Origin of the sequence: Pantoea osteomyelitidis (assembly GCF_044342975.1) — a bacterium.
Taxonomy (GTDB): domain Bacteria; phylum Pseudomonadota; class Gammaproteobacteria; order Enterobacterales; family Enterobacteriaceae; genus Pantoea; species Pantoea osteomyelitidis.
Genome location: NZ_JBGFSN010000004.1, coordinates 1,534,949 through 1,650,291 on the forward strand (window position 1 = coordinate 1,534,949; position 115,343 = coordinate 1,650,291).

Here is a 115,343-nt window from a genome sequence, read left to right on the forward strand (position 1 = left end):
CCAGACCGCGCCGGTCAATTTACCCGCCCTCGGTCTCACTTTTGAGGATAAGCGCATCGAAAAGCTGCTGTTCCGCTACCGGGCGCGAAACTTCCCCGGCACGCTCGACGATGCGGAACAGCAGCGCTGGCTGCAGCATCGCCGCGAAGCGCTCAATCCCGAGCGCGTGCAGAGTTTTTTGCTGGAGCTGGAATCACTGGCGAATCTGCATGAAGGCGATAACGAGAAAATTGCCCAGCTGAAATCGCTTTATGCTTACGCGCGCGAGCTGGTTTCCTGAGAAAATCCCCTCGTCGGATGACGAGGGGTTCAGCGTGAGGCGTCAGACAAAGGCCCAGATCAGCCAGGTGAAGGCAAATCCGCACAGACCCATCAGCGTGGTGAGTACCGTCCAGGTTTTCAGACCGTCCGCGACCGACAGACCCAGATAGCGTGTAACCACCCAAAATCCCGAATCGTTTACGTGTGACAGGCCCAGCGCGCCAAAACAGGCGGAGAGCGCCACCAGCACCAGTTGCAGATCGTGCAGACCGCTTACGGCTGTGCTCAGCAGGCCGCAGGTGGTGACGATCGCCACCGTTGCCGAACCCTGAGAGGCGCGTAACGCCAGCGAGAGAATAAAGGCTGCCGGGATCAAAGGCAGATGGATGGTTTGCAACGAGCCGGCCAGCGCTTTGCCGACACCCGACTCCACCAACACTTTACCGAAAGCCCCACCTGCGCCGGAAACCAGAATTACCCCGGCGGCATTGCCAATTGCACCGTTGGAAATGGTTTCCAGCTTCTCTTTCGCCCAGCCACGACGCAGCCCAAGCAGCCAGCCCGCCAGCGCCAGCGTAATCAACAGCGCGATGCCCGGTGAACCCACCAGCAGCATGAGGCTGTGCAGCGTGCTGCCCGGCGTCAGATGTGCCGGTACCAGCGTACCCAGCATGATTAATACGATCGGCAGAGCAATCAATCCCGCCACCAGCATAGCGCCAGGCACATTTTTCTCCGTGCCCTGCGACTGCGTCTCATCCACCGTTTTGGTCAGCTGCAGCTGCTCCAGCACCTCAACGGAAAGATGATATTTTCTGCGGTTGAGCGACTTCGCGACAAAATAGCCCACCACGCCAACCGGCACCGCAATCAGGATCCCTAACATCATCAGCCAGCCGATATCCGCGTTAAGCAGACCGGCAGCGGCGGCAGGGCCGGGATGGGTTGGCACCGAGACGTGCACCATCAGCATCATCCCCGCCATCGGTAGACCAAACTTCAGCGGCGAAACACGCAGTACCTTGGTAAAGCCATAGATGAGCGGGACGACGATAATAAAGCCGACGTCGAAAAATACCGGCAGGCCAAGGATAAAAGCGGCGATGGTCAGCGCGGCGACCATGCGCTGCGGGCCTAGCAGATGGGTAAAGCGGTTAGCCAGCGCATCAGCGCCGCCGGAGGCTTCGATAATCGCGCCCAACATGGCGCCCAGCACGATAATCACGGCAATGCTGCCGAGCAGCCCGCCCATACCGCCGAGAATGACTTTCATAATATTCTCGGCCGGAATGCCGGTGGCGATTGCCACAAACAAGCTGGCCACCAGCAGGGCGACAAAGGGATGCACTTTCGCTTTGATCACCAATAGCAGCAACAGGATCACGCTGATCAGGGCGATGGTTAATAACAGAGTGGTGGACATAGGTGAACCTCAGAGATTAATTATTATATTTTTCAATTAATTAACAGAGTCCGTTCAGGGTGATCTTTTTTTTCAGCTACAGCGCGACCAACACCGGCGTGGTAAGCGCCGGTGACCTGAGGTCATGCTGACTTAGCGTTGCACAGCGTAAGGGGTGAACCAGCCCAGGCCATCCTGCGTATTGCCGCGGGGGATATATTCGCAGCCGATCCAGCCGTCGTAGCCCACTTCGTCCAGCAGGCGGAACAGCCACGGATAGTTGATCTCCCCTTCGTCCGGCTCGTGGCGTTCCGGCGCTGAGGCGATCTGGATATGGCGATAACGTCCGGCGTAATCCCGAATCAGTCGGCTGAGGTTGCCATCCACCAGCTGGGCATGGAACAGATCCAGCTGGGTAAAGATACCGGGGCGATCGATACGCTCAACCATCTCCAGCGTCTGATACTGGCTGGCATAGAGGTAGTTGGGTTTGGTTGCCGGGTTGAGCGCTTCAATCAGCAGATTGATACCGTGCGGCGCGAAACGCTCCGCGGCATAGCGCATGTTACTGATAAAAGTGGCGCAGTAAGCTTCGCGATCGGCGCCCGGCGGCACCGTGGCCGCCATGATATGCACCTGCGGACAGTTGAGCGCCAGCGCATAGTCCAGCGCGCGATCGATATCGGCGCGCGCTTCCGCTTCGCGTCCCGGAATTGCCGACACGCCCCACTCCCCTGCCGCCACGTTGCCGGGCGCAGTGTTAAACAGCACCAGCTGCAACTGGTTCTCTTCCAGCAGCTGTTTCAGCTGTTCCGTCGGATAGTCATAGGGAAACAGAAACTCCACGGCGCGAAAACCCGCCTGCGCCGCAGCGGCAAAGCGTTCAGTAAAAGGCACTTCGTTAAACTGGGTGGACAAATTGGCTGCAAACTTTGGCATGATCAGCTCCTTAATTCCGCGACTTCATCAGCGCTGAGATAGCGAATCGCGCGATCGCCAAGGGTAAAGATCAGACGTGCCGTCTCTTCCAGCTCCTCGGTATTGTCCGCCGCTTCGCGCAGCGACTTGCCCATCACCACCGAACCGTGATTCGCCAGCAGGAAAGCGCGATAGCGCGGGGCCAGCACGGCAAGATCTTCCGCCAGGCGCAGGTCGCCGGGACGGTAATAGGGCACTACCGGCACGTCGCCCACGCGCATCACCACGTAAGGGGTAAAGGGGCGGATACAGTTTTGCGTGTCGAGTCCCTGCAGGCAGGAGAGCGCCGTCAGGTAATGGCTGTGCAGATGCACCACCGCTTTACATGCCGGATTATTCAGATAAAGCGCGCGGTGAAAGGCGATCTCTTTGGAGGGTTTATCTCCCTCAATCCAGTCGCCCTGCAAGGTCACCTTCGACAGGCGATCGGCCTGCAGTTCGCCCAGGCAGGAGCCGGTAGGCGTGGCGAGTAAATTGCCATCCTCCAGCAGCATCGAGAGATTTCCCGCCGAACCTGTGGCGTAGCCGCGTTGAAAGAAAGAGGCGCCGAGCTGCACCATCTCCTGACGTGCCTGTTGTTCAGTCATAGCGGAAACTCCATTTGAGCACGAGTAAAGAACTGTTCGTCACCAAAATTGCCCGACTTCAGCGCCAGCGACAGCGGCTGATGGATATCGCGCACCCAGGGCACGCCGGGAGAGATGGTGGGACCAATATGAAATCCGGTTACGCCGAGGCTTTGCGCCACCACGCCGGAGGTTTCGCCACCCGCAACGATAAAGCGTTGCCAGCCGCGCGCCTTGAGCTCGCGCGCTACGGCCGCGAACAGCTGTTCAACCGCCTCGCTGCTGCGAGCGGCGCCATGGCGCTGTTGAATGACCTGCAGCTGTTGGGCGTCGGCGGTGGCATACAGCAACGGCGCCAGCGGCTGCTGACTGTTAGCTTCAACCCAGTCACAGAGCTGCTCTGCATAGGCTGCGCCCTGCTCCAGGCAAGCCTGCACCTCCACTTCGCGCGCCGGTGCCTGCTGGCGATACGCGTTTACCTGACGGTTAGTCATTTGTGAGCAGGAGCCGGAGATCACCACGGCGCGTTCGCCCTGCGGCCGCCCCGCCTGTTCCGCCTGCATGCTGGCGGGCTGCGCGCTGGCCCATTGCCGCGCCAGACCGATAGCCAGCCCTGAGCCGCCAGTCACCAGCCGCATGTCGCGTAGCGCTTCGCCCTGCGTCAGCAGATGTGTTTCATGCAGCGTATCCAGCACCACATAATTCACGCCCTGAGCCGCCAGGGCGGCAAGCTGTTCACGTACCGCATTCGCACCCTGATCCAGCAGAGCAGCCGGGATCAAACCCGCTTTGCCTGTGGCCTGACGCTCCATCAGACGCAACAGGTTGCTGTCGGTCATCGGCGTGACCGGATGGTGGCGCATACCCGATTCCGACAACAGCTGGTCGTTAACGAACAGATAGCCCTGATAGACGGTGCGGCCGTTAACCGGCAGCGCGGGTGAAATCACTGTTTGCGTCTCGCCAAGCGCAGCGAGCAGCGCATCCGTGACCGGGCCGATGTTGCCCTGTTCGGTGCTGTCGAAGGTTGAGCAATATTTGAAATAGAAACGATCGCACCCCTGCTGTTGCAGCCAGCGCAGCGCCTCCAGCGACTGAGCAATCGCCGATTCGACAGCGCAAGAGCGCGATTTCAGGCTAATCACAATCGCCTGAGCGGTGATGTTCTCTATATTTTCCGGCACGCCGTTAAACTGAATGGTGGAAAGCCCGTTCTGCACCAGAAAACTGGCGATGTCCGTGGCGCCGGTAAAGTCGTCAGCGATAACACCTAACCGCATTATGCTTTCTCCTGCGCCTGCGGCAGGGTAATGCCGCTGAAGATTTTGATTACCGCGCTGTCATCTTCACGGCCATATCCGGCATTGCTCGCCTCTGTAAACATACTCAGCGCGGTGGAGGCCAGCGGCAGCGGGAAATGCAACGATTTGGCGGTTTCCGCCACCAGGTTGAGATCTTTGACGAAGATATCGACGGCGGATTTCGCACTATAATCGCCATCTACCACGTGACGCATGCGATTCTCAAACATCCATGAATTGCCTGCGGCATTGGTCACCACGTCATACATGGTGTCGAGCGGGATACCGGCGCGCGCCGCCAGCGCCATCGCTTCTGCCCCAACGGCGATATGCACGCCCGCCAGCAGCTGATGAATAATTTTTACCGTTGAGCCGAGGCCGATTTCGCTGCCTACGCGATAAACTTTTGCCGCCACCGCGTCGAGCACCGGCTGCAGCAGCGTAAATACCTCGTCGCTGCCCGACGCCATTACCGTCATTTCACCGCTGGCCGCCCTGGCTGCGCCGCCGGATACCGGCGCGTCGAGCATCAGCAATTGATGCTGCGCCAGCTGTTGTTCAATTTGCTGCGCGTCCTGGGCAGAAATGGTTGAAGAAACCATCACCACCGTACCTGGCTTCAGCATTGCCGCCAGACCATTGTCACCAAACAGAATCGCCTTGACCTGCGCAGCGTTGACCACCAGCAGCAGCACGGCATCCAGCTCCTGAGCGAAGGTGCGCGCCGAATTCTGCGCATCGCGCGCGCCCGCCTGTCGTAGGGTTTCCAATGCGGCAGGATTCAGATCCACGCCCCAGGTATTTAAACCGGCACGAATACAGGATTGCGCTGCGCCCATGCCCATTGAACCCAGCCCGATAACACAAATGTTGCGTACTGATGAAAGCATTGGCTGCCTCCGCTGTTAAATTAAGTGATTATTTGTTTGTTAGTGTTAATCCTGGCAGGAAAGGCGCGGAAGAAATGTGCCTTGCATCACATTTATTAACATGCATTTCGCCTTTACTTCACATTACTTCACAGGTCAGTGGTGAAAAAACCATGATGGATGGCGAAAAAGAGGAGACAGGGGCAAAACAGGCCAGCGGTTTGTGATTTTTTAATAGCGAAAACCTTGGCTTTCCTTACAATGTGAAAAAATGGTAATCATCAAGGAGGCGATGTGATTCCGGTTGAACGACATCAACAGATCCTGGCGCTGGTCGCTGAACGCGGCGTGGTGAGCATTGCGGAGCTGACAGAGAGGCTGGGCGTTTCACACATGACCATCCGACGCGATGTGCAAAAGCTTGAAGAGCAAGGCGCGGTGCTGTCGGTTTCCGGCGGGGTGCGTTCGGCGGAGCGTCTGGCGGCTGAGCCATCGCATCTGGCAAAAACCGCTATGTACAACGCGGAAAAAGCGGCGATTGGTCAGCTGGCAGCCCGGCATATTCCACGTAACAGCTGCATCTATCTGGACGCCGGGACCACCACGCTGGCGCTGGCGCGTGAACTGGTGGATCGCGACGATCTGCTGGTGGTAACGAATGATTTTGTCATCACTAATTTGTTTATTGATGCCAGCGCCTGCCGCGTGATCCATACCGGCGGCACGTTATGCCGTGAAAACCGCTCCTGCGTCGGCGATGCAGCGGCCCGCACCCTGCGCCAGCTGGCGATCGATATCGCGTTTATCTCCGCCTCCTGCTGGGGGCCGCGCGGTATTTTCACGCCCGATGAAGATAAGATCATCGTGAAGCAAACGGTGAACGAGGTGAGCAGCAAACGCGTGCTGTTAAGCGACAGTTCGAAATACAACAAAATTGCCACCTTCCTCGCTCTGCCGCTCAGTACGTTCGATATTATCGTTACCGACAGGCTGCTGAGCAGCGCCGCGCAGGCGACGTTAAGTGACGGAAGCTGGGAGCTGGCGCTGGCGGGGTAAGCAGGCGCCGGTGTTACAGCGTGGTTCGCCCCTGTGCATCACCGCACCTACACCCCCAGCCGATCCCTCAACGCATACCACACCGCGCCCATCGCGGTTAACGGCACCTTAAAGCGCCGACCGCCAGGAAACTGCAGGTGCGGCAGGTTGGCGAAGGCGTCAAAGCGTTCCGCGTCGCCGCGCAGCACCTCGGCAATCAACTTGCCTGCCAGGTGGGTGCAGGTGACGCCATGCCCGCTGTAGCCCTGCATGTAGTAGACATTCTTTTCCAGTCGGCCAAACTGCGGCATCCGCGTCATGGTCAGCAAAAAGTTGCCGCTCCAGCGATGGCTTATCTTCACCTCCCCTAACTGTGGAAAGGTTTTTCTGAGCTTGGGACGGATCAGCGCTTCAATGTCTTCCGGCTCACGCGCGCCATAGACCACGCCACCGCCAAACAGCAGGCGGTTATCGGCGGTGAGACGAAAGTAGTCGAGCAGGTAATTACAATCTTCCACGCAGTGATTGTTGGGCAGCAGCGACAACGCCTGATCCTGGCTTAACGGCTCGGTGGTGACAATTTGCGATCCGCACGGCATGCTTTTGCGGCTCAGGCGCGGCTCCAGCTGGGAAGGCAGATAGGCGTTTCCGGCAAAAATCACATACTTCGCCTCTACTTCGCCCTGCGGCGTTTTGACCCGATTCGGCTCGCCGTAATGCACCGCCGTCGCGGGCGACGCTTCATAAATACGCCCGCCATGGCGGCGAATCGCTTCCGCCTCGCCCAGCGCAAGATTAAGCGGATGCAGGTGGCCGCCGCGCCGATCCAGCAGGCCGCCAACGTAGCGATCGGTGGCGATTTCCCGGCGAATGCTGCGCTCATCCAACAGCTCCAGCTCATGGTTGCCGTAACGCTCCCACCACTTTTTCTGATGACGTAAATGGTTCATCTGGCGCGCATTCAGCGCGGCGAAAATGCCGCCGGGACGATAGTCGCAGGCGATGGCGTAGCGATCGATGCGATCGCGGATAATATCCGCGCCTTCAAACATCATGCTGCCCAGCATATGGGCGGTCTCTTTCCCGTAGCGCTGCTGAATCACCTCAACATCACGGCTGTAAGAGTTCACCACCTGACCGCCGTTGCGGCCGCTGGCGCCAAAGCCGACGCGCGCCGCCTCCAACACTACCACGTCATATCCCGCCTCGGTAAGAAACAGCGCGGCGGAAAGACCGGTAAAACCGCCGCCAATGATGCAGACATCACAGTGTACGGTGCCCAGCAGGGGCGGCCAGGGAGCATGGTGGTTGGCTGATGCTGCGTAATAACTTTCCACATGGTTCATCTCAACCTCCTGCATGCTCATTGATAACCCGCTCAAAAATTCGCGGGGGTATGGGCGCTAACGATGCGACACGGCCGGGCAGACGTGTTGGTAAAGCTGTGCGGCAGGCCCGTATCGATCACATAGCTTTCTCCGGCATTAAGGCGATAACTCTGCCCGTTGATCACCAGCGTGATCTCGCCTTCTAATAACGTACCGGTCTCTTCCCCGGCGTGGCGCAGTTTTTCGCCGGTACTGGCGCCCGGCTCGTAGGTCTCCAGCAGCATCGCCAGCGTGCGCTGCGCCTGGCCGTTATGGATCAGCTTCAGCGACACGCCCTGACCGCCCAGCTCCACTAACTCCTCCGGCCTGACGATCACCCGCGGGAGTTCATTCTTTTTCGGCTCGGAGAAAAACTCTGAAAGCGACAACCCGTACACCTTCAGCAGTTTTTGCAGGGTACTCACCGCCGGGCTTACTTTATCCTGCTCAATAGTGCTGATCGCGCTGTGAGTCAGTCCTGACAGCTCGGCGACCCGGCGCTGAGAGAGTCCCAGCTCTTGCCGAATCTGCGACAGGCGCCTTCCGGGCGCCAGCGTAGCGTCGTTCATGATTGCTTTTCCTTGTGATAACAAAGCGAGGCGTGGATAAAACCGTCAAACAACTGGCGCGACGTCGCGGATTCTGCCGCCTGCCATTCCGGGTGCCACTGCACGGCAAGGGCAAAGGGGTGACGACGCAGGCTGACCGCTTCGATCAGCCCGTCGGCGGCACGCGCCTCGATATTCAGCTGCGCGCCCGGCTCACGGATCCCTTGCTGATGCAGCGAATTGACCCACAAACTTTCAGCCCCGTTCAGCAGGCGGCTGAGCAGACCGTCCGGCGTGATAAACACTTCGTGAGCAGGCGCATACTGCTGCGCCAGCGGCTGAGTGCCATCTTCATGATGGGTGATAAATCCCGGCTGGAGAGCCAGCTGACGCCAGAGCGAGCCGCCGTTGATCACCACCAGCTCCTGCAGGCCGCGGCAAATCGCCAGAATCGGCATTTTTTTGCCGATCGCTTTGGTCAACACGCCAAACGCTAGCTGGTCGCGGCCGGGATCGGCATGGGGTTCTTTGCCTTCCTCGCCATAATGCCAGGGTTCAATATTGCTGGTACTGCCGGTGAGCAGCACGCCATCCAGCACCGCCATGGCGCGTTCTAACAGATCGGGCGAGGCAACCAGACCCTGGGGTAATGCCAGCGGGACGCCGCCCGCCAGGATAACGGCCTCAAAATATTTGTTATGTACCGTCTGCGTGGGATGACCGCCTTTATCAATCTGGCACATCACTACGCCAATCAAGGGTTTGTCAAATATAATGCCCATTCTTCCCCCTGCATCGCTGTTAAATATTTTCACCGGCAAGGCACATTTGGCGTAAAAGTGTGCAATATATTGACAATCTAGCAATCGGCTGGCTGTTCTTCAAACAGATTTGTTACATTTGCACACTTTTTGTGTTAGAGCTATGTTTGAAGAGTGGCTGTTATTTTGAGCATTGCGCAAACCATCAAAACGGTAAAAGGCAGGTGGGTTTATGACGAACCTGGTGGAAGTGGAAGACTTCACGCGACACAGTGAAGAGAAACGAACCAGCGCGTTCCAGCTTGAGGTAAAATCTTGGCTGGAACGCCATCCTGAAACGCAGTATGTAGATATTCTTCTTAATGATTTAAATGGCGTTTTTCGTGGTAAACGCATTCCCGTCTCGGCCCTGGCCAGACTGGAAAAAGGGTGTTATTTTCCGGCATCCGTGTTTGCCATGGACATCCTGGGCAATACCGTAGAAGAGGCCGGGCTGGGACAGTCGCTCGGCGAACCCGACAATCTCTGTGTACCGGTAGCCGGCACGCTCATTCCCTCCGCTTCCGACCCCGATCGCATCGCGCAAGTTCTCCTCACCATGCGCAACCAAGATGGTACTCCCTTTGACGTTGAACCCCGGAATGTGCTTAACCAGCTGTGGCAACAGCTACGTAATCGCGGACTCTTTCCGGTGGTAGCGGTAGAGCTGGAGTTCTATCTGGTGGATAAAAAGCGTGATGCGGAAGGCTATATCCAGCCACCGTGCGCGCCAGGCAGCGACGATCGTAATATGCAAAGCCAGGTTTACTCCGTCGACAACCTTGATCACTTTGCTGATGTGCTGCGTGATATCGATGCGCTGGCGAAGTTGCAGGGCATTCCCGCCGACGGAGCGCTGGCGGAAGCCTCGCCAGGCCAGTTCGAAATCAACTTGCATCACACGCGAGACGTGCTGAAGGCCTGCGACGATGCGGTGCAGCTGAAACGGCTGATACGCCAGGTCGCTGAAAACCACGGCATGACCGCCACCTTTATGGCGAAACCTTATGAAGAGTACGCGGGCAGCGGCATGCATGTGCATATCAGCATGCTGGATGCCGCTGACCGTAACGCCTTCGCCAGCGACGACGGCAGCGATTCGCCGCTGTTGAAACGCGCGCTGGCCGGGATGATCGATTTGATGCCCGCCTCCATGGCGCTGCTCGCCCCTAACGTTAACGCCTACCGACGCTTTTTACCGGAATCCTTTGTGCCGCTGCTCGCCTCCTGGGGCCACAATAACCGCACCGTGGCGCTGCGCATTCCCTGCGGCGATCTGGAAAACCGACGCATTGAATATCGCGTGGCGGGGGCGGATGCGAATCCCTATCTGGTGGTCTCGGCGATCCTTGCCGGTCTGTTGCATGGTCTCGACCATCAGCTGCCGCTGCCGCAACCGGTGCAGGGCAACGGCCATGAGGCGGAAGGCATACCGCTGCCGATTCGCCAGAGCGACGCGCTTTGTGAGTTTGAAAACAGCGCTGCCCTGCAAAAACTGCTTGGCGAACGCTTTGGCGTCGTCTGGCACAGTTGCAAGCACTATGAGCTGATGCAGTTTGAACGTTTAATTACCGCGACGGAGATTGACTGGATGCTGAAAAACGCCTGATAAAAGCCTTCTGCGGTTTCAGCATAAAAGAGTGGTCTCAACATCTTGTTTTTCGCCTGTGAGTTAAGGCAGAATATGCGCCCTGCAAAAACAGACCATAACCGACGCTTATCGCGCCGGTTATTTTTTTGCATGTTCTTTACACTGATTGATTACCGAGGCCGGGAACCGTTCCGGATAGATATACACCAGAAAACACGCTGCTTGCGTGAGATTGAGGATACCAAATGGGGCTGTTTACCCGTGCGCCAGCGCAAGCTGGTACTCGCTTACGAGATGATTATGGCGCCGCGCCGGCTGCCCGGACTCATCAGCTTACTCCCACTCATGTGATGTCTGCCGCTATCGGGGGACAAAACCATGTCGCATAACGCCTCACCCGCACCGCAGCGTGCTCATCTGAAAAAAACCTTAACCCTGATGCCGGTGGTGATGATTGGTCTGGCTTACATGCAGCCGATGACCCTGTTCGATACCTTCGGCATTGTCTCCGGGTTAACCAGCGGTCACGTCGCTACCGCTTATGCCTTTGCGCTGATTGCGATTCTGTTTACCGCCGTGAGCTACGGTAAGCTGGTGCGCCGCTTCCCCTCTGCGGGATCGGCCTACACCTACGCTCAGAAAGCGATCAGCCCGCACGTCGGCTTTATGGTGGGCTGGTCATCGCTGCTGGACTACCTGTTCATGCCGATGATCAACATCCTGCTGGCGAAAAGCTATTTTGAATCACTGGTGCCCGGTATTCCGTCATGGATTTTCGTGGTGCTGCTGGTCGGCTTTATGACGCTCTCTAACCTGAGAGGCATTAAAACCGTCGCTAACTTTAACAGCGTGATTGTTGTGCTTCAGGTGCTGGTGATGATCGGCATTACCGGCATGGTGATCTACGGTGTGGCGCACGGTACCGGCGCCGGTACGCTGACCAGCTCGCGTCCGTTCTGGTCGGCGGATGCGCATGTGGTGCCGATGATTACAGGCGCCACCATCCTCTGCTTCTCGTTCCTCGGCTTTGACGGTATCAGCTCATTGTCGGAAGAGACCAAAGATGCAGAGCGCACCATCCCGCGCGCGATTTTCCTCACCGCATTGATTGGCGGCCTGATTTTCATCGTGGTCTCCTACTTCCTGCAGCTCTATTTCCCGGATATTTCGCGTTTCCAGAATCCGGACTCGTCGCAGCCGGAAATCATGCTGTTCGTCGCGGGCAAGGTATTGCAGGTCGGTATCTTGATCTTCTCGGTGGTAACGGTTCTGGCATCGGGAATGGCGGCGCACGCTGGCGTATCGCGTCTGATGTATGTGATGGGCCGTGACGGGGTGTTCCCGGAGCGTTTCTTTGGCTATATCCACCCGAAATGGCGCACGCCGTCACTGAACGTGCTGCTGGTCGGCGCCATTGCGCTGCTGGCGATCAACTTCGATCTGGTTACCGCCACGGCGCTGATTAACTTCGGTGCGCTGGTTGCCTTTACCTTCGTGAACCTGTCGGTGATTGCGCAGTTCTGGATCCGTGAGAAGCGCAACAAAACGCTGATGGATAACGTGCACTTCCTGCTGCTGCCGCTGCTGGGTGCCTTGACGGTCGGCGCGCTGTGGGTGAATCTGGAAGTGAGTTCCATGACCCTGGGTCTGATCTGGGCGGCGATTGGCATTATTTACCTGGCGTTTGTGACGCGCAGCTTCCGTAATCCGGTGCCGCAGTACAGCGAAGAGCTGTAACGCGCCCCTGTTATCCCGGCCGGTTAATCAGGGCCGGGATAACAAGCCTCATCTTTAATTCAGCGGCATCTTAATCGGGTCCGCATAGCTGTACTCAAACCCCAGCTCGTTGCAAATCCGGTTGCCATCAATAATTTTGCCGCTGTCTTTTCCGTCGGTGGGCAGAAACTGCGGCGGCGTCAGGCCGAGCTGGCGCGTGACGCAGGGATAAAACAGGTCGCGCGGCGGATGTTTTGGCGCGCAGAGGTTGTAAAGGTGCCCTCCCTTCGGCGTTTGCAGCAGCAGCATAATCGCTTCCACCACATCGTCCAGATGCACCAGATTCACGCCGTGCGCGCCGTCCGCGACGTCGGTTTTCCCGGCGAGGAAACGGCCCGGATGACGATTCGGCCCCACCAGCCCGGCCAGACGCAGGATATCCACGCTGGTGCCCGGCAGATCGTGCAGCCAGCTCTCCAGCTCCACCAGCGTTTTGCCCGCCACGGTTTCCGGCTGTAGCGGGCTGTTCTCTTTCATCACGCCGCTCGCGTTGCCGTATACGGAGGTCGAACTGGTAAAAATGATGCGCGGGATTTTATAAACCAGCGCGCTATCAACGATGTTCTGCACCGCCTGCATGTAGCGTTCGCCGCCTTCAGCGGTACGGCTGGCCGGTAAGGTGATCACCAGCGCATCCACCGTCAACAGCGGCGCCAGATTGTCCGCCTCAATTTCCATTTCCGGCGTCAGCTCCAGCTGAAAGGCTTCGATACCGCAGCGGCGCGCTGCCTCCACGCCATCCGGCGTGGTTTTGCTGCCCGTAACCTGCCAGCCGCGCGCCGTCAACGCCATCGCCAACGGCATGCCCAGCCATCCCAGTCCTGTAATCGCCACTTTTTTCATACCGACTCCTTGCCATGCTGCTGAAAGACATTCTCCATCTTAGTGCGCGTCACGAAGAGAGGCCACTGCAAAACGCTTTTGGTAAATTCCGGCGGGAAGTTAAAAAAAGGTTGCCAATAGCACATATCTTCGCTAGGTTAATCAGCACACAAATGAATACTCATTCATACGGAATTTTTATGACACGCGTTCAGTTCAACCACCATCATCACCATCATCCTGACTAGTCTTTCAGGCGATGTGTGCTGGGAGACATTCAGATCTTCCAGTGGTGCGAACGCAAAGAGAGCCCCCGGAAGATCATCTTCCGGGGGCTTTTTTTTGGACTGACGTACCGCAGACAGGATTGGATAAGAGGACAGGAACTATGTTAGACAACACCCGCTTACGCATAGCTATGCAGAAATCTGGCCGTTTAAGCGATGATTCACGCGAATTGCTGGCCCGCTGCGGCATTAAAATCAACCTACAGCAGCAGCGATTGATTGCGTTTGCGGAGAACATGCCTATCGACATTCTGCGCGTGCGTGATGACGACATTCCCGGCCTGGTGATGGATGGCGTGGTGGATCTGGGCATCATCGGTGAAAACGTGCTGGAGGAAGAGCTGCTCGACCGTCGCGCTCAGGGCGAAGACCCGCGCTATTTCACCCTGCGCCGTCTCGATTTTGGCGGCTGCCGCCTGTCGCTGGCGATGCCGGTGGATGATGAATATAGCGGCCCGCAGTGTCTGAACAAGGCGCGTATCGCCACCTCCTACCCTCACCTGCTGAAACAATACCTTGATAAACAGGGCGTCGCCTTTAAATCCTGCCTGCTGAATGGTTCGGTGGAAGTCGCGCCGCGCGCGGGTCTGGCGGATGCGATTTGCGATCTGGTCTCCACCGGCGCGACGCTGGAAGCGAACGGTCTGCGCGAAGTGGAAGTGATTTATCGCTCCAAAGCGGTGCTGATCCAGCGCGACGGCGAAATGTCAGGCGCCAAGCAGGAGCTGATCGACAAGCTGATGACGCGTATTCAGGGCGTAATCAAAGCGCGTGAATCGAAATACATCATGCTGCACGCGCCAAGCGATCGTCTGGAAGAGGTGATCGGCCTGCTGCCCGGTGCGGAGCGCCCTACCGTGCTGCCGCTGGCGGGCGACAAAAGCCGCGTTGCCATGCACATGGTGAGCAGCGAAACCCTGTTCTGGGAAACCATGGAGAAGCTGAAGGCGTTGGGCGCCAGCTCTATCCTCGTTCTGCCGATTGAGAAGATGATGGAGTAACACGATGAGCGCATTTAATACCGTGATTGAGTGGCAGCGATGCAGCCGCGAAGAACAACAGGCGCTGCTGACTCGCCCGGCGATTTCCGCCTCTGACGCTATCAGCCAGACGGTAGGTGAAGTGCTGGATAAAGTGAAAAAACAGGGCGACGCCGCGCTGCGTGAGTTCAGCGCCCGTTTTGATAAAACTCAGGTTGACGCCGTGCGCGTCAGCGACGCGCAGATCGCCGCCGCCAGCGAGCGTCTGAGCACTACCCTGAAGCAAGCGATGGCGGTCGCCGTCGCCAATATCGAAACCTTCCACAACGCACAGCAGCTGGCGACGGTGGATATTGAAACCCAACCCGGCGTGCGCTGCCAGCAGATCACCCGTCCGGTGCAGTCGGTGGGCCTCTACATTCCCGGCGGCTCGGCGCCGCTCTTCTCCACGGTATTAATGCTGGCGACGCCAGCGCGCATCGCCGGCTGTGGCCGCGTGGTGCTCTGCTCGCCGCCGCCTGTCGCCGATGAGATTCTTTACGCGGCGCAGTTGTGCGGCGTGAAAGAGGTGTTCCAGGTCGGCGGCGCGCAGGCGATTGCCGCCCTCGCCTTTGGTACCGAATCGGTGCCGAAAGTGGATAAAATTTTCGGCCCCGGCAATGCGTACGTTACCGAAGCCAAACGTCAGGTGAGTCAGCGTCTGGACGGCGCGGCGATCGACATGCCTGCCGGCCCGTCGGAAGTGCTGGTGATCGCGGATGAAGGCGCCACGCCCGCGTTTGTCGCCTCCGATCTGCTCTCCCAGGCGGAGCACGGTCCCGATTCGCAGGTGATTCTGCTGACCCCGTCGCGTCAGTTAGCCGAGGACGTTGCAGCACAGGTTGAACAACAGCTCAGCCAGCTACCGCGCGCCGCCACCGCGCGCCAGGCGCTGGAGAGCAGCCGCCTGATCGTGGCTGCGGATCTGGCGCAGTGCGTGGCCATCTCCAACCAGTACGGCCCGGAGCATCTGATTATTCAGACGCGCCAGCCGCGCCAGCTGGTTGAGGCCATTACCAGCGCCGGATCGGTTTTTCTCGGCGACTGGTCGCCGGAGTCGGCGGGCGATTATGCTTCTGGTACCAACCATGTGTTGCCGACCTACGGCTATACCGCTACCTGTTCCAGCCTTGGGCTGGCCGATTTCCAGAAGCGCATGACGGTGCAGGAGCTGACGCCGCAGGGCTTCCTCAATCTGGCCGCCACCATCGAAACTCTGGCTGCCGCCGAGCAGCTGGAAGCCCATAAAAATGCCGTGACCCTGCGCGTCGCCGCCCTGAAGGAGCAAGCATGAGCGTGAATATTGAAGATCTGGCGCGCGCCAACGTGCGTGCGTTAACCCCTTATCTGTCGGCGCGCCGTCTGGGCGGTAATGGCGATGTCTGGCTGAACGCCAACGAATATCCGCTGCCGGTACCCTTTGAACTCTCACAGCAGACGCTGAACCGCTACCCGGAGTGTCAGCCGAAAGTGGTGATCGATCGCTACGCGGCCTATGCGGGCCTGACGCCGGAGCAGGTGCTGGTGTGTCGCGGCGCGGATGAAGGGATCGAGCTGCTGATGCGCGCCTTCTGCGAGCCGGGCAAAGATGCCATTCTTTTCTGTCCGCCGACCTACGGCATGTACAGCGTCAGCGCCGAAACCATCGGCATTGAGTACCGCACCGTGGAAGCGCTGCCGGACTGGCAGCTCAATCTGCCCGCCATTGCTGACCAGCTGGACGGCGTAAAGCTGGTCTATATGTGCAGCCCGAACAATCCCACCGGCAACCTGATCAGCCGGGAAGATATCCGTGCCCTGCTGGAGATGACCGCCGGTAAAGCGCTGGTGGTGGCGGACGAGGCCTATATTGAATTCTGCCCTGAGGCAACGCTGGCGGGCTGGCTGCAGGCGTATCCGCATCTGGTGGTGCTGCGCACGCTGTCAAAAGCTTTTGCGCTGGCTGGCCTGCGTTGCGGCTTTACCCTTGCCAACAAGCCGGTAATCGACCTGCTGATGAAGGTAATCGCCCCCTACCCGCTGGCGACCCCGGTGGCCGACGTGGCGGGACAGGCGCTCAGTGAAGAAGGAATTGCGCTGATGCGTCGGCACGTCGCGGAGCTGAACGCCAACCGCGACTGGCTCACCGCGCAGCTTCAGCAGATTGCCTGTGTGGAGCGGGTGTTCCCTAGCGAAACCAACTATATTCTGGCGCGTTTTACCGAGTCGCCAAAGGTATTTAAAACGCTGTGGGATCAAGGCATTATCCTGCGTGACCAAAACAAAAACCGGGGCCTGGCGGGGTGCCTGCGCATCTCCATCGGCACCCGTGACGAATGCGAGCGGCTGATCGCCGCGCTGCAAGCCTTACCTGTGGAGCAAGCATGAGCCAGAAGACGCTTTTTATCGACCGTGACGGTACTATTATTTCCGAGCCACCGCAGGATTTTCAGGTGGATCGCATGGACAAACTCGCCTTTGAGCCGAACGTGATCCCGGCGCTGCTCGCCCTGCAGGAGGCGGGCTATACGCTGGTGATGATCACCAATCAGGATGGCCTGGGCACCCACCGCTTCCCGCAGGCGGACTTTGACGGCCCGCATAACCTGATGATGCAGATCCTCACCTCGCAGGGTATCCGCTTCGACGACGTGCTGATCTGCCCGCATATGCCGGATGACAACTGCGACTGCCGCAAGCCGAAAACCAAAATGGTGGAAGCCTGGCTGGCGGAAGGCGCTATCGACACCGCACACAGCTATGTGATTGGCGATCGCCAGACCGATATCGAGCTGGCGCATAATATGGGCATTGAGGGGATCCGCTATAGCGCGGATGGCGCGGACTGGAACACCATCCGGCAGCGCCTGACGCAACGCGACCGCCACGCCATCGTCAACCGCAACACCAAAGAGACGCAGATTCAGGTTGAAGTGTGGCTGGATCGCGAAGGCGGCAGCAAATTCAATACCGGCGTCGGCTTCTTCGACCATATGCTGGATCAGATCGCCACGCACGGCGGCTTCCGCATGAACATCGAGGTGAAAGGCGATCTCTATATTGACGATCACCACACCGTGGAAGATACCGGCCTGGCGCTGGGCGAAGCCTTGCTGAAGGCGCTGGGCGACAAGCGCGGCATCGGCCGTTTCGGTTTTGTGCTGCCGATGGATGAGTGCCTGGCGCGCTGCGCGCTGGATATCTCCGGCCGTCCGCACCTGGAATTTAAAGCGGAGTTTAACTATCAGCGCGTCGGCGATCTCAGCACCGAGATGGTAGAACACTTTTTCCGTTCGCTCTCTTACACCATGGCCAGCACGCTGCACCTGAAAACCAAAGGCAAGAATGACCATCACCGCGTGGAAAGCCTGTTTAAAGCCTTTGGCCGCACGCTGCGCCAGGCAATCCGCGTTGAGGGCAATACTCTGCCGAGCTCGAAAGGAGTGCTGTAAATGAAGGTGGTGATTCTTGATACCGGCTGCGCCAACCTCTCTTCAGTGAGATGGGCGGTTGAGCGCCTCGGCTATGTGCCGGAAGTGAGCCGCGACCCTGACCTGGTGCTGCGTGCCGACAAACTTTTTTTGCCCGGCGTCGGCACTGCGCAGGCGGCGATGGATCAGCTGCGCGAGCGCGATTTGGTTGATCTGATCAAAGCCTGCACCCAGCCGGTGCTGGGCATTTGCTTAGGAATGCAGCTGCTGGGCCGCAGCAGCGACGAGAGCGGCGGCGTGCCTGGCCTCGGCATCATCGACGCACCGGCTACTCTGATGGATACCCAGGGCCTGCCGCTGCCGCATATGGGCTGGAACCAGATCGTGCCGCAGGCGGGTAATCATCTGTTTCGCGGCATCGATGAGGGCAGCTACTTCTACTTCGTCCACAGCTATGCGATGCCGGTAAATGCCAATACTATCGCCCAGTGCCATTACGGTCTCCCCTTCACCGCCGCGGTGCAGAAAGATAACTTCTTCGGCGTGCAGTTCCACCCGGAACGCTCCGGCAAAGCGGGCGCGCAGCTGCTGAAAAATTTCCTGGAGATGTGATGATTATTCCGGCTTTAGATTTAATTGAAGGCAAAGTGGTGCGTCTGCATCAGGGCGATTATGCGCAGCAACGCGATTATGGCAGCGACCCGCTGCCGCGTCTGCAGGAGTATGAGCGTCAGGGGGCGCAGGTGCTGCATCTGGTGGATCTTACCGGCGCGAAAGATCCGGCGAAACGCCAGATCCCGCTGCTGAAAACCCTGCTGGATGGGGTAAAGGTTCCGGTTCAGGTAGGCGGCGGCATCCGCAGCCGCGACGACGTGGCTGCGCTGCTGGAAGCGGGCGCGGCGCGTGTGGTGGTCGGCTCCACGGCGGTGAAGCAGCCCGAAGCGGTGCAGGCCTGGTTTACCGAGTTTGGTCCGGACGCCATTGTGCTGGCGCTGGATGTGCGCATTGATGCCGACAACCGCAAAGAGGTGGCGATCAGCGGCTGGCAGGAAGCGGCTGGCGTGACGCTGGAAGAGGTGATTGAACAGTATCAGCCGTTCGGCCTGAAGCATGTGCTCTGCACCGATATCTCACGCGACGGCACCCTGAGCGGCTCGAACGTGACGCTTTATCAGGAAGTGTCGGCGCGTTATCCCACCATCGCCTTTCAGTCTTCCGGCGGCATCGGTTCGCTGGCGGATATCGCGGCCCTGCGCGGCAGCGGCGCGCAGGGCGTGATCGTCGGTCGCGCCCTGCTGGAAGAAAAATTCACGGTTTCGGAGGCAATCGCATGCTGGCAAAACGGATAATTCCCTGTCTCGACGTACGTGACGGGCAGGTAGTGAAAGGCGTTCAGTTCCGCAATCATGAGATCATTGGCGATATTGTGCCGCTGGCCCAGCGCTATGCGCAGGAAGGCGCCGACGAGCTGGTGTTTTACGATATCACCGCCTCCTCCGATGGCCGCGTGGTGGACAAAAGCTGGGTATCGCGCGTGGCGGAAGTGATTGATATCCCCTTCTGCGTGGCGGGCGGAATTAAAAGCGAAGAGGATGCCGCGCGCATTCTGCAATTTGGCGCCGATAAGATCTCCATTAACTCCCCTGCGCTGGCGGATCCTGAGCTGATTAACCGTCTTGCCGACCGTTTTGGCGTGCAGTGCATCGTGGTGGGTATTGATACCTGGTTCGACGAGGCGAGCGGTAAATACCATGTTAACCAGTACACCGGCGACGAAGCGCGCACCCGGGTGACGCAGTGGGAAACCCAGCAGTGGGTGCAGGAAGTGCAAAAGCGCGGCGCCGGAGAAATCGTGCTGAACATGATGAACCAGGATGGCGTGCGCAACGGCTACGATCTGGTTCAGCTGAAGAAGGTGCGCGAGCTGTGCAAGGTGCCGCTGATCGCCTCCGGCGGCGCGGGCACGATGCAGCATTTCCTTGATGCCTTTGAGCAGGCCAACGTCGACGGCGCCCTCGCCGCCTCGGTGTTTCATAAACAAATTATTAATATCGGCGAGCTGAAGCGCTTTCTGATTGAGAACGATGTGGAGATTCGCCCGTGTTAACTGAAGAACAACTGGCCCGCCTGGACTGGGTTAAAACTGACGGCATGATGCCGATCATCGTCCAGCACAGCGTTTCGGGCGAAGTGCTGATGCACGGCTATATGAATCAGGCAGCCCTGCAAAAAACCCTGAACGAAGGCAAGGTGACCTTTTTCTCGCGCACCAAAAATCGCCTGTGGACCAAGGGAGAAACCTCCGGACACTTCCTGAATGTGGTGAGCATCACGCCGGATTGCGATAACGACACGCTGCTGGTGCTGGCTAACCCCATCGGGCCAACCTGCCATCTCGGCACGTCGAGCTGCTTCTCGCCCGCAGCAGCAGACTGGACCTTTCTTTATCAGCTGGAGCAGCTGCTGGCGTCACGCAAAAGCGCCGACCCGGCCAGCTCCTATACCGCAAAACTCTATGCCAGCGGCACCAAGCGCATCGCGCAGAAAGTGGGTGAAGAAGGGGTGGAAACCGCACTCGCCGCCACGGTGAACGATCGCTTTGAGCTGACCAACGAAGCCTCTGACCTGATGTATCATCTGCTGGTGCTGCTGCAGGATCAGGATCTCAACCTGAGCGCGGTTATCGACAACCTGCGCGCACGCCATAAATAACTCGCCTGTGCAAAATTCTGCTCAAAAATGGCGGTCTCGCTTTTTTTTGAGCAGAATTCTTCTCAAAAATCTCTAACTCCGCTAACATTGAGCAATATTCTGCTCAATCGGTATGGGCTATGCTGACCATCCAACTTTTTATCGATAGCAACTGGCATGATGCGGCGGTGCTGGATATTAAGGAACCGCGTAAAGGACGCAACAGCCAGACAATGTTGGCTTATGAATTCAACTATGCGCTGGATTATCTTGATCGGAATGATCTGGCAAGTTGCAGCCTGCACTGTCCGGTCAGCCTGATAGGCAGCCATCATGCTCAGCCATGGTTCGGTTTTCTGGACGACATCATGCCTGCCGGTGCCAGCCGCCGCTACTGGATTAATCATCTGGGGCTTCAGGGCAAATCGCCTGCCGAGCAGGATTACCAGTTGTTGAAATCCGGCACTATCGCACCCGTAGGCAACCTGCGCATTAAAGAATCTTTACCCGAATTACCTCGTCAGAGCACGCTTCGCGACAGGCGCTTCCCAGTGGAATGGGCAACGGAACGCGATACCGACTTTCTTGAATACGCACAGCAGATGGGTGCAGCCAGCGGCGGCGCAACCGGCGCAGGCGGTGAGGCACCTAAACTGCTGTTGCGCTGCTCACCTGAAAATGAAGTGTGGATTGATACCTGGCAGGACGATCTGCAAAACCAGGATACACATTATCTGGTGAAATATCCGCGCGGCACGCGCAGCGCGATTGATTGTGACATTTTGCGCGCCGAGTATCATTTTTATCATGAGCTCAGCGCCCTCGGGGTTATTACCATTGATACCACGCAGATGCGTTTGCAGGAAGGCAGTCGCTACCCCTCTTTGTGGCTTCCCCGTTTTGATGTGGAATTCATCGCAGGGGAAAAAACCTTGTATGGTCTGGAGTCAGTTTTTTCGCTACTGCAAAAGCCCCCCGGTAGTTATCTCAATCACTTCGATATTATTCGCAAGCTGGTAGCACTGCTTCAACTGAAGGAGAGTGACCGGGAAACCTTTGTGATTGAGTGGGTAAAGCGAGACATGCTGAATATCGCTTTCGGCAATTCTGATAACCATGGGCGTAATAGTGCAATTCTGAAAAAAACAGAGGGTATGGGATTAGCACCGGTTTTTGATTTCGCGCCGATGAAAGCCGATCCGGAAGGTATTGCCCGCACCACGCAGTGGGGATCGCCATTTGAAGAAGGGGGTTACTACCAGTGGGCAAAAATTGCCGATGCGCTGGCTGATCTTGTGCCTCCCCAAACGCTGATACAGGCATTAGCAGCGCTGGCAGAAAAATTGATCGGACTGAAATCACGGCTACAGGAACGCGGCGTGCCCTCTTCCATTATTAACATGCCGGGAATGGGTTTTGATTATCTCGATCAGCGTATCGATTCATGGAGATTACAATGAAGCCATTATCGCCATTTGATCGGGAAGCCATGCTGCTGGAACAACTACAGCGTCTGTTTAAAGATGATATCTCCCCCGGAGAATTGCTTCAGTCGTTGCGAAAGCAGGTGCTGGGCTTCTCTCAGGAGCGCTATGCTGCGCTTGCAGGCATCAGTCGACGCACGCTTTCGGATATTGAACAGAACAAAGAGAGCGCATCGCTGACGACATTAAACCGGGCATTTAAACCTTTGGGGCTAAAAGTTGGCCTGTTGCCGCGCCAGAACGGCATGATGAAGCAGCTGTTAAATCAATTAACGGAGACCGGAGAACCCGATGACCACTCATGAAAAGCTGATCGCTTTACTGGAACAGCACAACGCACATTACAGCCTGATGGAACATGAAGCCACCGGCAAATGCGAAGCGGTGGCGGCGATTCGCGGCACCGACGTGGGCCAGGGCGCCAAGGCGCTGGTGTGTCATGTGAAGGGCAACGGCGTAAAACAGCATGTGCTGGCGATCTTACCTGCCGATCGCCAGGCCGATCTCGGCAAAGTCGCCGCGGCAGTCGGCGGTAGGCGCGCCTCGCTTGCCAGCCCGGCGGAGGTGGATTCTCTGACCGGCTGCGTGTTTGGCGCGATACCGCCGTTCAGCTTTCACAGCGATTTGAAGCTGGTGGTCGATCCGCTGCTGTTTGAACGCTATGAAGAGATCGCCTTCAATGCCGGACGTCTTGATAAATCGGTGGTGTTGAAAACCACGGACTACCGGCGTATCTGTCAGGCTGAAGTGGTAAACATCATCCAGTGACGATCTCCCCAGCGGTCATTCATAGCCAAGCTGGCTGTTAATCTCCTTCAACCCGCTGATCACAAAATATTTTTCGGCATCTTCGCTCCAGTAATCCTGCCAGTTTGAGCGGGTGCCGGAAAAAGTGGGATTCTTTTTGCCATATTGCGCCATCAGCGCGGCGCAAAGCTGTTGCGCAAAACCCGGTTTCAGCCTGTTAAGCTTCGCTTTCACCTCTTCAGAAAAGCTGTCGCTGCACATCTCTTCATACTTCACCGGAATGCTTTCATCATCGCTCAGCATCATCAACGCGATCTCTTTGATATGTGCGATATCACAGGCGGAATAGGTCATTAAAAAAGCGATAAACCGGGTCTGCTCGCTCATTTCTCGCCAGTAGCCGTCAACCTCGTCGCAGGGCTTCACTTTTTTATATTTGAAGCGATAGAGACTCACCAGTACATCTCTTAAATTGCGACGCAGATTAAAGATGCAGATATCCTGCTCACGAATAAAATCGAGCATCAGCGGCGATTCAATGTGCCCGACTACTGCCCGTCCCTTCAGTAACCGGGTCACCAGGTCAACCGGAAAATTAACCCGGCACTGTTTCGGATTAACGTGCACCTCATCGTCCGGGAGTTGTCTGTAGTCATCAATGATATTCGTCCCGGAAAGATGCAGACGAAGAGAAGGAATACCCGCTTCTTTGAGCGCCGCCTCAAGAAAATAGGTGCCGGATTTAGGAATGCTGTTGACCAGGAAACCAGAACAGCGATATTCCCCGGCGTCGCTATGCGCATCGGTTTTCAGCAGCGGCAACAGGTAAAGCGGGAAACCTTGGTTTTCTACCCGCCCCTGCCAGATGCCTTCCGCAATATGTCTGAAGCGGCTGGCGATATCGCCTTCCTGATCCAGTAAACATAATTCACTGCCCGCCATTATCCAGGCGCATAGGTTATCATCGCCATAGCCATAGATTTCGCCATCGGGTTGAAAGACAAGCTCGCCATAAGCTGAGCCGGTCGGTGAGCCGTAAGCGTAAATAGTGGTAAACTCGGGTCTGTGGTCTGCTGGATTTTCTTTGTCACGGAGAGATAAGGCTTGGGGCTGGCTGCTTTGGCTCAATTGCTTCATAAAGGTCTCCAGGCTGCATGTATGCCTCAACAATCTAAGCATATTACAGCGCGGCAGAATCAGCTCCGCCTGTTTAAAAATCCACCACGTTGGTAGTGCCAGTCTGAACACCCGGCCATTGCCATCCCGGCAGCTGGCAGGTACTCTTCCTGCTTTAACAAGACAAAAAGAAGACCGATCTTATGGCAAGTATGAAGTTCTCCGCACGTCTGCGTCAGACGCTGGCGATAGCTGTAATGGCAGGCTGTGCGTTTGGCGCGCAGGCAAAAATTGACCAGGTGCGCTTCGCTGTTGATGCCACCTATCCTCCTTTCGAATCAAAAACGCCGCAGGGAAAACTGGTGGGTTTTGATATCGATCTCGGTAATGCGCTGTGCGAACAGATGCAGGCCAAATGCGTGTGGGTTGAGAGCCAGTTCGACGGCATGATCCCGGCACTGAAAGCGCGTAAATTTGACGCCATCCTGTCAGATATGGGAATTACGGAAGAGCGCCTGAAGCAGATCAACTTTACCGTGCCGCTGTATGACACCCATACGCAGCTGATTGCGCGCAAAGGTTCCGGTCTGCTGCCGACTGCCGACTCGCTGAAGGGTAAAACCGTGGGCGTTGAACAGGGCACGGTTCAGGAGCGTTACGCGCTGGCGAAATGGCAGCCGCACGGCGTCACCGTGGTGCCTTATGGCGATCAGGCTCAGGTTGAAAACGATCTGGTTGCAGGACGTCTTGACGCGGTGTTTACCGATGCGGCTCAGGCGGCGAACGGCTTCCTGAAACAGCCTCAGGGCCAGGCGTTTGAACTGGCGGGCCCGATTGTGCAGGATCCAATTATCGGTCCCGGCACGGCCATCGGGCTGCGTAAAGACGATAGCGAGCTGAAAACCGCGCTGGACAACGCCTTTGCGGAAATCAAAAAGAACGGCACCTTCGACAAGATTCAGAAAAAGTATTTCGCTACCGACATTTCTATTCAGCAATGATAACCAGGGCGGCTTTTTACGCCGCCCTGCGTTAAAAGCGGCACTATACTTTTCTTTTTCTGTTCAGCAAAAGCGCGGGCAGCCGCATCGCTGGCGCTTTGCCCTATTGTGAGACTGCCCTACTGTCATGCAACAACAACATCATCCTCTGCTTTCTGCCTCGCTGGGCACCCAGAGCGAAATTATCAGCTTTCATTTTGGTGAAGAGTGTGACCGTCAGGTCTATATCCAGGCGGCACTACATGGCGATGAGCTGCCGGGCATGGCGGTCGCCTGGTATCTGAAACAGCGTCTGAAGGCGCTTGAGTCTGCCGGCAAGCTGAATTGCTGTATTACGCTGGTTCCGGTAGCGAACCCGCTGGCGCTGGCTCAGCACTGGCACGGCACTCATCTGGGACGTTTTCATACCCTTTCCGGCCAGGATTTTAACCGTCAGTTTCCCGCATTGGGCGAAGTACTGGCGCAGACGCTGGCAGACACCCTGACGCAAAGCGAAGCGGAGAATAAGCGCCTGATCCGTGACGCCATCGATCGTCATTTCCGTGACCGGATACCACACACCGAGCTTGAGGCGAAGCGATTCACGCTGATGCGGATGGCGTGTCAGGCGGATCTGATGATTGATCTGCATTGTGACTGGGAAGCGTTGCCGCATCTTTATACAACGCCGCAGGCCTGGCCGCATATTGAACCGCTGGCGCGCAGGCTGGGAAGCCAGGCGCATCTGCTGGCGGAAATCTCTGGCGGCGAACCCTTTGATGAAGCCTGCTGCGAACCCTGGCTGACGCTGAAACAACGCTTCGGTAACGACTATCCGATTCCGCAGGGACTGTTGCCGGTCACGCTGGAGCTGCGCGGCGTACGCGATGTTTCTCCAGAGCAGGCTGAACAGGATGCCGAAGCGATTATTCAGGCGCTGGTGGACGGCGAATTTATCAACGACGAGGTTCAACCCTTACCCGATTTGCAGAACAAAGCTACGCCTCTGGCTGGCTGTGAGTATCTTCATGCGCCGCATTCCGGCCTGATTCTGCATCGTCGCAAGTTAGGTGAATGGGTAAAAGCGGGTGAAGTGGTGGCGGAGATTGTGGACCCGATTACCGATCAGATCACGCCGCTGATCGCCGAGTTTGGTGGATTGATCTATGCCAGACATTGGGTGCGCTTTGCTACTGCGGGCATGCTGGTGGTGCGGCTGGCAGGGGAAGATGCGGGAAGAAGTGGGGATTTGTTGGTGGGGTAAATCATTAGCTACCTTAAAAAAGGGCTGCCAAGCAGCCCCGGTTCTCAATTATCAAACATTTCAACCTTTGTCAGATAAATACCTAACACACGATCATCAGGCAGGTTCAAATCCTTAGGGGAGATTGCACCTTGGACTTTTAAATGTAACTGACTTATCGTCGCACCTTGTGTAAATTCATAATCAAAAATCTCCTCACCTCCTTTAGAAATTAAAGTCTTTTCAAAGCCTGGAGCGGCAGAGGAAGTGAATATAACTGATTTGGGTTTCGAAGGCGTGGCACCAAAAACAGAAAAATGGATTCTTGCCGTATGTTTACTCCCTTTGTCCGCATCGATTGGCAGGTTTAGCGTAGCTTCAGGGTAAGACCAGACGTGATCGGGCTCTGCTAAATACCAGCCCTGCCCGGTTAGGCGAAAATTTTTATAGTCATTCAAAGCGTAATTAACTGGATAAGCGATACCTTTATTATTCAGTCTTACAACTGCATATAAAAGGTTATCTTTTATATCAAGATATTTTTCTTTTTGAAGGGCCATTACTACTGGTAAAAATTCGGCCCTGTGTATATTTGAAATCCATTTAGTAGCCTTTCCTTTAGTTGTTAGATTTACTAGTTCACCAGCATCATTTTTAATTGTACCTGCACGCCAAATCATATCAAAGTAAGGAATAATGATAGCATCGGCTTCACCGGTAGAGAGCATTTTAACAATATAACCAGCATTATTTTTATCAATTTTATTAGCGAGAGGACGCATATTTATTGGCCAATGCGGCCAAGCAGCTTCTAGGTTCTTGTCTCCGCCAATATTATATGTACGCTTACCTAGCATGGGAGCAAGGTAGTTAGCAAAAAAATCATTCCCCCACGGAATAAATGCTATTGTCTTAGCACCATGTAAATCCTCTCTCAAAGGCTGAATCAAATAATCATTAATATTGTCAAATGCTTTATATTGATTATTACCGGACGCAAGCTTACTAGGCAATGCAGGCATATATGCAATCAGCATAAAAACAAGAATACAAAGCTTGATCTTTTTAGAAAAAACAGTGCTTAGCACTAAGATAAGCATCCACCAAGACATCATAAAAGATAAGGCTATCCATCGATAAGTTGCTCTCATAACATTTATACCAGGCACATGCTGATAAATAAAAGCACTGCCTGTAGCAAACCAAGCTGCGCTTGCAGGCATAAGCGGTAAACAACTGCCGCAACCTATAGGTTTTAAAGAAAATAATTTGAATGATGGCCCCAAGGCAAGATACATACCCACAGAAAAAAGGAAAAAGCACAGGAGCCAGTTACTATCCAATTTTTTCTTGACACCCCAGTAAATAGCAACAGGCATAATCAATATCAAAGGCAATATAAAGCTAGTAATCCAGACTGAATCATCTCCATAATGATTTTTTGTAGAGCGTGGTAGGTAAAAATGGAGGGTATCAAATAGCCAATGCGTATGCATTGTAGGAATAAACAAATAAGAAAGATCTACTCCCCAACCACGAAAGAAGTCCATATCGGAAAAGGTATAACTACTTTTCCCAATAAAAGCACTATAAAGAAGATATGCTATGGAAAAAACGAAAAAGTGATAAAAGAAAAACCAAGCTGTTCTTGAAATATTTTCACATTTTCCTTTTGCGGCATTAAACAAAAGAAAACATGAACTCATAACAGCAAAAATAACAAAAGTATAACCATCCATAAATATAGAGATTATGGCAGCGAAAGCATAAAGACTATGGGTGAGCATTACATCTAATGATTTTCTTTTAATTTCACGGGAAAATAATACACAGCAATAAAAATAGGACGGCAATAATGCCATCCCAAGAGACAACATTCCATAGCTAGCATGATTCACTACAACCGGTGTAATGAGCCATAGCGCTGCGCACAAGAAAGCATTAATACCTTTTAACCCATAATATTTACAAAATTGGAAACCCCCAATAAAAGAAATGAGAAACCAAGCTGAAAAAACAAGATCATAAGCTAACTTAGGCTCAAAACTAAACCTCAATAGCCATGACATATTTATGACAGCAGGTAGGCCAAAAGATATTGCAGCAGGTATGGGGTAGCCAAAATCAGTAGAAAAAACAGAATAAATTGGCCCATGGGATAATGATTTTGCAAACCCTAATGCCCATATTGCCTGATCTCTGGCTGGAATTGAATAAAAGGGAATGATTCCATTTATAATTAGCACAAAACAAAAAATAATAAAACCATAAAGATAAAATAAAAAAATATTTTTTTTCATAAAAGTCACAGAACTAATCCTTTTTTAAAAAAAATAAAAAAGATCCAAAAAAGAAAAAGATAAAATCACCGCAAACTGAAATTATACGAAATAGAATTGCTGAGGTAAAAACATCATGCTCAGCCAAGCCAGACGGAGACAACAGAAAAATTAGAACTGTTTCACGAACGCCAATTCCAGCTGGCGCCCCCGGAATGACAAAACCGATTAGCCATGCCGTGGAAAATGCTGAAATAATGTAGAAAAAACTTTCTGCATCGTAATCAAAGTGGCTTACTATTTTTAGCACCACTGCGAACAAACCTCCGAGGACGCATAAAAAAATCATATAGAAGAAAAGAGAAATAATTGTTTTTTTCTTAAAAAAATACACAGTCAAATAAATAATAAAATTGCTTAATGCCATCAATGAAAAAGCATAGATCCCATGCTCGTTGAATAGACAGCTATAGCCTATAAATACTGCAAACCCAAGCGCAGATAATAACTGCAGGAAAATTTCATAAAGCTGTGACTTAGCTAATTTTTTCGCTGGTATACCGTACGCTACACCCAAAAATTGTTTCCCTACATAATGGAATATATTTCCGGGTATATATTTTCCAATTTGCGAAATACCGTAAATTGCAAGATAAGATTTTACTGGCAGTTTATAATCTAGGTTAGAAATTATATTACCCCATGCAAGTGCAAGGAACATTGCGCTCCAAGCATAAATAAATGGCATCCAAAAATAAGTAGCCAGATGTGAATCGGTGATAGAATTAATTGTACCATTTAAATCCTGATATTTTCCATACAGAAAGTAAACGGACGCAAGAGTAATAACGAAACCTACCAGATTGAAGATTTTTTTCACTACACCATCCTGCAATGGATTCTAAACTAATTTCTTTTTAGATGACATCTAAGACATAGTGTTTCATAGATGTCATTCAAGTATTTACTTCCTTCGAAAGTTTATTCTTTTTATTAGTCTTTCCCTTATATCTTCTAGAAGCTTTCGATTAGCAGCAAGCAAATCGGCCAAAAAAGACACCAAAATAGTCTGGAATCCCATCATGAGCAGTATGGCTGAGAGAATAAGTGACTGGATATGACCTTGTCCGCTTTCAAATATATAAAAATACATGTATCTGATGCTTATCAATATACCAAGCAACATTAGGACTATACCTATTGACATAAAGAATTTAAAAGGTCGGTATATCACATAAATTCTAATTATTGTAAAAATACTTCTTTGAATATAAGAAGGTATACTTTTTACTAACCGAGAGGGGCGAAGGTCTTCATTAACATTAACGGGAACAGAGGTTATAGCAATATCTTTACGCCCAGCCTGAATAATAGTTTCAAGGGTATAAGTGTATTCGCTGAACACGATAAGTTTTTGCGCAGCATTACGGCTGATTGCCCTGAACCCGCTGGGAGCATCAGGAATAGCGGTTTTGCTGGCACCTCGTACAACCCAACTTCCTAATTTTTGTAAAATTTTTTTTGCGGGTGAAAAGTGCTCAATTGTCGTAATCGGTCTTGCGCCGATAACCATCTCATATTTTCTTTCGAGAATAGGTCTGACTAAATCAGGAATATTAGTGGCGTCATACTGGTTATCCGCATCTGTATTAATAATAACATCAGCACCCAAATTTAAACAGTGATCGATACCAGTCATAAATGCGACTGCTAGTCCTTTGTTACCCATATGCTGAACAATATGATCAACTCCACACTGTTTAGCAACTTCAATTGTATTATCTTTACTACCATCATCAATTACTAGCCACTCTACTTTATCGAAACCTTCAACTTGCCGTGGTAAAGCAGCAAGAGCAATGGCAAGCGTTCCCGATTCATTATAGCAGGGCATTTGAATAATAAGCTTCACGATTTTTACCTAGAAAAATTATACAAAGAAAATAGTTAGTTAAATTTATAGACACAATATTTTGATGTCAAGTAGTTAACAGTTAGTCCTGCGAAGCTTCCTATCGCTACGGCCAATACAGGATAAGATCTAGTAACTGAAATAAATGAAATTGATAAAGCATAAGAAAAATAGTTAATACTGCCGCCAATAAGCATAAATTTGAAATATAGAAAAAACTCTTGCCTTTTGCTACAACCTGATTTTCTACCTCGAAACGTTAAGACTCGATTGAAAAACCAAGTAACCATCACTGCACAAATAAAAGAAATTAATCTTGCAAAATAAAAACCAAAGCTATGTTTAAGAAGGTAGAGCATAGAAGAATCGACAATAAAACCTATGGCCCCAATTACAGCAAAAAGAAAAATATTCATATTCACCTTAGATAAAAAGGGCATACTATGCCCTATGATATTATCAATATGAGGGTTAAACCATACCGAGCCAGAGCAAGTAGGGCCCTTCTTTAAACATTATTAAGGAAAAAATTTTCCCTAGTAAACTTTTAGCATAACTTCATAATCTATACTTACCTTACTAATATTTACTTGCAACTCTGCCAGAGCAATAATCTTTTAATCACTCTCACTAATTTTTCATTTAATGCAGAATCTCTAAGCTCTGATTTTAAGTAAAGATATGTATTATTCCATTCATTGGAACGCAAAAGGATAAAAAATAAATTAAAATAATGTGTGACATGAATGGTTTCTTAGACATAAAAAATTATAAACTTTAAACCTTGACAATCTTACAAACAAAAACCGCTATTTCTTTACAAAAAATGCCCATGTTAATCTCTCAAGATCAAATTGACACATCCCATCTTGAATATGGTAATCGTTAATATATTTTTGAACTCGATTCATATAAGTTGATAAAGGATCTCTGGCAAAATCCCAGCCAGGCGGATTAAAAGTTGAAAAACCATTTATTGTCCTGACATGAAACAATTCAGATATTAACATGGCATCGACATTATGAGGGTAAAGTGAATTCATAATATTTATAGTGCTGTTAGGCAATTCATTTTGCCTTTGCCCTATAACATAAAAAGCTTTACACTCCGCTGGCGGCGGTGGTAAAGATTTTACAAACTCTAATTGTGTCTTTCTATTAAAATTAGCATTAGGGTATACATTTAACTGCTCAATAACAACCATAACACAAAAAGACAACGCTAATGATTTGTATTTAGTTTTTTGAGCAAGATTCATTAAATAAGCAGATATTAGACTGACTGGAAAAATAAGGTACAAGCATAGTCGTGATGTCACTCTCATGCCTTTGGCACCGGGAAAGTATTTCCATACGTATTTCCACAGGAAAAAATCACCTTCTTTGATTACAAGAAGAACTAAAAAAAGAGTAGTAAAGCAAAGCGTCAGAAAAAAAACAGTTTTAATGCTTTGTTTCTTTTTAAAAAGAAGAAATATCGTCGCTAATATTACTAGCATTACGCTAATAGGCGCAAGTCCTACGCTGAATTCTCCCGTACGATCAAGCCCACGTATGCCATTGAGAAGATAATCAGATAATTTCCCATAAATCACACTAGTGGCACCGGGATCGATTACATTCAGCAAATGTGGCGCATATGTTTCAGCGGCATCAAGGCTTTGCCCACCCGTTTCATTTGCTTTAGGCAAATAAACGTTAAGGAAAGGGATAATAAAAACTGCCAGCGTTAATATCGGAAAGATAATCGATTTTAAGCTAAATTTAAATTCTAACTCTCTCCTCAGACGATTATTACTTATACATAACATAAAAAAGACAACAGAAGCAATGCAAAAAAACAAGACAAAATACCATGCCATGTAGAAACTGGTAAATAGCCAAAGCGCTAAAAGCATTGAGGTTGCGCTTCCATTTAACACAGCAGATCTTACTTTGTTATATTTTATCGCAGCAGCATAATTTATTATGAAAATAGTTAGCAATGGTGAAAAGGCAATGCTCAATAATTGAACATGCGGCATTTGCATTATTAATGAATTACCTAACGTAAATGCAACAGCACTACAGATCGAAGGTAAAAAGTTAAATTTTAAGATATTTCTCGTTAACCAGTAGAAGCTAAAGTAGCCAATTACTTTAAGAAAAACATTAACCAGTTCTGCAGAAATAAAAATGTCTAAATTTATAAAGCGAAATATAGAATAAATGACTCCATATAAAAAATAGCCATCATTATAGCCAAGAGTATTTTTGAAGGGATAAAAATAACCGACTGTAGACCAATGAGAATTGCCTGTAAAAAAATTATACCAATGCTGCAAAATATTCGTTTCAATAAGAGTATCGAAACGATCTCCTAGTAAGAGATTGAACCCTGAAAAAAAGAAATTATGAAATAAAAATAAATTAGTTAAAATGCATACCAAAGTAACATATGTTTTTTCAAAGTGTATTTTAGTCTTTGTCCGCATTACTTTTCCCTCGCTTTACAACAGGAACAGACAAATATGCGAGCCGTTTTATTTCTCTCCTTGACAGAGTAACATTTTCAAGCAGCAAACCCGCTAAAAACGAGAGCGTTGATATGATGACGAGACCTGTTGATAAGAGTGCGGTTGGTAGTCGAGGTACAAGTCCTGTTTCCAAGTAATATGTAACCAATGGAAGTGAAAGCAAAATCCCTGCAAGAAAAAGGATGGCAGAAATTATACCGAAGAAAGCCAAAGGTCTTTCAGAGGAATAAAGCTTTATTATCATTTTTAGAATCTTTATACCGTCTTTATAAGTACTTAATTTACTGGATGAGCCTTCCATCCTTGCGGCATAATAAGTTTCATATTCATCATAAGGCATTCGCAATTCTAAAGCATGTACGGTAAGCTCCGTTTCTGTTTCAAAACCTCTTGCCATAGCTGGAAAAGATTTCGCGTAACGAGAAGAAAAAACACGATAACCTGATAACATATCTGAAAAATCGCCGCCAAAAATACTCTTCACACAGCTGGTCAGCATTTTATTACCAAAGGTATGTCCAAGTCTGTAAGCGAGATTATCGTCATGTTTGCGCACGCCAACAACCATATCAAGCCGTTCATTTATTAATTTTTCAATCATAATTGGCGCACAAGCAACATCATAAGTTGCGTCCCCGTCAATCATAATATAAATATCCGCCTCGACATCGGCAAACATTCTTCTCACAACGTTTCCTTTGCCTTGCTCTTTAACACTAAAGACTCTGGCACCAGCCTCACTAGCTTCAATGATAGTATTATCTATTGAATTGTTATCAAAAACAAAAACTTCAGCCTCAGGTAAATATTTTTTGAAATCTGCAACTACTTTCCTGATAGAAATACCTTCGTTATAGCAAGGTATAACAACGGCAATATTATAATTTTCTTTTATAACCATGATATCTTCAAATTAAAAGTTAGGATTTGAAATTCATTTACAAAGTAATTATATTAAAAATTAAAGCTGCTAAAAGTGCTCTTTGTAAGAAGAAAATGCCAGCCCAAATGACATGGGCTGACATAATAGATTAATCTAACCACTCCGTATGGAATACGCCGTCTTTATCAATGCGCTTGTAAGTATGCGCACCGAAGTAGTCACGCTGCGCCTGAATCAGGTTAGCAGGCAGCACTTCTGAACGGTAGCTGTCGTAGTAAGCGATGGCCGCAGAGAAGGTCGGCGTCGGGATACCGTTCTGTACCGCGTAAGCCACCACGTCGCGAAGCGCCTGCTGGTATTCGTCAGCGATATTCTTGAAGTACGGTGCCAGCAGCAGGTTAGCGATGTTGGCGTTTTCTGCGTAAGCATCAGTAATCTTCTGCAGGAACTGAGCGCGGATGATGCAGCCAGCACGGAAGATCTTCGCAATTTCGCCGTAGTGCAGATCCCAGCTGTACTGCTCGGACGCCGCGCGCAGCTGAGAGAAGCCCTGCGCATAAGAAACGATTTTGCCGAGATACAGCGCGCGACGCACTTTCTCAATAAATTCAGCTTTGTCGCCGGTAAAGGCTTGGGCCTGCGGGCCGCTGAGTACTTTAGAGGCTGCAACGCGCTGCGACTTCAAAGAAGAAAGATAACGGGCAAATACAGACTCAGTGATCAGAGAAAGCGGCTCGCCGAGATCCAGTGAACTCTGGCTGGTCCATTTTCCGGTGCCTTTGTTAGCGGCTTCATCCAGAATGACGTCAACCAGGTAATTACCCTCTTCATCTTTCTTAGTGAAGATATCTTTGGTGATGTCGATCAGGTAGCTGCTCAGTTCACCGTTATTCCACTCGGTAAAGGTTTTCGCCAGCTCTTCGTTGCTCAGACCCAGCGCGCCTTTCAACAGTGCGTAAGCTTCGGCAATCAGCTGCATATCGCCATATTCGATGCCGTTATGCACCATCTTCACATAGTGACCTGCGCCATCCGAACCAATATAGGTTACACAGGCTTCGCCATCTTCTGCACGGGCAGCGATTTTATCCAGGATCGGCGCAACCAGCTCATAAGCTTCTTTCTGGCCGCCAGGCATAATGGACGGGCCTTTCAGCGCGCCCTCTTCACCGCCGGATACGCCGGTGCCGATGAAGTTGAAGCCCTGCTCGGACAGCTCTTTGTTACGACGGATAGTATCTTTATAGAAGGTGTTACCGCCGTCGATCAGGATGTCGCCCTTATCAAGGTGAGGCGTCAGGGAAGCGATGGTTTTATCCGTTGCTTCACCCGCCTGTACCATCAGCAGGATACGACGCGGTTTTTCCAGCGAGTCAACAAACTCCTCGATGGTGTAGTAAGGCGCCAGTTTCTTGCCCTGGTTTTCAGCAATGACTTCATCAGTCTTTTCACGCGAACGGTTGAAGATAGACACAGTATAACCGCGGCTCTCAATGTTAAGAGCCAGGTTACGGCCCATAACTGCCATACCTACAACGCCGATCTGTTGCTTGGACATTACATACTCCTGTCTGTGGTCTTGCGAAGTGTTACCAGTAACACCCTGCACTAAGTGACCGATATGTTAACTCAGGATAGCCGATAAGAGGTAATGATTGGTGCGATAGTCACTTGAAATAATCTGAAAATAATTCACACATTTAACAAGGATTTATAGAGACGAGTATAACCTGTAATCATCTTTCTGGCGGTAAACAACGATTCAAAACGAGCATGTGCCGCTTCACCGTAGATTCTGGCCTGTTTAGGATTTTGCCAGATTTTATCCATAGCCTGACGCAGCGCTTGTGGGTTTGATGGCGGAACCACTAGCCCGGTCTCACCGTCTATATTGATATAAGTCGTCCCTGTGCCGATCTCGCTTGAAATAAGCGGCTTAGAATAAAGCGCGCCTTCCAGCAGCGAAATACCAAAGGCTTCTGAACGCAGATGAGAAGGAAACACCAGACAAGTACTAAGCTGTAAAAGCGCTGACTTATCGTCATCGCCAAGCGCGCCGAGAAAATAAATTTTATCTACTCCCAGCCGTTGCGCCTGTGCTTTAAGTTCTTCCTCTATTGGACCGGCACCCACTACAACAATCGGATAATGACTGTTTTGCGCCGCTTCAATCAGGATATGTAACCCTTTATAATAGCGAAACGTGCCGATAAACAGAAAGAAACCTTCGGGAAAACGTGCTCGCCACTTTTCCACTACGGTTGGATCATTATTTTGATAAAAGTCTTTATCGAGACCGTACGGAATGACTTCAACTTTCTCTTTATATTGCTGCAAAATTGGACTGCTTTCTACATAGTTAGGCGAGGCAGCAACAATGCGATCTACGGAAGTAAGAAAGCGATTCATCAGCGGCGTATAGAGCTTGAGCAACGCTTTTTGCTTAACGATATCAGAATGATAACTGACTACCGTGGGCTTTTTTATCCCCGCAGCGAAATGCATAAAATCCATAAATGGATAGGGAAAATGATAATGAATAATATCCGCGTCTTGCGCCAGTTTTTTAAACTCTGATACTGCTGAAAAAGAGAATGGCGTCGAGGCGAATTCATACAGCGTTTTCACCCGATAGATAGTGTGATGATCCAGCTTCGAAATTTTATTTTCGAAACCAGGGCTATGCGTTAACACAGTTGATTCAATATTCTCCTTTACGCCGCCTTCAGCCAGTTGGTAGATTACCTGCTCAATGCCGCCGAAGGTATCAGGATAATATGTTTTGTAACAGTGTAGAACTTTGATCATATAAATTTAGCAACCTGCTCATAGGCTTCTATAGTTTTGTCTGCGCAGTATGACCATGAGAATTGCTGAGCCTGAGCAAGTCCTGACTCTATCATTATCTGCTTTTTACCGACGTCATCTGTCATCATTTCAAGATACAGGGTCAATTTATCTATATCCTCAGGCGCATGCATTAATGCCGCTTCGCCCACAACTTCAGGTAAGGATGTTGCATTTGAGCAAATGACCGGCGTGCCTGACGCCATTGCTTCAAGTACCGGCAGGCCGAAACCTTCATAAATAGAAGGGAATACAAAGCTGGTTGCCGCGCTATAGAGTTCAGGCAGATGCTTGCCAGGAACGAACCCCAGATATTTCAGCCACCCTTCCCTCGCTCCTTTATCAAAAAGCCGGAAGAGTTCTTCATTTTCCCAGCCTTTATAGCCGCTGATGACTAAAGGATATGCGCGTTTTATATCCGGCGATAAACGATCGTAAGCCTTTAACAGCGTGAGAATATTTTTTCTGGGTTCTATCGTGCCGGTATAAAGGAAGAAGCGCCGCCAGTTAAGTTGATATTCATTTAAAACAGATTGAACATCAGCTTCGCTGCGCGGATAAAATTGATTATTACAGGCCAAAGGCGCGACGGCGATCTTCTCATCGGGAATAGTGAAAAACTCAGTCAGCTCTCGTTTGGTATAGTGTGAATCAGTAATCAACATAGACGCCCGCGACACCGTTTTTCTCAACTCTTTTTGCATCAGGTGTACACGTCCTGCCGGATGAAATTGCGGCCAGTGAAAAACCGAAAGATCGTGAAACGTCGCAACGCAATGTTTAACGCCTGGCGGCAAATAATAATTCGGGCTGTGGAATATATGTTCTTTGAACTTTCTCAGCGCCAGCGTCTTCATCATCGGAAAAGTCAGCCGATAAATTTCACTTACCGTTTTACTTTTTTGGAGCTTACGTTTGAGAGACTGAACAGACTGCGCGGACTCACTGGCAACCGCCAGCGAGTCACGCACTTTTGTGCCATGAAGAAAAGTTAAGGTTAATTTTTTTTCACGGCGCTGGAGTTCACTAGCAAGTTCAAACGCGTAACGGCCAATACCGGTCAAAGGATATTTAATGCAATCCGTTGAAAAAACAACGTTTAGTTTTTTGCTTCCAGCATCCATTTCAGCGTTTCTCTCAGTGGAACCTTTTGCAGTTGGTTACCTGTTAAACGATTTAATAAGGAGACATCACCACAAAGCTCTTTGATTTCATTTGCTCTGACAAATTGCGGGTTCACTTCAATACGAATAGTGTGCCCTGTTATCTCTTCACACAGGCTAATTATCTCACGCAAAGAGTACATCTCGCCAGAGGCGACGTTGACAACTTCGCCAGAGGCGGATGAGCAGAGCAGCGCTGCATAACTCTTCGCCAGAAAGCGGACATCGGAAAAGTCACGCCAGACATCAATGTTGCCTAACTCAATGACTTCTTTTCGTTCACGAAAATGCTTAACAATTTTCGGTATCAAAAAATTTTCCGCCTGTCCTACGCCGGTATAATTAAAAGGGCGCGCAATGATTAATGGCAATTTGTCCTGAAAAAGCTTCGCCATATATTCCATTGCCAGTTTGCTGACGGCATAGTCGTTGGCAGGATTAGCAGTTGTGCTTTCGTTTAGTTTTCCAGGCGTGTTGTTTCCATACACATTAGCGCTGCTGGCGATTAAAACGGCCTCGGGCTTTTTAGCCATATCGGCCAAGGCCTGCAATAAATTTCGCGTTCCTGCTAAATTTACCTCGTAAAAGGCATTCGGATTCGCATGACCAACAAAAGCGATTGCGGCAAGATGAACCACGATATCAGGAGAAATTTTGTCAACGGCTTGCCTTACCTGAGCCGCATCCGTGAGATCGACCTGAATGTAATTTTCACTCTGCTGGAATGGTGACGAGCCAAGGCCAAAAATCTCATATCCGGCAGCGGATAACTCCGCTGCCATATAATGGCCAGTAAAGCCCTTGATACCAGTGATCAGTGCTTTTTTGCCATTCGTCATATCAGAAAGAAAACCCTTGGTTGTTGCGACGCAGATCTTCTTCAACCATCATGGCACACAGCTCTTCCAACGTGGTTTTTGGCTCCCAACCAAGAATATCTTTTGCGCGCTGTGGATTACCAATCAGCAGCTCTACTTCTGCCGGACGATAGAATTTCGGGTTAACTTTAACGACGACTTTATTGGTCGCAACATCAATCGCCACTTCCTGCTCTTCTTTACCTTCGAAACGCAGTTCGATGCCCGCCGCTTTGAATGCCATAGCAACGAAATCACGCACCGTTTCAGTACGGTTAGTAGCCAGAACAAAGGTATCCGGCTGGTCGGCCTGCAGCATCAACCACATGCCTTCGACATACTCTTTGGCGAAGCCCCAGTCACGCTTAGCGTCAAGGTTGCCGAGTTCGAGTACATCCAGCTTGCCGAGTTTGATTTTTGCTACGGAATCGGTGATTTTACGCGTCACGAACTCCTGACCACGCAGCGGGGACTCGTGGTTGAACAGGATGCCGCTGGAAGCGAAGATATCGTAACTTTCACGATAGTTGATCGTCATCCAGTGAGCGTACAGTTTAGCAACGCCATATGGACTGCGCGGGTAGAAAGGGGTGTCTTCTTTCTGCGGGATCGCCTGAACCTTACCAAACATTTCAGAAGTTGAAGCCTGATAGAAACGAATCTTCGGGTTAACGATACGGATGGCTTCCAGCAGATTTACCGGACCGATACCCGTGATTTCGGCAGTTGTCAGAGGTTGATCAAAAGAAACGCCAACAAAGCTCTGTGCCGCCAGGTTATATACTTCAGTCGCCTGGCTTTCCTGCAGTAAACGAATGCTTGATGAAAGATCGGTTAAATCATATTCAACCAAGTGAAGGTTAGGATTTGATTTGATCCCCAACTCTTCGATGCGCCAGAAATTTACAGAACTGGTACGACGATAGGTACCGTAGACTTTATAGCCTTTATTAAGCAAAAGTTCAGCCAGGTAGGCACCGTCTTGTCCGGTAATACCAGTGATTAATGCAACTTTAGTCATTACTTTTTTCCTTCGGTAAAATCACAAACATGATACCAATTTTTATTGATGAAAGACTCAATAAACTGCTCCGAACTTTCTTTCCAAGTGAAATATTTCATACCTGCCGAACGAGGATAGTTACCCTGCTCCCAAAGCTCAATCCAATATTTCATTTCTTCTGCCTGAACTTCTGGTTCATTGCCTTTGAAATAATAGGCAAACTGACCTGCTACTTCCCTAAATACAGGTATATCTCGAGCAATGATGGCCAAATCATGCCTTGCTGCTTCAATCAACGGAAGACCGAATCCTTCCGCATTTGAAGCTGCTACAAGGCAATCAGACACATCATAAATAGCTTCAAGATATTCGTCACTCACGCCGTTAAACCAGTAAAGCTTTTTGTTGAGCTCCGGATGGTTGAGTATGTAGTCTGTGATATTATCAGACAGCCACCCTTTTCGCCCAACAATCAAGAGATTTGCTTTATAACCTTGCTGCCAAAGTTCCTCAAAGCTTTTAATAGTATTTAGATGCCCTTTTCTGGGCTCTAAAGTTCCAACCATGATAAAGTTGAGCGTTTCTTTAATTGAAGATAAGATATTATGAGCTTCATCCGGCATACCAACTGTTGGCAGACTGTTATCAATATCCGCACCAAGATGAAAATATCCAACATTAAGTTTTGTAACGCGATTGGGCTTGTTATATTTTAACCAATTGATATATTCGTCAGCTACTGAACGTGAAATACATATTACACCATCAGCATAGCTCGTTGATTTCGCCCAGCCTACAAATTCTTCTGAGAGTTCCTTAACAAAAGCTTCAGGTCGTAATAGAGGTATTAGATCATATATTACATAGTTTATATCAACGCCTAATGATTTAAGTCTGTTATTAATGTTTCTATGTGAGATTGCTAAAGCAGGATGAAGATCCAAATATAGCAACTTATCGCCATGATAAAAATCAACTATTTCATCATGTTCACTACAGCTATACTTTTCATCTGTGACTTGAGCTTTCCAAAAATTAAGATGATTAGCATAGGAATAAATCAACTCAACGTTGGGTAATTTCTTAATTAGCTCATTCGATAGCGCTCTGACTACGCGTTGAATGCCTGTCTTAAAATCGTTATGAACTATTGAGCTAATATCGATGAATATCTTGGGATCTCTTCTTTCAGGCTTGAAGTTTTCGCTTAATAACTTTGCAACCCGTTTCATTTTTTTTTGGTCGAGATCGAGGGATGAGTTGCGGATATTATCTATAACTAAATCTAAAGAAGATATATTTCTTTTTAAAGAAGATGGATTTTTCTGAGAAGCTACTAACTTTAATTCTGCGATGAACTTTTCAGCATTTCTTTCCCATTTATATTGCTGAACATGGATTGCAGCATGTTTATTAAAATTCTCGCGAAAATCAACGTCAGTAAGTGCATATAAAATTTTTGCAGAGATAATATGAGGATCAAATGGAGGAAAGAAAGCATCCATTTTAGTCCCCATCACTTCATGCATTACAGGAATATCACTAGCAATAACAACGGCTCCAGCTGTCATTGCCTCCAAAACCGGTATGCCGAATCCTTCCTGATAGGATGGAAATGCAAATAAGCTTGAAGAACTATACAAAGCGACTAGTTCAACGTCTGAAATATAATCAGTAAAAATTACTTGTTCAAGAATTCCTAAATCGGTGAGAATGTTTTTAATGTTATCGATGTGAGCAGGAATTTTCCCAGCTAATACTAAACAATACTCTGTTCTGGCTTCAGGCGGCAGCAAAGCGTACGCTTTAAATAAATTTTCAAGGTTTTTATGTGGGTTCATGCCCCCTGTATATAATATGAACTTCTTTTTAATATTATATTTTTTTAATACAGCTTGCTTTGTTACCTCATCACTATGGCTAAAAAAATCAATATCAATACCATTTGGAATAACGGCTACGTCATCAAAATTAAGCAATTTCTGAATATCTGCTTTTGAAGATTCAGAAACAGTGATAATTTTTGAGGATTTAGATACATATTCTAATTTTTCAAAGTACCAAGGGCGAATAGGATTACTTTTTGCAAGATATTCATCTTCATATAGTAAAGGTATTACATCATGTAATGTCGAGATGTAATTTTCACTTTCAGAACCTGCTAATTTACCTATTGATATAACCGCGCCATCCTCCCAACCTTCTTGTAGATTAGGCAAAAACACAACATCAGCATTTATATCACGTATTACTCCTTCACGAATAAACTCCGAAATGATTATTTCTTTTTCATCACCATGATAAGCACTAGTATTATCAAATTGTGTCCAGCAATAAAAGTTATTAAATTTTAGTATACCTTCAAATTCAGCTTTGATTTCATCAACAAAACCTAATGTTTCATTGAGCAAAAGTAAGAATTCATTTTCTTTGTCTTTCTTAACAACTGATTTTACCAGCTCAAGGCAATACCTGCCTACACCACGGTATCTGGAGCCAGTCTGGCAAGACTGCATATCTATTAAAATTCGCATGATCTTTTTTCTTATTTATTTAACTTATTTAAAATATCTTCCCCATAGAAAGATAATTTAGCATTTAAGATATCACTATTGTCAACTTCTTGAGGTGGAACCTTTATTATGCCAGCATGGTTTATGAACCTCGAATATAACGGCCTTAAAAGTTTATCGAGACCAGTTCTTTTACATAATTTAACAAAGGCTATACGTCTTTTGGGATTTTTATTTATTTTATTAATAAGCCATGAAAGAACTATCTTTATAGGCTTTTTAATTACTGTTGAAGAAAGGTAACTTATAGGTTCTCCTTTCAAAATCCTTCCAAGCAGCCTTACGGGGAAAGATATTCTCCACGATGTACTGTTACGCATCGCTATAATCATGTCAGCCGAAGCTTTCAGCTCTTCTTGACAGATAAAGAGTTTATCAAGCACCAGTTTATTAGTAGCGAACTCAGCTACTTTTTCATGAATTTTTTTATCAATTTCATCAGAATCTTTAATATCAGTAAACCCGGCTTCGTTCAATTTCTTTTTTAACTCTATATTTACGTTCTGAATTTGAATAGCTTGCTGCTTTAACTCTTTAGTTTCCTCTTCTAAGTTATAAACTGTTGCTTCCAGATCTTTAATTTTAGCTATTATAAAATCTTTTTCTTTAAGTTCACTGGTTGCCTGTTGCAAATTCATTATTTCATTAGCAAGGCTAGTGAATTTTTCCTGAATGCCTTGGTTATATTTATTGGAGAGAGATTTGAGAGAGATACCATATGAAGCAGAAAAGAAATCTGCAAATTTACTTAAAAAATCTGAATCGCCCACTTTCTGAGCGACAACACTATAATCTGGACTAACACCACTGATCACATCATATAGTGTAATATTGTCCCGCGTAAACAGTGAGCTATCTTCCTGAAGACGCAAAATTTTTGTTCTCGCAAATCCGGCATGTTCTGTTAAAAAGCTCAATAGTTGTCTTGGAATCGGATTATTATGGGTGGGATCAAGGAAGTAATTATTACTTGATACAATTAAGTTCTCTGGATTAGGGGTTTCCATTATAAGTATGCCACCAGGCTTTAATACGCGTAACGCTTGTTTGACTAATTCATTTACGTTGTTAAACCCAATGTGTTCTACGAGATGAAAAGACGAGACAATAGCTACTGAATCGTCTGGAAAAGAGGCCAGAATTTCTAATGCATCTTTTTTTTCAACATTAAGATTGAGTTCATGGCAATAGTTAAGCATGCCATCATCAAGATCAACGCCGATTTCCTTGAACCCAAGCTCTCTGACCATTTCAAGCCATTCCCCTCTACCACAACCAAGATCAAGAGCAATAGAGTCAGGAAAGTGTGTAATTAATATTTTCGCTAATTTTATATATACTTTTAAACGTGATTTAATCGAATCACGAGAACCCCGATATTTATTTTCAAACGAACTATAGAAACTATCTTTCATGATGAATCTCGACTTCAGTAGGTAACCAAGATGTTCCGACAGAAATTGGTTTTCCGCCATTCAAAACATTAAATATAAGCGCGAGATCACGCCACTCATAATTATTATTTACATGTGTATCTCGGTCATGTAATGCAATCGATATTGAATAATTACCTTCGCCCACATTCATATTGAAATTCAGGTCAAAATTAACTTTCTCCCCTGCTTTGAGCATAGTTAACTTTTTCCCAAGATGATATGTGTTAGTTCCATAAACGGCTAGCCCAAGCCTGTCCTTAATAACATAGCCCATCACCAACTCATCGATATCGTTTACTATATCAACAGAAACTTTTAAATTAACAGCTTCTCCAATATTAACTATCTCTACTTTCTCACCGTTACGTTTATGTAAAGAAATATTGTTAATTTTTGCTTTACCGTTACCTGAAACAGTCTGGATTTTACCTTCTTGAATAGATTCTTGCTTTAAAGTATTTTCGCCAGTTTTTTCTGCCAGCAGAGCATTATAACAATCCATTATTACATCAGGTGCGCCTTCCATCTGGATTTTTCCCGCATTAAGCAATATTGCTCTGTCACAAATAGTTTGAATAGCTGCTTTATCATGTGACACAAGTAAAAGAGTTGTACCTTGAGAGCGGAACTTTCTTATTCTATCAAAACTTTTATGTTGAAAATAAGAATCGCCTACCGATAACGCCTCATCAACAATAAGGATATCAGGCCTTACTGCTGTTGCAACACTAAAAGCCAGACGCATTTGCATACCACTAGAATAAACTCTAACAGGTCGGTCGATATAATCTCCAATTTCTGCAAAAGCTTCGATTTCGGGCATTAATCTATCGATATCATGCGTTGTCAGGCCTAATAGCTGTCCTGACATATAGGCGTTTTGTCTGCCTGTAAAATCGGGGTGAAACCCCATCCCAAGTTCAAGAAGAGCTGCGACCCTGCCCTGAAGTAAAACAGTACCTTTGGTTGGTTGTACTGTTCCGGTAATGATTTTAAGAAGCGTACTCTTCCCAGCACCATTTATACCAATAATTCCAACGGCTTCTCCTGGACTAACATGAAAACTAATATCATTCAGGACCCACGTTTTTTGGTGCCTAATTGTTTTCACTGGTGATATCCACTCTATTAAACGTCCAAAACGAGATGGATAATTTTTATAAGCCTTCCCAACATTTTTTACCGTAATATTACTCATTAAAGCTCATCCACCATATCTGCAGCATGTCTTTTGAAAAGATAAATGCCCAGCAAACAAAGGCACAGCGTGATAACAATAACCGGCAACATTGCTGACCAATCGATGGTTTCCTGATGAATTATTATTTTTTGATAGTTATCCACCAATGTTGCCAAAGGATTGTATTTTAGGATACCTTGGGCCCACTCTGGAAGGGTACTCATCACATAAACAATCGGCGTAAACCAAAACCAAAACTGTAACATTATGCCTACAAACTGACCAACATCACGAAAAAAGACATTTATTACACCTAAGCTGATCCCTAAACCTATTGAAAAAAATATCTGAATAATTAATAAAGGAATAATATGTACAATTGATAAAAAGTGGAAACTACCGTCTATTACCAAGAAAATAATAAATATTGAAAAAATTATAATGAAGTTAAGTAAAGCCGTGAGCGTAATAATAATCGGTAGGCAAATTCTTGGAAAGTTGAGTTTTTTTATCAACCCTGCACTTTCAATGAAAATGTTTTGCCCTCTGCCTACTATTTCAGCAAAGAGTCCCCAAGTAATAATCCCAATACACAGATAAATACTGTAGGCATAGGTCCCACCTTCACCGGGTAATCTTGCTCTCATTACTTGCGAAAAGACAAGGGTGTAAACCAGAATCATTGCCAAAGGCTGTATTAGTAACCATAGTGCTCCTAACATACTCGTTTTATAACGTGTTTGAAATTCGCGTACAACGCTGCCTAATATAAAACCACGGTATTTATATACGGCTTGGAGCATATCTTTCAATGTTACTTCCCTCCTAGTAACGTCAAAATTTCAATCGTTTTATTTCTCATAAGCTCAGGCGCAGATTTAGATTCGACGTTAAGTCTCACTAAAGGCTCAGTATTTGATGTACGAAGGTTAAACCTCCAGCTTTCAAATTCAAGACTTATGCCATCAGTTTCGTCTATATATTTTGCTTCTTTAAAATAAGCATGTTTTATATTAGCAATGACATTTTTTGCATCTTTTAGCTTACGGTTTATCTCTCCAGAAGCTGGGAAAAATTTAATTCTTTCTGCAACCATGGAGGATAAACAAAGCCCCTTTACCGCCAGTAACTCAGCCACCAGCAGCCACGGAATCATTCCACTATCGCAATACGCAAAGTCACGGAAATAATGATGCGCGCTCATTTCGCCGCCATAGATCGCATCTTCTTCGCGCATACGCTCTTTGATGAACGCATGACCGGTTTTTGACATCACCGGAACGCCACCCGCTTTGGTCACCACGTCAATGGTGTTCCAGGTTAATCGCGGATCATGAATGATTTTCGCGCCTGGCTCTTTCTTCAGGAAAGCTTCCGCCAGCAGGCCGACAATGTAATAACCTTCAATAAACTCAGCGTTTTCATCAAACAGGAAGCAACGGTCAAAATCTCCGTCAAAGGCGATACCCATATCGGCGTTGTGTTCGCGCACCGCATCTGAGGTGTCCTTACGGCATTCCGGCAGCAGCGGATTGGGAATACCGTTCGGGAAGTTGCCATCGGCCTGATGATGGACTTTGATAAAGCTCACCGGCGCTTTCGCCTGTTGGAAGCGTTTTTCGATTTCGTCGATCACATGCCCTGCCGCGCCGTTGCCGGAGTTAATCACCAACTTCATCGGCTGGGTGAAATTCGCCAGATCGATATAACCCATCAGGTGATCAACATAGGCGTCCAGGATGGAAACCTGCTTATAGCTACCGCGTTTCTCTGTATCTACCGCAGCAAATTCATTGGCTTCTGCCAGCCGTTGCACATCACGCAGACCGGTATCGCCACTGATTGGACGAGCGCCCTCACGTACCAGCTTCATGCCATTGTAGTTCATCGGGTTGTGGCTGGCGGTAACTTCAATGCCACCGTCAATGCCCAGATGAAAGGTGGCGAAGTAAATCTCTTCGGTGCCACTCATGCCGATATCCAGCACATCGGTGCCAGCATCCATCAGCCCTTTTGCCAACGCCATTTTCAACGCTTCGCTGGTGAGACGAACATCACCACCCACCACAATCGTTTTTGGCTTCAGGAATTCGCCGTAGGCGCGGCCAATACGGTAGGCGATATCTTCATTCAGCTCTTTGCCCAGCTCGCCACGAATGTCATAGGCTTTAAAACAGGTCAGTGCTTCCATTATGTTCTGTGTCCTTATTTACGGGCAAATTGCTCTTTAATCAGAATCAGGTCATCGTCGCCCAGATAGGATCCCGACTGGATTTCCAGCAACTCAAGGGGGATCTTGCCCGGATTTTCCAGCGTATGCTGATGGCCAATCGGAATGAAGGTAGACTGGTTTTCCGTTAACAGCAGCGTCTTGTCCTGAATGGTGACCTTCGCTGTGCCTGAAAGGATCACCCAGTGTTCGGTACGGTGATAGTGCATCTGCAACTCAAAAGCTTCGCCGGGTTTAACCGTGATTCGGTTAACGTTGAAGCGTCCCGTATTCACCACTAAATCGCAGCGTCCCCATGGCCAGTAAGTTTCACGATGACGGCGATATTCGCTGCGGCATTCGCTTTTCAGGAACTCAACCACGCGCTTAACGTCCTGCACCTGATCTTTGCGTGCCACCAACACGGCGTCTTTAGTGTTCACAATGACCAGATTTTCAACGCCAATCGCCGCAACAAGTTGATCTTCGCTGTTGATGTAACAGTTTTGGGTGTTATGCAGGAAAATATCGCCTTTAAGCGAATTGCCCGCAGCGTCCTTATCGTTCACTTCCCACAGTGCTGACCAGGATCCGACATCGCTCCAGCCTGCGTCCAGCGGCACGACCACGGCATCATTGGTCTGTTCCATTACGGCATAATCCACAGATTCATCCGGACAGGCAGTAAAGTCATCTTTATTGATACTGATAAAGTCGTTGCCTTCCTGCACGTTCGCCATCGCACGGCGGCAGGCGTCAAGGATATCCGGACGGAATTTTTCCAGTTCCTGCAGATAACGTTTGGCGCGGAACATGAACATGCCGCTGTTCCAGTAATACTCGCCGGAAGCCAAATAGTCCTGCGCAGTTTTGAGATTCGGTTTTTCAACAAAACGCTGTACACCAAACGGTGCATTTTCATCGCCTGGCAGCTGTTCGCCGCGATGAATGTAGCCATAACCCGTTTCCGGGCCAGCCGGTACGATACCGAATGTTACCAGATGTCCTTGCTTAGCGTACTTCGTGGCAGTGGCGATGGCCTGATGAAACGCGGCGCGGTTTTCAATCACGTGGTCGGCTGCCAGCACCAGCAGGACCGGATCGTCGCCCTGCTCAATCGCATTGATCGCCGCCAGCGCTATCGCTGGCGCCGTGTTGCGGCCAACCGGCTCAAGAATGATATTGTGCGACAACTTTTTAATTTGACGAAGCTGTTCCGCCACCAGGAAACGATGTTCCTCATTACAGATAACCATTGGTGCCCGTGTTTCCACACCAGACAAACGGTTGACGGTTTCCTGCAGCATGGAGTGCTGTCCGTGCAAGCTAATGAACTGTTTTGGATAGAGTTCGCGTGAAAGGGGCCACAAACGACTGCCGGTTCCTCCGGCCATGATTACGGGTAGTATCATTCCACAACCTCTAATGTGTCTTTTAAAACTGCTTTCTCACTTATAAGCGGGTTATTTTTTCTGCAAAAAATAAAAAACATCCACGCTACCGCCCTTGGCTTGCAGCAACCAATATGCTGTGTAACAAGTCAATCCTGTATTTTCAGGCTCTTATAGTCGAAAGGGTCATAAAACCCGTCTTGTCTGAGACCGTCAATAATACATTTTGTGCTGCTGAATTAACATGGTTATTGTCCTGTGACGGATTCGCTAACCTTAATGTCAACTTATCGGTCCGCTAGCCACAACTGATTGACGTCCAACAATATACCTGCTTAGAGTAAGATTGAAAGTTTTGTCGAAGCCCACCCCAGCTCAAAAAAAATGTGCCTTGAAAACGTAATTTTGCCTCAGGTTCGATTAGGAATTCTCCGGGTTTTTTAGAAGACGAATATTGAATAATAAATGCGCAATTGAGCTCAGGGTATTTTATTAAGATGTAAAAAAACCCGGCATTTGCCGGGTTTTTTCAATTCAGTCAGGATTTAATTAAAACCGTTCGGATTCTTACTCTGCCAGTTCCAGGTATCGCGCATCATCTCATCGATACCGCGCGTTACGCGCCAGTCCAGCTCTTTATCTGCCAGGCTGGCATCTGCCCAGAAGGCTGGCAGGTCGCCGTCGCGACGCGTTTTGATTTCGAAGGGAATCGCTTTGCCTGAGGCTTTTTCAAATGCCTTGATCATCTCCAGCACCGAATACCCCTTGCCGGCGCCCAGATTGTAAGCCTTGTAACCTTCCACCTGCGGCAGCTGGTCCAGCGCTTTCAGATGGCCTTCAGCAAGGTCAACCACATGGATATAGTCGCGCTGTGCCGTGCCGTCCGGCGTGTTGTAGTCATCGCCAAACACGCCCAGCTTCTCCAGACGACCAATTGCCACCTGAGCAATATAGGGCAGCAGGTTATTCGGAATGCCGCTCGGATCTTCGCCAATCTCACCCGATTCATGAGCACCCACCGGATTGAAGTAGCGCAGCGCGATCGCTTTGAATTGCGGTTCCGCTTTGGCGAAATCCTGCATCACAAGTTCGACCATCAGCTTGGAGGTGCCGTACGGGCTGGTTGTGCCGCCAATCGGCGTGGTTTCCACATAGGGGACCGGCGCGTTGGCACCATATACCGTCGCGGAAGAACTGAAGATGAAATTCCATACGCCAGCGTTGCGCATCTCTTCCAGCAGCACCACCGTGCCTGCGACGTTATTCTCGTAGTACTCAAGCGGCATACGGGTGGATTCACCTACCGCTTTTAACGCAGCGAAGTGAATCACAGCTGAGATGTTGTTGGCTGCAAACAGATCGCGCAGACACGCGCGATCACGGATATCGCCTTCAACAAATACCGCTTTTTTGCCTGACAGTTTTTCAACGCGATTGATGGCTTCGCGCGAAGCATTGCAGAGGTTATCCAGGACCACAACGTCGTTGCCGCGCTCTAACAGCGCCAGCACCGTATGGGAGCCGATGTACCCTGCCCCGCCCGTTACCAAAATAGCCATGTGTACTCCTTTAAACCGCGCAAGCGGCGCGGCATGAGAATGGATTATTTCGCCAGGATTTTCTGAATAGCTTCACGGAAATCACGACCCTGCGCGTTATTACGCAGACCGTAAGAAACGAAGGCCTGCATGTAGCCCATTTTTTTACCACAGTCGAAGCTGGTACCCGTCAACAATTGTGCATCAACCGGTTTTTTCTTGCTGAGAGACGCAATCGCATCAGTCAGTTGGATACGGCCCCACGCGCCTGGCTCAGTTTTCTCCAGCTCTTCCCAGATATCTGCAGACAATACATAACGGCCCACCGCTGTCAGGTCAGAATCCAACTGGCCCGCTTCTGGTTTCTCAATGATGTTGGTGATAGAGCTAATATCGCCTGGGTTATCCAGAGGTTGCTCGGTGGTCAGAACGCCGTATTCGGTCAGATCTTCGCCTGGCATATGCTTCGCCAGAATCTGGCTGCGGCCAGTCTCTTCAAAGCGAGCCACCATGGCGGCAAGGTTATAGCGCAGGTGGTCAGCGGTTGAATCATCCAGCAGAACGTCAGGCAGAACCACTACAAACGGGTTATCACCGATCATCGGACGTGCGCACAGCACAGAGTGCCCCAGCCCCAGCGGGTTCGCCTGGCGAACGTTCATGATGGTTACGCCCGGCGGACAGATTGATTGCACTTCGCTCAGCAGTTGGCGTTTAACGCGTGCTTCGAGCAGGGCTTCCAGCTCATAGGTGGTATCAAAATGGTTTTCCACCGCATTTTTGGAAGCATGAGTGACCAGTACAATCTCCTTGATGCCGGCAGCAACGCATTCGTCGACGATGTACTGAATCATCGGTTTGTCGACGATCGGCAGCATCTCTTTCGGAATGGCTTTAGTCGCAGGGAGCATATGCATACCGAGTCCCGCAACCGGGATTACTGCTTTAAGCTTGGTCATATTTATTCCATTTAATGAAGTGAATATATGAGGTCGATTATGCAGGATCGGCCGGAACAGCAAGTATAATCTTAATCTGAAAATCTCACACTAACTGCCTGTCACACCATAGAAAATCGGCTTTTCAGCACTTATCTGCCGCATGAAAAAGCGCAGAACCACAAGCGGTAAGAGCAACGCGCTGATGGCGCCCGCAAGCAACGTCCTGCGCTTAATAAGGCCAAAGATTCTGAGAGACAATCTTGCCGATCGTCTCTCTCCGGTCAGTTACAGCCAGCCTTCAAACCATTGCGGCATAATGAACAGATTGAAATGATTCACCAGCAACATCAAAGCAACGAACACCACCGATACCGACACCCACTGGCGCGCATAGGGTATAAAGCGGATACCGATTACCGGCTTGATAAAGAACGGGTGGGCAAACGCCGAGATCAATACCTGCGAGATTGAGAGCGTCAACGCCACATAAAGCACGTTCGGCCAGATAAAGGTGGTCGCCAGCACGCCCAGCACCACCAGGCTCGCCACGATATTCCAGTAAAACTCGACATTGGTTCTGCCGTTCGCCTGAGAAATCGCGCCGGTCAGGCCGCCCATCGGACGCAGCATGCCAAACAGCAGCATTAGCGGAATCAGGTGATAGACCTGCTCATGAGACGCCCCGTAAAGCACACGGACGATAACCGGCGAAAGGATGCCGATAGCCAGATACATCAGGCTGCTGAATAACATGATGGCCAGCGTGCCCTTCAGGAACAGTTTTTGTAGCTGCTCCGGCTCATGCTGCTTCTCGGCGAAACGTGGCAGCGCCAGGCGGTTGATAACCGGCGACACCAGCTTCAGCGGCTGCAAAACCAGCTCTTTCGCCAGCGAGTACACGCCGAGCATCTCTGCGCCCATCACTTTGCCCACAATCAGCGCATCCGCCTGGGTGCGCAGCTGGTTAATGGTCTGCGAGCCGAGCTGATAAATGCCGTAGCGCACCGCGCTGAAAAAGGTCTGCTTGTCGAACTCCCAGGTTGGCCGCCAGGATTTCTCACCAAAGGCGATCATGCAGAGAATGCGGGTAAAGGCATTGATGAACAGGCCGAGAATGGCCGCTGCCACGGTAAGAGAAGTAAAATAGAGCATCGCGACGGTGCAGAGAAAGGCAAACAGCTTGGTCGCCATCTCAATTTTAGCCAGCATCACCATGCGCTTGGTTTTAATGAAGTGCGCCTGGTACTGAGAGAGATGACCAAGCACCAAAAAGTTCAGGCTGGAAAGAGTAATCAGGCCGACCAGTTCCGGCAAATGATAAAACCAGGCGACCGGCCAGGCGATCGCGATCAATACCAGCCCTGCTCCCAGACTCAGCGAGACGTTTACCCAGTAGATGGTGCTCTGCTCGCGACGGGTAATTTCCTGACGATGAACCAGATAGCTGCTCATACCCATATCCTGCAGCACGCCCGCCACCGCCAGAATAGCGTTGATGATCGCCAGCAGCCCCAGCTCATGCGCCTCCAGCTTGCGCGCCAGCACGCTCAGCTGCAACACCTGCAAAACAGCGGAGAAACAGGTACTGCCAAACAACCATATCGCCTGTGACTTGAATCCACTCACGCCAGTCGCTCCAGAATTTGTGCCAGTTCGCCATAGGCGATATGTTGATTGAACTCCGTTTCCACCTTGTGGCGCGCCGCCGCCACAACCGGAGCCACGTCGATGTCGCCCTGCGAGAGTTGCAGCAGCGTCTCCGCCAGCGCATCGGCGTCGTCTTCCGGCACCAGCCAGCCGGAAACATTATTCTCAATCAGTTCAGGGATCCCGCTGTGCACGGTGGAAACCACCGGCAGCCCCACCGCCATCGCTTCCATCAGCGCTACCGGAATACCTTCCATGTCGCCGTCCGCCGCGGTTTTCGACGGCAGCAGGAAAATATCCGCCTCGTTCAGCGCCTGGCGGATCTCATCCTGCGGCTTAAAGCCCGGCATTTTCACGCTCTCTTCCATACCGGCGCGGGCGATATGTTCATGCAGCATCTCTTCCTGCTCGCCATTGCCGATGATGGTGTATTCGAACTGACCGCCGCGCGCCTGCAAAATTTCACTCGCCTTCACCGCCACATCCAGCCCTTTCTTCTCCGTGAGGCGCGCCACCGAAACGATGCGCAGCGGCGAATGAAAACCCTGACGGGGCTGAAAATTGAATTTCTCCGGCTCAATGCCCATACGCGTCACATGAATCTTCTCCGGCGGGCAACCCATCTCAATCAGCTTGTTTTGCCACAGATAGCTGATAGGCAGCATCAGCTCGCTCTGGGCGAACAAATTAACGTAGTCGAGCTTGTGCTCTTCGAGAATATGACGACGTGAGATATCGGCGCCGTGGAAAACAGTGGCCTGTTTGCCCTCCAGCACGCCGAGTTCGCGCAGCTTGTTGGCCAGCGCGCCGGCGTAGCCGAAATGCACCAGAAAAACATCAGCGACAAAAGTCTGGCTGGCGTTGGCCACGATGGAGGGCAGCAGCAGCTTGCTGGACTGCGCGCCGTAACGGCGCACATTGAGCGAGCGAAGCAGTGCCGGTTTGGCGACTTTGGGCAGCACCAGCTTCAAGCGCTGGTTGAGCTTGTCGAGATTCGAGACTTTTTCATCCGGCAACAGATAGTGCGTTTTCTGCGCCAGACCATATTCATCGAAGGCCGCATGACGATTCACCATATCGCCCGGGAACACTGAGATAATCTCAACGTCATGTCCGGCATCGATAAAGTAGGTTACCTGATTCAGAACGAATGTCTCAGAGGCAACCGGGAAACGCATGGTGAAAAATGTCAGTTTCATTACATCACCCTAATACTTTGAGAATATCTTCAGTGATCTTATTACCGACGTCCCTTTCCTTTTCCACGGCCTCGTTAACCTGCCGCTTGATGTTGTCATAATCTGTGAGGATAGTCTGCACTTTGGCGATCAGAGAGCCGTCCATCAGGCTTTTCACGTCCGTTGCCATTTGCGGCAGGCCGAGCTGGTTCATCACGCCCAGCGATTTATGCTCATAGTTGATGGCAACAGCCGGGGTGCCGAAGTTCATAGAAATGATAGCGGAATGCAGGCGAGTACCAATGGTCAGATGACAGTGGCTTAAAAGGATACCCAGTTCAAGGTCGTTAAACTCATCCATGATGACGTGGTAATGCTCGGGCTGATCCACATGATCGTGCAAGGTCAGCGCAACCATACGATCGTCTTTGGCATAGCTATCAATGCCTGTGCAGGTAGAGAATGCCACTACCTGATAACCTTCGGCAATCATCGCGTTAATCACGCGACCAAATGCCGCCTCGTACTCCCGCTGCGTAACGCCCAGACGTTTATCGAACGGCGCCAGCTCGCGCACGGTAATCGCTATCGTCTTGCGCGCGCTGATAATGTTTTTCCAGTGCTCCAGATTGTGGCTGGGCGCGTCTACCGCGCGCGCGCGCACCAGAAATGCGGTGTCGGCGCCCGACTTCACCTTGGTGGTGGTAATGCCGTCTTTCTTCATCAGATCGTGGCTGACCTCTTCGCGCAGCACCAGCGTATCGACGCGCTCGAAAATAAAGTTCGCCAGCTCGTTAAAGCGCTGATTCTGAAACGGCCCTACGCTGTGACCAATCATATGCAGCGGCTTGTTTGCCATCAGGGCGCAGAGCGCGTGCTCAAACTGCGTCACGCCATAGAGATCGACGAAAAAGGAGCCGCCCACCTGAATAATGGCGTCATACTTTTCCAGACTTTTGGTAAAGCGCTGCAGATGCGGCGGCACGGCAAACGACTTCCAGACGCCGCCTTTGCCCAGATGCGCCATCATGATTTTCGGCATCAGGCGATTGGCGACTTTACGCTTGATGGTGCCGACCAGACCTTTCGCTGATTTGCGGTTATGCAAATAGAGCGTATCCTGCTGAATATTCTGCTGAAGCAAATAACCGGAGCTAGTTGGATAACGGCTAATAACATCAATGTCTAAATTACTGCGAGCTAATTTCAGTGAGTCAATCAGACCCCGGAGAATCGCGCCATCCCCACGATTTCCACACGTATGGTTACCAACTAATAAAATCTTCATTAAAGACTCCAGAAAAATTTTTGTAATTTTACAGGTCGCCATTTCCGATCTGGCAAAGTGAGCTCTGATTTCAAACATAACAACGGGCGCAATTGCCCAAAGGAGTATCCCTTCAATCACAGCCGCGTTCCTGTCAGCGGCTGATAATACGGTAATGCGGGTTAAGCTGGTCAGACTCCTCAGGATTTCAGGGCGAAGTAAGGAATGGCGCACTGCTGGCCGTTGATCACCACCGACACGTAGCCTTGCGGTTTGCTGGTATCCACCTGATCGGCGCTCAGCTTGCGCGACGCCAGCAGCAGATCGCCCTGCTCGTTTCCGCCAATGCCCGCTTTGCCGTTGTGCAGGCTGAAGCGCTGCGGCGCAGCATGGGTGTTTGCGCCGGAAGGCGGATTGCCAGGCTGCATTTTGCTGTCAAAGCGCGCGCAGCGGCCCGCAACAAAGCGATCTTTCGCTGTGGTTTTCATCAGCACCACGGCGGAAGGCATCCAGCCCGCCAGTTTGATAAACAGGCGCGTATCGGTGTCATGCTCCGTTACGTAACGCACCTCCAGAACCGGCGAGGAACCCTCTGCCGACCAGCTGGCCTCCGCCTTGTTTTTCTTGCGCTGAAGATGGATCAGCGCGCGGCCGCCGGTCGCCTTGCCGTTGACCACATCCATCAGGGGTTGGTCATCGCTGCCGTTGTTGAACTGCGACTGACCGAAAATCTCAATCTCCCAGCTATCGCCAACGTCAGGGGAGTAAAGATTCCCCAGTTCATACCAGCTTTCCTGATTGGTATTGTTGACGATGCGGTGACGCGAGGTGATGTAGTTGTACTTCAGGCTGCCGTCGATAGCGACGCCGTACGACTCCACGCGGGTTGAGCCTTGCTCCCAGGCGCTGAGCCATCTTTCGCCCTGACGCGAGTTATCGATCCAGCTTCCCGATTGCAAATTGGTCTGACGCATATTCAGACGCGAGTTATGGGCAATCAGCGGATTTTTACAATCTTCCAGGCTCAACGCGTCGATAATCCACTGGCCGTTGGAGATGTCGCCCGGATTTTCCGTGTGCTCAATCCAGCCGTTATGAATCAGCGACTGGCTACAACGCGGCAGGTTCAGCACCATACCGCCGCTACAGTGCTGTGCGTTGAAATTTGACAGTTCAATCGCCGTGCTGTGGTTCCAGTTGCCTTGTGGCGCGTTGGACCAGCCCGCCTGGATCACGTCGCCGGTGCAGCGCGAGGCGTACCACTGGTCGATTTTACAGTCGAGGGTATCCTGCAAGCTGATCGCCGTGCCGCCGACGAAACTGAAACGCAGGCAGGCGCCGCGAAAGAACTGGCCGCCGGCACAGGTATTGCGAAACAATCCCTGACGGTTGGGATGCTTATCCACGTTGCCGTTAAAGATCAGGTTCGAGATTTCTACCCAGCGCGCATTCACCTGAAACACAAACGGCGATTTACCGTCCGAAACCAGCGTGGTGGCCGGGAAATAGCCGAAGTTCACCATCGCCCCGGAGATACGGAAAAAGCCGCGGTACTCTTTGCTGAAGTCACATTCAGAGACGAAAAAGGCGCCGGCCGGAAACTGGATGCAAATCTGCTGATTGGTATCCTGCGACCACTGATACATCGCCTTGATGGCGGGCGCGCTGTCGGTTTTACCGTCGGCGATAGCGCCGAAATCAAACAGCGTCAGCCGGTTATAATCATCCACCACGCGACGCCAGTGAAAACCGTTGCCGCTGAAGATCACGCCGCCGTCATCTTTTCCCTGAGCGTAGCTGCCGATAAACTCGCCGCCGCCGACCTCCAGCCCCTCGTGCCAGCTTTTCAGCTTGATCTTGGCGCCTTCAAACAGCGGGCGCGTTTTGCGCAGCTCCTCAACGGAGGGCAGTTCGCCGATCAGCTGATAGCCGCTGGGTTGCGCCAGCCGTTGGCTGAAATCGCTGCCGTTGGGTCGCGTCACGTCAGGAATGTAAAACAGCTGTTCGCCGTTGTTGTCATAGACCGCCATGGAATGGGCGGGATCGGCAATCAGCGCGGCATTATCATGAATAAAGCGGGCAAAGTTGCCTTTATTCAGCGCCACAGGCTGTTCGATCTGCGACACCTTGCCGGTGGCGTCACGCAGGTAAACCGGAATCTGATTCCCGGCTTTGCTGGGATCGCTGCCCGCTTTGCCGATCCATAATTTGCCTTCGAAGCGCTGCCAGAACTGCGGCGGCATGGTGTAGATATTTTCCGGCGTCAGGATCGGCACATCGCCTTTCGGAACATCCGACGGGCTGACCTCTTTCAGTGAAACTGAACCATTTTTTGCCGCAAAGCTGGAAAAGGTACTAACGGACAGCGCGGCAACAAGGGAGGAGGCCGCCGTTTGTAAGACTTCTCTTCTTTTCATGCATCAAATCCCGTGGTCAGTGAGCCCCGCGCAGGGCATAAAGGTGTCCCCAGAGGCATGTCGCGAAAGGCAAAATCTCAGCCGCTGCCTGGTATCAAACCAGGGCCAGCCAGCTCTGCTTTATCTCGTTACCATCGAATTTCAATGCGGTAACTTTGGTTTTCTCGCTCATGGCGTAAAACAGTGAATCGTCGCTTGCCAGCTGATCCATCCGCGCCAGGAAAGCGGCTTTGTCGTTCATCGGCACCAGAAACCCGTCTTCGCCATGATTGATGATCTCCTGCGGGCCGGTCGGGCAGTCATAGGCAACCACCGGCAGCGACCAGGATTTCGCCTCCAGCAGCACCAGCGGCAAGCCTTCATAGCGCGAGGTCATCAGCGCCATGTCGCTGCCGCGGTAGTAATCGTTGATATTGCTGACCTTGCCGACGAAGTTAACGCTGTCGCTGATGCCCAGCGTCGCCGCCTGATCCTGCAGCTGCTGGCGCAGCTCGCCGTCGCCGGCAATCACCAGCGTCCAGTCAGGATGGGTTTTGGCAAAGTCGCGCCAGATATCGAGCAGCAGATCGAACCCTTTCTGATGGTCAAGACGTCCTACCGCCAGCGCCTGGCGGCTGCGGTTCTGACGCTGAAAGGCTTTGTATACCACCGGGTTGGGGATTTGCAGACTGGGGATGCGCCAGCGGCTAAATACCTGATGATCTTTGTCGGTCAGAACAATCACCCGGTCGTAATAGCGCAGCAGCAGATATTTGAGGAATTTGATCGGCTTGCTGAAGGAGTTGATGGCGATATGCTCGCAGGCATAGGCTTTGGCGCGCTTTTTCTTCATCGAGAGCAGGCTCCAGAAGGCGAACATCACGCTCAGGCGGCCCATGCTGATCAGGAAAACGGTATCGAAATCTTCGTCATGGATGCGCTTCACAATGCTTTTGATCGGGTTGTTGTGCCCGGCAAAGCTGACAATTTCTTTGACGCGCTCAAAGGGATAAAAGGTTTTCCCGCTTCCCTCCAGGGAATAAATGGTGACGTTGTGCGTTTCGCCGAGACATTCAGACATAAAGTTACAGATGTTTTCCGTACCCGCGTACGAATAAGCATCTTTGATCACCAGGACTATTTTTTTCATGAACAGCCATCCACCTCAAAAAGAAAAAAAACACCATCCCGAAAACGTGCTTTATCGATGTTTCAGGGTAAACAGTACACCGTTCACCATATACCAGCCGTAATAATAATAGATTTTTAAGGGATTGTTTTTATAGATAATTCTTAATAATTCAAGATGCCACTTCGCGGCTTTGTTTTTGTTGCGGGAGAGGGAATCCCCCAGCTCGTAGTAGTTGACCAGGGTTTTCTGAATGACGCGCGCCTGTTTATAGCGGCTGAACAGCTCATAAAGGAAGAGAAAATCTTCGTGTCCTTTACGTTGGAAAAACAGACCCTGCGGCGGTCGGCGAAAACAAACCGATGAAAAGCAGACGCGATACTGTTTTTTGACGAAGTTTTCCTGCTGAAGATAAGGTTTGCTGTAGGTGATATCGTGATCGGCGTTTTTGGTTTTGTAGTGATAATGGGTAATAACAAAATTATCGCCAGCGGCCATCGCAGCGACCTGTTCGGCCAGCTTTTCGGGATGCCACTGATCGTCGCTGTCGAGAAACGCGATGATCTCTTCTTTTGCCGCGCGCAGCCCGACGTTGCGGGTCTCCGCCGCGCCGAGGTTTACCTCGTTATCCAGCAGGGTAATACGCGCGTCCTGACAATGCTCGCGCACAAAGGCGAGTGAGTCATCGGTGGATTTGTCATTAATCAGATAGATATGCCAGTCGGAATAGGTCTGATCAATGACCGATTGTAGCGCACGTAAAATAGTCTGACGTGCGTTATACATTGGAATGACAATGCCAACGGTGCCAACGTGATTATTCATCTGCATACCTGAGCGGAAAATGTGACGTAAAAATTGCCCCTGTGCAGGAGCAATTGAAAAAGAAGTGGGCTGATTTCACGATCAGGAGATCGCTTTTTTACCGCTGAAGCGCGCTCTGACCTTATCTTTCAGACGGTGCATAAAATAAGCGCGATTATCTTTATTGGTCAGAAAGAAGTAGCGGGCAAAGCTCAGACTGGCCATCAGCGAATTGCCATCCATTTTATACCTTAGCGGCAGCTTAAAAGCTTTATAGGTATGAATATCGCGCTGTGTCAGATAAGGCTTCATGGTATCCAACCAGAAAATTGAATATTTGACCGATTCACCTTTATGTTTGGAACCAAACTTCGTCACCAGATGATAATTCGCCAGCGGCTGGGCAACCATAATGAAATCGTAGCCCATACGATCGGCGCGAATACAGAAATCATAATCCTGATGGCGGATATAGCGCGTATCGAATTTGATCGCCTCCGCATCTTCACGCTTCAGAACAATGGTGCTGGTCTGAATAAAGCCGTAGCAGCCAAAGAGATATTCGGCGACGGTCTCATTTTTGCCCGGCGGCTGCATCGGCATCACCTTCAGGAAGCGGCCATCCTGATAGATATTGACCTGGCTATAGAGCACAAAGCGGCTTCTGCCCTCGGCTTCCAGCTGAGTAATTTTTTCAAACGCGAGCTGCAGCTTATCGGCGCGCCACTCATCATCCGCATCGAGGAAACTGATATAGTCGCCCTGCGCCAGCTCAATGCCTTTATTACGCGCGCCGGCGCCATTCAGCTTGATATCGGAAAGCACCAGATTAATATCCAGCTCCCGGTAACGCTCGCTTTTAACAACCTTTTCCAGTTCAGCGGCATCGTTGGATTTATCGTCCACGATGATCACTTCAAAGTTGCGATACGTTTGTGCTTTTACACAATCCAGCGTCGTGACGATCGATTCCGATGCGTTATACGCCGGAATGACTATTGAAAAGCGGATATCCTTCATTGCCAGCACCTTTTAACGTCTTAACAAAAGGGGTAGGGATTAACAGAACCTGAGGAAAAAAACGGGCCGGATATGCCGGCCCGCGCTGTTGATGTCACAGCCTCATCAGCTCTTCACATCTTTGCCGTAATTGTATTCGTAGTAGTCGTAACCATAGCCATAGGCATTCGCGGCCTTACGCACCACGGCGTTGAGGATGACTCCTTTAATTTCAATGCCGTTCTGGGCAAAGCGTTTAAAGCTGACATCAATCTCTTTGGTGGTATTGGTTTCGAAACGCGCCACCATCAGCGAGGTGCCCGCCAGCTTGCCAATAATAGAGGCATCGGTCACGGCCAGAATCGGCGGCGTATCGATCAGCACTAAATCGTAATTCTTGCTCGCCCACTCCAGCAGTTCGCCCATGCGACGATGCATCAGCAGCTCTGAGGGGTTCGGCGGCACCTGACCGCGCGGCAGGAAATCAAAGCCCCAGACGCCGCGCTGAATCATCGCCGGGCTGAACTCCGTTTTGCCGGAGAGCACATTGGAGAGACCCGTCTTGTTTTCCGCGCCCAACAGCTCATGCGTATAGCCACGACGCATATCGCCATCGATGAACAGCACGCGCTGACCCGCTTTTGACACCAGCGTCGCCAGGTTAGAACAGATAAAGGTTTTACCGATACCCGGACTGGCGCCGGTAATCATCAGAATGTTGTTCTTGGCTTCCATCATGGCGAAGTGCAGGCTGGTACGCAGACTACGAATCGCTTCAATGGAAAGGTCGGTGGGATTGCCCAGCGCCAGCAGCGTATCGTGCGGATCGCTTTTCACCTTGTTGCCGCGGCGGGCCAGCGCTTCGGTATCTTTCTTACGCTGCCATTCCGAGAGCGGCACGCTGGCATAGACGTTCATGCCCAGCTCTTCCAGCTGCTCCGGGTTTTCGATGCCGTGATGGAACAGCGCCTTCAGCAGCACCAGCCCCATGGAGAGCGCCAGACCTAAAATCAGGCTCGCCAGGATGATCAGCATCTTTTTCGGCGCAACCGTGGAGTTGCCGGTTTCAGCGCGGTCGATGATACGGACATCGCCGACGGTGCTCGCCTTGCTGATACCCAACTCCTGCTGACGGTTCAGCAGCTGCATATAGATTTCCTGACCGGACTGAACGTCGCGGGTCAGACGCAGAATTTCCTGTTGCGTCTGCGGCATCTGGGAAATGCGTTTATTCAGCTGCGCCTGCTCGCCTTCCAGCGTTTTGCGTTTTTCCAGCAAGGCGCGGTAGGTCGGGTGATCCTTGGTAAACAGCTGTTGCACTTCAGCTTCACGGAAGGTCAGTTCGTTCAGCTGGCTCTGGACGCTGACGGCGGAATCCAGGGCGGATTTCGCTTCCAGCGACATATCCACCGACTCATTCTGGCGGCGGAAAGTGTTCAGCTTATCTTCCGCTTCGTCCAGCTTGCTGCGTACCGCCGGCAGCTGGTTACGCAGGAAGTCGAGACTCTTTTGCGCCTGCTCCGACTTACGCTCCACGTTTTGCAGCAGATAGTTATTCACGATCTGATTCAAAACCTTGCTGATCTGCTCCGGGTCTTCACCCTGATAGGTCAGACCCAGCACGCCGGTATCTTTGCCTTTATCCGCAATCGTCAGGTTCGACAGCACCATATTGATCGCCTGCAGATTGTTCAGCTTGGTCACGGTAAAGCTGGTGCCTTCGTCCGCTTCGATGCCGCTCACCAGGATGGCGACATCGCCATGCTGCTCCAGCTGCCCTACCCGTCCCTTAAACAGCTCATCACCATCTTTGGTGATGGTATAGCTGGTCGGGCTGTTGACCTCCAGCTCCACATTGCGTTTGTCAAAGGAGCGAGGGATTTCCAGGCGCGAGATAGCGATATTGGCCGGCTTGTTGCCCATCAGACGCGCCAGGCCTTTACCAATTATCGGGAAGTAGTTCTGTTCCACGACGGTATCGAGGCCCAGGTCGTCCACCGTTTTACCGATAACCATACGCGACTGAACGATTTCGATTTCCGTATCAGAGGCGGGGGTAGGAGGCAGCGCATCCTGCAGATCGGTAAGCACCGTGCTGGAGTTTTTTTGCTCTACCTGCACCAGCGCGTCGGCACTGTAAATCGGCGTTGCGAAGAGTGTGTAGAGCGTACCGACCAACATAAAGAAGGCGGTAACCGCAACAATGATCCAGCGGTGATCAATAAGCTGTCCCACAAGATGCGCCAGATCCCATCCCGATGAATCCTCTTTCGGCGCGGTCATAACCTTGTTTTTTATATTCATGGATAATCCCAACTATCGGCTTAATACGTTGACCCATTTCTGGGTAGCGTTTTCCAGTAATCCGTAAACGCCTTCGAAGGCCTCACGACTCTTTCTGTACGGGTCCGCTATTTCCTGTTGGTTGAGCCAGTGCCCAAGCAACATGGTTTTGCCACGCGCGGCTGGGTCAATACGGTTAACCTGCTCGACATGATTTTTCTCCATCACCAGAATCAGATCGTATTCACGACACATACGTGCCGTTAACTGCTGTGCCTGATGTCCATCGAGCGAAAGACCATGTTCGGCCGCCACTTCACTGGCCGTCCGATCGGCAGGATAACCGGCCAGGGCGCCCAGCCCCGCCGACGCGACCCGTTTGTCAGGAAGTGCCCGTTTGAACAACCGCTCGCCGGTAGGAGAGCGACAGATGTTGCCCACGCAGACAACTAACACAGAATTAATCATCTCAAGCCTTGATCATTAATAATCTTTGATACGACTGATGCTTGACGTCACATCGTCGATACCCGCGATGGTCGGCAGTAACTGCGAAATCACACGGTTCCAACGGGTAAGCGGCGTCGAGGTGACATACACGATGTCGTAAGGTTCCAGCTGGAATTCCGTACCCATCACCATCGCCGCGGCATCTTTCACGTTAAGCTGATAGATATTGGCGATTTTGTTGCGGTTCGCGCCGCGAATCGGGCGAATAACAAAGACGCCGGTGGCATCGGAGCTGATTTGGCTGATGCCCTGCGCATTGCCCAGCGCTTCGGCCAGCGTCATCCCGCTACGATCCATTTTCAGGGTGGCTTGCTGCGTCACTTCACCCATCACAAAGACTTTCAGATCGTCGTTGCGCGGAACAAACAGAATGTCCCCAGGGTAGAGCAGATGGTTCTGGGTGAGATCGCCATTCTGCATCAGCGCCTGCAGCGATACGCGCTGCTCCTGCCCGTTATGGGTCAGAATAATGTTGCGCCAGTCGGCGTCTGCCGCCAGACCGCCTGCGGCGTTAATCGCGTCGAGAATGGTCAGCGGCACGTTGGTAATCGGCTGCTGCCCTGAAGTGGTCACCGAGCCGGTCACGTACGCCTTCTGCGAACGGAACGAAGCGACGCTGACGTCAACCTGCGGGCTTTCGATATACTGCGCCAGACGACGAGCGATTTCCGTACGGATATCCGATACGGTGCGCCCGGCAACGCGTACTTTGCCGATATAGGGATAGAAGATGGTGCCGTCAGAGTGAACCCAGTTGCCGGTATCGCTGGCGCTGCGGTACTGGCCCGCTGGCGTGGTGAGTTCCGGATGGTCCCAGACGGTGACGTTGATAACATCGCCAACGCCTACCCGATATTCATAATTCTGGATCTCTTGCTGCAGCAATGGATTTGCCTGAGCGACGACCGGTTTCGGCCGCATCGATTCAACTAAACGTGGCGATAAAGGAAAGACGTTAACGTATTTATCGATATCGTAATTGCTGTCTGGCTGTTCAATGACATTTTTTCCGCTCGTGGAGAGATGACTGCCGGGTTCGACAGTACATCCGGCGAGAAAAGTGGCGGATACCAATAAAGGTATCAATTTAATTTTCATTGTAATCATATTGGGATCATCGCTATCAGTTATTGATTGATAGAGGCGAGAACGCCGCTGTGTAGCGTCTAACAAAATAAAAGGTCAGTTCAGGCACTGAAACTGTGCTTCATTATCATTTGCTCCCTATCTTCTTATGCTGTCGCCGTTAAACAGAGCGACATGAATAAAAACGCATTATTTATTGTTCAAGAATAATGCGCTTGCGTCCCCGATAATGGCAGTTATCAGTTTTAAGACACGCCCAACACCGGCATTTACCCGCAGGGCGAGGCCTGTTCCACGCCCTGTTTACTGCCTGTCAATAAGCGCCGTCGCGCTTAAGCACTACACCAATGGTCTTAAAGAGAATGGCGATGTCATTCCACAGTGACCAGTTCTTTACGTACCACGAGTCAAAATAGACGCGGGTTTCATAATCCACATCATTACGTCCGCTCACCTGCCATAATCCCGTCATGCCGGGTTTTGCCATCAGATAATAATCGACGTCACCGGCATAACGGCAGAGCTCATCTTCAATCACCGGACGCGGACCCACCAGGCTCATATCGCCGCGCACCACATTCCACAGCTGCGGCAGTTCATCCAGGCTGGTTTTACGAATGAAATGGCCGACTTTGGTAATCCGGGGATCGTTTTTCAGTTTAAAGTCTTTATCCCACTCGGCGCGAGCGACAGGATCGGTACGCAATACCTCTTCCAGCACCTCTTTGGAATTAATCACCATCGAGCGGAACTTCAGACATTTAAATTTGCGACCGTTCATACCCACGCGCTCATGACCGTAAATCGGCGGTCCGCCATCACGCCCCACCATAAAGCCGAGCACCAGCAGCGCAGGCAGCAGCATAATAATAATCGCCAGCGCGCCAACAATATCGAACGCTCTTTTCAGGAAGCGCGAGGTCCGTTTCGCCAGATTATTATTGACGCGCAGAATCATCACTTCGTGGCTGAAAATATAGGCCATATCGGTGCCGTAGAGCGGAACCCCGCGCAGCGTAGGGATCACCGACACGGAACGGCAGTTATGCATCGCCAGGCTTTTCAGCCAGCTGTCACGGTGCTGACTCTGTTCAAATTCAACCGCGACGATAAATTGCGTTTCGCTGTTTTTCAGCTGCCATAGCGCCTCTTCATCGGTCAGCACCGGCACGCCAAACAAGCTGGTTTGCGAGCAGGAACCATCGACGTCAAAAAAGGCCACCACGTCGAATCCCATAACTTCGTCGCTTTGTAACGCCTGCCAGGCTTCGCGGGCGTTTTTATCGCTGCCGATAATAATGGTCTGCTTTTTCCACAGGCCGTAATTATTCAATACCCGTTTTGACAACGCACGTCCCAGCGGAATAAACATCAGCGCCAGAAGCCAGGTCAATAACCAGACGAAACGCGACATTTGCCACTGCGATAAAGCGGCGATCGATAAATCGATAATAGAAAAAATCAGGATGGTACGAAAAACTTCTTTCAGTTCAAACCAGAAAGGTTTGCGGTAGGTGAAATGACGCAACCTGACCCAGAACCAACCTACACAAATAACCGAGAGACAAATATGGGTAAGTATTTTTGAATTCAGATCCTTTTCAGAAATATCTGCCAGCGGGGAATTCGGCAGCATATTAATAAGCGCCAGAGCGATAAATAACGCGGCATTGAAAAGAATTAAATCTGAACACGCCAACAGCAATTTGGTAATAAGACTTTTTAATGTGAAATCGGTATCGCGCATATTGAACTCTTTATTTTATTTTCCTTAAACCCGTAACACCTTAAGCCTGTGCAATAAGTGAGCGATAATGAATCTCAGGTGTATATCTCTGCTGATGAGAAGCGCCTGGCGTTTATGCCAGTCTTCTTTATTACTTAAACAAGAAAACTGTGATAAAGACCAACAGATTACTCTGACTTACGCAGAAAAGAACTGGTTGATTATTCAGCAGAGAAAGCATTTCAGACACGCTACCGCCCTTGGCTGTCGCTGCCAATACCGCTCTCCTGCACATATTTTTCTCATCTGCGTTGCTGATAAACGCGCACGAATCATCGCGTAAACCAGAAAATGATCACAATTCACAACATCAAAAGCTGAATCCGCGCGCTATTAACAACACCGGCGCAGATATTTACTAACACGTTGCTATACTAGTTATTACTGGCTTGTTTACAAGTAGGCCCTTCCATCCCTGCGCTACTTTAGGAAAAAGACTACCAGTGATAAGTATTGATAGTGCCCGGAGCACTGTTTTTTTCAGGTAAAAATCAGAATTATTCCATATAAACTTTTGGTAAAATTCTCTTTGAAATGTCCCATAGTCATACACCTTCCACTATCGGGAATGTGCAATTCAGATTTATCTTTTACCCTTTTTCAGATATTTCCCTGCTTGCGTAAATATCCGGCCAAATGTCTTAGCACCATCGTCCAGGCGGTTATTCTCGGTTTGGGTGCTATTTGTACCCGTGGCGCGGGTTCACTATCATAAGAATGAGCTTATTTTTACATTAAGGTGATAAAACATGCTGGACTGGATCCTGGATCCGTCTCTCTGGGCTGGGTTGATTACGCTTATCGTTCTTGAGCTGGTACTGGGCATCGATAATCTGGTTTTTATCGCCATTCTTGTGGAAAAACTTTCCGGTAAAGCGCGGGATCGGGCGCGCGTTATCGGTTTGCTGCTTGCCCTTGGCTCACGTCTGGTGTTGCTCGCCTCGCTCTCCGGGCTGGTAACGCTTACGCAACCGCTGGTGACGCTGCTGAACCACGCTTTCAGCGCACGCGATCTTATCCTGTTCTTCGGCGGCGTTTTTCTGCTGTTCAAAGCCACCACCGAACTCAACAGCCGACTTGAAGGCGACGACGACGAGGGAAACCAACAAAAAGGCGGCGCTAAATTCTGGCCAGTGGTGGCGCAAATTGTGGTGCTGGACGCCATTTTCTCGCTGGATGCGGTGATTACTGCGGTTGGCATGGTCAATGACCTGCCGGTGATGATGGTCGCCGTGACCATTGCCATTTTGCTGATGCTGCTGGCGAGCAAGCCGCTGACGCGCTTCGTCAACAGCCATCCCACTATCGTTATTCTCTGTCTGAGCTTTTTGCTGATGATTGGCTTCAGCCTGATCGCGGAAGGGCTGGGCTTCGCCATTCCCAAAGGGTATCTCTATGCCGCGATCGGCTTCTCGGTGATTATTGAGGCCTTCAATCAGCTGGCGCAGTTTAACCGCAGGCGCTTTCTTTCGGCCGGTCGGCCGCTGCGCCAGCGTACGGCAGAAACGGTATTGCGCCTGCTGCGCGGCGAGGCGGATCGCGCAGAGCTGGATGCCGGTACCGCCTCCCTGGTTGCCGACAGCGGCGAAAATGCCCTTTTCAACCGTCAGGAACGGCGCATGATTGCCCGCGTGCTGGGTTTAGGCCAGCGTCATATAAGCACAATTATGACCTCGCGCCATGACGTTGAGCATATCGATCTCAGTGACGCCCCGGACGTCATCATGACACAGCTCGATCGCAATCAGCATACGCGCATCCTTATCACGGAAAAGGGCGAAGAGCCGCTGGGGGTGGTGCACATTATTGACCTGCTTCATCACGCCCTGCACGAAAACTCACTGAATTTGCGTGGGCTGATCCGTCAGCCGCTGGTGTTTCCTGAACGCCTGACGCTGCTGCAGGCGCTGGAGCAGTTTCGTCAGGGACGCACGCACTTCGCTTTTGTCGTGGATGAGTTCGGTTCCGTCGAGGGCGTGGTGACGCTGAGCGATTTAATGGAAACCATCGCCGGTAATTTACCGAATCAGGAAGAAGAGAACGATGCGCGCCACGATATCCGTCAGGTCAGCCCAGGCTGCTGGGTCGCCAACGGACATATGGCGCTGGAGGATGTGGTGACTTATGTCAGGTTACCGCTGGATGAACAGCGTAGCTACCATACGCTTGCCGGTCTGCTGATGGATCGCCTGCAACATATTCCGCAGGAAGGGGAGGAGTTACAACTCGGCGATTATCTGCTGCGCACGTTGCAGGTGGAAAATCATCGGGTGCAGAAAGTGGAGATTGTACATCTGAATCGACCTGAAGCCGAAGCCTGAAACCCATACCGGTTCAGCCGCGCTGAACCGGTATGAATAAAATTTATCAGGGACGCAGCAGCTTTTTCAGATCGTCGGTTTTATTATTCTGCGGCTGACGGTCAAGCCACTGGTTAAGACGCGATTTCGCCTCGTCCTGCAGCTGTTGCCGTAAAACCTGATCCACCGGTAAGCTGTACTGCACGTCATCCCAGCTGCCGTATAGCCGCAGCGGAATCGCCTGCTGTGAAAGCGCCGCCACCAGTTTTTCATCGCCTTTCCAGCCGCCCAGCGTCACGCCTAACGTCACATCGAGCGCTCTTTGCGTCAGGTTAACCTGCCCGCCACCCTGTAGCGACAGCCTGTTGCCGTTGCCGTTCAGTTGGTTGAAGGTCACCACGCCCTGATTCAGGTTCGCATGACCGGCCAGTTGCTGAATGCTTTGTTCATTCGGCTCATCGCTGCTGACGCGATTGCTGGCACGCTCAACGGCGCGACGCACCAGCTGTTGCAGATTGAACTGCGTCAGCTGGACATTCTTCAGTTGCATCTCCGCACTGCCCTGCCACTGGCGTTGCGCTGCCTCAAGGCTGAGCTCATCGCCCGTCAGCTGGCCCGACAGGCTCAGCGTGCCCTGAACGCTTTCCGGCAGCGCCAGCGCTTTCAGCAAGGGTTGCAGGGCGATCTCGCTGAGCTGAGGTTGCAGCGTGACATGCGTAACCGGACGGCGGATATCAATCGTGCCGGGCAGAGAAAAATGCCCCGCCCCGAGCTGTCCCTGTAACGTGCTGAGCGTAATCAAACCACGCTGGCTGTTCGCCGCCAGCTGCAAATTGTTCAGCGCCAGCCCGCGCCAGGCGGCATGATCCGCTGCCAGGGTTAAGGCGAGATTCATCCCGTTGAGTAGAGAATCTTCATTGTTGCGCGCCCGCGGCTCAGCAATCACCGGCGCCTGGGCGACGTTTGCCCGCTGTTCGCCCGTTTGCTGCACAACCGTGTTGCTTAACAAATTATCGAGATTTAGCTCAGACGCGTGCAGATTGAGCGCGTAAGTTTGCGGCGCTTTCAGGCTGCCTTCGGCGCTGCCCTGCAATGCGCTGTCATTGGCGCTGAGCTGTAGCTGCGAAAAACGAAAACGTTGTGTATCGCCGCTCCACTCTCCTTTCAGGCTGAGCTGACCTTTGATGCCCTGCGCAGGCAGGCCAGCGCCGGAAAGCGTGTAATTTAGCTGTTCCAGCTCACCCGTTAGCTGGTGAGGATAGTTCGCCGCGTTTAACTGGCCCTTCAGCGACAAATCCGCATTGCGCTGATTGCGCGATATGCGCGAGCTCAGCTCAATCGCAGCCTGCTTACGGCTGTTTTGCTCAAGGCTGAGATTAAGATCGCGAAAGTGAATTTCATCGCCGCCGGGCTGTTGCCAGATAAGCAAACTGTCCGAAACGTTAAGCTGGCCAATATCAAAGGTCCAGCCGCTCTCGGGCGAGGCGGTTTCCGAATCCTGCGGCCCTACCGGCGCATTTTGCGGCTTGCGCGCGGCGCTCTCAGGCGTCGCACGTATTACCGCATTTTTCAGCATTACCTGACTGACGCTAAGCTGATGAGAAAGCAAAGGCAACAGATCGACGTCGAGGCGCATATTCTCCGCCGTCACCATCGGCTCCGGCGCGCCTGGCGCCGTCAGACTCATACGCCCGGCCAGAATGCTGAGCTTCGGCCAGACGTGCCAGCGAAGATTGCCGCTGACCTGAAGCTGATAACCACTGCGTTGTTCCACCTGACGCACCATATAGGCCCGGAAGTCGTTGGGATTTACCAGCAGCACCAGCGCGGTCATTCCCGCGACGACCACCACAAACAGGATGGCCAGCGTGGTTATCACTCTTCTCATTCGATCCTCAAATTCGGTTCAGTCTTTATCGATACGACTGGCAACAGCACCCTGCTGTCCCCGGTATTTTGCGTCTTCACGGCGATTGTAGGGTCGCGCTGCCGGGCCGGAGAGCGGCTCAAAACTCAGAGCACCAATCAGCATGCCCGGACGCAACGCCAGCGGCAGCTTGCCGGAATTATAGAACTCCAGCACGATACGTCCCTGCCAGCCGGGATCGATACGGTGCGCGGTGACATGCACCATCAGCCCAAGGCGCGCCAGCGAGGAGCGCCCATCCAGCCAGCCCACCAGATCGTCGGGAATGGTCACCGATTCCAGCGTGACCGCCAGCGCCAGCTCGCCCGGATGCAGAAAAAACGCTTCCCCTTCCGGCAGAACGATCTCGTCGCTCATCACGCGATCCAGCGCGGCGCTGACTTCATGTTTCGGTCCGCTGAGATCGATAAACGCCGCGGTATGGCCGCTAAAGGTACGAAACTGATTGCCCAAACGCACATCGACCGTGGCGCCGTTGATGCGTTCAACTGGCGGACGCGGCGTAATCGCCAGTTTTCCGCTGTCGAGCCAGGCTTCAATATCGCGGTCGCATAATCTCATCGCCGTTACTCCATAACGTTAGTGTAGCAAGAGCCGCTGCATGCCGTGGCAGCCGCAGCGCTTCACGTCCTGTCGGACGTCGGTTACTCAAAGAACTGGTTGATTTTCGCCTTGAGGATATCAATCGCGATACGATTTTTTCCGCCGCGCGGTACAATGATATCGGCATACTGCTTGGATGGCTCGATGAATTGCAGAAACATCGGACGCACGGTTTTCTGATACTGGCTCATCACCGAATCCATCGAGCGTCCGCGCTCGTTGACGTCGCGCTTCATGCGACGCATCAGACAGATATCCAGCGGCGTATCGACGAAAATAGAAAAGTTTAACTCTTCGCGCAGGCGCGCATCGGTCAACAGCAGAATGCCTTCAAGGATGATGACCTTTTTCGGCTTCAGATGAACGCTTTCCTGAGTACGCGTATGCTCAACGTAGCTGTAGACCGGCAGGTGAATATCCTGACCCGCTTTCAACGCCTGCAGATGCTGTAACAGCAGATCGTGATCCATCGCGCTCGGATGGTCGTAGTTGGTTTTAACCCTCTCTTCCATAGTGAGGTGGCTCTGGTCTTTGTAATAGCAATCTTCGGGAATAACACCGATATGCGCATCACCGACCTGATCACGGATTTCACGATAGAGCGTGCTGGCGATTAAACTTTTTCCGGATGCGGATGCACCTGCAATGCCGACAATCACGCATTGATGAGACTTGTCACTCATACTTTTTTAAGACCTGATAACTGGAGCCTGTCCCTGCATGGTTTTTCACCGCAGCGAAGACGGGCCGAAATGAGAGGGTGAGTTGGCGGCAATTATAGGGATTTCACGGTTTTGATGCCAGAGAAATGCGGCCAGTGGCTTTTCAGAATTTCCCCTTTTTAACCTGATGCTATCATCGATAAACTATGACAGATGCAAAGGTTGCAACGCTACTGGTTGGCCCAGCGTTTGTCTGAACAGCAAGGAAAAGTATGTCCTGGAAAAGTTTAACCTACTTTGGTGACAGCATGTTGCTGATCCCGACAGCGGTGATTATCGCACTGATTCTGCCCTGGAAAAGCGACAATCGCCGCACGGTCTGGTATTGGCTGGTGGCATTCGGCCTGGCCGGACTGCTGGTCAGCGTGTCGAAAATTCTGTTTCTGGGCTTCGGCATCGGCAGCGCACGCTTTAACTTCACCGGCTTCAGCGGCCACAGCGCCATGTCCGCCACGCTGTGGCCGGTGATGCTGTGGCTGATCTCGGGCCGCTGGTCCGCTTTCTGGCGCGCCTTCGCTATCGGCCTTGGCTATCTGATCCCGTTGATGGTCGGCTTTTCGCGTCTGGTGATCCACGCCCACTCCAAAAGCGAAGTGGCCGCCGGTTTGCTGCTGGGCTTTACCCTCAGCACGCTATTTCTTATTTCTCAACGTCGGACTGCGTTAAAGGGCTTTAGCTGGCCGCAGATCGGCGTCGCCTTTCTGGTCCCGCTGCTGCTGATCGGGCATGGCCGTCTTGCCACCACCCAACAATTTCTTGAGCGCTTCTCCGCCGACCTCGCCGGACTGGAAAAACCCTATACGCGCGCCGACCTCTGGCGCCTGCAACAATGAGAATTGTCTCAACAAAGACGCAATCAATCCGCCGAATAACAGCAAAAAGTGAATTGCCGGCGGCTTCTTATATCAGATGTGCTAGCATGCCTGAAAATGAATAACTGGCGCATTTTTCGCCGTTGCGAATTGGTGCGCACTGCTGGATCCGTGCATGCCCTTTGAACTCTTTTCCACCTGGGGTGAAGGGCGTAACAGATGGCTGACAGCCTTGCTGATAGGCGCAGTCTGCTTTCTGCTTACGCTGTTTTGTCTGAAACTGGTACTGGTAAGCGGCCATATTTCTCCGCTGTGGTTTTCCACCACGCTGATGACCATCGTGGTGTTTCGCTGCGCCTCGCGCGCCGTGCCGCTGATCCTGGTGTGCTGTATGCTCGCCACCGCGCTGGCCAATGCGCTGATGTTTGGTCTGGCGCTGGCTAATCTGCAATATGCGCTGCTGAACGGGGTGCAGGCAGTGGTCGGCGGCCTGCTGCTGCGCGCGTTGCTGGATCGCCGCGCCCCGCTAAACTCATTAATAAGCTGGTGCCGCTTCCTGGTTTCGGTAGGTATCATCACGCCGCTGTTTGGCGCTCTTGTCGCGCTCTGGATGCTCAACATCAGCGGACAGGCTTCGCAGCATTTTTTTTATACCTGGATAATTTCCGAAGTGAGCGGCATGCTGGCGCTGGGTCCGGTGCTGCTGCTCTGGCCTTCGCTGTCCCGTCCCGGTCCCCGCCCCTGGCTGTTTGAAACCCTGGTGACGTTGCTGCTCACGCTTTGCGCCAGCTACTTTTCCCTGCGCTTTCTGCCCTGGCCTTTTACCTTTATCATTGTGGTTCTGTTCTGGTGCGCGGTGCGGCTGCCGAAGTTTGAAGCCTTCTTGCTCTTTTTCGCCAATGCCACGCTGATTTCGCTGTTGCTGGCGCTCAATCTGGTCACCATCACGGTAAATAATACCCTGTTCGACACCGTCTCGCCGTGGCTGCCCTTCTTGCTGGTGTTGATCCCCAGCCATATGATGGCGCTGGTGATGGATGCCTTTCGCCAGGAGAAAAACCATATCGCTGAGAGCGAAACCCGCTTTCGTCATGCCATGGAATATTCTGCTATCGGCATGGCGCTGGTTTCGCCGCAGGGCAGCTGGCTACAGGTTAATCAGTCGCTGTGCAGGACGCTGGGCTATCCCGCCGATGAACTGAAAAAGCTCAATTTTCAGCAGATTACTCATCCGGACGATCTGGATAACGATCTTCATCAGATCGAAAAAATCCTTAGCGGCGAAATTGCCTCCTATACGCTGGAAAAACGCTATTTTCGTAAAAATGGCGAGATTGTGTGGGCGCGACTGACCGTATCGTTAGTAAGCGATGCCCACCAGCAGCCGCTCTATTTTATTTCTCAGATTATCGATATTTCTGAACTGAAACAGAGCGAGCAGGTAAACCGTCGCCTGATGGAACGCATTACGCTGGCAAACGAAGCGGGCGGCATCGGCGTCTGGGAGTGGAACCTGGTCACCGGCGAAATGAGCTGGGACAAACGAATGTATGCGCTTTATGACGTTACCCAGCACGAACATCCCAGCTACGATCTCTGGCTGAGTCGTCTGAACCCCTGCGAGCGCCAGCACGCCGCGCTGACCGTGCAGCAGGCGATTGAGCAGCGCAGCGCTTTCAATCTTGAGTTCCGTATCGATCTGCCGCAGGGCGCACGCTATATCCGAACCCAGGCGAACCGCATTCTTACTCAAGATGGGCGCATTGAGCGCATGTTGGGTATCTGTCAGGACATCACTCACCTGCGCGCCCTGAACGAAGCGCTGTATCAGGAAAAAGAGCGCATGATGATCACCCTCGACTCCATTGGCGAGGCGGTGATCAGCACGGATGATAAAATGCGCGTGATCTTTATGAATCCGGTGGCGGAAAAGATGAGCGGCTGGACGCAGGAAGAGGCTGCCGGACGCGCCCTGAGCGACGTGCTGACCATTACCCAGGGCCAGGAAGGACCGGCGATTGAAAGCCAGTGGCTTCAGCAGCTACCGACGCAGAAAATCACACCCGATTTCGATGAGGATCTGGTGCTGAGCAATCGCAGCGGCGAAGGGTTCGCCATTTACTACAGCATCGCCCCGCTGAAAACGCTGGCGGGTGAAGATATCGGCGCCGTGATGGTCATTCAGGATGTCAGCGAGTCGCGCAAACTGTTGAAGAACCTGAGCTACAGCGCTTCACACGATATGCTGACGCGCCTGCCCAACCGCGCCAGCTTTGAACATCAGCTGAAGCGTCTGTTGAAAGACGCCGCCGACTCGCCGCATCAGCATGTGCTGGTGTTTGTGGATCTCGACAGGTTCAAGGCGGTCAATGATAACGCCGGTCACGCCGCCGGCGATGCCCTGCTGCGCGAACTCTCTGAGCTGATGTTGCGCACGCTGCGCAGCAGCGATTTTCTCGCGCGTCTCGGCGGCGATGAGTTCGGGCTTCTGATGCCCGGCTGTGATATCGATCAGGCTGGCAATGTGGTGCAGCGCATCGTTGAGGCCGTTAACAGCTACCGCTTCCAGTGGCAGGGCCGTCTCTATCAGGTTGGCGCCAGTGCCGGTCTGACGCAGATTGACGCGCAGAACTGTCAGAGCAGCGACGTGCTCTCCCAGGCGGATATCGCCTGCTACAACGCCAAACACAGCGGACGCGGTCAGTATGCGATTTTCTCTCCCGATCTCGCGATCACGGAATCACAGGCTGGCGGCCATAGCTGAAGCCGCGGCGCTTCAGTGATTGCCAGCCGCCGCAAGCTGCGCTAAAGTCGCCCCCTTTTTTCTCGCTTGCTGGGGGTAAAATGTTTATCGGTTTTGATTACGGTACGGCGAACTGTGCGGTCGCGGTGATGGACAACGGCACGCCGCGCATGCTGGCGCTGGAAAATGGCGATACGCTGCTGCCCTCGATGATCTGCGCGCCGACGCGGGAAGCAATCAGCGAATGGCTCTATCGCCATCATCACGTCGCCACGCCTGACAGCGAAACCACCGCCCTGCTGCAACGCGCCCTGCGCTTTAATCGCGAAGAGGATATTGAGGTCACGCCCGACAGCGTGAAATTTGGCCTCACTGCGCTGCAACAGTATATGGACGAGCCGGAAGATGTCTGGTTCGTTAAATCCCCCAAATCCTTTCTCGGCGCCAGCGGACTTAAGCCGCAGCAGATCGCCCTGTTTGAAGATTTAGTCTGCGCCATGATGCTGCATATTCGTCAGCAGGGCGAAACGCAGCTCGGGCAGTCAATCGATCAGGCGGTGATTGGCCGTCCGATTAACTTTCAGGGCCTCGGCGGCGGCGATGCCAACCAGCAGGCGCAGGGCATTCTGCTGCGCGCGGCGCAACGTGCCGGTTTCCGCGAGGTGGAATTCCAGTTTGAACCGGTTGCCGCCGGACTCGATTTTGAGGCTACGCTGGATAAAGAGACGCGCGTGCTGGTGGTAGACATCGGCGGCGGCACCACCGACTGCTCGATGCTGTTGATGGGACCAAAGTGGCGCAACAAAATCGATCGCCAGCAGAGCCTGCTGGGCCACAGCGGCTGTCGCGTGGGTGGTAACGATCTCGATATTACGCTGGCGTTTAAAACCCTGATGCCGCTGCTGGGCCTCGGCGGCAATACGCAAAAAGGGATCGCCTTGCCCGCGCTGCCCTGGTGGAACGCGGTGGCGATCAACGATGTGCCAGCCCAGAGCGAGTTTTACTCGGCAGCCTGCGGCAAGCTGCTGCGCGATCTGGTGCGCGATGCGCAGGAGAGCGAGATGGTGGCGCGCCTGCTGAAAGTCTGGCAGCAGAAGTTGAGCTATCGTCTGGTGCGTGCGGCGGAAGAGAGCAAAATCGCGCTGAGCGACCGCGCCGCTACCGAAGCGTCGCTGCCGTTTATCGCGTCGATGTTGCAGACCACGATTACCAATGGGATGTTGCAGGAGGCGATTGCCCAACCGCTGGAGCGGATTCTGGAGCAGGTGAAGCTGGCGCTGGCCAGCAGCGACGTGCGGCCAGATGTGATCTATCTCACCGGCGGCAGCGCACGCTCGCCGCTGTTACGCGCCGCGCTTCAGCAGGAGCTGCCACAGACGCCAATCGCCAGCGGTGACGATTTCGGCTCGGTCACCGCCGGTCTGGCGCGCTGGGCAGAGGTGCTGTTTCGTTAACAAACCGTTATCCCTGAACTGAAACGGCCCGCGCCGGATGCGAATCCGCGCGGGCCGTGTTGTTATCAGAATACGATGTTCGCGCTGATGCCGCCAACAAACGCATCCTTCACTTCGCTCACCGCACCCGGTGCCGTCACATATTGCAGATTCGGACGCAGCGCCAGCCAGTTAGTCAGATGGGCGTTATAGTAAATTTCATAGTCATATTCCGCGCCTTCCTGAATCGGCAGGTAAGTCGGACTATCGAAATCGCTCTCGCCGTTGGCCCGGTTCTGTTCGCGCAGCGAGCGGGTGTAATCGCTGTTTACGTGGATACGCGCCGCGCCAACGCCAATCTCATCCTGCGGACGGGCATCAAACGGCCCTTTCCAGGTAAAGGCGATGGACTGATAGTTGTCGGTTTTTGAGGTTTTGTGGTCGTTCATGACCGCCTGTACGATCACGCCGAGACCGCGGCTGGCATCTCCACCCTGGGATGTCAGCTGCTGCTGAGCAAGGATATAGCCGCCATAAGCATGATCTTTATCCTGATAGCCGCCGTCGCGCCAGCTGCCGTACACATCGCCATTCACCGAAGAGTAGTAATAGCCGATGCGATAGTTACCTGGCAGTTTGTCGGGACCAAAGGTCGGCTGCCAGCCCAGCTCTACCGGCACCAGGTTCCCTTCCGAGTTGTTGGTGTCGAAGCGGAAACCGTCGCCGCGATCGTAGTTGGCGGTGTTCTGATTATAAAAACCAACCTGGAAGAAAACTTCCGGCGTGATGTTCAGCTTCACGCGGCCGCCCCACTGGGAAACCGGCCAGTTGAACCAGCGATCGCCACGCCAGTTGCCCGCCTGCCCGCTGCCGAACGCCAGGTTCTGGAACAGGCTGTCAAACTTGTCAAAGTCCTCGCCCACGGTCACGCGTCCCGCTTTCACATTAACGGCGTTGTCAAACAGACCCTTGCTCAACCAGAACTGCGTCAGACGCCAGGTTTGTCCGCGACCATACACTTCCTGCACCGAGGAAAGCTGGCCGGTGCGGCGATCGGCGACCTGATCAGAGAGGTTTTGCCCGTCGCGATTGGTGATAGTGACCTGAAACTGCGCATCCTGCCAGTCCAGCAGTTTTTGCAGATCGAAACTGGCGCCAAACGCCCACTGGTCGCTGTAACGCATGGTGGTGTTGCTGTTTGCGCCGCCGCCGAGGTTAGCCGCGCTTTCCATGGTGTAGTTGACGTCAAACTTAACGCCTTCTTTCTCAAGCTGCGTGCGGTAGCCGTCCCAGTCGCCAAACATATACTGGGAATCATAGCTGAAGGCGTCCGCCGCCAGCGCGGAGCCGCTCAGCATGGCGAAAACCAGCGTACCCGTTGCCAGGGGACGCAGCGAAAAACAGTGCTCTGCTTTTTTTCTGTTCATGATTGTTTTCTTATGTGTGTATGAAAATTGCAGCGAGAATAATGCTGGAGAAACTTCAGTTTTTGTAAAAATGTGCGGATAAAAGCGCGGCTAAACAGCTAATTAGCGCATTTGTGAAGCAGATCGCTGAATAAAAATTTTCTTCGCATACTTCGCATTTTTTGCGCCGCGAAAAAAAGCAGGCAGGAGTAAGGGCGCAGAGCGCGCCCCGAAATGGCGCTACCAGGCGCTGGCCTGATTCAGCTCGGCAATTTCCTGCTTGCTGAGGAAAAGCTGCGTGGCTTTTACCAAATCTTCCAGCTGTTGCAGAGAGGTGGCGCTGACAATCGGCGCGGTAATGCCGGGACGGGCAATTTGCCAGGCGAGCGCAACCTGGGTGGGCGTTGCGTCATGAGAATCGGCGATATCATCCAATGCGGAAAGGATTTTCAGGCCACGCGGATTAAGATATTTCTCTACCACGCCCTGCCCGCGCGGGCTTTTGCCGGCATCCTCTTTGCTGCGGTATTTCCCGCTGAGAAAGCCGCTCGCCAGAGAATAGTAGTTAATCACGCCGAGGCCATGTTTTATCGCCACCTCTTCCAGCGCGCTTTCATAGCCCTGACGATCGTAAAGATTATATTCCGGTTGCAACGTCTCATAGCGCGCCAGGCCATTTTTCTCACTGGTTTCCAGCGCCTCCTGCAATCGCGCCGCGTTGTAGTTAGAGGCGCCGATGGCGCGTACTTTTCCTTCCTTGATCAGAGAATCGAAAGCGCCCAGGGTTTCCGCCAGCGGCGTATCTTCATCGTCGCGATGGGCCTGATAGAGATCGATATAGTCGGTTTGCAGACGACGCAGCGAATCTTCCACCGCCTGGCGGATGTACTGCGGCTTCAGGCCCTGTTTTTCTGGCGTCAGTTCCATACCGACTTTGGTGGCCAGCACAATGCGATCGCGTTTGCCGCTCTGCTTCAGCCACTTGCCGATAATGGTTTCCGATTCGCCGCCTTTGTTGCCCGGCGCCCAGCGCGAATAGACGTCGGCGGTATCGATAAACCACAGCCCTTTTTCCAACAGCGCATCCAGCAGAGAAAAGGAGGTCTCCTGATCCACCGTCCAGCCAAAAACATTACCGCCAAAAGTGAGTTTTGGTACCTGAATGCCGCTGTCTCCCAGCTGCCGGGTTTCGTTCTGATTCATCATCTGCTCCTTTTGTATAATGAAAAACGTCTGTCACTCAGCATAGCAAAAGCAAAAAGCGGCTTAAGGCTTTCTTCAGTCTGTTTAATTGCAGAACAGCAATACTTACTCTGGCTATACAGTTATCCTTATTTCCTTCAACTTTTCGCCGTTTCAGCCGTCTACAATCAATAGTTTTGCGGGTTCCCGGTTTTTTGCGCCCGCGTTAATTGGATGATTACACCGCAGGAGAGCACCTGAACGCCATGAAAGCCCGACATCCCTTACTGAAAACAAGCCTGATTGTGCTGGTGATTGCCGTCGCCGCTGCAGGCGTTTACTACTGGTGGCAGCATCCGACGCAACCCAATACCGATACCTCAGCCGACGCCCGACCACAACGAGGCAAAGGCGGCGGCGCCCGCCGTCCGCTGGCGCCGGTCCAGGCGGCGACCGCCGAAACGCAAAGCGTGCCGCAATACCTGAGTGGGTTAGGCACCGTGATGGCCGCCAACACGGTAACGATTCGCAGTCGTGTGGATGGCGAGCTGATGGCGATTCACTTCAAAGAGGGTCAGCAGGTAGAAGCGGGCCAGCTGCTGGCGGAGATCGATCCGCGTCCGTTTCAGGTGGCGCTGACCCAGGCCGAAGGGCAGCAGGCGCGCGATCAGGCGACACTGGCTAACGCGCGCCGCGACCTGGCGCGTTATGAAAAGCTGGCAAAATCGCAGGTTGCCACGCAGCAGGAACTGGATACCCAGCGCGCGCTGGTGAGCGAAACGCTCGGCACCCTGAAAGCGGATCAGGGCAGCGTAGAGAGCGCCCGGCTGAATCTCGCCTACAGCCGTATCACCTCGCCGATTGCGGGTCGCGTCGGCCTGAAACAGGTGGATATCGGCAACTACATTACCAGCGGCGACACCAACGGATTAGTGGTGATTACTCAGACCCATCCGATCGATGTGGTATTCAGCGTGGCGGAGAACAACATCAGCCAGATCCTGAAGGCGCAAAAGAACGGCCAGCCGCTGAGCGTGGAGGCCTGGGATCGCAGCAACAAAACGCTGTTAACCACCGGCGCGCTGCTCAGCCTCGACAATCAGATTGACGCCACCACCGGCACCATCAAGCTGAAAGCGCGTTTCGACAATCAGGACGACACGCTGTTTCCCAACCAGTTTGTCAATGCCCGTCTGAAAGTGAACACCTTGCAGGATGCGGTGGTGATCCCCACGGCAGCGCTGCAAATGGGCAATGAAGGCAATTTCGTCTGGGTAGTGAACAGCGACAACAAGGTCAGCAAAAAGAGCGTGACCGCAGGCATTCAGGACAGCCAGAAAGTAGTAATAAATGCCGGGCTGGAAGCGGGCGAACGCGTGGTGACGGACGGGCTGGATCGCCTGACGGAAGGCGCGCAGGTGGAAGTGGTTGCGCCGCAAAGTACCGCAGCGCGCAGCAGCCGCACCGCGCAGCCAGCAAAGGGAGGTCGCGACTGATGCAGGTGATGCCTCCCGATGCCAGCGGCGGGCCCTCCCGCCAGTTTATCCTGCGCCCGGTGGCGACCACGCTGTTGATGATAGCGATTCTGCTGGCGGGCGTGCTGGGCTACCGTTTTCTGCCGGTATCGGCACTGCCAGAGGTCGATTACCCGACCATTCAGGTGGTGACGCTCTATCCCGGTGCCAGCCCGGACGTTGTCACCTCCGCCATCACCGCGCCGCTGGAGCGCCAGTTTGGTCAGATGTCCGGCCTGAAGCAGATGGCGTCGCAAAGTTCGGGCGGCGCGTCGGTGATTACCCTGCAGTTTCAGCTGACGCTGCCGCTGGATGTAGCCGAGCAGGAGGTGCAGGCGGCCATCAACTCCGCCACCAATCTGCTGCCCAACGATCTGCCTAACCCTCCGGTTTATAACAAGGTCAACCCGGCGGATCCGCCCATCGTGACGCTGGCGGTCACCACCACCAGCATGCCGATGACTCAGGTGCAGGACATGGTAGAGACGCGCGTTGCGCAGAAAATCGCCCAGGTCTCCGGTGTGGGGCTGGTGACGCTTTCCGGTGGCCAGCGACCCGCTGTGCGCGTGAAGATGAACAGTCAGGCGCTGGCGGCGCTCGGTCTCAGCAGTGAGGATGTGCGCAGCGCCATCAGCAATGCCAACGTCAACTCGGCGAAAGGCAGTCTTGACGGCCCGACGCGCTCCATCACCCTTTCCGCCAACGATCAGATGAAATCTGCCGAGGATTATCGCCAGCTGATTGTCAGCTACAGCAACGGTTCCGCCGTCAGGCTCGGCGATGTGGCAACCATTGAACAAGGCGCCGAAAACAGTTGGCTCGGCGCCTGGGCCAACCGCCAACAGGCGATTGTGTTGAACGTGCAGCGTCAGCCCGGCGCCAATATCATCGCGACCGCCGATAATATTCGCGCCATGCTGCCCGCCCTCACCGCTTCGCTGCCTAAATCGGTGGAGGTGAAGCTGTTGAGCGATCGCACCACCAATATTCGCGCCTCGGTGGCGGATACGCAGCATGAGCTGATGCTGGCGATCGCGCTGGTGGTGATGATCATTTATCTGTTTCTGCGCAACGTACCGGCGACGATTATTCCCGCCGTGGCGGTGCCGCTGTCGTTGGTCGGCACCTTTGCCGCCATGTACTTTCTCGATTTCTCGATCAATAACCTGACGCTGATGGCGCTCACCATCGCCACCGGCTTTGTGGTAGATGACGCTATCGTGGTAATTGAGAACATTTCGCGCTATATCGAAAAAGGCGAAAAGCCGCTGACGGCTGCGCTGAAGGGTGCGGGCGAGATCGGATTTACCATTATCTCGCTGACCTTTTCGCTGATCGCCGTGCTGATCCCGCTGCTGTTTATGGGCGATGTGATTGGCCGCCTGTTTCGCGAGTTCGCCGTGACGCTGGCAATATCGATCCTGATCTCCGCCGTGGTGTCGCTGACGCTGACGCCGATGATGTGCGCGCGCATGCTGAGCGCCGAATCGCTGCGCAAGCAGAACCGCTTCTCCCGCGCCAGCGAGGCGTTCTTCGATCGGGTGATTGCCGCCTACGGTCGCGGTCTGAAGCGCGTGCTGAATCATCCCTGGCTGACGCTGTCGGTGGCCCTTTCAACTCTGCTGCTTACCGTGCTGCTGTGGCTGTTTATTCCCAAAGGCTTTTTCCCGCAGCAGGATAACGGCATTATTCAGGGCACCTTGCAGGCGCCGCAGAGTGTCTCTTATGCCAATATGGCGCAGCGCACGCGCGATATTGCCTCCATCATCATGAAGGATCCGGCGGTACAGAGCCTGACTTCCTTTGTTGGCGTTGACGGCACTAACGCCGCGCTGAACAGCGCCCGCCTGCAAATCAACCTGAAACCGCTGGCGGAACGCGACGACCGCGTGTTCGCCGTGCAGCAGCGGCTGCAACAGGCGGTTGCTAAAATGCCGGGCGTGCAGCTCTGGCTTCAGCCGGTGCAGAATCTCACCATCGAAACCCAGTCAAGTCGCACCCCTTACCAGTTCACGCTGCAATCGGGTTCGCTGGAGTCGCTGAGCAAATGGGTACCAACGCTGCTCGGCCAGCTGCAAACGCTGCCGCAGCTGCGCGACGTCAGCAGCGACTGGCAGGATCAGGGGCTGGAAGCATATATCAACGTGGACCGCGACAGCGCCAGCCGTCTGGGCATTTCTATGGCGGACGTGGACAATGCCTTGTATAACGCCTTTGGTCAGCGACTCATCTCCACCATCTATACCCAGGCGAACCAGTATCGCGTGGTGCTGGAGCAGGAGAACAGCGCGACGCCGGGACTCGCCGGGCTGGATGGCATTCGTCTCATCAGCAGTGCAGGCGGCAGCGTGCCGCTCAGCGCCATCGCCAGGGTTCAACAACGCCACACCGCGCTGAGCATCAACCATCTGGATCAGTTTCCCTCCGCCACCTTCTCGTTTGATGTCGCTGACGGCTACTCGCTGGGCGATGCGGTACAGGCGGTAAACGACGCGGAGAGTCAGCTCGGCCTGCCCGCCGAGCTGATGACGCAGTTCCAGGGCAGTACGCTGGCGTTTGAGGCGGCGCTTTCCAGCACTGTCTGGCTGATCGTGGCGGCCATCGTGGCGATGTATATCGTGCTGGGGATACTGTATGAAAGCTTTATCCACCCGATCACCATTCTCTCCACGCTGCCGACCGCCGGGGTAGGCGCATTGCTGGCTCTGATGTTAAGCGGTCACGAGCTGGATATCATCGCCATTATCGGCATTATCCTGCTGATCGGCATCGTGAAGAAAAACGCCATCATGATGATCGACTTCGCGCTGGCCGCCGAGCGCGAACAGGGTATGGCGCCCTACGATGCCATTTATCAGGCCTGCCTGCTGCGTTTCCGTCCGATTCTGATGACCACCCTGGCGGCGCTGCTCGGCGCGCTGCCGCTGATGATCAGTAGCGGCGTCGGCGCTGAACTGCGCCATCCGTTGGGCATCGCGATGGTCGGCGGCCTGATCCTCAGCCAGATTCTCACGCTGTTTACCACGCCGGTGATCTATCTGCTGTTTGATCGTCTCGCCCATGCGTCCCGCCGCCGCTTCCATCGCGGGGAGGCTCAGCCGTGAGGTTTTTTGCTCTGTTTATTCACCGGCCGGTCGCCACCACGCTGCTGACGCTGGCCATTGCGCTGGCGGGCATCCTCGGCTTTCGCCTGCTGCCGGTTGCCCCCTTGCCGCAGGTGGATTTCCCGGTGATTCTGGTCTCCGCCTCGCTGCCCGGCGCCTCGCCGGAGACCATGGCCTCGTCGGTGGCGACGCCGCTGGAGCGCTCACTGGGCCGCATCGCGGGCGTCAGCGAGATGACCTCCACCAGCTCGCTCGGCAGCACGCGTATCATTCTGGTGTTTGATTTTGATCGTGACATCAACGGCGCGGCGCGCGATGTTCAGGCGGCGATCAACGCGTCGCAGAGCCTGCTGCCAACGGGCATGCCGAGCCGACCAACCTACCGCAAGGCGAACCCGTCGGACGCGCCGATCATGATCCTGACGCTGACCTCCGATATCTATAATCCGGGTCAGCTCTACGACTACGCCTCTACCCAGCTGGCGCAAAAGCTGTCGCAGATTGAGGGGGTGGGCGACGTCACCGTGGGCGGCAGCTCGTTGCCGGCGGTGCGCGTGGCGCTCAATCCGCAGGCGCTGTTTAATCAGGGCGTGTCGCTGGATGCGGTGCGCGAGGCGATCGGCAACGCCAACCAGCGGCGGCCGCAGGGCGCGCTGGAGGATAGCCAGCAGCGCTGGCAGCTGCGCACCAATGACGAGCTGAAAACGGCGAAAGAGTATCAGCCGCTGATTGTGCACTATAACAACGGCGCGGCGGTCAGGCTGGATGACGTGGCGACGGTGCAGGATTCGGTGCAGGATGTGCGCAACGCCGGGATGTCGAACGGCAAACCGGCGGTGCTGCTGGTGGTGCGCAAAACGCCAGAAGCGAACGTGATCGATACCGTGGATCGCATCCGCGCTGAGCTGCCGGAACTGCATGAGGTGGTTCCGGCAGCAATCGATCTGCAAATCGCGCAGGATCGTTCGCCGACCATTCGCGCCTCGCTGCATGAGGTGGAGCAATCGCTGAGCATCGCCGTGGTACTGGTGATTCTGGTGGTGTTTGTTTTCCTGCGCTCCGCGCGCGCCACGCTGATCCCTGCCGCCGCGGTGCCGGTTTCGCTGATTGGCACCTTCGCTGCGATGTACCTGTGCGGCTTCAGCCTGAATAACCTGTCGCTGATGGCGCTGACCATCGCCACCGGCTTTGTGGTGGATGATGCGATTGTGGTGCTGGAGAATATTTCGCGCCACGTCGAGGCGGGCATGAAACCCTTGCAGGCGGCGTTGCGAGGAGTGCAGGAAGTGGGTTTCACCGTGCTTTCCATGAGCCTGTCGCTGATTGCCGTGTTCCTGCCGCTGGTAATGATCGGCGGACTGATTGGCCGCTTCTTCTCTGAGTTCGCCATCACCCTCTCGGTGGCGATTGTGATTTCGCTTTTTATCTCCGTAACCCTGACGCCCATGATGTGCGCGTATCTGCTGAAGCCGCATCGCCCGCAAAGCCAGCCGCGGCGGCGCGGCGCTGGGCGCGTTCTGCTCGCCGTGCAGCAAGGCTATGGCCGCTCGCTGACCTGGGTGCTGAATCATGCGCGCTGGACGCTGTTGGTGCTGCTCGCCACCATCGGATTAACCATCTGGCTGTTTATCACCATTCCCAAAACCTTTTTGCCGGAACAGGATACCGGCCGCCTGACCGGCTTTATCTCTGCCGATCAGAGCATCTCGTTCCAGGCGATGCGCGGCAAGCTGGAAGATTTTATGCAGATTGTCAGCGCCGATCCGGCGGTGGATAACGTTACCGGCTTCACCGGGGGGTCGCGCACCAATAGCGGTTCGATGTTTATCTCCCTGAAGCCGCTGTCGGAACGCAGCGAGAGCGCGCAGCAGGTGATCGCCCGTCTGCGCGGCAAGCTGGCGAAAGAGCCGGGCGCGAATCTCTACCTTAACGCGGTACAGGATATTCGCGTCGGCGGGCGTGAAGCCAATGCCAGCTATCAGTACACGCTGCTCTCCGATAACCTGGACGATTTGCGCGAGTGGGAGCCGAAGATCCGTCAGGCTTTCTCCGCCCTGCCCCAGCTCACGGACGTAAACTCCGATCAGCAGGACAAAGGCAGCGAGATGGCGCTGATTTACGATCGTGAAAGCATGGCGCGTCTTGGCATTGATGTCGCCGACGCCAATGCCTTGCTGAACAACGCCTTTGGCCAGCGCCAGATCTCCACCATCTATCAGCCGCTGAACCAGTACAAAGTGGTAATGGAGGTGGATCCGCGCTATACCCAGGATATCAGCGCGCTGGATCAGATGTTTGTGGTCAACAGCGACGGCAAAGCGATTCCCCTCTCCTGGTTCGCCCAGTGGCAGCCCGCTAACGCCCCGCTTTCGGTGAATCATCAGGGATTGTCGGCAGCCTCCACTATCGCTTTCAATCTGCCGGAGGGGGTGCCGCTGTCGGAGGCATCCGCCGCCATCGACCGCGCCATGACCGCGCTCGGTGTGCCTTCCAGCGTTCGCGGTAGCTTTGCCGGTACTGCGCAGGTGTTCCAGCAGTCGCAGTCGAGTCAGGTGTGGCTGATGCTGGCGGCCATCGCCGCGGTCTATATCGTGCTGGGGATCCTGTATGAAAGCTATATTCACCCGCTAACGATTCTTTCTACCCTGCCTTCGGCGGGCGTCGGCGCGCTGTTGGCGCTGGAGCTGTTCGATACGCCGTTCAGCCTGATTGCGCTGATCGGCATTTTGCTGCTGATCGGCATCGTGAAGAAAAACGCCATCATGATGGTGGATTTCGCGCTGGAGGCGCAGCGCAACGGCAATCTCAGCGCGCGCGAGGCGATTTTCCAGGCCTGCCTGCTGCGTTTCCGGCCCATTCTGATGACCACGCTTGCGGCGCTGCTGGGCGCGCTGCCGCTGGTGCTGACCAGCGGTGACGGCGCGGAGCTGCGTCAGCCGCTTGGCATCACCATCGCCGGAGGGCTGGTCATGAGCCAACTGTTGACGCTCTATACCACGCCGGTGGTTTATCTGATGATGGATAAGCTGCGGCGCAAAAAACGGCGAGAGCTGGCGCTGCAATAACTGCTCTATACCCTTGCTATCGAGCATAGCAAGGGTAAAATTTAGTCAGACTCTTATTCAGGAGATGGAAATGTCAAAAGGCACTGTGTTTACCAGTAACCGCACGCAAAACGTGCGCATCCCGGCAGACGTTCGTTTTCCGGATAATGTCAAAAGCGTGACGGTACGCGCCATTGGCAAAGAACGAATCCTTTCTCCGGTTGAAAACGCCTGGGATAGCTTTTTTCTTTCAGAGCAAACCGTGAGCGACGATTTCATGAACGAACGGGCATCACAGGAGCAGCCAGACAGGGAGTCGTTCTGATGCACCGCTACATGCTGGATAGCAACATCGTTATTTATGTCATCAAGCGGCGGCCCATTGAAATTCTGGATAAATTTAATGCCAACGCGGGCCGCATGGTGATCTCGACGATTACCCTGGCAGAACTGATTCATGGCGCTGAAAAGAGCGCTTATCCTGAACGCAATCTGCGCACCGTGGAGGATTTTACTTCGCGGCTGGATGTGGTGAGTTATGACGATAAAGCGGCCTTTCATTATGGCGCGATACGCGCAGCCCTTGAACGTAAAGGCATGCCCATCGGCCTGAACGATATGCATATTGCCGCGCACGCACGCAGCGCAGGTTTAACGCTGGTCAGCAACAATTTGCGCGAATTCACGCGTGTTGATGGCCTGATTTGCGAAAACTGGCTTTGAGATAACAGGATTCCGCTATGAGCTCTCAGGACGCCACCATTCGCTGGCAACTCTGGATTGTCGCCTTCGGCTTCTTTATGCAGACGCTGGATACCACCATCGTTAATACCGCCCTGCCGGCGATGGCGAGTGACCTTGGCGTTGATCCGCTGCATATGCACTCGGTGATTGTTTCATACGTGCTCACGGTGGCGGTAACCCTGCCGGTGAGCGGCTGGCTGGCGGATCGCTTCGGCGTCCGCAATGTCTTCTTTTCCGCCATCGTGCTGTTCAGCATCGGTTCGCTGCTCTGCGCCTTCTCCACCAGCCTCGATCAGCTGGTGATGGCACGCGTGGTGCAGGGGATCGGCGGCGCGATGATGGTGCCGGTTGGTCGCCTGACGGTGATGAAAATCGTGCCGCGCGAGCAGTATATGGCGGCGATGACCTTCGTGACGCTGCCGGGACAGATTGGCCCGCTGGTCGGCCCGGCGCTCGGCGGCGTGCTGGTGCAGTATGCCAGCTGGCACTGGATCTTCCTGATTAACATTCCGGTCGGCATCGTCGGCGCGATCGCCACCATGACGCTGATGCCCAACTATCAAATGCAGACGCGGCGTTTCGATTTTTCCGGCTTTCTGCTGCTGGCGGTAGGGATGGCGACCTTGACTCTGGCGCTGGACGGCCAGCGCAGCGCGGGCGGCTCGCCACTGCTGCTCGGCGCGATGGTGCTGGCGGGCGTCTTTTCTCTGCTCTTCTACCTGATGCATGCGCGCGCCAACGACAATGCGCTGTTCAGCCTGAAGCTGTTTGATAATCACATCTATACCCTCGGCCTGCTCGGCAGCCTGACCGGGCGTATCGGCAGCGGAATGCTGCCGTTTATGACGCCGATTTTTTTGCAGATCGGCATGGGCTACAGCCCGTTTCATGCCGGTTTGATGATGATCCCGATGGTGCTCGGCAATATGGGCATGAAGCGGCTGGTGGTGCGCATCGTCAACCTCTTTGGCTACCGCAACGTGCTTACCGTCTCCACCGTGGCGCTGGCGGTGGTGGTGGTGCTGTTTCCGCTAGTGGCGCTGCTTGGCTGGGTCTGGCTGCTGCCGCTGGTGCTGTTTTTACAGGGCATGGTCAACGCCATCCGTTTCTCTTCAATGAATACGCTGACGCTGAAAGAACTGCCGGATGAGCTGGCTTCCAGCGGCAATAGCCTGCTGTCGATGATTATGCAGCTGTCGATGAGTATCGGCGTGACCATCGCAGGCCTGCTGCTGGGCGCCTTTGGTCAGAGCGAGGCGGCCAACAGCGAGGCGGCGCACCAGACCTTTATCTATACCTACCTCTGCATGGCGGTGATCATTATTTTGCCCGCCCTGATCTTCTGGCGCGTACCGAAAGAGATAAGTAAAAACGTTGACCTGAAACGCAGGAGAAAAGCATGACGCAGAAAATGCGTTTCGGGATTGGCGCCAAGCTGTTTATGGCGATCTTCTCTACCTGCATGCTGGTGCTGATTACTATGCATTGGGGCGTGCGCCTGAGCTTTGAGCATGGCTTTGTGGATTACATCAAGCGCAGCAACGAGCAGCGTCTGAATATGCTAAGCGACGCGCTCTCCGATCAATATGAACAGCACGGCAACTGGGATTTTCTGCGCCATAACAACCGGTTGGTCTTCACCATCTTGCGTTCGCTGGAGCAGAATCCCGACAGCAACAATCAGCTGCCGCCGCACGGCTGGCGCACGCAGTTCTGGATTATCGATCAGCAATACAAGGTGCTGGTCGGCCCGCGCTCGCCGGTGCCGCCGGAGGGATCGCGGCGCAATATCACCACCAGCACAGGTAAAATCGTCGGCTGGGTGATCGGATCGCCGCCGGAGCGCCTGACGCGCAGCACCGATATTAATTTTGACCGCCAGCAGCGGCGCACCAGCTGGCTGATTGTCGGGCTTTCCACGCTGCTGGCGGCGCTGGTCACCTGGCTGATGGCGCGTGGCCTGCTGGCGCCGGTGAAACGGCTGGTGGACGGCACCCACCATCTGGCGGCGGGCGATTTCGCCACGCGCGTGGAGGTAAGCAGCCAGGATGAGTTGGGTCAGCTGGCGCAGGATTTCAACCGGCTGGCCAGCTCGCTGGAAAAAAACGAGAGCAACCGGCGCGCATTTATGGCCGATATCTCCCATGAGCTGCGCACGCCGCTGGCGATTTTACGCGGCGAGCTGGAAGCGATGCAGGATGGGGTGCGCAAGCTAACGCCGGAGGCGCTCGCCTCGCTGCAGAGCGAAGTGGTGGTGCTGACCAAGCTGGTGGAGGATCTTCATCAGCTTTCACTCTCCGATGAGGGAGCGCTTGCTTACCGCAAACAGAGCACCGATCTGGTTCATCTGCTGGAAGTGGTGGCCGGCAGCTTTGGCGAGCGCTACCGCGCCCATCCGCTGCGCTTACAGCTGGATCTGCCGGGAAAAGCCACTTTTTTTGGCGATCCCGACCGCCTGATACAGCTGTTTACCAATCTGCTGGAAAACAGTCTGCGCTATACCGATGCAGGCGGCACGGTGCGCGTGCGCCTGTGGGAAGAGGCGCAGCGCTGGCAACTGACCTTTTCCGACAGCGCGCCGGGCGTCGACGCGCCGCAGCAGGCGCAGATTTTCGAGCGTTTTTACCGCACGGAAAGCTCGCGCAACCGCGCCAGCGGCGGCTCCGGCCTGGGCCTGGCGATCTGCAAAAACATTGTCGAAGCGCATGGCGGCACGATTTCTGCGGAGCACTCTGATTTAGGTGGACTGAAAATAGCGCTACAATTGCCCTATGTTTCCCATTAGTCGTTGACCATGAGCCAGGATAAAGCGGATCCCCTGATCCTTGTTGTAGAAGATGAGCCCAAGCTGGCGCAGTTGATGATCGATTATCTGCAGGCGTCCAACTACCGCACCCACCATATTGCTGACGGCGCTCAGGTGCTGGAGTATGTGCAGCAGACGCCGCCCGATTTACTGCTGCTCGATGTGATGCTGCCGGGCCGCGATGGCCTCTCACTCTGTCGCGAAATTCGTCGCTTTTCCGAATTGCCGATCATCATGGTGACCGCGCGCACGGAGGAGATCGATCGCCTGCTCGGTCTGGAAATTGGCGCCGATGACTATATCTGCAAGCCCTTCAGCCCGCGTGAAGTGGTGGCGCGCGTCAAAACCATTCTGCGCCGTTGCAAACGCAGCCCGGAAGAGGTGCAGAAAGCGTCGCTGCTGGTGATCGACGAAGGCCGTTTTCACGCCAGCTGGCGTGAACAGCCGCTGGAGCTGACGCCCGCCGAGTTCCGCCTGCTGAAAACCCTGGCGCTGGAGCCGGGCAAGGTGTTCTCACGCGAGCAGCTGTTGAATCATCTTTATGATGATTACCGCGTGGTCACTGACCGCACCATCGACAGCCACATCAAAAACCTGCGTCGCAAGCTGGAAACCCTCGATAGCGAACAACCTTTTATTCGCGCCGTCTACGGTATGGGCTACCGCTGGGAAGCGGATCTCTGTCGTTTGATCTAGCGCAATTTACTTCCCGCGCTACGCTGCCTACAATTCCCCACCTTTTGCAGGGCCGTTTCATCACGGCCGCTGCACGTACCCTGCTCTGCGGTACGCTGACCTGATATCAGTGAGAACACCATGTTTAAACCGGAACTGCTCTCCCCGGCGGGAACGCTGAAAAATATGCGCTACGCCTTCGCCTATGGCGCCGATGCCGTTTATGCCGGCCAGCCGCGCTATAGCCTGCGCGTGCGCAACAACGAATTCAATCATGAAAACCTGGCGAAAGGGATTATGGAAGCGCATGCGCTGGGGAAAAAGTTTTATGTGGTGGTGAACATCGCGCCGCATAACGCCAAGCTGAAAACGTTTATTCGCGACCTTGAGCCGGTGGTTGCCATGGAGCCGGACGCGCTAATCATGTCCGACCCCGGCCTGATTATGCTGGTGCGTGCCGCCTTTCCTGCGATGCCGATTCATCTTTCGGTGCAGGCCAACGCGGTCAACTGGGCCACGGTGAAATTCTGGCAGCAGCAGGGGTTAAGCCGTGTCATCCTGTCACGCGAGCTGTCGCTGGAGGAGATCGAGGAGATTCGCCAGCAGGTGCCGGAGATGGAGCTGGAGGTGTTTGTTCACGGCGCGCTCTGCATGGCCTATTCCGGTCGCTGCCTGCTCTCCGGCTACCTGAATAAGCGCGACCCGAACCAGGGCACCTGCACCAACGCCTGCCGCTGGGAATACAGCGTGCAGGAGGGCAAAGAGGATGAGGTGGGCAATATCGTGCAGCAGTATGAGCCGATTCCGGTGCAGCAGGTTGAACCGACCCTTGACGCAGGCCAGCCCAGCGACAAACTCTTTTTGCTGGAAGAGAAGCTCAAGCCCGGCGAGGTGATGTCTGCCTTTGAAGATGAGCATGGCACCTACATCATGAACTCAAAAGATCTGCGCGCCGTGGCGCACGTTGAACGTCTGAGCCGCATGGGCGTGCATTCACTGAAAATTGAAGGCCGCACTAAATCGTTTTACTACTGCGCGCGCACCGCGCAGGTCTATCGCCGCGCCATTGATGATGCAGCGGCGGGCAAACCTTTCGATGCGTCGCTGCTCAGCACGCTGGAAGGTCTGGCGCATCGCGGCTACACCGAGGGTTTTTTACGTCGCCACACCCATGACAGCTACCAGAACTATGAGCAAGGCTACTCCGTCTCCGATCGTCAGCAGTTTGTCGGTGAATTTACCGGCGAGCGGCGCGGTCAGCTGGCGGAAGTGGCGGTGAAAAACAAGTTTATGCTGCAGGACAGCCTGGAGATCATGACGCCAGCGGGCAACATGACCTTTACGTTGCAAGAGATGGAGAATAGCAAAGGCGAAGCGGTGACGGTGGCGCCGGGCGACGGCCATAAGGTCTGGCTGCCGGTGCCACAAAGGGTCGAACTGGCGTACGGACTGCTGCTACGCAACTTTACTAACGGCAGCAGCACGCGCGATCCCCATCGTAAAACCACCGCGGTGTAAAAACGATTCAGGGAAGTTAGAGAGGGATCACAGACCATTGTTACGCGATCTCGTACACTCGCGCCTGCTGTCAACAACCAACAATAAAAAGCAGTCTTCACCAGGAACCACCTCATTCACCCGCCCGGCTCCCCCGTGCGGGTTTTCTTTTTTCCGCTTTCGCCGATATTTTCTCGCTACAGCTATGCTATATCCTGAATGTTCCCGGTTGCAGCAGGCGCGTGCATCCGCCGACATCTCTGCTGCCCGGAATATCAGGGTCAGTTAATTTTATATTTTGTAGCGATTCAAGGACCGAAATATGAATAAACAACCGCTCACGCTGCTCATTCTGAATGGTAAAGGCGCAGGTAACGAAGCGCTGCGCACAGCGGTAAACACGCTGCGCGAGGAAGGTTTCAACATTGCCGTTCGAGTGACCTGGGAAAAAGATGACGGCCTGCGCTACGTCGATGAGGCAATGGCATTGCGGGCAGAAACCGTGGTTGCCGGCGGCGGCGACGGCACCGTTAACGAGATTGCCACCGCGCTGGCGATGTTGCCTGCGGCCAGGCGTCCGGTACTCGGCATCCTGCCGCTCGGCACCGCTAACGATTTCGCTACCAGCGCCGGGATCCCTGAAGAGATGGAGTCCGCGCTGCGTCTGGCGATCCTCGGCAAAGCGGTGATGATTGATATCGCGCAGGTCAACCAGCAACGCTACTTCATCAATATGGCGACCGGCGGCTTCGGCACGCGCATCACCAGCGAAACGCCGGAGAAGCTGAAGTCGGCGCTGGGCGGGGTCTCCTACCTTATTCACGGCCTGACGCGCGTCGATGCGCTCAAGCCCGACAGCTGCCAGATTGAAGGCCCCGGCTTTCACTGGAAAGGCGACGCGCTGGTGATCGGCATCGGCAACGGTCGCCAGGCGGGCGGCGGCCAGCGCCTCTGTCCTGCGGCGCTGGTCAATGACGGCGAGCTTGATGTCAGCATTGTCACTACCCAGGAGCTGCTGCCGACCCTGTTCCACTCCCTGACCAGTGACGAAGAGAATCCCAATATCGTCAGCACCCGCTTAAAGTCGTTAACGATTCGCGCGCCGAGCGAAATGACGTTTAATCTGGATGGCGAACCGCTCTCCGGCCGCGAGTTCAGCATTAAGGTACTACCCGGCGCGCTGGCCTGCCGTTTGCCGCCGCAGTGCCCGCTGATGGCGTAATTTTCCTGCTGCCACCGGGCTTTTCCCGGTGGTGCCCCCTCCTCTGGTCAGCCAATGCAAAAAACATGTGACTCTGTTCACAACTTCATTACATTAACTTGTATGGTAGTATGAACGCGCGTATTTTTTCATCATCAACTGTAAGAAACAGGGCCATTGGGATGAAAATTGTTAACGCTGAAGTATTCGTAACCTGTGCAGGCAGGAACTTTGTTACCGTCAAAATCACCACGGATGACGGCATCACCGGCATTGGCGATGCCACACTCAATGGCCGCGAACTGCCGGTCGCCTCTTATCTGAAAGATCATGTTTGCCCACAGCTGATTGGCCGCGACGCCCATCAAATCGAAGATATCTGGCAGTATTTCTATAAAGGCGCCTACTGGCGTCGCGGACCGGTAACCATGTCGGCGATTTCTGCGGTGGATATGGCGCTGTGGGACATCAAAGGCAAAGCCGCCAATATGCCGGTTTATCAGCTGCTGGGCGGCGCGTCGCGCACCGGGGTGATGGTTTATTGCCACACCACCGGCCACGGTATTGATGAAGTGATGGATGACTACGCCAAACACAAGGAGATGGGCTTTAAAGCGATTCGCGCCCAGTGCGGCGTGCCGGGAATGAAAACCACCTACGGTATGGCGAAAGGCAAAGGGCTGGCCTACGAACCGGCGACCAAAGGCAACTGGCCGGAAGAGCAGCTCTGGTCAACAGAGAAGTACCTCGATTTTACGCCGAAGCTGTTTGCCGCCATCCGTGAAAAGTTCGGCTTCGACGAGCATCTGCTGCATGACATGCACCATCGCTTAACCCCTATTGAAGCGGCGCGCTTCGGCAAAAGCGTGGAAGATTATCGTCTGTTCTGGATGGAAGATCCGACGCCAGCGGAAAATCAGGAATGTTTCCGCCTGATCCGTCAGCACACCGTGACGCCAATTGCCGTGGGCGAAGTGTTCAACAGCATCTGGGATTGCAAGCAGCTGATCGAAGAGCAGCTGATTGACTATATCCGCACCACCATTACCCACGCAGGCGGCATCACCGGCATGCGCCGCATCGCCGACTTCGCCTCGCTTTATCAGGTGCGCACCGGCTCGCACGGTCCTTCCGACCTGTCGCCAGTTTGCATGGCCGCCGCGCTGCACTTCGATCTCTGGGTGCCGAACTTTGGCGTTCAGGAGTATATGGGCTTCTCCGAACAGATGATGGAGCTGTTTGACGCCAACTGGACCTTCGATAACGGCTACATGCATCCGGGCGACAAGCCGGGCCTCGGCATTGAGTTCAACGAAAAGCTGGCCGCGAAATATCCCTATGAACCCGCCTATCTGCCGGTTGCGCGCCTGGAAGACGGCACGCTGTGGAACTGGTAAGGAGCGCAAGATGAAAAGTGTCGTTATTCAGCAACCTGGCGAACTGGCGCTGAGCGAACGTGAACTGCCGCAGCCTGCGGCGGGTGAAGTACGCGTTAAGGTGCAATACGCCAGCATCTGCGGCTCCGATGTCCATATCTGGCACGGCCATAACCCGTTCGCCAAATATCCGCGCGTGATTGGCCATGAGTTTTTCGGTCTGATCGACGCGGTAGGCGACGGCGTGGAGACCAGCCGTGTCGGCGAGCGGGTCGCGGTGGATCCGGTGGTGAGCTGTGGCCACTGCTATCCCTGCTCCGTGGGCCGTCCGAACGTCTGTAAAACGTTGCAGGTGATCGGCGTACACCGCGACGGCGGTTTCAGCGACTATGCGCTGGCGCCCGCGGAGAATGCGTACCGCCTGCCCGCCTCGATCCCCGATAAGCTGGCAAGCCTGGTGGAACCTTTCACGATTGCGGCCAATATCACTGCCTTTTTGCAGCCGCAGTCGGGCGATACCGCGCTGGTATACGGCGCAGGCCCGATGGGGCTGACCGCCATTCAGGTGCTGAAAGGGGTTTACGGCGTGAAACAGGTGCTGGTGGTGGATCGTCTGCCGGAGCGTCTGGATCTGGCGCTGGCGAACGGCGCCGACAACGTCTTTAACAACAGCGAAACGCCGCTTGCGGCGCAGCTGGAAGGGATTCAGCCGACGCTGATTATTGATGCCGCCTGTCATCCCTCCATTCTGGCGGAAGCCGCTGCTCTCGCCTCGCCAGCGGCGCGTATCGGCCTGCTGGGCTTCTCGGGTGAGCCGTGCAGCATTACGCAGCAGAGCCTGACGAGCAAGGAGCTGTCGCTATTCACCTCGCGTCTTAACAGTAAGCGTTTTCCGCAGGTGATTGAATGGATGGATAAAGGGCTGATCCAACCGGAAAAACTGGTCACGCACTATTTTCCGTTGAATGAAATCGAACGTGCCATGACGCTGTTCGAAAAAGACCCACGTACCTGCTGCAAAGTCATTCTGCAAATGGGGTAAGCTCACCCCAACGCCAGGTCCCCCTGTCGGTGCGTACCCGCCGGCAGTATTACTATAAGATGAGATGTCGGAGCTTCTATGTTCAAGAACCTGCGCTGGACCCTCGTACTGCTGTTATTCCTTGTCTACATGATTAACTACCTCGATCGTGTGGCGCTCTCCCTGACCGTACCCATGGTGGAAAAAGATCTGATGATCAATGCCGAGCAGTTCGGCATGATTTTCGGCAGCTTCTTCTTTGGCTACGCCATGTTCAATTTCGTCGGCGGCCTCGCCACCGATAAGTTCGGCCCGAAAATCGTGCTGGGCGCGGCGGTGGGCCTCTGGTCAATCTTCTGCGGCATGACGGCGCTGGCTACCGGCTTCTGGTCGCTGCTGATCCTGCGCGTGCTGTTCGGCATGGCGGAAGGTCCGATTTGCGCCTCGGCGAACAAAGCGATCAACGGCTGGTTTCCCAAGAAACAGGCGGCTACCGCGATGGGCCTGCTGAGCGCCGGTTCGCCGCTGGGTGGCGCCGTTGCCGGTCCGATTATTGGTTATCTGGCGCTGGCTTATGGCTGGCGTCCCGCCTTCGCCATCATTTGTCTGATCGGTTTGATTTGGATGGCGATTTGGTTCTTTGTCGCGGCGGACAATCCGGCGAAAAGTAAACATGTCTCTGCGGAAGAGCGTGCGCTGGTGGAAAGAATGAAGGCGCAGCAATCATCAGGCGACGAGGCCGATCTGGCTGAAGCGTCGCACGGTCTGGGCTACTACCTGCGCCAGCCGATTATTCTGGTCACCGCCTTCGCCTTCTTCAGCTACAACTACATTCTGTTTTTCTTCCTGAGCTGGTTCCCCGCCTATCTGGTGCAGGCGCACGGCCTGGATATCAAAGCGATGAGCATCACCACTATGATCCCGTGGATCGTGGGCTTCGTTGGCCTGGCGCTGGGCGGCTGGATCTCCGATAAGATCTTTAACATCACCGGTAAGCTGCTGCTGTCACGCAAAATTGTGCTGGTGGTCTCACTGCTTGCCGCTGCGGTTTGCGTCGCGCTGGCCGGTACGATAAAAGAGGTGAATTCTGCGGTGATGATGATGTCGATCTCCATCTTCTTCCTCTACATCACCGGCGCTATCTACTGGGCGATAATTCAGGATGTGGTGCATAAGAGTCGCGTCGGCAGCGTCAGCGGTTTTATCCACCTGATCGGCAGCCTCTCCGGCATCATCGGCCCGATTGTGACCGGTTTTATCGTGCAGCACACCGGCAAATTCGACAGCGCCTTTGTGCTGGCTGGCGTGATTGCCGCGCTGGGCGCGCTGCTGGTGATGTTTGTGATTCGCAGCCCGAAGGTGACCAACAAAGCGGTTTCCGTCTGAGGGCGCGTTCCTGATTTATCACACTGTTTACGGGGCGCAAGGCGCCCCGTTTGCCATAAGGACACACTATGTTAGAGCTTGATCGCCTTCCTGCCGATATCCCGCGTCCCGCCTGGGACCGCAGCCGGTTAAAAACCCGTATGGTGCATATTGGCTTCGGCGCCTTTCATCGCGCCCATCAGGCGCTGTGCAGCGATAAGCTGGCCGAACAGGGCAGCGACTGGGGCTATTGCGAAGTGAATCTCAACAGCGGCGCGCTGATTCAGGCGCTGCGCGATCAGCAGTTGCTCTATACCGTTACCGAAATGGCGGGCGACAGTCTCTCTACCCGCGTGATTGGGGTGATTACCGCCGCGCTGCATGGCAAAGGCGACGGTATTGAGGCGGTGATCGAGGCGATGAGCCAGCCCGATATCGCCATCGTTTCCATGACCGTGACGGAAAAAGGTTACTGCCACTCCCCCGCCAGCGGCAACCTGAATGCCGATCACCCCGATATTCAGCATGACCTGCAACAACCGGACGCGCCGCGTTCGTTGCCGGGAGTGATCCTCGCCGCCATTCGCCGCCGCCGCGATCGCGGATTTGCGCCGTTCAGCGTAATGTCCTGTGACAATATGCCGGAAAACGGCCATGTGACGCGCAACGTCATCACGCAACTGGCGCAGCTACAGGATAGCGATCTGGCGAGCTATATTCAGGAACACCTGAGCTTTCCCTCAAGCATGGTGGATCGCATCGTTCCGGCAATGACCGACGAAGCCTTTGCTGCCCTGAGCGCGCGGCTCGGCTGTGAGGATCCGGTCGCGGTAGAGGCGGAGCCTTTCTTTCAGTGGGTTATTGAAGATAATTTTGTCAGCGGACGTCCCGCCTGGGAAAAAGCGGGCGCCGAGCTGGTGAACGATGTATTGCCGTTTGAAGAGATGAAGCTGCGCATGCTGAACGGCAGCCACTCTTTCCTCGCTTATATCGGCTATCTGGCGGGCTATCAGCACATCAGCGATTGCATGGCCGACCCGCATTTGAAGCAGGCCGCCCGTGCGCTGATGTTGCAGGAACAGGCACCGACGCTGCGTACCACCGGAGTGGATCTGACGGCCTATGCCGACTCGCTGATTACGCGTTATGAGAACCTTGCCATCAAGCATCGCACCTATCAGATTGCCACCGACGGTACGCAAAAGCTGCCGCAACGCCTGCTCGACGGCGTGCGCTGGCATTTAGCTCACGACAGCCGCTGTGACCTGCTGCTGTTGGGCGTGGCCGCATGGATGCGTTACGTCAGCGGCGTCGATGAGCAAGGCAAGGTTATTGAGATCAAGGATCCGCTGAAAGCGGAGCTGGCGCAGTGCGTGGCACAAAGTGAAGATGGCGAGGCGCGGGTTCGCGCTCTGCTGGCGCTAAAAACGGTTTTTGCTGAGGATTTAGCGCAAAATGACGCTTTTGTTACGCGACTTTGTCAGCTTTACAACCAGCTCTGTCAGCAGGGCGCTCGCGCCACGGTGCAGCAGGTGATAGCCAGCTACTGATTGTTCAGTAGCAAAACCGCTGGCGCAGGCGAAGCGCGCTGATTAGACTGAATCTTTCCAAATCGGGCTGGCGCAGGCCAGCCGTAATACGGACATTGCCGCATGTCAATCGCCTACACCATTACTACCAGCGAGCCGGTGAACCAGCAGATTTATCGCTATCTGCGTAAAGATATCGTGACCTGTGTGATTAACCCAGGCTCGCTGCTGTCGGAAAAAGAGGTTTCCACGCGGTTTAGCGTGTCCCGCCAACCGGTGCGCGAAGCCTTTATCAAGCTGGCAGAGGCGGGGCTGGTTCAGGTGCTGCCGCAGCGCGGAACCTTTGTGCGAAAAATCTCCGCCCGGCGGGTAGCTGACGGTCGTTTTATCCGTGAAGCGGTTGAAGTGGCAGTTGTGCGCCGCGCCGCGCTGGAGATTCAGCCTGCGGCACTGATGGCGCTGGCGCACAATCTGCAGTTACAGCAACTCTCCGCTGAGCGTCATGACAGCCAGGCCTTTCTCACGCTGGATGATGAATTTCATCGTCTGATTGCCGAGAGCATCAACTGTACGCTGGCGTGGGAAACGGTAGAGAACATCAAGGCCACCATGGATCGCGTGCGCTTTCTGACCCTGAGTGAAGTCTCGCCGCCGGAAAGCCTGATTGAGCAGCATGAAGAGATCTATTCCGCGCTGGAGGCTCATGACGCTGACGCGGCCGAAGCCGCGATGCGTCGCCATTTGCAGGAGATGATTTTCTCGATTACGCCCATCGCCGAACGCAACAGCGAGTGGTTTGAGTAAAGCCGGGCCAGCCAGCACGCAACTCACGGGCCGTCGGCGGTGGCCCCTCTACCACCAGCGGTGAAAATGATGCACCGGCCCGATGCCTTTTCCCACTTCCAGGGTATCCGCCTGCGCCAGCGCTTCCTGCAACCAGGCTTTTGCCTCGGTGATGGTTTCCGCCCAGCCGTGATGGCGCGGTCGCAGCGCCGCCAGCGCCGCCGACAGTGAGCAACCGGTGCCGTGCGTATGGCGGGTGTTTACGCGCGGCGCGCTAAAGCGCTGCTCGCCCTGTGGCGTGACCAGCCAGTCCGGGCTTTCGCTGTCGCTGAGATGGCCGCCCTTCATCAGCACCGCCTGACAGCCCAGCGCCAGCAGCGCCCTTCCCTGTTCAAGCATCTCCGCCTCGGTTTGCGCCACAGAAGTTTCCAGCAGCGCGGCGGCTTCGGGTAAGTTGGGGGTAATCAGCGAAACCTGCGGCAGCAGACGCTCGCGTACGCTGGCCACCGCCTGGGTTGAAAGCAGTGCATCGCCGCTTTTCGCCACCATTACGGTATCAAGTACCACAAACGGAATCTCTGCGCGTTTCAGCTTTTCCGCTACTACCTCTACGATGGCGGTTTCCGACAGCATACCGATCTTGGCGCTGTCGATGCGCACATCATCCAGCACGGAATCGAGCTGTGCGCCGACAAAATCGGGTTCAATGCGATAAACCTGCTGTACGCCGCGGGTGTTTTGCGCCACCAGCGCAGTAATTACGCTGGCGCCGTAAGCGCCGAGGGCGGAAAAGGCTTTCAGATCGGCCTGGATGCCCGCGCCGCCGCTGGGATCGGTACCGGCAATCGTCAGTGCGTTAATGCGTTTCATCGCTCGGCCTCCGGCTCAAGAGTCCACAGCGCATCAAGAAAGGCGGGAACGAAGCTGCCTGGCCCGCTCGCGCGCTGCGTCGCCTGTTCGCCCGCCAGCGCCATGACGCGGCAGGCGCTGGCTACGTTAACCAGCCGATCGCCAGGCAGGCTGGTAAACGCCGCTACCACCGCGGAGAGCGCGCAGCCGGTGCCCACTACCCGCGTCATCAATGCGCTGCCGCCGGTGACGCGCAGGGTGCGCGCACCGTCGGTAACGTAATCGACCTCGCCCGTTACCGCCACGATGCTGTGATATTTTTGTGCCAGCTGCCGTGCCGCCGTCAGGGCCGCCTCTGCCTGGTGCAGGCTGTCGACGCCACGGCCGCCCTGCTCATGTTGCGCCAGCGCCAGAATTTCCGACGCGTTGCCCCGAATCGCTGCCGGTGCGGCATTGAGCAATTGCTGGCAGAAATCGCTGCGCAGCCTGAGCGCGCCCACGGCGACCGGATCGAGCGTCCAGGGGGTGTTGGCCGCAACGGCAGCCGTCACGGCAGTGTGCATGGCGTCGCGTCGCTCGTGCGTCAGGGTGCCGACGTTAATCAACAGCGCATCAGCGATGGCGCTAAACTGCGCGGCCTCTTCAGCATCAATCACCATTGCCGGTGAAGCCTGAAGTGCTAACAGTACATTGGCGGTAAAGGTTTGCACCACATCGTTGGTCATGCAGTGCACCAGCGGCGGCTGGCTGCGAAACAAGTGAAGGGACTGCGCGACATGCGCATCAGAAAGAGGATCAGGTTGATGTGTCATAAAACTCCCAACCGGCGATCAAGAAGGCGAATGCGGTCAGGCATCTGACTTCCCTACGCTGGCATTATCCAGATCAGGTAATACGGGTATTTCTCAGCCTTCACAAAGAAGGGCACCCCGAGTCATTGGTAAAAATTAGCTTACTTTTTGCCAGATTAGGGGAAGGAAGCTGTGGATGCAAGCTCGCCCTTCGGTTATCGCTTCGACCCGCCGAACCATCCCGAAAACACAAAAGATACCAACCGAAATTTAGCTTAAGACTGATATTTTTTGCCCTTATGGATATGTTTTGTACAATGCTGCCGGAAGGATAACCACAATAAGCAGAGGGAATTATGCTTAAAGGTATTGTGTTGTGCCAGGGGGACAAAACCACCTGCGGAGGCAAGATAATCGCTGGATCGGCGCACGGTGTCGCCTTCAATAAACCCCAGGCACAGGAAGGCGATCCTGTTACCTGTGGCAAAGACGGAAAGACATATAAAATTATCGGGGGGATCGCTTTTTATACATCTGGCTCCGAAAATAAACGCATTGCAGGATCGCTTGACAGCTACAGTTCATGTCCCTGTAAGGCTAAATTCTTACCCGCTAATTCATACCCTGTTTATATAAAAGAAGAACCCTCAGGACTCCCTCCTACAGATTTAGCGGCTGCGGCTGCTTTACCCGCCGCACTACTGACCCAAACGAAACCAGAACCCGCACAGCATGCACAGGCTGCGAAGAAAGAACGCCGGTCTGATAAGCGTGAGGGCATTGACGCAGGTTTTGCCGTAATCCCTTATGGTGGTACGACAGAAGCCTGGCAGCGGCTTCTGTTCACTGAAAACCCGCCGGCAGGAGCAAAAGAACTATTCGCCACGCTGAACGGTGCAGGCGAAAGATATAAAGCGGGTTCGATTATGCTTCTGGTTGATCCTGAAAAGCAGGACGACGCGCAGATCGCACATATGAAAGCTGCGAAAGCACGCGTTGATGCGGCGTTAGCCCCCCTCTCTATCAAACAAGCCAACTTTCTCTATAAGTACAAAGACACTATTGAGATGTTCGCTGCTGCTGCCACTACAGCAAATGACGTTGTTGGATATTCAGGGAAGGTAACCGAAGCCGTGAAGGGGTATTTCGAGAAGGTAGAAAAAATCCTTATCGAGATAGAGAAAACCTACAAAAATCAGTACATCACCAACGGCACTCTGATCGGAGAACAATTCTTTATCGAACGTCGACGTTTATTTGGCCAACTTGATAGCGTGCTGAAAATGTTCATGAAGCATCGTTTCATGTTCAACGAGTACACAGACCTGAAAAGCGCCCTTGGCCTGTCCAGCCGTTCAATCACCCATCGCTGGAATGAAACAGGCGTTAGCGATATTGAAGGGTATGCAACCCATATTGAGAAGCTGGCAAAATACGTCAAGTGGATGGAAACCGCCGGAAAGATTGGCATTGGCCTGGCTGCTCTCGATACCGCAGCGAAGATCACCGAAGCCTGCACGGTGGGGCGAGATTGTGCGAAAACTTCGTTTACTTCCATTGGTGAGTTTTCGGGTAGTCTGGTAGGTGGATCTGTGGGAGCTAAGATTATTAGCGCTGGCGCAGCAAATACTGTTTGCGCTCTGGTTCTGGGTGCTGCAACCATAGAGGCGGGAGGAGCCGGAGCGCTGCTTTGCACGCTCAGTGTATCTGGTGGAATTGCATACGGAAGCGATAAGGCTTTTGGCTGGATGGGCCAGACAGGAGGAAATTTTATCGGCGAGCAGTTAGGTCTCTATGAGATTACCAATGATGATTGATTTGAAACTCATTTCAGTCATTGTATGGCTTTTAGCAATGGCGTTTGGATTAGCCAGTATCATAGTTTCCGTTCTGAACAAAAAGCGGTTTATAGAGATTTGCATCCTATACAAAGAAAAATACGGCAGTCTGCCCGACGCCGTATTGCTGTTTGAGAACGTCAATACGCTTTGCGTCAAAATAGCCTACAGCATGAAAGTGCAGTTCATCTATATGCCACTATTGTGGAATCGCAGTTCAATCCTGACCAAAAACGATGACAAAGACTTTATCAGAAGACTTCCTAAAAGGCTTATTGGTCCTTTCTACATCGAGATATATCTGGCTATTGTCAGCCTTATTTTCTTTATCATTGGGGGGCTACTGATGGTAGCGATAGAGCACGGTTGGGTGTGAAAGGCGCTTCACTTGATAGGCTTTACTCCGCAACATAAAGTGGGAGACAGTCTGCGACGCATTACAACCCCAGCGCCGCAGATGCCTGACGTATGCTTGAGCGAAGCCGTCTTAACGGTCAGCTTCGACTTCTTTAAAAACTCCGCTTCGGCAGATTTTTTGCTTTTTGGCTGAAGTAAAAGTTGAATGAATCTGCCCTCACTTAATTACCAATCGCAATGTAGCTTAAGACTGATATTTTTTGCCCTTATGGATATGTTTTGTACAATACTGCCGGAAGGATAACCACAATAAGTAGAGGGAATTATGCTTAAAGGTATTGTGTTGTGCCAGGGGGACAAAACCACCTGCGGAGGCAAGATAATCGCTGGATCGGCGCACGGTGTCGCCTTCAATAAACCCCAGGCAAAGGAAGGCGATCCTGTTACCTGTGGCAAAGACGGAAAGACTTATAAAATTATCGGGGGGATCGCTTTTTATACATCTGGCTCCGAAAATAAACGCATTGCAGGATCGCTTGACAACTACAGCTCATGCCCCTGTAAGGCTAAATTCTTACCCGCTAATTCTTACCCTGTTTATATAAAAGAAGAATCCTCAGCACTCCCTCCTACAATTGCCAACTTCTCCAATATTGCCGATAAAGGGATTGGCCTTGCCGCCGATCCGGTTGGTAAGTACTTTGAGAATATCGAAAAAATCCTTAAAGAGATCCAGGAAACTTATAAAAATACCTACAGGACGCGAGGCGCATTAATCGGTGAACAGTTCTATGTCAGACGCGCGCAGTTATTTAATGAGCTTGATCGGGTACTTAAAGTCGGCTTTCTGAACAAAGCAATGAAGTTTGGTCAATATAGCAAAATAAAAAATGCGCTCGGTTTGTCCACCAGTTCTATCACACATAAATGGAATGAGACAGGGATCGGCGACATTGAAGGTTATGCCGCACACATCGAGCGAGCCGCTAAATATGTGAAGGCAATGCGCTATACGGATTATGTCGGAATAGCGTTTAGTGCTATGCATTCTGTTAATGAAATCAATGAGGCTTGTTCAACCGGCCGGGAAGATGAATGTACTAAGAAAAAATACACTGAGGTTGGCAGTTTTTCTGGCGGAATCGTTGGAGGTATCGCTGGTGGTGCGCTTGGTACAGGTATATGTACTTTAGTTTTTGGTTTTGCAACAATAGAAGTTGCTGGCGCTGGCGCATTGGTTTGTGGTGTATTACTTGGTTCTGGTGGTGGCTTTATAGGCGGAGAGTATTTATCATCGAAAGGTGAAACTTTGGGCGAATCAATATATGAGACAGTGGGTGAATAATGAATATTGTACCTGCTACGTTTACATTCCTGTGCATAATATTCGGATTTATTTCCATTGGATATTCAGAGTTAAAAAACAAACAGCATATCAAGTTGTGTGATGCTTTTCATGATAGATTTGGATATCTGCCAGCAGGAATAATCCTTGCTCAGGCGGGAGGGATTTTTTTAACTTTTCAAAAGGATTTCTATTTCTTTTTCCCGCTTATTGTAAAAAAAGGAAGCTTTATAGTTAGAGACATGAAATCAGAGCATTATGATTTTTTTAGAAGTTTACCTGATGAAATGACATCATGGTTAAAAGTTAAATTTACGCTATTCCTGATAACTATCGTGTTCTTTTTCACAACTATCGCAACATCTTATTTTTTTAAATAAACATGATAAACACTGAGCCAAATATTTTTATTTGGCTTTTTTAGCCTCACCGTTTGTTCCCGGTCTTTTCATCAATCACATAACAGCCCCTGGAAATCGTGAATGTATGCAAATAACGCTTAGTACTCCCGCCACTTTTCTCATGTCCAGGTGTCTGTGGCAAATGAAAAACATTGTTTACCCATCCAGCTATTGCAGCAGAGCTGACCAGCGGATTCCGCGCAATCTTGAGTCCTGACACGATCAGATTTGATAAATACGGATCAAACATTGGGATCGGCGTTGTTGATGATTGAACAACAGGGATCTGCGGGAGGATATTTATCATCAAAACTGACGTTTCACGATAACTGACAGTAAGAAGTGATCGCCTGTACATCGAACCATTTCAAAGCCGGATTTGCAGATAGTCGTTGCCGTTGCTTTGAAAAATATATGGAAGAGTTCTGTACCCTTCCCTTTAGCCACGTCTTTTTTGTACCCCAAATGCATTATGCACAAACAGAAAGAGAGTCAATTTTATGATGAGTAATGCACATCCCGGCTCCCTACGCTGACATTATCCAGAGCAAGTTAACGGGTGTTTCTCAGCCGCCAACCGCACCCCGCTTCGGTAAATAGCTCAATATTGATTGCAAATCTTGTCATGCTCCAAACTGTGCTGGCGCAACTATGATGCTGTGATAAATTCTTTTGTTTTTGATGAAGCACAGGAATTATTTATCTTTTTTATCAATAAGTTAAAAGGTAATGAAATATCTACGACGGATGATTTAGATCAACATCTGCTGACTATGAAAAAGGCGTAATGCAGTTCGTACAAGAAAGTAAGCGCGATTTACAGCCTCTCTCTGGCATCGCAAAGCGCGCCTTTGCGCTGGCGTAGGCGCGTCTTAACCACGGCATTTATAGCCCTCAACCTGGTCAGGTAAACCAATGTATTCTCCGCTTCGTATTAGCAATGTATCACTTCCGGATATTAAGAAAGGTACAACGCGCCGCACACCTCACCTTTTTTTAATGAAAATAAGCCGTATAGTTCGCGTTATACGTCAGTTAACTCTTATTCCTCATGGCCACTTTTTTATTATTCAGCGGTTGATTCATCAGGGTGCAGTGGCACCAAATCAACGGGTCTATGATTCAACCTATATTTACGCCGTTTGCCGCTGCGGGAGCGAACTGCACAAGGTTTTTTATGGTCAGATCCTGACGGAGAAGCAGGCGCGCCGTTGGTTAAAATGACAATACTGGCGAGACGTACTCTTGTTCCGCAGGCATACAAGATCATAAGTTGGCCCCGGCTACCGGTTCCCTGTCGGAAATGCCAGACGCTCGGGGCAATCAGGGTCAAAGCCGTTCGCTGCGGCTGTAGCGTTTCCCGTCGGGACTGACGGCGCGCACCATTACGTCGGCAGGAACCTGCGGTTTGGCCGCACGATTATAGCGCTGCCAGCTTGCGCCTCCGTCCACGCTGTACTCCAGCGGCAGCCCCGGCAGCGCGACGTTCATCTCCAGCACGCCATCAACAAGCTGCGCGCCCGGCACCGGCAGGCGATATCCGATACCGGCCTTGTCCAGTTTTGCCAGCTCACGCTGACCGGTAAGATTGGCGAAACGCGTCCAGTCGTGGTTCAACTTTTCCCGATCGACATAATGGGTTTTGCCACCGCTGAATTCCCGACCGGCCTGATAATCCAGCTCCCAGTCCGCACGATGCCAGGCTCGCTCAGCGGCGGCCAGCAGCCGTGGATAAATCATATATTCCATATTTTCGTCAGTGCGTACGGTTTCGCTCCACAGCTGAGCCGAAAGCCCCCAGGCACCTGACCAGGGCTTATCTGATTTCGCCGTAAAGGCCTTTCCGTCGCGATCCACCGAAGTTTCCGCATTTTGCGGCAGGTTATCCGGCGCGAAGCTGAATATTTTGCGTTCATCGCTAAAGCGGGTGCCCCAGTAGTAACCGCGTTCCAGCGGATTGACCTCGGCGGGGAAATCCAGATAGAGGTAGTCCGGGCTGGAAATCACTACCTCATAGCCTTTCTGGCTCCAGTCGCTGGCGCTGTCGTAGCCGCCCCAGTACAACGTGTCCCAAAAGTTAACCGCCACGCGCGGCGTAGCAAAAGCCTGCGCATCGCGGACATCTTTCAAACCATCCTGCCACGCCTGCATACGGCCGATGCCGTGCTTCTGCACAATCTTGCTCACCTCCAGCGCAAAGCTGCCCGGCAGATGATCCAGATCCTGCACCTCACCCGCGCGGACTTTGCTCTGACATGCCTGCGATTTTGCCCAGGGCTTATCCTCGCGGCTTCTGTCGAGGAGTCCTTTCCCCGGCTCCGGATTTTGCCTGTCGGTATAGCCCGCGCCAAGATAAATATTTTTCGCTTCGTCGCCGCCGAAATGCCAGCTGGATAAGGGTTGCCCTGCCTCGCGGTGCATCGCCTGTATTTCGCTGATGACTTTCTCCACAAAGCGTTTCGATGAGTCCAGACAAGGATTCAGATAGCTGGTGCGGTCATAGAGCTGCACCGAGGTGGTTTCAGACGTATCGGTGGGATCCACCAGACGATACTCGCTGGCCTGCCCGGCTTGCCCCGCTTTGCTCAGCCGATGATAGCGCGCTTCCATAGCGATCACTGCGGCTCGCGCATGAGCAGGCATGTCGATTTCCGGGATCACTTCAATATTGCGCGCCCCGGCATATTTCACGATTTCAATGTAATCTGCCCGACTGAAATGCCCGCTGCCGTTGTTGTCGCTGAATGGCCCGGAACCCAACTGCGGCAACAGGCACTGCTGCTCGCTGAGATCATGGCAGCGTCTGCCGCCCACCGCCGTAAGCTCAGGCAGGCCGGGGATCTCAATGCGCCAGCCTTCATCATCGGTTAAATGAAAATGGAACTTATTCATTTTCCACGCGGCCATCTGATCCAGCATACGCAGCACCGCCTGTTTGCTGTGAAAATTTCGCGCCACGTCGAGAAACGCGCCGCGATAAGCAAAGCGCGGCGCATCCTGCGCTTCCAGCGTGGCGATTATGGGTTTGCCTTCAGCCGGTATCAGCGACAGGAGCGACATCAAGCCATAAAAAATGCCCGTCTCATCGTAGCCGGTAACCTCTGCACCCGCTTTACCGATCTTAAGCTGATACGCACCGGAAACCGCCTCTTTATCGCTAAAGCGTGTTTTGTCGGCTGCGGTGTGAATCGGGTATCCGGCTGTATTTTGCTTGATCCCCATCAACGAGAAACGATCCACAACCGCGCGGGCGTGATCGCTGCTCAGCGCAGCGAAATCGAAACGGATACCCTGACTCAGATCCACATCATTCGCGCCGATCCTGACAGAAAGCGGCGTCGGCAGGATCTGACCGCGCAGCGATGCGGCAGGCAACAGCTTCACGTCGCTGTTTTTGCTATAGCGGCTGGCGGGCAGCATCAGCACATTCTGGTCATCTGCCGTGCGCTTCCACTGTTCGCCAAACGGCTGCACAAAGGCAGTCAAATCTTCCCGATCGGTACTTTTGATGATTTTCGGCGCGGCCGCGCCTGCCGTGACGTACCAGCGCGGCATCACGTCGGTGATAAACAGCTGCCAGTATTCATTGATGATGGGAATCTCAACCGACTCGCCCGCGGCGAAACCGTTGAATTTGTCGGTTGGCTCAAGCCTGGTAAGATCCCCGGTGATGTGAGTGATTTTGAACTGGTCGCTCTCTGCCCGCAGCGTTTTATGCACGTTGCTCATGTAAATCGCCCAGTTTTTGCTCTGCAACGCAGGCCCGTTATTGATTAGTATCAGGATAGCGCGGTTGCAGGCCGCCCAGTCTGCGCCGAGTGCCGCGCAATCAACCCCATGCTGCGATGCCAGGTTGTCGGTCACCTGATAACGCACCCCGAATTCGCTGATTCTGTCGACAACCTGCGCATCGGAAAGCGCTGAAACAGCGCTCCAGGCTGATAAGCTGGTTAAGCCCATAGCAATCGCGGTAATTTTCATTCCTTTCATTTTTTACGTCCTGTTATGCCGGTAATGTGCGGGAAATTTTCTGCTGGCCGTTAAAAAAGAGTAAAAGGCGCCACAACCATAAATTTCACATCCTTTTCATCCTGAAAAATATTGTTGTATCCGCCGCTGTAGCTCGGAATCGTGGAGTGGTTGTCGTATTGGGTGTAGTGCAGCTGGAAGCGCGTATCTTTGGCCCTGCCCGCCAGGATGGTATAGAGCAGGTCCAGACTCCAGGCGGATTCTTTCAGGCGCTGAGACTGATCAACCCGCGCGCGCGTGGCAGGTTTTGCATCCCAGCCCCAGGCGTAAGAGGCGCCGACCTTCCAGCCAGGCAATTGCCATCGCTCCAGATCGACCATCACACCGGCAAACAGCGCTTTTTCACCGTTGGCGTTCCAGTCGGATCGTGCATCCCACCAGAGATCGAGGCGACCATTCGAGGTGGCATAGCCAGGCGTCATGCGCTGTAAAAAGAAACCCTGATTGCCTTCGGCTTTTACCCAGCTTCCTTCCAGGCGAAAGTCAAACGGGCCGGCGCTGTAACCGAAGGTCAACGCCTGTAGCCAGGCGAGCCCGTCATAAACGTCATTCAGATTCCCGGCGCCGCCGCTCTCCCTGTCTTTTGCCCCATAAAACTGATAGCTGCTGCGCAACGGGTTGCCTGCCAGCGGGAATGCCCAGGAAGCTTTGGCGAAGTATTGATCCATATAACCTGCGGCCTGGCCCCAGGCGGCTTCCAACACCAGATCGTTTTTGAAATCGTACTTTGCGCCGAGGGAGTGCAGATAACTGAGGTGGGTTTTGCCGTCCGCTTTGCGGAAGTGATACATGTTGCGATACCAGGGCGCTTTGTATTCATCGCTCCACATCCAGGAGAGCGAAAAAACGCCTTTCTCTGCGAAATCATAAACCGCCCCGGCTTCTGCTCCGCGATAGCTGCCGGGCAAAAAACTCCAGTGAGGCGCTAACAACGTTTGCCCGCTGGGTTGCAGATAACCTGCGCGCAGCCAGTAATCATCCCACTTGAGCTTGATGGCGGCTTTGTAGAGGCTGGCGCCGCTTCGATCGCCGCGCCAGTTCTCACCCCAACGCGTTTTGGCATCGCTGAAGCCAATTTCGTTCGGGGCCGCCGGGCCGCTGTTGCTCATCTCCAACGCGCCGAATGCCGCGAGATCCACGCCTGCGAATTCATTAACGTAGCCTGAACTGTAATCGAGGCTGGCATTAAAGGTCGCATGATGCAGGTTGGCGCGATACTGGCCGTAGCCATCGCTCTCCGGATGCAGATCTTTGCGATCGCGAATACGCTGCAAATAGTAAATGTCGCCTTTCAGCGTGGAGTCGTCGATAAAACCGGCGGCATGGCCGGAAGAGAAGATGAAAAATTCGCCGATAAGGCTGGCACCGATCACGGCTGACACGTACTGTGCTATCCATTTTGTACGCATAGGCTGTTTCTCCCTGAATATAGCCTGGTAACAAAATCAGCATCTAAACATATTGCTGATAAGCTCAATCGGGGTGCAGCCTATTTTTCTCTGCACGAATTATCAATGATTAAACATATAAACTATGACATAGCGCGCAGAAAAACCTTATTAATTAAAGCTCTAATTGATTATCGTAACTTACCTCAAGCACATGATAAATAAAGTAAAAAATAGAAAATAATTTATGAAACCCAACCAGGAATTATGTAAGTTAATCTGTTAGCCAGATTTATCACCTCCTGTAAAATAACATTTTTATAAAAGTTAATTAAATGTAACCACATTATTATAAATTGCTTGCTTAATTTTTTTATTCTGCTTTTACTTCACTGCATATCCGCGATATCGCTAATCGGGATCGCGGATTGAATTTATACGCAGGTTAATTATTCAAAAAGGCGACAAGCTCATCTATGCCGCTATGTGATGAGAAAAACCTTTCCGCTTCAATGGAACCTCTGACACTGATATGCCCCCCATCTAAAGAATAAGGAACATCCTGGTTCGCATACTGACTTTTATCGAACAGAACGTCTCGGGTCAGATAAAGTATATTGGTATGCGACCGGCTCAATTCGCCTAAAATAGTATCGGCATTTTGCATTGCCGCCAGTGTGGTTGCATCCCGATAGGGAGTGATATCAAAATGCTCTTTCTTCCAGGCGCTTCTTTTATACAGCTCGCCAATATTTACGTTGAATTGGTAAGGCTCAGCCATAATGATTATTTTCTTGTCTTGCGCAAGATTAATGATATTTTCAAGTCCCCTGATCGCATCCGGAGTAGCAAAGTTTTTTGACCACGATCCGCCAAGAATAACATAGTCGTAATTTTTAATGTTGTCGGTTACGTAATGTCTGTTAAATAAACATTGGTCATAGGCTCTGGATGTTTTAGGACCAAGAAAATCCTGGCCATCGGACGGATTACACCAGTTCGTCGTAATAGCCTGAATGTCGAGACCGGTTTTTTTGCCCAACTCATTCCATAGCGGAAGATACTGGCCTGCATAAGAATCGCCAAACAGTAATGCTTTTTTACCTGTTTTTTCACCAGCGCCGATATGGCATTTAACACCCTCTTCGCCCACTTTTAATGAAGGCGTGCTGGCAATGGTGTAAAAACACCAACCGTTTTTGGGATTGGGCAGAGCAATATTGTTTATGGCAGCCATATATGAAGCACCACCTCGCCAGGGAAACCCGGATGACTTACGCGTAAAGTCTGATACAGAAATCATTACTGCCAGCGAGACGAAAATGATGCCGACTGAGGTAAGAGGTTTTTTTACCTTCAACCTGGAGAGCAATCGCTTCTCTAAAACAAAATAGCTTAAAAACCCGACAGCAAATGACAGTATGATAGCAAATACAGTATATAATTTTCCGGGTTCGGCCGAGGTGTAATATAAAAAATACCTTATCGGCCAATGCCATAAATAGATTGAATAGGAAGCAAGGCCGATAAGACTGATCCATTTTCCGCTGAACAGAAGTGACGCCTGACGTTCAGCATAGATAATCAGCGCCGCTCCTGTCACGGTAAGTAATGCATAGTAACCCGGCCACGCAATGCTGTCATTAAACAGCACCAATGAGATCAGTAAGGCAAGCACACCGGCATAATAAGGGAGTACGTTTGAATTCTTGCCTGGTGTTCTGAGCTTACACAGGAAAACCACACCTCCCGCCAGCATTTCCCATGCCCGGGTAAAAAGCATATAAAATGCATAAAACTGGTTTCTCTCCGTCATAACAACACAGACTGCGAGCGAAATCAGTAGTAAAGCGGCCAGCGCCAGGGTGATTTTTTTCAGATCCTGTGTGAATTTATATCCGGTCCACAGAAGAAAGGGATAAATCAGATAAAACTGCCATTCGACAGATAACGACCAGGTATGCAGCAGTAAGATTTCCTGGCCAGCCGATGCAAAATAGTCGTTTGCATCCTTAAGCAGGGCATAATTTGATGTAAAAGAAAGCGCTTTTATCGTATATTTTGCATATTCTCTCAGCTCAACCGGAGTCAGAATCAAAAGACTGATACCGTATACGGTCAGGACAAGAAGAACAACAGGAGGAATAATGCGTACACAGCGTGAAGCGAAGAAATTCGTAAAACGGAAATTCTGCGCCGTTAAACCGGAAATGATTATTTTTGTCATCAGGAAACCAGAAATGACAAAGAATATATCTACGCCGATGAAACCCGCTTTAAACAGCGGGACATGAAAGTGATACAGGACAACGAAAATAATGGCATAAGCCCGTAATCCATTAATATCACGCCTGAAATCGTTAATTCTCATTTAATAAAAAATTCCCCAACATTTCAACCCAAGCCTTGTCCAGGATTTAACTAAAATAGTAATACAATGTTATAGTAACCAAATGAAACAATTTAACAGATTAAGATCGACGACAGACATCATCGCAGGAAAGCGGAGCTTTTCTGCTAACAATGTAACATATTGATTTTTCATCACACTATATTACCAGAATGAAAACGTTTTTTGAAAAATAAAAACAAATAGAAGTTGCATAAGCGTAACTTCATATCATGGTTCTAATGAAGATCAAATCGTCACTGGTGGGCTGATACAGAGCAGACAGCCCGACGGAGAAATGTTAACCTGCGATTAAATGACGCTTTCTCAGACCGATGCCCATGTCTCTGTTCGCCACACTTAGCCATCAAATCTATCTTTCTGCGCCGCTGTTTATTCTTATTTTCCTTGGCTTCAGCCTGACGCGCTTTGGCAAATGGCCCGCCAGCATCAGCGAGGGGATGAACCGTTTCGTTTTCAACGTCGCCCTGCCCTGTATGCTATTTCGCGTGATGAGCGACTTCCACAAAAGCCCGCCGGTGGACTTTCGGCTGCTGTTCGCCTTTTTTGGCAGCTGCCTGCTGGTGTTTATTGTTGGCCGCGTGCTGGCGACGCGCCTCTTCCGTCTCGATGGCGTCGCCGGTTCGGTGTTTGCCCTTGGCGGCATATTTTCCAATAACGTGATGCTTGGCATTCCGGTGGCAACAGTGCTGCTCGGGCCAGAGGCGCTGCCTTCGGTGGCGCTGGTGCTGGTATTTAACAGCCTGATCCTCTGGACGCTATTAACCCTGTCGGTTGAATGGTCGAAGCATGGCACCTTTTCCCTGCACGGCATCGGCAGAACCGCACTGAGCGTGTTGCGCAATCCGCTGATTATCGGCATTCTCAGCGGCACCGCCTGGAGCTTTACACAGCTGCCCTTGCCCTCCATTGCAGCCGAGCCATTACGCATGATGGGTTCGGTTGCTGCGCCACTGTCGCTGGTGACGCTCGGCATGAGCCTGGCGCAATATCGTGTGAAAGAGGGGCTGGCGAAAAGTTATACCATCTGCGTGTTAAAGCTGATCCTGCAGCCACTGACGATCTGGGGCATCGCCTGGCTTACCGATCTGCCGCCGCTGGAAAGTAAAGTGGTAGTGTTGCTGGGTTCGATGGCGGTAGGAGTCAATGTCTACCTGATGTCGCAGAAGTTTAACGTGCTGACCGGCCCGGCCGCCTCAAGCATGCTGTTTTCCACGCTGTTTGCCGCGGTGACCACGCCGCTGTGGATGATGTTGATGTCGCTGGCCGGTTATTAAACATAAAAAGTAACCCGATAATCTTATGCGCCCAGCCAGATCCAGCAAAAGAGCAAAAGTAATATTGGCGCGAGCATTTTCTCCAGCCTCACTGACGTTTTCAAAAATATCAGCACCTGAAAGAAAACAATAACGATAAAAATAATAGTGCAAACAATGAAATTATTATCAGCATTATTATTTCTTTCGCCAAGTTTGATCGCAGGATCGGTCCCGCTCATCCAGGTCGGTTCATCGCCTGAAAAAACTCTCAGCAGAACAATACCCGCCAGATAAAGGGCATAGATGAAGATACGCAGCGAGAGTGTCATCATCTTTATCTCAGTAAATCCGTTGCGCGTATGAAATGAATGAATAACGCGCAATCTATCTCAGGCATATTAACTCTCCCTTGTTAAGCCCTCTCCTTGTGATTTTGGTTATTTAGCACAGCGACCAGATACTGGCAACGATCATACAAACCGAACGTGATCGATGCCGGTTTAAATGATCTTAACCGGAAATTTCAGAGATAAAAAAACCCCGGAGCAGAGACTCCAGGGTTATAGCGCGTTAAATAAACTTTATTTATTCAGTGGGTTTGGTACGAATCAGATAATCAAAGGCGCTGAGCGACGCTTTGGCGCCTTCGCCGCTGGCGATGATGATCTGCTTGTACGGTACGGTTGTACAGTCACCCGCAGCAAACACGCCTTTCAGGCTGGTTTCGCACTTGGCGTCAATGATGATTTCACCCATCTTGTTGCGCTCAACCGCCCCTTCCAG

At 52.5% G+C, this 115,343-nt stretch carries 96 protein-coding genes, 1 riboswitch and 1 other annotated feature (2 of these 98 running past the window's edge); of the genes, 44 read left to right on the forward strand and 52 right to left on the reverse strand.

The annotated features are described in order from the left end of the window. Positions 1-280, forward strand: the 3' portion of a protein-coding gene (gene sbcB, locus ABU178_RS12350; protein WP_397215200.1) for an exodeoxyribonuclease I. 1,148 nt of this gene lie to the left of the window's left edge; only the last 280 of its 1,428 coding nucleotides appear in the window; the start codon falls outside the window, past its left edge; it ends in the stop codon at positions 278-280. 42 nt (positions 281-322) lie between these two features. Here the strand turns inward: sbcB and ABU178_RS12355 are convergent, their stop codons facing one another. The 5 genes from ABU178_RS12355 to ltnD form a co-directional block, all read right to left on the reverse strand. Next, positions 323-1,684, reverse strand: a complete 1,362-nt coding sequence (locus ABU178_RS12355; protein ID WP_397215203.1) for a GntP family transporter — start codon at positions 1,682-1,684, stop codon at positions 323-325. 132 nt (positions 1,685-1,816) lie between these two features. Then, on the reverse strand, positions 1,817-2,602 hold the full coding sequence (locus tag ABU178_RS12360; protein WP_397215205.1) for an HPr family phosphocarrier protein: 786 nt from the start codon (positions 2,600-2,602) through the stop codon (positions 1,817-1,819). Between the two features lie 2 nt (positions 2,603-2,604). Then, complete coding sequence (gene otnC, locus ABU178_RS12365) at positions 2,605-3,228, reverse strand: 3-oxo-tetronate 4-phosphate decarboxylase (protein ID WP_397215207.1); 624 nt, start codon at positions 3,226-3,228, stop codon at positions 2,605-2,607. Further along, the gene (gene otnK / locus ABU178_RS12370) at positions 3,225-4,487 is read right to left on the reverse strand and encodes a 3-oxo-tetronate kinase (protein WP_397215209.1); all 1,263 of its coding nucleotides are present in this window, start codon (positions 4,485-4,487) and stop codon (positions 3,225-3,227) included. The genes otnC and otnK overlap by 4 nt, the downstream gene beginning before the upstream one ends. After that, entirely contained in the window at positions 4,487-5,398 is a 912-nt protein-coding gene (gene ltnD, locus ABU178_RS12375; RefSeq protein WP_397215211.1) for an L-threonate dehydrogenase, read from the reverse strand. Before ltnD ends, otnK begins: the two co-directional genes overlap by 1 nt. On the opposite strand from ltnD, the gene ABU178_RS12380 reads away from it, so the two are divergent. Then, the gene (locus tag ABU178_RS12380; protein ID WP_397215213.1) at positions 5,389-5,604 is read left to right on the forward strand and encodes a hypothetical protein; all 216 of its coding nucleotides are present in this window, start codon (positions 5,389-5,391) and stop codon (positions 5,602-5,604) included. The two genes, ltnD and ABU178_RS12380, sit on opposite strands and share 10 nt — an antisense overlap. A 67-nt stretch (positions 5,605-5,671) precedes the next feature. Continuing rightward, positions 5,672-6,433, forward strand: coding sequence for a DNA-binding transcriptional repressor YgbI (gene ygbI, locus ABU178_RS12385; RefSeq protein WP_397215215.1), 762 nt, complete (start codon positions 5,672-5,674; stop codon positions 6,431-6,433). Between the two features lie 47 nt (positions 6,434-6,480). Here ygbI and ABU178_RS12390 read toward each other — a convergent pair whose 3' ends face one another. The 3 genes from ABU178_RS12390 to puuD are packed head-to-tail and all read right to left on the reverse strand — an operon-like array spanning position 6,481 to position 9,109. Next, a complete protein-coding gene (locus ABU178_RS12390; RefSeq protein WP_397215217.1) occupies positions 6,481-7,758 on the reverse strand; it encodes an NAD(P)/FAD-dependent oxidoreductase in 1,278 nt (425 codons plus the stop codon). 32 nt (positions 7,759-7,790) lie between these two features. Further along, a complete protein-coding gene (gene puuR, locus ABU178_RS12395; protein WP_397215219.1) occupies positions 7,791-8,348 on the reverse strand; it encodes an HTH-type transcriptional regulator PuuR in 558 nt (185 codons plus the stop codon). Beyond that, positions 8,345-9,109 (reverse strand): gamma-glutamyl-gamma-aminobutyrate hydrolase, encoded by a 765-nt coding sequence (gene puuD / locus ABU178_RS12400; protein ID WP_397215221.1) that lies wholly within the window; start codon positions 9,107-9,109, stop codon positions 8,345-8,347. The genes puuR and puuD overlap by 4 nt, the downstream gene beginning before the upstream one ends. A 211-nt stretch (positions 9,110-9,320) precedes the next feature. On the opposite strand from puuD, the gene ABU178_RS12405 reads away from it, so the two are divergent. Both ABU178_RS12405 and ABU178_RS12410 read left to right on the forward strand, forming a co-directional pair. Then, positions 9,321-10,736, forward strand: coding sequence for a glutamine synthetase family protein (locus ABU178_RS12405; RefSeq protein WP_397215223.1), 1,416 nt, complete (start codon positions 9,321-9,323; stop codon positions 10,734-10,736). A 360-nt stretch (positions 10,737-11,096) separates the two neighbouring features. Next, a complete protein-coding gene (locus tag ABU178_RS12410; RefSeq protein WP_397215224.1) occupies positions 11,097-12,455 on the forward strand; it encodes an APC family permease in 1,359 nt (452 codons plus the stop codon). Positions 12,456-12,509: 54 nt separating this feature from the next. Here the strand turns inward: ABU178_RS12410 and ABU178_RS12415 are convergent, their stop codons facing one another. Next, positions 12,510-13,337, reverse strand: coding sequence for an SDR family oxidoreductase (locus ABU178_RS12415; RefSeq protein WP_397215226.1), 828 nt, complete (start codon positions 13,335-13,337; stop codon positions 12,510-12,512). Between the two features lie 179 nt (positions 13,338-13,516). Between ABU178_RS12415 and hisL the strand changes: the two genes are divergently transcribed. The 12 genes from hisL to ABU178_RS12475 all read left to right on the forward strand — a co-directional run bounded on the left by hisL (position 13,517) and on the right by ABU178_RS12475 (position 22,975). Beyond that, positions 13,517-13,564, forward strand: coding sequence for a his operon leader peptide (gene hisL / locus ABU178_RS12420; protein WP_100396937.1), 48 nt, complete (start codon positions 13,517-13,519; stop codon positions 13,562-13,564). Further along, positions 13,540-13,660: a sequence feature (His leader region), on the forward strand. It overlaps the preceding gene by 25 nt. 44 nt (positions 13,661-13,704) lie before the next feature. Beyond that, positions 13,705-14,604, forward strand: a complete 900-nt coding sequence (gene hisG / locus ABU178_RS12425; RefSeq protein WP_397215228.1) for an ATP phosphoribosyltransferase — start codon at positions 13,705-13,707, stop codon at positions 14,602-14,604. A gap of 4 nt (positions 14,605-14,608) precedes the next feature. Continuing rightward, on the forward strand, positions 14,609-15,916 hold the full coding sequence (gene hisD / locus ABU178_RS12430) for a histidinol dehydrogenase (RefSeq protein WP_397215230.1): 1,308 nt from the start codon (positions 14,609-14,611) through the stop codon (positions 15,914-15,916). Continuing rightward, positions 15,913-16,989: a histidinol-phosphate transaminase gene (gene hisC / locus ABU178_RS12435; RefSeq protein ID WP_397215232.1), complete on the forward strand. Its 1,077-nt coding sequence runs from the start codon at positions 15,913-15,915 to the stop codon at positions 16,987-16,989. Before hisD ends, hisC begins: the two co-directional genes overlap by 4 nt. After that, positions 16,986-18,053 carry a bifunctional histidinol-phosphatase/imidazoleglycerol-phosphate dehydratase HisB gene (gene hisB, locus ABU178_RS12440; RefSeq protein ID WP_397215234.1) on the forward strand — a complete coding sequence of 356 codons (1,068 nt, stop codon included), beginning with the start codon at positions 16,986-16,988 and terminating at the stop codon, positions 18,051-18,053. Before hisC ends, hisB begins: the two co-directional genes overlap by 4 nt. Then, complete coding sequence (gene hisH, locus ABU178_RS12445) at positions 18,054-18,644, forward strand: imidazole glycerol phosphate synthase subunit HisH (protein ID WP_397215236.1); 591 nt, start codon at positions 18,054-18,056, stop codon at positions 18,642-18,644. Continuing rightward, positions 18,644-19,381: a 1-(5-phosphoribosyl)-5-[(5-phosphoribosylamino)methylideneamino]imidazole-4-carboxamide isomerase gene (gene hisA, locus ABU178_RS12450; RefSeq protein WP_397215238.1), complete on the forward strand. Its 738-nt coding sequence runs from the start codon at positions 18,644-18,646 to the stop codon at positions 19,379-19,381. The genes hisH and hisA overlap by 1 nt, the downstream gene beginning before the upstream one ends. After that, positions 19,363-20,139, forward strand: a complete 777-nt coding sequence (hisF, locus tag ABU178_RS12455; protein WP_397215240.1) for an imidazole glycerol phosphate synthase subunit HisF — start codon at positions 19,363-19,365, stop codon at positions 20,137-20,139. Before hisA ends, hisF begins: the two co-directional genes overlap by 19 nt. After that, a complete protein-coding gene (gene hisIE, locus ABU178_RS12460) occupies positions 20,133-20,744 on the forward strand; it encodes a bifunctional phosphoribosyl-AMP cyclohydrolase/phosphoribosyl-ATP diphosphatase HisIE (protein ID WP_397215241.1) in 612 nt (203 codons plus the stop codon). Before hisF ends, hisIE begins: the two co-directional genes overlap by 7 nt. A gap of 119 nt (positions 20,745-20,863) precedes the next feature. Then, positions 20,864-22,183 carry a type II toxin-antitoxin system HipA family toxin gene (locus ABU178_RS12465; protein ID WP_397215243.1) on the forward strand — a complete coding sequence of 440 codons (1,320 nt, stop codon included), beginning with the start codon at positions 20,864-20,866 and terminating at the stop codon, positions 22,181-22,183. Next, complete coding sequence (locus ABU178_RS12470; RefSeq protein WP_397215245.1) at positions 22,180-22,512, forward strand: helix-turn-helix domain-containing protein; 333 nt, start codon at positions 22,180-22,182, stop codon at positions 22,510-22,512. Before ABU178_RS12465 ends, ABU178_RS12470 begins: the two co-directional genes overlap by 4 nt. Further along, positions 22,499-22,975, forward strand: coding sequence for a YbaK/prolyl-tRNA synthetase associated domain-containing protein (locus ABU178_RS12475; protein ID WP_397215247.1), 477 nt, complete (start codon positions 22,499-22,501; stop codon positions 22,973-22,975). The genes ABU178_RS12470 and ABU178_RS12475 overlap by 14 nt, the downstream gene beginning before the upstream one ends. A gap of 15 nt (positions 22,976-22,990) precedes the next feature. Here the strand turns inward: ABU178_RS12475 and ABU178_RS12480 are convergent, their stop codons facing one another. After that, a complete protein-coding gene (locus ABU178_RS12480; RefSeq protein WP_397215249.1) occupies positions 22,991-24,091 on the reverse strand; it encodes a hypothetical protein in 1,101 nt (366 codons plus the stop codon). 182 nt (positions 24,092-24,273) lie between these two features. Between ABU178_RS12480 and ABU178_RS12485 the strand changes: the two genes are divergently transcribed. Together ABU178_RS12485 and ABU178_RS12490 are read left to right on the forward strand one after the other, a co-directional pair. Continuing rightward, on the forward strand, positions 24,274-25,071 hold the full coding sequence (locus tag ABU178_RS12485; RefSeq protein WP_397215251.1) for an ABC transporter substrate-binding protein: 798 nt from the start codon (positions 24,274-24,276) through the stop codon (positions 25,069-25,071). Positions 25,072-25,198: 127 nt separating this feature from the next. Further along, on the forward strand, positions 25,199-26,314 hold the full coding sequence (locus ABU178_RS12490; RefSeq protein ID WP_397215254.1) for a succinylglutamate desuccinylase/aspartoacylase family protein: 1,116 nt from the start codon (positions 25,199-25,201) through the stop codon (positions 26,312-26,314). Positions 26,315-26,358: 44 nt separating this feature from the next. Here ABU178_RS12490 and ABU178_RS12495 read toward each other — a convergent pair whose 3' ends face one another. The 30 genes from ABU178_RS12495 to wbaP form a co-directional block, all read right to left on the reverse strand. Further along, complete coding sequence (locus tag ABU178_RS12495) at positions 26,359-28,602, reverse strand: hypothetical protein (RefSeq protein WP_397215256.1); 2,244 nt, start codon at positions 28,600-28,602, stop codon at positions 26,359-26,361. 4 nt (positions 28,603-28,606) lie between these two features. Next, complete coding sequence (locus ABU178_RS12500; protein ID WP_397215258.1) at positions 28,607-29,452, reverse strand: hypothetical protein; 846 nt, start codon at positions 29,450-29,452, stop codon at positions 28,607-28,609. Between the two features lie 84 nt (positions 29,453-29,536). Continuing rightward, the gene (locus ABU178_RS12505; protein WP_397215260.1) at positions 29,537-30,484 is read right to left on the reverse strand and encodes a glycosyltransferase family 2 protein; all 948 of its coding nucleotides are present in this window, start codon (positions 30,482-30,484) and stop codon (positions 29,537-29,539) included. A gap of 35 nt (positions 30,485-30,519) precedes the next feature. Further along, positions 30,520-30,900, reverse strand: a complete 381-nt coding sequence (locus ABU178_RS12510) for a GtrA family protein (protein WP_397215262.1) — start codon at positions 30,898-30,900, stop codon at positions 30,520-30,522. A gap of 393 nt (positions 30,901-31,293) precedes the next feature. Beyond that, complete coding sequence (locus ABU178_RS12515; protein WP_397215263.1) at positions 31,294-32,958, reverse strand: hypothetical protein; 1,665 nt, start codon at positions 32,956-32,958, stop codon at positions 31,294-31,296. Beyond that, positions 32,942-33,901 carry a glycosyltransferase family 2 protein gene (locus tag ABU178_RS12520; RefSeq protein ID WP_397215265.1) on the reverse strand — a complete coding sequence of 320 codons (960 nt, stop codon included), beginning with the start codon at positions 33,899-33,901 and terminating at the stop codon, positions 32,942-32,944. Before ABU178_RS12520 ends, ABU178_RS12515 begins: the two co-directional genes overlap by 17 nt. A gap of 130 nt (positions 33,902-34,031) precedes the next feature. Then, positions 34,032-35,441: an NADP-dependent phosphogluconate dehydrogenase gene (gene gndA / locus ABU178_RS12525; protein WP_397215267.1), complete on the reverse strand. Its 1,410-nt coding sequence runs from the start codon at positions 35,439-35,441 to the stop codon at positions 34,032-34,034. A gap of 134 nt (positions 35,442-35,575) precedes the next feature. Further along, positions 35,576-36,691 (reverse strand): glycosyltransferase family 4 protein, encoded by a 1,116-nt coding sequence (locus ABU178_RS12530; protein ID WP_397215269.1) that lies wholly within the window; start codon positions 36,689-36,691, stop codon positions 35,576-35,578. Next, the gene (locus tag ABU178_RS12535) at positions 36,688-37,854 is read right to left on the reverse strand and encodes a glycosyltransferase family 4 protein (protein WP_397215271.1); all 1,167 of its coding nucleotides are present in this window, start codon (positions 37,852-37,854) and stop codon (positions 36,688-36,690) included. Before ABU178_RS12535 ends, ABU178_RS12530 begins: the two co-directional genes overlap by 4 nt. Continuing rightward, entirely contained in the window at positions 37,830-38,732 is a 903-nt protein-coding gene (locus ABU178_RS12540; protein ID WP_397215272.1) for a GDP-mannose 4,6-dehydratase, read from the reverse strand. The genes ABU178_RS12535 and ABU178_RS12540 overlap by 25 nt, the downstream gene beginning before the upstream one ends. 1 nt (position 38,733) lies before the next feature. Further along, positions 38,734-39,771 (reverse strand): GDP-mannose 4,6-dehydratase, encoded by a 1,038-nt coding sequence (gene gmd, locus ABU178_RS12545; protein ID WP_397215274.1) that lies wholly within the window; start codon positions 39,769-39,771, stop codon positions 38,734-38,736. Next, positions 39,771-42,287: a glycosyltransferase family 4 protein gene (locus ABU178_RS12550; RefSeq protein ID WP_397215276.1), complete on the reverse strand. Its 2,517-nt coding sequence runs from the start codon at positions 42,285-42,287 to the stop codon at positions 39,771-39,773. Before ABU178_RS12550 ends, gmd begins: the two co-directional genes overlap by 1 nt. 11 nt (positions 42,288-42,298) lie before the next feature. Further along, positions 42,299-43,741: a methyltransferase domain-containing protein gene (locus ABU178_RS12555; protein ID WP_397215278.1), complete on the reverse strand. Its 1,443-nt coding sequence runs from the start codon at positions 43,739-43,741 to the stop codon at positions 42,299-42,301. Further along, positions 43,731-44,960 (reverse strand): ABC transporter ATP-binding protein, encoded by a 1,230-nt coding sequence (locus ABU178_RS12560; RefSeq protein WP_397215280.1) that lies wholly within the window; start codon positions 44,958-44,960, stop codon positions 43,731-43,733. Before ABU178_RS12560 ends, ABU178_RS12555 begins: the two co-directional genes overlap by 11 nt. Further along, positions 44,960-45,745, reverse strand: coding sequence for an ABC transporter permease (locus ABU178_RS12565; protein WP_397215800.1), 786 nt, complete (start codon positions 45,743-45,745; stop codon positions 44,960-44,962). The genes ABU178_RS12560 and ABU178_RS12565 overlap by 1 nt, the downstream gene beginning before the upstream one ends. A gap of 11 nt (positions 45,746-45,756) precedes the next feature. Further along, the gene (cpsG, locus tag ABU178_RS12570) at positions 45,757-47,133 is read right to left on the reverse strand and encodes a phosphomannomutase CpsG (RefSeq protein WP_397215282.1); all 1,377 of its coding nucleotides are present in this window, start codon (positions 47,131-47,133) and stop codon (positions 45,757-45,759) included. A gap of 14 nt (positions 47,134-47,147) precedes the next feature. After that, positions 47,148-48,563 (reverse strand): mannose-1-phosphate guanylyltransferase/mannose-6-phosphate isomerase, encoded by a 1,416-nt coding sequence (locus tag ABU178_RS12575; protein ID WP_397215284.1) that lies wholly within the window; start codon positions 48,561-48,563, stop codon positions 47,148-47,150. 524 nt (positions 48,564-49,087) lie between these two features. Next, complete coding sequence (gene galE, locus ABU178_RS12580) at positions 49,088-50,101, reverse strand: UDP-glucose 4-epimerase GalE (RefSeq protein ID WP_397215287.1); 1,014 nt, start codon at positions 50,099-50,101, stop codon at positions 49,088-49,090. 44 nt (positions 50,102-50,145) lie between these two features. Next, positions 50,146-51,039, reverse strand: coding sequence for a UTP--glucose-1-phosphate uridylyltransferase GalF (gene galF, locus ABU178_RS12585; RefSeq protein ID WP_397215288.1), 894 nt, complete (start codon positions 51,037-51,039; stop codon positions 50,146-50,148). A 267-nt stretch (positions 51,040-51,306) separates the two neighbouring features. Continuing rightward, the gene (locus tag ABU178_RS12590; RefSeq protein WP_397215290.1) at positions 51,307-52,647 is read right to left on the reverse strand and encodes a lipopolysaccharide biosynthesis protein; all 1,341 of its coding nucleotides are present in this window, start codon (positions 52,645-52,647) and stop codon (positions 51,307-51,309) included. Next, positions 52,644-53,867: a glycosyltransferase gene (locus ABU178_RS12595; RefSeq protein ID WP_397215292.1), complete on the reverse strand. Its 1,224-nt coding sequence runs from the start codon at positions 53,865-53,867 to the stop codon at positions 52,644-52,646. The genes ABU178_RS12590 and ABU178_RS12595 overlap by 4 nt, the downstream gene beginning before the upstream one ends. Positions 53,868-53,871: 4 nt before the next feature. Beyond that, positions 53,872-55,134, reverse strand: coding sequence for a colanic acid biosynthesis pyruvyl transferase WcaK (gene wcaK, locus ABU178_RS12600; protein WP_397215293.1), 1,263 nt, complete (start codon positions 55,132-55,134; stop codon positions 53,872-53,874). A gap of 179 nt (positions 55,135-55,313) precedes the next feature. Next, on the reverse strand, positions 55,314-57,530 hold the full coding sequence (locus ABU178_RS12605; RefSeq protein WP_397215295.1) for a phage tailspike protein: 2,217 nt from the start codon (positions 57,528-57,530) through the stop codon (positions 55,314-55,316). Between the two features lie 94 nt (positions 57,531-57,624). Beyond that, positions 57,625-58,659 (reverse strand): glycosyltransferase family 4 protein, encoded by a 1,035-nt coding sequence (locus ABU178_RS12610; RefSeq protein WP_397215298.1) that lies wholly within the window; start codon positions 58,657-58,659, stop codon positions 57,625-57,627. Between the two features lie 51 nt (positions 58,660-58,710). Then, positions 58,711-59,463 carry a glycosyltransferase family 2 protein gene (locus ABU178_RS12615; protein WP_397215300.1) on the reverse strand — a complete coding sequence of 251 codons (753 nt, stop codon included), beginning with the start codon at positions 59,461-59,463 and terminating at the stop codon, positions 58,711-58,713. Positions 59,464-59,544: 81 nt separating this feature from the next. Then, complete coding sequence (locus tag ABU178_RS12620) at positions 59,545-60,462, reverse strand: glycosyltransferase family 2 protein (RefSeq protein WP_397215303.1); 918 nt, start codon at positions 60,460-60,462, stop codon at positions 59,545-59,547. A 105-nt stretch (positions 60,463-60,567) separates the two neighbouring features. Continuing rightward, entirely contained in the window at positions 60,568-62,745 is a 2,178-nt protein-coding gene (gene wzc / locus ABU178_RS12625) for a tyrosine-protein kinase Wzc (protein ID WP_397215305.1), read from the reverse strand. A gap of 12 nt (positions 62,746-62,757) precedes the next feature. Continuing rightward, on the reverse strand, positions 62,758-63,192 hold the full coding sequence (locus ABU178_RS12630; RefSeq protein WP_397215307.1) for an arsenate reductase/protein-tyrosine-phosphatase family protein: 435 nt from the start codon (positions 63,190-63,192) through the stop codon (positions 62,758-62,760). Between the two features lie 15 nt (positions 63,193-63,207). Further along, positions 63,208-64,341, reverse strand: a complete 1,134-nt coding sequence (locus ABU178_RS12635) for a polysaccharide export protein (protein ID WP_397215309.1) — start codon at positions 64,339-64,341, stop codon at positions 63,208-63,210. Between the two features lie 292 nt (positions 64,342-64,633). After that, complete coding sequence (gene wbaP, locus ABU178_RS12640; RefSeq protein ID WP_397215311.1) at positions 64,634-66,067, reverse strand: undecaprenyl-phosphate galactose phosphotransferase WbaP; 1,434 nt, start codon at positions 66,065-66,067, stop codon at positions 64,634-64,636. A gap of 788 nt (positions 66,068-66,855) precedes the next feature. Here wbaP and ABU178_RS12645 point away from each other — a divergent pair. Continuing rightward, positions 66,856-68,427 carry a TerC family protein gene (locus ABU178_RS12645; RefSeq protein ID WP_397215313.1) on the forward strand — a complete coding sequence of 524 codons (1,572 nt, stop codon included), beginning with the start codon at positions 66,856-66,858 and terminating at the stop codon, positions 68,425-68,427. A 46-nt stretch (positions 68,428-68,473) separates the two neighbouring features. On the opposite strand, the gene asmA is transcribed toward ABU178_RS12645, so the two are convergent. From asmA to udk, 3 genes are all read right to left on the reverse strand, one after another. Then, positions 68,474-70,294, reverse strand: a complete 1,821-nt coding sequence (gene asmA / locus ABU178_RS12650) for an outer membrane assembly protein AsmA (RefSeq protein ID WP_397215315.1) — start codon at positions 70,292-70,294, stop codon at positions 68,474-68,476. Positions 70,295-70,312: 18 nt separating this feature from the next. Further along, a complete protein-coding gene (gene dcd / locus ABU178_RS12655) occupies positions 70,313-70,894 on the reverse strand; it encodes a dCTP deaminase (RefSeq protein WP_312240086.1) in 582 nt (193 codons plus the stop codon). A gap of 83 nt (positions 70,895-70,977) precedes the next feature. Then, complete coding sequence (gene udk / locus ABU178_RS12660; protein WP_397215317.1) at positions 70,978-71,619, reverse strand: uridine kinase; 642 nt, start codon at positions 71,617-71,619, stop codon at positions 70,978-70,980. 251 nt (positions 71,620-71,870) lie between these two features. Between udk and ABU178_RS12665 the strand changes: the two genes are divergently transcribed. The 3 genes from ABU178_RS12665 to yegD all read left to right on the forward strand — a co-directional run bounded on the left by ABU178_RS12665 (position 71,871) and on the right by yegD (position 76,667). Next, entirely contained in the window at positions 71,871-72,491 is a 621-nt protein-coding gene (locus ABU178_RS12665; RefSeq protein ID WP_397215319.1) for a phosphatase PAP2 family protein, read from the forward strand. 154 nt (positions 72,492-72,645) lie between these two features. Next, entirely contained in the window at positions 72,646-75,234 is a 2,589-nt protein-coding gene (locus ABU178_RS12670) for a diguanylate cyclase (protein WP_397215321.1), read from the forward strand. Between the two features lie 80 nt (positions 75,235-75,314). Further along, positions 75,315-76,667, forward strand: a complete 1,353-nt coding sequence (gene yegD, locus ABU178_RS12675; protein ID WP_397215323.1) for a molecular chaperone — start codon at positions 75,315-75,317, stop codon at positions 76,665-76,667. Positions 76,668-76,732: 65 nt separating this feature from the next. Here yegD and ABU178_RS12680 read toward each other — a convergent pair whose 3' ends face one another. Continuing rightward, positions 76,733-78,073 carry a carbohydrate porin gene (locus ABU178_RS12680; RefSeq protein WP_397215324.1) on the reverse strand — a complete coding sequence of 447 codons (1,341 nt, stop codon included), beginning with the start codon at positions 78,071-78,073 and terminating at the stop codon, positions 76,733-76,735. 219 nt (positions 78,074-78,292) lie between these two features. After that, positions 78,293-79,255: an aldo/keto reductase gene (locus ABU178_RS12685; protein WP_397215326.1), complete on the reverse strand. Its 963-nt coding sequence runs from the start codon at positions 79,253-79,255 to the stop codon at positions 78,293-78,295. A gap of 245 nt (positions 79,256-79,500) precedes the next feature. Between ABU178_RS12685 and ABU178_RS12690 the strand changes: the two genes are divergently transcribed. From ABU178_RS12690 to ABU178_RS12760, 15 genes are all read left to right on the forward strand, one after another. Continuing rightward, positions 79,501-80,730 (forward strand): MdtA/MuxA family multidrug efflux RND transporter periplasmic adaptor subunit, encoded by a 1,230-nt coding sequence (locus ABU178_RS12690; RefSeq protein WP_397215327.1) that lies wholly within the window; start codon positions 79,501-79,503, stop codon positions 80,728-80,730. After that, on the forward strand, positions 80,730-83,852 hold the full coding sequence (locus tag ABU178_RS12695) for an MdtB/MuxB family multidrug efflux RND transporter permease subunit (RefSeq protein WP_397215329.1): 3,123 nt from the start codon (positions 80,730-80,732) through the stop codon (positions 83,850-83,852). The genes ABU178_RS12690 and ABU178_RS12695 overlap by 1 nt, the downstream gene beginning before the upstream one ends. After that, a complete protein-coding gene (gene mdtC / locus ABU178_RS12700) occupies positions 83,849-86,917 on the forward strand; it encodes a multidrug efflux RND transporter permease subunit MdtC (RefSeq protein ID WP_397215331.1) in 3,069 nt (1,022 codons plus the stop codon). The genes ABU178_RS12695 and mdtC overlap by 4 nt, the downstream gene beginning before the upstream one ends. A gap of 70 nt (positions 86,918-86,987) precedes the next feature. After that, complete coding sequence (gene vapB, locus ABU178_RS12705; RefSeq protein WP_397215333.1) at positions 86,988-87,221, forward strand: type II toxin-antitoxin system VapB family antitoxin; 234 nt, start codon at positions 86,988-86,990, stop codon at positions 87,219-87,221. Next, the gene (gene vapC / locus ABU178_RS12710) at positions 87,221-87,619 is read left to right on the forward strand and encodes a type II toxin-antitoxin system tRNA(fMet)-specific endonuclease VapC (RefSeq protein ID WP_397215335.1); all 399 of its coding nucleotides are present in this window, start codon (positions 87,221-87,223) and stop codon (positions 87,617-87,619) included. Before vapB ends, vapC begins: the two co-directional genes overlap by 1 nt. Before the next feature lie 17 nt (positions 87,620-87,636). Continuing rightward, positions 87,637-89,043, forward strand: a complete 1,407-nt coding sequence (gene mdtD / locus ABU178_RS12715; RefSeq protein WP_397215337.1) for a multidrug transporter subunit MdtD — start codon at positions 87,637-87,639, stop codon at positions 89,041-89,043. Then, a complete protein-coding gene (gene baeS, locus ABU178_RS12720) occupies positions 89,040-90,425 on the forward strand; it encodes an envelope stress sensor histidine kinase BaeS (protein ID WP_397215339.1) in 1,386 nt (461 codons plus the stop codon). Before mdtD ends, baeS begins: the two co-directional genes overlap by 4 nt. A 9-nt stretch (positions 90,426-90,434) precedes the next feature. After that, a complete protein-coding gene (gene baeR, locus ABU178_RS12725) occupies positions 90,435-91,142 on the forward strand; it encodes an envelope stress response regulator BaeR (RefSeq protein WP_397215341.1) in 708 nt (235 codons plus the stop codon). A 120-nt stretch (positions 91,143-91,262) separates the two neighbouring features. After that, a complete protein-coding gene (gene trhP / locus ABU178_RS12730; RefSeq protein ID WP_397215343.1) occupies positions 91,263-92,639 on the forward strand; it encodes a prephenate-dependent tRNA uridine(34) hydroxylase TrhP in 1,377 nt (458 codons plus the stop codon). Positions 92,640-92,940: 301 nt separating this feature from the next. Beyond that, the gene (yegS, locus tag ABU178_RS12735; protein WP_397215345.1) at positions 92,941-93,840 is read left to right on the forward strand and encodes a lipid kinase YegS; all 900 of its coding nucleotides are present in this window, start codon (positions 92,941-92,943) and stop codon (positions 93,838-93,840) included. 161 nt (positions 93,841-94,001) lie between these two features. After that, positions 94,002-95,216 (forward strand): D-mannonate dehydratase ManD, encoded by a 1,215-nt coding sequence (gene manD, locus ABU178_RS12740; protein ID WP_397215347.1) that lies wholly within the window; start codon positions 94,002-94,004, stop codon positions 95,214-95,216. A gap of 10 nt (positions 95,217-95,226) precedes the next feature. After that, complete coding sequence (locus tag ABU178_RS12745; protein ID WP_397215349.1) at positions 95,227-96,237, forward strand: Zn-dependent oxidoreductase; 1,011 nt, start codon at positions 95,227-95,229, stop codon at positions 96,235-96,237. Positions 96,238-96,315: 78 nt separating this feature from the next. Then, positions 96,316-97,602: an MFS transporter gene (locus ABU178_RS12750; RefSeq protein WP_397215351.1), complete on the forward strand. Its 1,287-nt coding sequence runs from the start codon at positions 96,316-96,318 to the stop codon at positions 97,600-97,602. Positions 97,603-97,670: 68 nt separating this feature from the next. Next, on the forward strand, positions 97,671-99,131 hold the full coding sequence (locus tag ABU178_RS12755) for a mannitol dehydrogenase family protein (RefSeq protein WP_397215353.1): 1,461 nt from the start codon (positions 97,671-97,673) through the stop codon (positions 99,129-99,131). A 102-nt stretch (positions 99,132-99,233) separates the two neighbouring features. After that, on the forward strand, positions 99,234-99,914 hold the full coding sequence (locus ABU178_RS12760; RefSeq protein WP_397215355.1) for a GntR family transcriptional regulator: 681 nt from the start codon (positions 99,234-99,236) through the stop codon (positions 99,912-99,914). Positions 99,915-99,962: 48 nt separating this feature from the next. Here ABU178_RS12760 and thiD read toward each other — a convergent pair whose 3' ends face one another. Together thiD and thiM are read right to left on the reverse strand one after the other, a co-directional pair. After that, the gene (gene thiD / locus ABU178_RS12765; protein ID WP_397215357.1) at positions 99,963-100,763 is read right to left on the reverse strand and encodes a bifunctional hydroxymethylpyrimidine kinase/phosphomethylpyrimidine kinase; all 801 of its coding nucleotides are present in this window, start codon (positions 100,761-100,763) and stop codon (positions 99,963-99,965) included. Continuing rightward, entirely contained in the window at positions 100,760-101,554 is a 795-nt protein-coding gene (thiM, locus tag ABU178_RS12770) for a hydroxyethylthiazole kinase (protein WP_397215359.1), read from the reverse strand. Before thiM ends, thiD begins: the two co-directional genes overlap by 4 nt. Positions 101,555-101,587: 33 nt before the next feature. Continuing rightward, a riboswitch (TPP riboswitch) is annotated at positions 101,588-101,684 on the reverse strand. Between the two features lie 205 nt (positions 101,685-101,889). Between thiM and ABU178_RS12775 the strand changes: the two genes are divergently transcribed. The 5 genes from ABU178_RS12775 to ABU178_RS12795 all read left to right on the forward strand — a co-directional run bounded on the left by ABU178_RS12775 (position 101,890) and on the right by ABU178_RS12795 (position 106,698). Further along, the gene (locus ABU178_RS12775) at positions 101,890-103,350 is read left to right on the forward strand and encodes a PAAR domain-containing protein (RefSeq protein WP_397215360.1); all 1,461 of its coding nucleotides are present in this window, start codon (positions 101,890-101,892) and stop codon (positions 103,348-103,350) included. After that, entirely contained in the window at positions 103,340-103,747 is a 408-nt protein-coding gene (locus ABU178_RS12780) for a hypothetical protein (RefSeq protein WP_397215362.1), read from the forward strand. The genes ABU178_RS12775 and ABU178_RS12780 overlap by 11 nt, the downstream gene beginning before the upstream one ends. A 306-nt stretch (positions 103,748-104,053) precedes the next feature. After that, positions 104,054-105,073: a PAAR domain-containing protein gene (locus ABU178_RS12785; protein WP_397215364.1), complete on the forward strand. Its 1,020-nt coding sequence runs from the start codon at positions 104,054-104,056 to the stop codon at positions 105,071-105,073. Beyond that, a complete protein-coding gene (locus ABU178_RS12790; RefSeq protein ID WP_397215366.1) occupies positions 105,073-105,453 on the forward strand; it encodes a hypothetical protein in 381 nt (126 codons plus the stop codon). Before ABU178_RS12785 ends, ABU178_RS12790 begins: the two co-directional genes overlap by 1 nt. Positions 105,454-106,389: 936 nt before the next feature. Next, the gene (locus ABU178_RS12795; protein ID WP_397215368.1) at positions 106,390-106,698 is read left to right on the forward strand and encodes a hypothetical protein; all 309 of its coding nucleotides are present in this window, start codon (positions 106,390-106,392) and stop codon (positions 106,696-106,698) included. A gap of 105 nt (positions 106,699-106,803) precedes the next feature. Here ABU178_RS12795 and ABU178_RS12800 read toward each other — a convergent pair whose 3' ends face one another. The 3 genes from ABU178_RS12800 to ABU178_RS12810 form a co-directional block, all read right to left on the reverse strand. After that, positions 106,804-109,464 carry a beta-N-acetylhexosaminidase gene (locus ABU178_RS12800; protein WP_397215370.1) on the reverse strand — a complete coding sequence of 887 codons (2,661 nt, stop codon included), beginning with the start codon at positions 109,462-109,464 and terminating at the stop codon, positions 106,804-106,806. 50 nt (positions 109,465-109,514) lie between these two features. After that, on the reverse strand, positions 109,515-110,912 hold the full coding sequence (chiP, locus tag ABU178_RS12805) for a chitoporin ChiP (protein ID WP_397215372.1): 1,398 nt from the start codon (positions 110,910-110,912) through the stop codon (positions 109,515-109,517). A 424-nt stretch (positions 110,913-111,336) separates the two neighbouring features. Beyond that, positions 111,337-113,262, reverse strand: coding sequence for an acyltransferase family protein (locus ABU178_RS12810; RefSeq protein ID WP_397215374.1), 1,926 nt, complete (start codon positions 113,260-113,262; stop codon positions 111,337-111,339). A gap of 353 nt (positions 113,263-113,615) precedes the next feature. Here ABU178_RS12810 and ABU178_RS12815 point away from each other — a divergent pair, with 353 nt between their 5' ends. Then, the gene (locus tag ABU178_RS12815; protein WP_397215376.1) at positions 113,616-114,578 is read left to right on the forward strand and encodes an AEC family transporter; all 963 of its coding nucleotides are present in this window, start codon (positions 113,616-113,618) and stop codon (positions 114,576-114,578) included. Positions 114,579-114,601: 23 nt separating this feature from the next. Here ABU178_RS12815 and ABU178_RS12820 read toward each other — a convergent pair whose 3' ends face one another. Then, complete coding sequence (locus ABU178_RS12820; RefSeq protein WP_397215377.1) at positions 114,602-114,892, reverse strand: hypothetical protein; 291 nt, start codon at positions 114,890-114,892, stop codon at positions 114,602-114,604. A 253-nt stretch (positions 114,893-115,145) separates the two neighbouring features. Beyond that, positions 115,146-115,343 carry the 3' end of an alkyl hydroperoxide reductase subunit F gene (gene ahpF, locus ABU178_RS12825; RefSeq protein WP_397215378.1) on the reverse strand. It continues 1,371 nt past the right edge of the window, so the window shows 198 of its 1,569 coding nt (coding positions 1,372-1,569); its start codon lies off the right edge, out of view; it ends in the stop codon at positions 115,146-115,148.

Excerpts from the sequence above, each read along its gene's own strand:
- ABU178_RS12355 (WP_397215203.1), bottom strand. The coding sequence starts at position 1,684 with ATGTCCACCACTCTGTTATTAACCATCGCCCTGATCAGCGTGATCCTG.
- ABU178_RS12360 (WP_397215205.1), bottom strand. The coding sequence starts at position 2,602 with ATGCCAAAGTTTGCAGCCAATTTGTCCACCCAGTTTAACGAAGTGCCT.
- otnC (WP_397215207.1), bottom strand. The coding sequence starts at position 3,228 with ATGACTGAACAACAGGCACGTCAGGAGATGGTGCAGCTCGGCGCCTCT.
- otnK (WP_397215209.1), bottom strand. The coding sequence starts at position 4,487 with ATGCGGTTAGGTGTTATCGCTGACGACTTTACCGGCGCCACGGACATC.
- ABU178_RS12380 (WP_397215213.1), top strand. The coding sequence starts at position 5,389 with ATGAAAGCATTGGCTGCCTCCGCTGTTAAATTAAGTGATTATTTGTTT.
- ltnD (WP_397215211.1), bottom strand. The coding sequence starts at position 5,398 with ATGCTTTCATCAGTACGCAACATTTGTGTTATCGGGCTGGGTTCAATG.
- ABU178_RS12390 (WP_397215217.1), bottom strand. The coding sequence starts at position 7,758 with ATGAACCATGTGGAAAGTTATTACGCAGCATCAGCCAACCACCATGCT.
- puuR (WP_397215219.1), bottom strand. The coding sequence starts at position 8,348 with ATGAACGACGCTACGCTGGCGCCCGGAAGGCGCCTGTCGCAGATTCGG.
- puuD (WP_397215221.1), bottom strand. The coding sequence starts at position 9,109 with ATGGGCATTATATTTGACAAACCCTTGATTGGCGTAGTGATGTGCCAG.
- ABU178_RS12405 (WP_397215223.1), top strand. The coding sequence starts at position 9,321 with ATGACGAACCTGGTGGAAGTGGAAGACTTCACGCGACACAGTGAAGAG.
- ABU178_RS12410 (WP_397215224.1), top strand. The coding sequence starts at position 11,097 with ATGTCGCATAACGCCTCACCCGCACCGCAGCGTGCTCATCTGAAAAAA.
- ABU178_RS12415 (WP_397215226.1), bottom strand. The coding sequence starts at position 13,337 with ATGAAAAAAGTGGCGATTACAGGACTGGGATGGCTGGGCATGCCGTTG.
- hisG (WP_397215228.1), top strand. The coding sequence starts at position 13,705 with ATGTTAGACAACACCCGCTTACGCATAGCTATGCAGAAATCTGGCCGT.
- hisD (WP_397215230.1), top strand. The coding sequence starts at position 14,609 with ATGAGCGCATTTAATACCGTGATTGAGTGGCAGCGATGCAGCCGCGAA.
- hisC (WP_397215232.1), top strand. The coding sequence starts at position 15,913 with ATGAGCGTGAATATTGAAGATCTGGCGCGCGCCAACGTGCGTGCGTTA.
- hisB (WP_397215234.1), top strand. The coding sequence starts at position 16,986 with ATGAGCCAGAAGACGCTTTTTATCGACCGTGACGGTACTATTATTTCC.
- hisH (WP_397215236.1), top strand. The coding sequence starts at position 18,054 with ATGAAGGTGGTGATTCTTGATACCGGCTGCGCCAACCTCTCTTCAGTG.
- hisA (WP_397215238.1), top strand. The coding sequence starts at position 18,644 with ATGATTATTCCGGCTTTAGATTTAATTGAAGGCAAAGTGGTGCGTCTG.
- hisF (WP_397215240.1), top strand. The coding sequence starts at position 19,363 with ATGCTGGCAAAACGGATAATTCCCTGTCTCGACGTACGTGACGGGCAG.
- ABU178_RS12465 (WP_397215243.1), top strand. The coding sequence starts at position 20,864 with ATGCTGACCATCCAACTTTTTATCGATAGCAACTGGCATGATGCGGCG.
- ABU178_RS12470 (WP_397215245.1), top strand. The coding sequence starts at position 22,180 with ATGAAGCCATTATCGCCATTTGATCGGGAAGCCATGCTGCTGGAACAA.
- ABU178_RS12475 (WP_397215247.1), top strand. The coding sequence starts at position 22,499 with ATGACCACTCATGAAAAGCTGATCGCTTTACTGGAACAGCACAACGCA.
- ABU178_RS12480 (WP_397215249.1), bottom strand. The coding sequence starts at position 24,091 with ATGAAGCAATTGAGCCAAAGCAGCCAGCCCCAAGCCTTATCTCTCCGT.
- ABU178_RS12485 (WP_397215251.1), top strand. The coding sequence starts at position 24,274 with ATGGCAAGTATGAAGTTCTCCGCACGTCTGCGTCAGACGCTGGCGATA.
- ABU178_RS12490 (WP_397215254.1), top strand. The coding sequence starts at position 25,199 with ATGCAACAACAACATCATCCTCTGCTTTCTGCCTCGCTGGGCACCCAG.
- ABU178_RS12510 (WP_397215262.1), bottom strand. The coding sequence starts at position 30,900 with ATGAATATTTTTCTTTTTGCTGTAATTGGGGCCATAGGTTTTATTGTC.
- ABU178_RS12515 (WP_397215263.1), bottom strand. The coding sequence starts at position 32,958 with ATGCGGACAAAGACTAAAATACACTTTGAAAAAACATATGTTACTTTG.
- ABU178_RS12520 (WP_397215265.1), bottom strand. The coding sequence starts at position 33,901 with ATGGTTATAAAAGAAAATTATAATATTGCCGTTGTTATACCTTGCTAT.
- gndA (WP_397215267.1), bottom strand. The coding sequence starts at position 35,441 with ATGTCCAAGCAACAGATCGGCGTTGTAGGTATGGCAGTTATGGGCCGT.
- ABU178_RS12530 (WP_397215269.1), bottom strand. The coding sequence starts at position 36,691 with ATGATCAAAGTTCTACACTGTTACAAAACATATTATCCTGATACCTTC.
- ABU178_RS12535 (WP_397215271.1), bottom strand. The coding sequence starts at position 37,854 with ATGGATGCTGGAAGCAAAAAACTAAACGTTGTTTTTTCAACGGATTGC.
- ABU178_RS12540 (WP_397215272.1), bottom strand. The coding sequence starts at position 38,732 with ATGACGAATGGCAAAAAAGCACTGATCACTGGTATCAAGGGCTTTACT.
- gmd (WP_397215274.1), bottom strand. The coding sequence starts at position 39,771 with ATGACTAAAGTTGCATTAATCACTGGTATTACCGGACAAGACGGTGCC.
- ABU178_RS12550 (WP_397215276.1), bottom strand. The coding sequence starts at position 42,287 with ATGCGAATTTTAATAGATATGCAGTCTTGCCAGACTGGCTCCAGATAC.
- ABU178_RS12555 (WP_397215278.1), bottom strand. The coding sequence starts at position 43,741 with ATGAAAGATAGTTTCTATAGTTCGTTTGAAAATAAATATCGGGGTTCT.
- ABU178_RS12560 (WP_397215280.1), bottom strand. The coding sequence starts at position 44,960 with ATGAGTAATATTACGGTAAAAAATGTTGGGAAGGCTTATAAAAATTAT.
- ABU178_RS12565 (WP_397215800.1), bottom strand. The coding sequence starts at position 45,745 with ATGCTCCAAGCCGTATATAAATACCGTGGTTTTATATTAGGCAGCGTT.
- cpsG (WP_397215282.1), bottom strand. The coding sequence starts at position 47,133 with ATGGAAGCACTGACCTGTTTTAAAGCCTATGACATTCGTGGCGAGCTG.
- ABU178_RS12575 (WP_397215284.1), bottom strand. The coding sequence starts at position 48,563 with ATGATACTACCCGTAATCATGGCCGGAGGAACCGGCAGTCGTTTGTGG.
- galE (WP_397215287.1), bottom strand. The coding sequence starts at position 50,101 with ATGGCTATTTTGGTAACGGGCGGGGCAGGGTACATCGGCTCCCATACG.
- galF (WP_397215288.1), bottom strand. The coding sequence starts at position 51,039 with ATGACCAAGCTTAAAGCAGTAATCCCGGTTGCGGGACTCGGTATGCAT.
- ABU178_RS12595 (WP_397215292.1), bottom strand. The coding sequence starts at position 53,867 with ATGAAACTGACATTTTTCACCATGCGTTTCCCGGTTGCCTCTGAGACA.
- wcaK (WP_397215293.1), bottom strand. The coding sequence starts at position 55,134 with ATGAAGATTTTATTAGTTGGTAACCATACGTGTGGAAATCGTGGGGAT.
- ABU178_RS12605 (WP_397215295.1), bottom strand. The coding sequence starts at position 57,530 with ATGAAAAGAAGAGAAGTCTTACAAACGGCGGCCTCCTCCCTTGTTGCC.
- ABU178_RS12610 (WP_397215298.1), bottom strand. The coding sequence starts at position 58,659 with ATGAAAAAAATAGTCCTGGTGATCAAAGATGCTTATTCGTACGCGGGT.
- ABU178_RS12615 (WP_397215300.1), bottom strand. The coding sequence starts at position 59,463 with ATGAATAATCACGTTGGCACCGTTGGCATTGTCATTCCAATGTATAAC.
- ABU178_RS12620 (WP_397215303.1), bottom strand. The coding sequence starts at position 60,462 with ATGAAGGATATCCGCTTTTCAATAGTCATTCCGGCGTATAACGCATCG.
- wzc (WP_397215305.1), bottom strand. The coding sequence starts at position 62,745 with ATGAATATAAAAAACAAGGTTATGACCGCGCCGAAAGAGGATTCATCG.
- ABU178_RS12630 (WP_397215307.1), bottom strand. The coding sequence starts at position 63,192 with ATGATTAATTCTGTGTTAGTTGTCTGCGTGGGCAACATCTGTCGCTCT.
- ABU178_RS12635 (WP_397215309.1), bottom strand. The coding sequence starts at position 64,341 with ATGATTACAATGAAAATTAAATTGATACCTTTATTGGTATCCGCCACT.
- wbaP (WP_397215311.1), bottom strand. The coding sequence starts at position 66,067 with ATGCGCGATACCGATTTCACATTAAAAAGTCTTATTACCAAATTGCTG.
- ABU178_RS12645 (WP_397215313.1), top strand. The coding sequence starts at position 66,856 with ATGCTGGACTGGATCCTGGATCCGTCTCTCTGGGCTGGGTTGATTACG.
- asmA (WP_397215315.1), bottom strand. The coding sequence starts at position 70,294 with ATGAGAAGAGTGATAACCACGCTGGCCATCCTGTTTGTGGTGGTCGTC.
- dcd (WP_312240086.1), bottom strand. The coding sequence starts at position 70,894 with ATGAGATTATGCGACCGCGATATTGAAGCCTGGCTCGACAGCGGAAAA.
- udk (WP_397215317.1), bottom strand. The coding sequence starts at position 71,619 with ATGAGTGACAAGTCTCATCAATGCGTGATTGTCGGCATTGCAGGTGCA.
- ABU178_RS12665 (WP_397215319.1), top strand. The coding sequence starts at position 71,871 with ATGTCCTGGAAAAGTTTAACCTACTTTGGTGACAGCATGTTGCTGATC.
- ABU178_RS12670 (WP_397215321.1), top strand. The coding sequence starts at position 72,646 with ATGCCCTTTGAACTCTTTTCCACCTGGGGTGAAGGGCGTAACAGATGG.
- yegD (WP_397215323.1), top strand. The coding sequence starts at position 75,315 with ATGTTTATCGGTTTTGATTACGGTACGGCGAACTGTGCGGTCGCGGTG.
- ABU178_RS12680 (WP_397215324.1), bottom strand. The coding sequence starts at position 78,073 with ATGAACAGAAAAAAAGCAGAGCACTGTTTTTCGCTGCGTCCCCTGGCA.
- ABU178_RS12685 (WP_397215326.1), bottom strand. The coding sequence starts at position 79,255 with ATGAATCAGAACGAAACCCGGCAGCTGGGAGACAGCGGCATTCAGGTA.
- ABU178_RS12690 (WP_397215327.1), top strand. The coding sequence starts at position 79,501 with ATGAAAGCCCGACATCCCTTACTGAAAACAAGCCTGATTGTGCTGGTG.
- ABU178_RS12695 (WP_397215329.1), top strand. The coding sequence starts at position 80,730 with ATGCAGGTGATGCCTCCCGATGCCAGCGGCGGGCCCTCCCGCCAGTTT.
- vapB (WP_397215333.1), top strand. The coding sequence starts at position 86,988 with ATGTCAAAAGGCACTGTGTTTACCAGTAACCGCACGCAAAACGTGCGC.
- vapC (WP_397215335.1), top strand. The coding sequence starts at position 87,221 with ATGCACCGCTACATGCTGGATAGCAACATCGTTATTTATGTCATCAAG.
- mdtD (WP_397215337.1), top strand. The coding sequence starts at position 87,637 with ATGAGCTCTCAGGACGCCACCATTCGCTGGCAACTCTGGATTGTCGCC.
- baeS (WP_397215339.1), top strand. The coding sequence starts at position 89,040 with ATGACGCAGAAAATGCGTTTCGGGATTGGCGCCAAGCTGTTTATGGCG.
- baeR (WP_397215341.1), top strand. The coding sequence starts at position 90,435 with ATGAGCCAGGATAAAGCGGATCCCCTGATCCTTGTTGTAGAAGATGAG.
- trhP (WP_397215343.1), top strand. The coding sequence starts at position 91,263 with ATGTTTAAACCGGAACTGCTCTCCCCGGCGGGAACGCTGAAAAATATG.
- yegS (WP_397215345.1), top strand. The coding sequence starts at position 92,941 with ATGAATAAACAACCGCTCACGCTGCTCATTCTGAATGGTAAAGGCGCA.
- manD (WP_397215347.1), top strand. The coding sequence starts at position 94,002 with ATGAAAATTGTTAACGCTGAAGTATTCGTAACCTGTGCAGGCAGGAAC.
- ABU178_RS12745 (WP_397215349.1), top strand. The coding sequence starts at position 95,227 with ATGAAAAGTGTCGTTATTCAGCAACCTGGCGAACTGGCGCTGAGCGAA.
- ABU178_RS12750 (WP_397215351.1), top strand. The coding sequence starts at position 96,316 with ATGTTCAAGAACCTGCGCTGGACCCTCGTACTGCTGTTATTCCTTGTC.
- ABU178_RS12755 (WP_397215353.1), top strand. The coding sequence starts at position 97,671 with ATGTTAGAGCTTGATCGCCTTCCTGCCGATATCCCGCGTCCCGCCTGG.
- ABU178_RS12760 (WP_397215355.1), top strand. The coding sequence starts at position 99,234 with ATGTCAATCGCCTACACCATTACTACCAGCGAGCCGGTGAACCAGCAG.
- thiD (WP_397215357.1), bottom strand. The coding sequence starts at position 100,763 with ATGAAACGCATTAACGCACTGACGATTGCCGGTACCGATCCCAGCGGC.
- thiM (WP_397215359.1), bottom strand. The coding sequence starts at position 101,554 with ATGACACATCAACCTGATCCTCTTTCTGATGCGCATGTCGCGCAGTCC.
- ABU178_RS12775 (WP_397215360.1), top strand. The coding sequence starts at position 101,890 with ATGCTTAAAGGTATTGTGTTGTGCCAGGGGGACAAAACCACCTGCGGA.
- ABU178_RS12780 (WP_397215362.1), top strand. The coding sequence starts at position 103,340 with ATGATGATTGATTTGAAACTCATTTCAGTCATTGTATGGCTTTTAGCA.
- ABU178_RS12785 (WP_397215364.1), top strand. The coding sequence starts at position 104,054 with ATGCTTAAAGGTATTGTGTTGTGCCAGGGGGACAAAACCACCTGCGGA.
- ABU178_RS12790 (WP_397215366.1), top strand. The coding sequence starts at position 105,073 with ATGAATATTGTACCTGCTACGTTTACATTCCTGTGCATAATATTCGGA.
- ABU178_RS12795 (WP_397215368.1), top strand. The coding sequence starts at position 106,390 with ATGTATTCTCCGCTTCGTATTAGCAATGTATCACTTCCGGATATTAAG.
- ABU178_RS12800 (WP_397215370.1), bottom strand. The coding sequence starts at position 109,464 with ATGAAAGGAATGAAAATTACCGCGATTGCTATGGGCTTAACCAGCTTA.
- chiP (WP_397215372.1), bottom strand. The coding sequence starts at position 110,912 with ATGCGTACAAAATGGATAGCACAGTACGTGTCAGCCGTGATCGGTGCC.
- ABU178_RS12810 (WP_397215374.1), bottom strand. The coding sequence starts at position 113,262 with ATGAGAATTAACGATTTCAGGCGTGATATTAATGGATTACGGGCTTAT.
- ABU178_RS12815 (WP_397215376.1), top strand. The coding sequence starts at position 113,616 with ATGCCCATGTCTCTGTTCGCCACACTTAGCCATCAAATCTATCTTTCT.
- ABU178_RS12820 (WP_397215377.1), bottom strand. The coding sequence starts at position 114,892 with ATGATGACACTCTCGCTGCGTATCTTCATCTATGCCCTTTATCTGGCG.